Consider the following 115,343-nt stretch of genomic DNA (forward strand, 5'->3'; position numbering starts at 1 on the left):
CGTATTCCGCGGCGACGCCACCACGCCCTACGCCGAGGACGCGCCCACCGACCCGATCAACGCCTACGGCCGGAGCAAGCTCGCCGGCGAGCGGGCGGTGCTGGCGGCCGGCGGGTACGTGGTGCGGACCGCGTGGCTGTACGGCGCGCACGGGCGCAACTTCGTCACCACCATGCTGCGGCTGGCCGGCGAACGGGAGACCGTCGACGTGGTCGACGACCAGCGCGGCCAGCCGACCTGGTCGTGGGCGCTCGCCGAGCGGCTGGTCGACCTCGCGCTCGCGGACGCGCCGCCCGGCGTCTACCACGGCACGGCCAGCGGCGAGACCACCTGGTACGGCCTGGCCCGCGCCGCCTTCGCCCGCGCCGGGCACGACCCCGACCGGGTCCGCCCGACGACCAGCGACCGCTTCGTGCGGCCCGCGCCCCGCCCCTCGTACAGCGTGCTGGGCCACGATCGGTGGGCCGAGGCCGGCATGACACCCATGACAGACTGGGAGACGATGCTGTCCGCCTACCTCGGGAGCCCCCGTGCCTGACCTGCCCCGGGTGAGTGCCGTGGTGCTCGCGTGGCGCACGGAGCCGCTGCTGCGGCGCTGCGTCGAGGCGCTGCTCGCGTCCGTCAAGGTCGACGTCGAGGTCGTGCTCGTCGACAACGGCTGCACGAATCCCGACTTCGAGTACCTGTCGAGCCTCCCCGGCGTCGTCGTGGCCGGCTCGGGGGAAAACGCCGGTTTCTCCGCCGGCTGCAACGCGGGCGTGGCCGCCTCCACCGGCGAGTACGTGGCCCTGGTCAACGGCGACGCGATCGTCGAGCCCACCGCCCTGGCCCGCCTCGTCGACGTGCTGGCCGACGAGAGCGTCGGGATCGCCGCCGGCGCCGTACGCCTTGCCGACGAGCCCGAGCTGCTCAACTCCCGCGGCAACGAGATCCACGTGCTCGGCGTCAGCTGGGTGGGCGGCTTCCGCGAGCGCGAGACCCGTAGCGAGCCGACCGAGACGGCCGGCGCGATGGGCGCCTTCGTGGTCACCCGCCGCGCACACTGGGACCGCCTGGGCGGCTTCGACGACCACTATTTCGCGTACGTCGAGGACGCCGAGATCTCGCTGCGCACCTGGCGGCTCGGCCTGCGCGTGCTCAACGTCCCGGACGCGGTCGCGCTGCACGGATACGAGTTCAGCAAGGTCAGCTTCAAGTTCTACCTGATCGAGCGCAACCGCCTGATGTTCGTGACCACCGTCTGGGGCGGCCGCGCCCTGGCGCTGCTGGCCCCACCGCTGCTGGCGCTGGAGCTCGTCATGATCCTGCTGGCCGCCAAGGAGGGCTGGCTGAAGGACAAGCTCCGCGGCTACGGCTGGCTGTGGCGCCACCGCCGCCACCTACGCGCCCGCCGCCGCGCCCTCCAGGCCGAACGCGTCGTCCCCGACCGCGAGTGGACCCGCGTCCTGACCGACCGCTTCGACACCCCGCTCATCAACCCGCCGGGCGTCGGCCTCCTGAACGCCCTGATGACCCGCTACTGGCGGCTCGTCGGCCGCTGGATCTGACCCCTCCCGCTCCGCGCCGGCTCCCTGTCTAGAGCGACAGTTCCCAAGCGGATACACCCCGGTCCGCGTCACCTGAGGACCGTATGCCGCGGGCACCGCGGCGGCCGGCGGCTCGCGAGCGAGCCGAAACCCCCGGCCCCCGCTGCCACCTCCGCGCGACAAGCCCAACTCCCCGGCAACCCGTCGAGCGCGCCATGATCGTTAGCCCAAAATCCGCAGTCCCACCGGCGTGTCACACAGCTGGAGGGCTAACGATCATGGTGCCGCCCAAAAGCCTCTTCGAAGAAGTGGGACGAGCAGTCCCGGTCGAGGGCAACAAGCTCTCAATCGTAGCCACACCAGCCATGGGCGATCGTGGCCGCCCACAGTGGACAGATGACGCGGCATTTGTCGCACCCACGGCAGTCGCCCTGTTGATCAGGGGGTTGGTGGAGTGACGCACCGGGCGACACGCCCACCAAGTCCCTGATCAACACCGAGCCACCACCCCTCCACGCACGAACCAGCCGCAGGGCGGCCCTGTCCGGAGCCCGAGGCCCCGCCGGGAGGCGCGCTAACCGCAACCAAAAGCCGAGCCGCGTCCATCCACGAAGACCAAGAGGATAAGGGCTTGGGACCGCGGACCCGGCAGCGGACGGCCGGGGTTTCGACGAGCGCCGGCGAGGAGCCGGCCGGGAGCGGTCTCCGGCGGGAGCGGCGGTCCGCCGCTGACGCGGCCCGGGACAGAATGTGGTTCCGGCCCAGGCTGACACCGCCTGGGCCGGAAGCCGATGCGGCCTAGCTGGCGTAGGTCTCGAACTCCGCGACGCGTGGGGCGCCGCCGGAGCTGGTGATGCGGAAGGTGATCTTCGTCAGCGACGTCGCGGCGAAGGTGATGGTGCCGGCGCCGCTGCCGGAGGTCAGGACGGCGCCGGTGTCGTGGTTGACGAGCTGCCAGGAGCCGATGCTGCCGCTGGTGCCGGACGGTTCGCGGATGACGGCGCGGGAGACGCGGGTGGCCGAGCCCCACTTGATCGAGATGTCGCCGGTCGCGCCGGCCGGGGACCAGTAGGTGGTCAGGCTGCCGTCGCGGACGTTGCCGTAGCTCGTGCCGCTCGCCTTGCTGGAGCCGTCCGAGCCGGCGCCGATGCTGAGGTTGGTGCCGCTCGGCTGGGTCGGTGCGGGCGTGGTGGGCGCCGGCGTCGTCGGGTTCGGGCCGGCGGTGGTGGGCGGCGGCGTGGTCGGGTTCTGCGGCACGCAGTTGCCGTTGGAGACCTGGAGGCCCTTGTTGGCGCCAGCGGTCTGGCTGACCACGTTCGGCACGCAGCTGGCACCGTCGAGCGTGTACGCGTACGGGATGCTGACGCTGGTGTTCGACTGGACGTTGGGGCCGGCCGGGTTGGTGTCGTCGCCGGGGGCCGACCAGGTCACGTTGTCGAAGACGTTGCCGCTCACCTGCCAGTAGCCGGCCGCGTCGGTGTAGAACGTGCCGAGCACGTCCTTGGAGTTCCGGAAGTAGTTGTTGTCCACCTTGGCGCGTGCGCCGGCGCGCGAGTTGATGCCCGACTCGCGGAGGCTCACGTAGTGGTTGTTGTAGATGTGGGCGATGCCGCCGCGCAGCAGGGGCGTGCGGGAGTCGATGTTCTCGTACAGGTTGTGGTGGAACGTGACGAACCCGTTCGAGGTGTCGCTCTCGCTCGACCCGATGAGGCCGCCGCGGCCGGAGTTGCGCAGGATGCTGTACGAGAGCGTCACGTACTGGGTGTTGTCCTTCATGTCGAAGAGGCCGTCGAAGCCCTCCGCCTCACCGCCGGACGCCTCCAGCGTGACGTGGTCGACCCAGATGTTGCGGACCGTGCTCTCCATGCCGATGGCGTCGCCGCCGTTGGAGAGGGGCGAGCCGGACTTCTTGACGTTCCGGACGGTCACGTTCTGGATGATGATGTTGCTGGAGTCACGGATGTGGATGCCCAACTGGTCGAAGACGGCTCCGCCACCGACCCCGATGATGGTGATGTTGCTGATCTCCTTGAGCTCGATCTTGTCGGCGGCGGTGTTGCAGCTGTCGCCCGACACCTTGGTGGTGTTGCCGTGGTTGATCGTGCCCTCGACCTGGATGACGATCGGGGTGCTGCTGCTGGCCCGGTTGCACAGGGCGGTGTGGATGGCGGTGCCGGTGGTGGCCCGCACCGTCTGGCCGCCCGCGCCGCCGGTGGTGCCGCCGTTCTGCGTGGCGTAGCCGGTGACGCCGCCGGTCGCCGCCGACGCCTCCGGAATCGCCAGCATCACACCGGTCCCGCCGGCGACCACGGCCGCCGCCCCGAGCGCCGCGAAGAGTCGCAGTCTCACTTTTCCTCGCCTCATCTCTCGCTTGGTCGCCTCCACCGGAGGGATCCGTGAGGCAGGAAAGCGCTTTCCACGGGCGAGCATAGGACGCCGTCTATAGATGTTGCAAGTGTCAACTCGCCGCGGTCACCCCAGGCCCCAGGGAAACGTGGAGCTTTGGGGTGCTGTCCCGCATGCACCGCTCCCGGCCGGCTCGTCGCTGGCGCTCGTCGCACCCCGTCCGTCCACTGCCAGCTCCGCGGGACAAGCCCGAAGGATCGCGCGGCCCACCCGCCGCCGCGCCCCTGACGGAGGGTAACCAGCCCCGAGGGCGGATCTAGGAGAGTTCGGGTTGACATGGCGCCCTAACTCTCCAAGATCTGGCATCGGACGCGGTTCACGCGCGCTGTGGCGGTTACTGGCGGTGATGGCGTGTCTGTTCGGTCTGGTGCCCGTCGCCCCCGGGCAATGGACATCGTGGACAAACGAACCGTGCGTCCCTGGGGTGAGCGGCGGACGAGTGAGTCCGCGGCAGCGGCATGGACCGCGACGGCATCGAGCTTTTCCAGACTGCGGCGAGTTGGAGTTTGCCCGGGTTCGGGTCAGCCGCGGACCGCTGCTCCCGCCGGAGTACGCGCGGGTCGGCGGCTCGCCAGGGCTCGCCGAGATCCCCGACCCGCGCTGCCAGGCCCGCGCCGCAAGCCAGCGGACGGCCGGGGCACTCGGCTCGCCCGCGAGCCGCCGGCCGGGAGCGGCGCCCGCGGGGAAAGCACGCCAGGAAACGCCTCGCCGCGCTCCACGCTTCCCCCGGGGACCCCGGGCATACGGTCCGCAGCGGACGCGAACGAGGGGAAATCTGCCTCGAAGCGGCGCCTACTCCTTGGCGTCGCCTTCGGCCTCGTCGAGGTCGTCGAGGATCTCCAGGTCGTCGGAGCCGGCGGACTGCGGCGGAGCCTTCTTCTCCACCGCCGGCGGCGGCTCGGACGGCGACTCGGTGACCGGCGCGGCCGGCGGCTCCTCGGTCAGCAGCGACGTCAGCGCCACCCCGATGACCCGGCGGAACGTGCGGCCCGTGCGGCTCCGGTCGAGCACCGCCACCTCGAGCTGCTCGGCGCCGAGCGTGCGGGGCTGCCCGCCCTCGCCGCCGACGCTGCCCAGCGCCTTCACCGCCAGGCGCACCGCCTCGCCGAGCGACAGGTCGATCCGGTGGGCCTCCTTGAGCGCGCCGGAGATCGCCTCCGCCTGGCCGCCCATCGCCATCACGCCCGGCTCGTCCTGCACCGAGCCGTCGTACGTGATCCGGTAGATCTCGTCGGACTCCGGCGTCGTGCCCACCTCGGCGACGCAGATCTCCACCTCGTACGCCTTCACCTGCTCGGTGAAGATGGCGCCGAGCGCGTGCGCGTAGGCGTTGGCGATCGCCCGCCCGGTCACGTCACGCCGGTCGTAGCTGTAGCCGTCGAGGTCGGCCTTGCGCACGCCGGCGCGGCGCAGGTTTTCGAACTCGTTGTACCGCCCCACGGCCGCGAACCCGATGCGGTCGTAGATCTCGCTCACCTTGCGCAGCGAGGTCAGGTTTTCCGCGACGAACAGCACCCCGCCCTCGTACGTGAGCACCACGGCGCTGCGACCGCGGGAGATGCCCTTGCGGGCGTGCTCCGAGCGGTCGCGCATGATCTGCTCGGGTGAGGCGTAGAACTGCATTGCCACGTCGGCGGCTCTCCTTCAGACAGACGAGATCGGTGGGGCGGGTATCAGCCGCCGATGTTTTCCATGCGGCGGGCGACGACGGCCTCGGCGATCGCGCCGACCTCCTCGTCGGTGTGGCGGCGGGTGCCCTCGGTGGTCGCGCTCATGACCACCGGGTAGATCTTGCGGGTCAGGTCGGGGCCACCGGTGGCCGTGTCGTCGTCGGCCGCGTCGTAGAGCGCCTCCACGCCCAGCGTCACCGCCTCCTCCACCGACAGGCCCGGCCGGTACCGCTTCTTGAGCGCCGACTTGGCGAACAGCGACCCGGAGCCGATGCCGTCGTACCCGGTCTCCTCGTAGAGGCCGCCCGCGACGTCGAAGCTGAAGATGCGCCCCACCTTGGTCGGGTCGGTGGCGGCCAGGTCGACGCCCGCGAAGATCGGCACGACCGCGAGGCCCTGCATGGCCGCGCCGAGGTTGTTGCGCACCAGCGCGGCGAGGCGGTTGGCCTTGCCGTCGAGCGAGAGCATCGCGCCCTCGATCTTCTCGTAGTGCTCGAGCTCCACCTGGAAGAGCTTGATCAGCTCGATGCCCACGCCGGCCGTGCCGGCCATGCCCACCAGCGAGTACGGGTCGGCCGGGTGCACCTTCTCGATGTCGCGGCTGGCGATGAGGTTGCCCGCCGTGGCGCGCCGGTCGCCGGCCATCACCACGCCGTTGGCGCAGACGATCGACACGACCGTGGTGGCGTGCGGTGCCATGTCCGCGGAGTACCCCGGCGGGAGCGGACGACGCCCGGGCAGGAGCTCAGGCGCGTTCAGACTGAGGAACTGCGTGAAGGAGGACGTCCCCGGGTCCGCGAAGAAGTCTGGTAGACGCCGGGATGGATCAAAACCCGCAGGCACGTGCTTCCCTTCAGATAGGTGATCGCGTTCGCAAGATACGCCACGTCACAGAGTGCGCGAGCGGACGGAGCCGCTCGCACTAAAGAACGCCCAAAGCAGACACTTACCGACTACTGGCCGCCTTTCTGGACGTACCCCCTCACGAACTCCTCCGCGTTCTCTTCCAGCACCGAGTCGATCTCGTCCAGGAGGTCGTCGACGTCCTCCGTGATCTCGGCGTGGCGCTCGGCGACCTCCGGGTTGGCCTCGGGGGCCGGGCCGGCGTCGACGTCCTCCTCGCGGCGGGCCTTGCCGGACTGTGACTGACCGCCTGTGTCACGGGTAGCCATCGGGTCCTCCTCAACATCGCTTGCTGAAAAACTACCTCGCCGGTGCCACGGAAAACCCTCGCCTCACGCGACGTTTCGCCCAGGGCGCAGCGATCACCCGCCGGTGATGGCCTCGAGCAGGTCCTTGGCACTGGCGCAGCGGTCGAAGAGAGCACCGACGTGCTTGCGGGTGCCCCGCTCGGGCTCCATCATCGGCACCCGCACGAGCGACTCGCGCCCCACGTCGAAGATGACCGAGTCCCAGCTGGCGGCGACCACCTCGGACGCGTACTGGGCGAGGCAGCGGCCCCGGAAGTAGGCCCGGGTGTCCTCCGGCGGCTCGACCATCGCCCGGCGGGTCTGCTCGTCTTCGAGGAGCGTCTTCATCGAGCCGCGGGCGACGAGGCGGTGGTAGAGCCCCTTCTCCGGGCGGACGTCCGAGTACTGGAGGTCGACGAGCTGGAGCTTGTGCGAGGCCCAACCGAGCTTTTCCCGCTCGCGGTAGCCCTCCAGCAGCCGCAGCTTGGCCACCCAGTCGAGCTCGTCGGCGCAGAGCATGGGGTCGCGGCCGAGGCGGTCGAGCACGCTCTCCCAGCGGGCGAGCACGTCGGTGGTGGCGGCGTCGGTGTCCTGGCCGTAGCGGTCGTCCACAAAGGACTTGACCCGCTCGAAGTAGGCCCACTGGAGGTCGAGCGCGGTGAGCCGGCGCCCGTCGCGCAGCCGCATGAGGTGGGCCAGCGCCGGGTCGTGGCTGACCGCCTTGAGCTCGGAGACCGGGTCGGCGATGCCGAGGTCGGGCGTGAGCGCCTTCTCCTCGATCATCGTGAGCACCAGCGCGGTGGTGCCCACCTTGAGGTAGGTGGAGATCTCCGACAGGTTGGCGTCGCCGATGATGACGTGCAGGCGCCGGTATTTGTCCGCGTCGGCGTGCGGCTCGTCGCGGGTGTTGATGATCGGGCGCTTGAGCGTCGTCTCCAGCCCGACCTCGACCTCGAAGAAGTCGGCACGCTGGGAGATCTGGAAGCCGGGCTGCGACCCGTCCTGCCCGATCCCGACCCGGCCCGCGCCGCACACGATCTGGCGGGTCACGAAGAACGGCGTCAGGTAGGCCACGATGTCGGCGAACGCCGTCTGGCGGCGCATCAGGTAGTTTTCGTGCGCGCCGTAGCTGGCGCCCTTGTTGTCGGTGTTGTTCTTGTACAGGTGGATGGTGTGCGTGCCCGGGATGGTGGCCGCGCGCCGCGACGCCTCGGCCATCACGCGCTCGCCCGCCTTGTCCCACTTGACCACGTCGAGCGGGTTGGTCACCTCGGGCGTCGAATACTCCGGGTGCGCGTGGTCGACGTAGAGCCGGGCGCCGTTGGTGAGGATGACGTTGGCCAGCCCCAGATCCTCGTCGGCGAGCGCCTCCGCCGGGTCGTACGCGGCCCCCGAGTAGGTGAAGCCGCGCGCGTCGCGCAGCGGCGACTCCTCCTCGTAATCCCACCGAGCCCGCCCACCGCGGGTCAGCTCGGGCCGGGCCCCGTACGCGTTGACCACCTGGGACGAGGTGACCATCGGGTTGGCCCCGGGCTGGCCGGGCACCGAGATACCGTACTCGACCTCGGTCCCCATGATCCGCCGAACACTCATGCCTCGCCTACCTCACTGCCGCCCAGGTGCGTACGCGCCACCCGTCGAGCGTAGTCCGATAGGCACGCTCCGCGCTGCGCCGCACCGGGTGGGGTTGGAACGACTCTCCGGGGCTACGCTCCGGTATCATGACGCGGCCACAGTGGGCGGCGCACGGGCAAACGCATGGCGACCAGGCGAGGAGCGTAGCGGGTGGGTGAGCTGACGGTCACGCGAGCCGTCCCGTCCGAGGAGAAGGAGGCCGTCGTGCCGGCCCCTTCGGCCGAGGAAAAGCCAGCGAAACGGCGCACGAGAAGATGGCGCCGACCCTCCGGACCGTTCGCGTGGGGCGCCCTCGTCGTCCTGGCGGCCACGACCACCGCGATGATCTGGACCTACGCCTCGACCCACCAGATCTTCCCCGACTCGCAGTGGTACCTGATCTACACGTATCAGTACATGGGGTACGACAAGGCGCACGGCGAGCAGATCGTGCTCGACTACATCCGCGACCACGGCACCTTCAAGCCGTACGACTACCTGTGGGCCTCCAAGCCCTTCACGCTCAGCTACCGCCCACGCATACTGCTGCCACTGCTGTCGATCCCGTGGGTGGCGCTCTTCGGCCCCGGCGGCATCGTGGTGGTGCCGGCCATCGCGTTCGTGGTCGCGATGTTCCTGATCTACCGCTTCGCCACCGTGCACGCCTCGGTGCCGGCCTCGGTCGCGGCGAGCGTGCTCGCGGTCATGTCCCCGCTGATCGCCAAGTGGTGCGTCGGCGGCCTGACCGACTCGCTCGCGCTGATGCTCCATACGACGCTGCTGCTGCTACTCCCCTGGCGCAAGCCCGCGACGAAGTGGACCGTGGCCGGCCTGGCGCTGGCCGCGTTCCTGGTGGGCACCGCACGCGTCATCACGCCCTACACGGTGGCCACGGTCGCGGCGGTATGGCTCTGGGCGATGTGGCGCGACCGCGACCGCTGGCGCTCCTGGACCGCCGCCGCCGCCGGCGCCGCGGTTGGCGTGATCGCCGGCGGCATCTGGAGCAAGGAGGTCAGCGCGCCGCTGAGCAGCCGCGACCACTTCTTCAGCATGACCGGCGGCCGCGCCCGCACACTGGGCGAGGCGATGCCCTGGTACCGCGAGGCGGTCCCGACGGCGCTCTCCAAGGAGGCCACGATCGTCCTCTCCAGCTGGCCCCTTGTGCTGCTGCTGGTGCTGTCGATCGTGGCCAGCGTGGTCGCCTGGCGCACCGTGGTGCCGTGGCTCGTGGCCTCCGCCTGGGTCGGCGCCACGGGCATCTTCCTCATCGCGCCGTTCATGACCATGTTCCGGTACGAGCTGCCGATGCTGCCCGCGCTGGTCGTGGCCGTGGCGGTCCTCTTCGACCGGGTCGCGAAGGGCCTGCTGCCCGCCTTCCAGAGACCACCCGCCGCCGAGCCCGCGTCTTCTCCGGGCGCCAGCGGCTGACCATTTGGGTTTTGCCCGCGTCCGCGTCAGCTGTAGGCCGTATGCGCGGGGTCCCCGGGGAAACGTGGAGCGCGGCGGAGCGTTTTCTTGGGGTGTTTTCCCGCGGGCACCGCTCCCGGCCGGCGGCTCGCAGGGCGAGTCGAAACCCCCGGCCGTCCACTGCCGGGTCCGCGGCGCAAGCCCCTCAGGCGGCCGCCCCGATGACAGCCGGTGGTCTTGGTATTTGTGGCCCCTCGACTTCGGAGTTGGAGCCGGGTTGTCCCTTGCTCTGCGGTTTCGGCTTCGCTTGTGGTTGCGGTTACTGCGCCTCCGGCGGGGCCTCGGGCTCCGGCCGGGCCGTCCCCGGCTGGTTCTTTTGTTGGTGGGTGGTTGCGGTGGGAGCCGTGCCGTATGCCGTCGTCCAGGCAAAGCCGAGCAGACCAGCGCCGGGGCCGCCAGCCGCCGTCTGATCCTCACCCTGCTTTGGGGTGTGGCGGCCCCGGCGCTGGTCTGCTCCCCGTGCGGGTGGACGACGGCATACGGCACGGCTCGGGCTACGCCCGCTGGCTGCGGCAAGAGGCAGGGCCGGCCACAGGGGTCATGACCGCTTTCAGCCGACTACTTCCAAGCAGATCTCTCCAGTCCGCGTCAGCGGTAGACCGTATGCTCCCCGCTCGCAAGGTCCGCTCCGGCCATGGGCTATCGGTTACATGGCGTCACCGGCCCGGGATCGGGGGCTTTGAGATCTAGGACGGTTAGGGTTGATATGGCGCCCTAACTCTCCAAGATCTCGAATCTTGTGCCGCGTGCACGGCGACGGCGGTTACTCGCGGCGACGAAACCCCCTTGTTGTTGCGGGATCGCCTATCCGAGAACAGACATCGTGGACAGGGGCGACCGCGGCCCGGCGGCGGATGGGGTGAAGCCGCTGGCTGCGGCGGTCCGGACCTGGATTTCGTTGCGGTTAGTGCGCCTCCGGCTCCGGACGGGGCCGCCTGCCCTTGTTTGACGTTGTTGGTGGGTGGTTGCGGTGGGAGGCGTGCTTCGCACGCTGCTGCGGCTTCGGGGGTTGACCGGGGCCGCGAAACACAAATGACCGGCGGATCGCCGGCCCACCCGCCCGGTCCTTGGGATGTGGCTCAGCATGTGGGCGGCGTCATGATCGTGAGCCCGAAAAGGTCGCGACACGCCGAAGACCACGCCCCTAACGGGCTAACGATCATGCGATGCGGCGCCGCAGCCCCGCATCTCCCACGTGACGGGACCATCGGGTCAGCATGTGGAAGGCGTCGTGATCGTTAGCCCGAAACCCGTGTGACACGCCGGCACGAACGCGGGTTTTGGGCTAACGATCATCAAAACGCGGTGAACACCGAGCCAATCTCCCGAGACGTGGGCTGTGGCAACGATCCGCTGGTCATGCGTGTTCGCGGCCAGGCCATCCCCCTAGCCGCAGCGGTGCGCGAAGCCCGAGGCGCACCAACCCGCAACCACGAACGAGGCTGACGCGGCCGACACGAGAAGGGCCCCGGCAACGCCGGGGCCCTTCTGTGCGAACGGTGCGGGCTACAGGTACTGACCCGTGTTGCTCACGGTGTCGATGGAGCGGCCGGCCTCGGCGCCCTTGCCGCCGGAGACGAGCGTGCGGATGTAGACGATCCGCTCGCCCTTCTTGCCGGAGATGCGGGCCCAGTCGTCCGGGTTGGTGGTGTTGGGCAGGTCTTCGTTTTCGCGGAACTCGTCGACGCAGGCGTCCAGCAGGTGCTGCAAGCGCAGGCCCTTACGGCCCGACGACAGGAACTCCTTGATGGCCATCTTCTTGCCGCGGTCGACGATGTTTTGGATCATGGCGCCGGAGTTGAAGTCCTTGAAGTACAGGACTTCCTTGTCGCCGTTGGCGTAGGTGACCTCGAGGAAGCGGTTTTCCTCGGTCTCGGAGTACATGCGCAGGACGACCGCCTCGATCATCGCGGCGACGGTGGCTTGTGCGTCGCCGCCGTGCTCGGTGAGGTCGTCGGGGTGCAGGGGCAGCCCGGTCAGGATGTACTTCGAGAAGATGTCACGCGCGGCCTCGGCGTCCGGGCGCTCGATCTTGATCTTCACGTCGAGACGGCCGGGGCGCAGGATGGCCGGGTCGATCATGTCTTCGCGGTTGGAGGCGCCGATCACGATGACGTTTTCGAGGCCCTCGACGCCGTCGATCTCGCTGAGCAGCTGCGGCACGATCGTGTTTTCCACGTCGGAGGAGACGCCGGAGCCGCGGGTGCGGAAGACGGAGTCCATCTCGTCGAAGAACACGATGACCGGCGTGCCCTCGTCCGCCTTCTCGCGGGCCCGCTGGAAGACAAGCCGGATGTGCCGCTCGGTCTCGCCGACGTACTTGTTGAGCAGCTCAGGGCCCTTGATGTTGAGGAAGTAGCTGGTGTGCTTTTCCTCGCCACGACCCTCGGCGATCTTCTTGGCCAGCGAGTTGGCGACGGCCTTGGCGATCATGGTCTTGCCGCAGCCGGGCGGGCCGTAGAGCAGGATGCCCTTCGGCGGGCGCAGCTGGTGCTCCCGGAACAGGTCGGAGTGCAGGAACGGCAGCTCGACCGCGTCGCGGATCTGCTCGATCTGGGACTGGAGGCCACCGATGTCCTCGTATCCGACGTCGGGCACCTCCTCCAAGACGAGCTCCTCGACCTCGCTCTTGGGGATCCGCTCGTACGCGTACGCCGAGCGGGGCTCGATCATCAGCGAGTCGCCGGCGCGCAGCGCCGAGCCGATGAGCGTCTCCGCGAGGTGGACGATGCGCTCCTCGTCGGCGTGGGACACCACCAGCGCCCGGTCACCCGGACCGCCGGCGGGGTGCTCCAGCACCTCCTTGAGCATGACCACCTCGCCGACCCGCTCGTAACCGAACGCGTCGACGATGTTGAGCGCGTCGTTGAGCAGGACCTCCTGCCCGCGACGCAGCTCGTCGACGTCGAGTGACGGGGACACCGCCACCCGGAGCTTTCGCCCGCCGGTGAACACGTCGACGGTGCCGTCGTCGTGTTTGGCCAGGAAGACGCCGTAACCGCTCGGCGGCTGCGCCAGGCGGTCGATCTCCTCCTTGAGCGTGACGATCTGGGCTCGGGCCTCTTTGAGAGTGCTCACGAGCCGCTCGTTGTTTTCGGTCAGTCGGGCCAGCTGCGCCTGCGTTGCCGCTAGCCGCTCCTCGAGCTGCCGGACGTGTCGTGGGCTTTCGGTCAGCTTGCGCCGCACCAGAGCGAGTTCCTCTTGAAGGAACGCGACCTGAGTGGAGAGATCGTGGGCCTCCTTCTCCCACCGTGCGGCGCGCGAGTCCGCGTCGTCGCTGCGTGCCACGTCCCACCTCCCCGGGGGGCTTGAACGTACTGCCATAACACTAACCGCTGTTACGGCCAATCGAACCTACGCAACACCCTCGTCACTGACTCTTGATCTGCAATGCGGGGGTGAGCAGCCTGTGTAATGCCCGGAGACCAGCGGCACATTCCTCAAAGTGTCGGGCGTCCCACCATCGAGGCCACGAGCCGGGCAAACTCCTCGAGCCGCGTGATCTGCCCCGCACCGCCGTCGTCGAGCGTCTTGCCGAAGCGGAGCGCGTCGTGGCGTACCGAGTTGGCGTTCTCCTCGGCCGGCGCGGCGGGGTTGGGCACGGCCTCGTCGAGGGAGCTGAGCAGCAGGTACACGTCGATGCTGTCGACCCGGGCCTGCCCGCCGGCAGTGCGGGTGAGCCGCCGGCGGCAGCCCACCTCGGTGACCGTGGAGAGCGGCACGACGCGCAGCGAGGAGGTCATCGAGCCGGGCGGGCCGTCGCCGGGCGCCACGTCCTCGCCGTGCCACAGGATGAGCCGGCTGCCGTCGCAGACCACGACCTCCTGCCAGACACCGTTGACCTCGTTGACGAAGCGTTCGAGTGTGAAGCCGAGCACGGTGGCGCCGCGCAGCACCCCGCCGAGGGCCTCCAGGGCCACATCGGGGTCGCGCAGGTAGGCCCGGGCCGCCGAGTCCAGGTCCTGGTACGGCGACCAGTCGGGAAAGACCGCGGGCAGCTCACCACCTCCGAACGCCGGCCTAGCCACTCGTGTCGGCCTCCTCACCCCGGGCGGGCGCCGGCACGGGCCCGGCGGCGGCCACCGCCCGCGGCGGCACCTCCGGAGCGGCGCCCGAAGCCGCTTTGCGGGCCGCGTACGCCTCGGCGCCCTTGCTGGGCTTGCGGCGGCGCGGCGGGGCTGTCACGCCGGGCGCGAGGCGGCGGGTGGAGACCAGGAACGCGGTGTGCGCGATCATCCGGTGGTCGGGGCGGACGGCCAGCCCGTCGGCGTGCCAGTCGCGCACCAGGCTCTCCCAGGCGCGCGGCTCGGTGAAGCACCCGCGCTCGCGCAGCGCCTCGACCAGCTCGGAGAGCTGGGGCACGGTCGCCACGTACCCGATGAAGACGCCGCCGGGCACGAGGGCCCGCTCGACGAGGTCGAGCGCCTCCCACGGGGTAAGCATGTCCAGGATTATCCGGTCGAAGCCTGTTTCGTCGCATTCAGTGACGTCGCCGACGCGCAGGTGCCACGCGGAGTGCGGGCCGCCGAAGAAGGCCTCGACGTTCTTCCGGGCGATGGCGGCGAAGTCGTCGCGCACCTCCCACGAATGCAGCTCGCCCGCCGTGCCCACCGCGCGCAGCAGCGAGCAGGAGAGCGCGCCTGAGCCGGCGCCGGCCTCCAGGACCTTCGCACCCGGGAAGATGTCGCCCATCGCGACGATCTGTGCCGCGTCCTTGGGGTAGATCACCTGGGCGCCGCGCGGCATCGACAGGACATAGTCGGACAGCAGCGGGCGGAGCGCCAGGTACGCGGTGCCGCCGCTGGATGTCACCACACTTCCATCCGGAAGGCCGATGAGCGCGTCGTGCTCCAGCGCACCCCGGTGGGTGTGGAACGAGCGGCCGGGCTCCAGCACGATCGTGTGCATCCTGCCCTTGGGATCGGTGAGCTGCACCCGGTCACCAGGGCGGAACGGCCCGCGGTGGGCGGGCACGGAGTCGACGTCGTCGGAGAGCGCGGCGGTCACGTGTTCATCTTCCGGTTGGGTTCGAGGAGTTGGGCGAGATCGGCGACGTGGAGGACGCCGACGACATCGTCGCCCGCGGTCACCAGGTACTGCGCGCCGGGGTGTGCCTGGACCGCCTTGATCACCTGCTCGCCGCTGGTGCCGACCGGGATCGTGTGGATGCCGTCGATGCCCCGGGCCACGGTGTCGACCGAGACCCACGGACGGCGCTCGGCCGGCACGGCCGCGGCCGCGGCCCGGTCGACCAGCGCGACGAGCCGCCCGGCGGAGTCGGAGACCCCGAGCGAGGCGCCCGCGCGGCCGGCGTCGGTGCCGCGCCGCTGCGCCTCGGCGAGGGGCGTGCCGGTGGGCACCGCGAACACCGGCCGGGCCAGCCGCGCCACGTCGATCAGCGGGAACCGGCGGCTGATCCGGGCCACCCGGATCGCCTGGCCGGCGCCCTGCCACATCGTGAACGCCACGAGCAGCATGAACACCAGCCCGAACGTGGACAGCACGCCGGCCACGGTGAGCAGCGCGACCGCGGCGGCGGTGGCGATCGCGACCGCGCGCCCCACCCACCCGGCGACCTCGGTGCCCAGGTGGCGGTCGCGGCTGATCGCCCAGACCGCCGCGCGCAGCGCCCGGCCGCCGTCGAGCGGCAGGCCGGGCAGCGAGTTGAACACGGCGACCACGATGTTGCTCACCGCGAGCTGGAACGCGAGCTGGTTGACCAGCGTGCGGTCGGGCAGCGCGAGCGCCGCGACCGTGGCCACCACGCCGAGCACCAGCGACACGGCCGGCCCGGCGAGCGACACGTAGAGGTCGACCTTGGGGCTGGGCGCGTCGCGGTCCATCTCGGTGTAGCCGCCGAGCAGCTCCAGGGTGATGCCGCGCACGCCGATACCGTACCGGCGCGCCGTCAACGCGTGGCCGAGTTCGTGCAGGAGCACCGATCCGAGTAGGCAGACGACGAAACCGAACCCGATCGCGTAACCCGCCGGCTGGGAGAGATCGAGCTCGCGGCGGACGAACTCGCCGTAGATGACCGTGACGAGGACGGCGAGGAGGAGCATCGACGCGTTGAGATACACCGGCACGCCGAGCACCCGCCCCACGGCGAGACCCGGTCGGCGGTCGGACTGATCCTTCCGGGCACGGTCCTGCCGCGCGCGATCCTCCACCCCTCGATGCTACGGGTTGCCGAGCGCGGCGCGGGTGACGTGTCATACCCGTGCCCTAACCTCTTGGCATGACGGTCGCGGAGCTTGGCGAGATCGATTCGCAGGAGCCGGTCTACCCCACCCTCTCCCCCTCGCGCGCGGCCGATTTCAAGACCTGCCCTTTGTTGTACAGGTTTCGCACGATCGACCGGCTGCCCGAGCAGCCGACGCCCGACCAGGCCCGCGGCACGCTGGTGCACGCGGTGCTGGAGCGCCTGTTCGACCTGCCGGCCGCCGAGCGCACCCCGGCCGCGGCCGCCGACCTGATCACTCCACAGTGGGAGCGGCTGGTCGAGGAGGCACCGGCGCTGGCCGAGCTGCTGGTCGCGGACGAGCGGGAGCGGTTCCTCACGTCGGCCGGCGAGTTGCTGGAGGGCTACTTCGCGGTCGAGGACCCGCGGCGGCTCGAGCCGGCCGAGCGGGAGAGCCTGGTCTCCGCGGTGGTCGACGACCGGCTGGTGATCCGGGGCTACGTCGACCGCCTCGACGTCTCCCCCGCCGGCGACCTGCGGGTGGTCGACTACAAGAGCGGCGGCGCGCCGCGCGAGGCGTTCGAGGCGCGGGCGCTGTTCCAGCTCAAGTTCTACGCGCTGGTGCTGTGGCGCACCCGGGGCGTGGTGCCGCGCGTCCTGCGCCTGCTCTACCTGCGCGACCGGGAGATCTGCGACTACGCGCCCGACCCCGAGGAGCTGGTCCGCTTCGAGCGCACGCTGCTGGCGCTCTGGCAGGCGATCGACCGGGCCACCGCCGAGCGCGACTTCCGGCCCAAGCCGAGCCGCCTCTGCGACTGGTGCAGCCATCAGTCGCTCTGCCCGGCCTTCGGCGGCACCCCACCGCCGTTCCCCGAGCCGGGCGACGAGACCGCGGACGCCGCCCTCATCCCCCAGGAGGATGACCGGCTCACCGCGGGCGACGAAGGAGAAGCGTCCCGCAGCGGATAGTTTCGCTGCATGACCCCCGCGGACGCTCCCGCCGCCGGCCGGCCCCTGTGGGGCGGCTGGCGTGAGCGGCTGCGTCCCGACCCGGACGCGCGGCGCGTGCTGCGCAACGACGGCCTGCTCGCGGCCGCGGTCATCGCGGTCGAGCTGATCCTCACCGCGATCGGTCCACCCCAGCCGCGCCAGCTGGGCTGGGCGGCGGTCGTGGTGCTGAGCGTCGCCGGCGCGGCGCCGCTGGTGCTGCGCCGGGTCAGCACGTGGGGCGCCGTCGTCCTGCTGATCGCGGCCGGCGGCGCGTCCGCGATCACCGAGCACCAGACGGTGACCGCGACCGTGGCGATCCTGCTGCTGACCTACACGGTCGCCGCCCAGTTCGCCCTTTCCCGGGCCGGCCTGGCGGCCGCGCTGCTGTGGGGTCCGGTGCTGGTGATCAACTTCTTCACACCCGCCCACCTGCGCCCCGACGGCATGTCGCTCGGCTACATCGTGTTCCTCAACGTGCTGATCGCCATGGTCTGCTTCTTCTTCGGCCGCACCGTGCACGCTCGCCGCACGTCCACGCACGCGCTGGAGGAACGCGCCCGCGCCGCCGAGCAGAACCAGCGGGCGCTGGCCGAGCAGGCCGTCGGCGACGAGCGCCGCCGGATCGCGCGCGAGCTGCACGACATGGTCGCCCACCACGTCAGCGTGATGGGGGTACTGGCCACCGGCGCCCGCCGCGTGCTCAAGCGCGACCCGGACTCGGCCGACGAGGCGCTCGCCACGATCGAGGACACCAGCCGCGCCACGCTCCGCGAGATGCGCCGCCTGCTCGACGTCCTCCGCACCGACGCCGAGCCGGCCGCCGAGCTCTCCCCGCAGCCCGGCCTCGCCGGCATCGAGGCGCTGGTCGAGCAGGTACGCGAGGCGGGGCTGCCGGTCGCGCTCCGGGTCGACGGCACACCCGGCCCGCTCGACCACGGCGTGGCCCTCGCCATCTACCGGATCGTGCAGGAGGCGCTCACCAACGCGCTCAAGCACGCCGGCAACGCCACCGCGCACGTGCGGCTCAGCTTCGGCGTGTACTGGCTGATCGTCGAGGTCTTCGACACCGGCCGCGGCCCCGTGCCCGGCTCCGACCAGGCCGTCGGGCACGGGCTCGTCGGCATGCGCGAGCGGGTCGCGCTGTACGGCGGGACGCTGCGCACGGGCCCCCGGCCCGGCGGCGGCTTCCGGGTGTACGCGAAGATCCCCATGGAACAGTAGCGACAGGGGGACCAGGGTGACTTCGGAACGGCCGGTGCGGATCCTGCTCGCCGACGACCAGCCGCTGCTGCGGACGGGCTTTCGCATGGTGCTCGGCGCCGAGGAAGACCTGGACATCGTCGGCGAGGCCGGCGACGGCGCCGAGGCGGTCGACCTGGCCCGCCGGCTGCTGCCCGACGTGGTGCTGATGGACATCCGCATGCCCCGCCTCGACGGGGTGGCGGCCACCCGCGCGATCGTCGACGCCCGCCTGCCGGTGCGGGTCCTCATCCTCACGACCTTCGACCTCGACGAGTACGTGGTGGGCGCGCTGCGGGCCGGCGCGAGCGGCTTCCTCGCCAAGGACGTGCCGGCCGAAGACCTGGTGACCGCGATCCGCACGGTGGCGGCCGGCGAGGCGGTGGTGGCGCCGCGGATCCTCAAGCGGCTGCTCGACCGGTTCGCGGACAGCCTGCCCGACCCCTCCTCCACCCCGCCGAAGGCGCTCGACTCGCTCACCGAACGGGAGCGCGAGGTGCTCGTGCAGGTCGCCCGGGGCCTGTCCAACGCGGAGATCGCCGGCGCGCTGTCGGTCAGCGAGACCACGATCAAGACCCACGTGGGCCACGTGCTGACCAAGCTCGGCCTCCGCGACCGGGTGCAGGCGGTCGTGCTCGCGTACGAGACCGGCCTGGTACGCCCCGGCGCGTAGGGGGACGCGGGCGTACTCCTTCAGGGGGAGGCCGGGCGCGCCGGACACCTCGCCGGGCGTACCCGAAGAGTCTCCGCAAGCACGACGGCGCGGGCCCTTCCGTGACCTAGCGTGAGATCCGTGATGGGCATTCGGGGGAAGGCCTGGCCACAGGCCTTGTGCGCGGGCTCGCTCAGGGGCAACCCTGAGCGAGCATCGGGGACGGCCCGCATCCAAAGGTGGGTTTCGAGTTCCCCCCGCGGGCGGACGATTCCGCGGCTCGCGGCCCTCAACATGGATGCTGCCGGCCGGTCCACGGGTCCGGCCGGACCAGACTTCCTGCGCCCGGCACCACGCCGGGCGCAGATCGATGAGGGGGAAGTGTGACGACGACGGTAGCCCGCGACACGCATGTGGCGGCCCGAGCCACCGACGTGTGGAAGGTGTACGGCTCGGGCGAGGCCCAGGTGGTGGCGCTCCGGGGGGTGACCGCCGAGTTCGAGCGGGGACGCTTCACCGCGATCATGGGCCCGTCCGGGTCCGGCAAGTCCACGCTGATGCACTGCCTGGCGGGCCTCGACTCGGTGACCCGCGGCCAGGTGGCGATCGGCGACACGGTGGTCACCGGCCTCGGTGACGCCGGCCTGACCAAGCTGCGCCGCGACAAGGTGGGCTTCATCTTCCAGCAGTTCAACCTGCTGCCCACCCTGTCGGCGAAGGAAAACATCCTGCTGCCGCTCTCGATCGCGGGGCGCAAGCCCGACCAGGCCTGGTTCGACACCGTGATCGCCACGGTGGGGCTCGGCGACCGGCTCGGCCACCGCCCGTCCCAGCTCTCCGGCGGCCAGCAGCAGCGGGTGGCGTGCGCCCGCGCGCTCGTCTCGCGGCCCGAGGTGGTCTTCGCCGACGAGCCGACCGGTAACCTCGACTCCCGCTCCGGCGCGGAAGTGCTGGCGTTCCTCCAGCGCTCCGTCCGTGAGTACGGGCAGACGATCGTCATGGTGACCCACGACCCGGTCGCCGCGTCGTACGCGGACCGCGTGGTCTTCCTCGCCGACGGCTCGATCGTCTCCGAGCTCTACGAGCCGACGCCCGAGTCCGTCCTCGACACCATGAAGCGCCTCGACGTGCTGACCGGTGAGGCGGCGGCCTGATGCTGCGCGCCACTTTCAAGAGCCTGCTCGCCCGCAAGCTCCGGCTCGTGCTGTCGGGGCTGGCTGTCGTGCTCGGCGTGATGTTCGTGTCGGGGGCATTCGTGCTCACCGACACGCTCGGCCGCTCGTTCGACCAGGTCTTCTCCACGGCGTACTCGCAGACCGACGTCGGCATCACCGCGAAGCCCAAGGTCGACGTCGACGAGTTCGAGGGCGAGGAGGCGGCGGCGCCGTTCCCCGCCTCCACTGTGGACAAGGTGACGGCGGTGCCCGGCGTGGCCAAGGCCACCGGCTCGGTCTCCACCGACGGCGCCCGCCTCATCGGTGAAAACGGCAAGGTGGTCACCTCGTTCGGGCCGCCGCAGCTGGGCGAGAGCTGGAACCCGGACGACGGGCTCATCCAGCTCCGCGAGGGGCGCGGCCCCACCGCCGACAACGAGATCGCCATCAACGCGACGCTCGCCGACGCCGGCAAGGTCACGGTGGGCGACAAGGTCGGCGTGCTGACCCGCGAGCCGCGGCAGGAGTTCACGATCGTCGGCGTCTTCGGCTACAGCGGTGACCGCGACAGCCTCGGCGGCGTGCAGCAGATCGCGTTCACGCCACCGGTGGCGCAAAAGCTGATGCTCGGCGAGACCGGCGTGTGGAACAACATCACCGTCAAGGCCGCCAGCGGCGTCTCGCACGACAAGCTGCGCGACGACATCGCGGCCCAGATCGGCAGCGGCTACGAGGTGAAGACCGGCAAGCAGCTGACCGACGAGGCGTCCGACACCTTCCAGCAGGGGCTGAGCTTCTTCAACAACATCCTGCTCGGCTTCGCCGGCGTGGCGCTGTTCGTCGGCATCTTCCTGATCCTCAACACGTTCTCGATCATCGTGGCGCAGCGGACCCGCGAGCTGGCGCTGATGCGCGCGGTCGGCGCGAGCCGCCGGCAGATGATCGGCTCGGTGCTCACCGAGGCGATCGTCATCGGCATCGTCGCCTCCGTGCTCGGCCTCGGCGCCGGCATCGGGGTGGGCGCGCTGCTGGCGTTCGTCTTCGGCAGCCTGGGCGGCGGGCTGGAGATAGCCTCGATCGGCGTCCCGCCCGCGGCCGTCATCAGCTCGTTCGTGGTCGGCCTGCTGGTGACCGTGGTCGCCGCGGTGCTGCCCGCGCTGCGGGCCTCGCGCATCCCGCCGGTCGCGGCGATGCAGGAGGTCGCCACGCCCGACCGTCCACTCACGAAGGTCACGGTGTGGGGCGCGATCGTCGGCGCCGCCGGCGGCGCGCTGCTCGCGCTCGGCCTGAGCGGCAACGCCGGCGACGGAAATGGGACACTGTGGACGATCCTGGGTGGCGTGCTGGTCACGTTCATCGGCGTGGCGCTCCTGACCCCGCTGGTGAGCAAGCCGGTGGTGAGCCTGCTCGGCCGCATCTTCTCCTGGTCGGTGCCGGGCAAGCTGGGCCGCCTCAACTCCGGCCGCAACCCGCGGCGCACCGCCATCACGGCGGCCGCGCTGATGGTCGGCATCGCGCTGGTCACCGGCGTCACCGTGCTGCTCGGTTCGGCCAAGTCGAGCATCACCAAGCTCGCCGAGGACACCATCCACGCCGACCTGGTCATCTCCGGCGTGCAGAGCGGGCCGCGGCCGCCGAGCTTCGACCCGGCGGTGCTCAACGAGGTCAAGGCCATCCCGGGCGTGCAGGCCGCGACCGGCACCTACGGCGACCTCGGCACGGTCAACGGCAAGAAGGAGTACCTCACCGCGGTCAGCGACATCGGCGCGCTGAAGGACGTCTACCGGGCCGAGCCGACCGCCGGCAGCATCGCCTCGCTCGGCCCCGACCAGATGCTCGTCGACTCCAAGACCGCCACCGACGAGGGCCTGTCGGTCGGGTCGCGGCTCACCGTACAGCTGTCCCGGGGTGAGACGCACACCTACACGCTGTCGGGCATCTACAAGGAGTCCGACCTGTATGGCGGCTTCGTGATGCCGGTACAGGCCACCAAGGACTTCGCGATCCCGCAGCCGACGCAGGGGTACATCCAGCTCAGCCCCGGCGCCACGGTGGCGCAGGTGGAGCCCCAGGTCGACAAGCTGCTCGCGGACAGCCCCGAGGTGTCGGTGGCCGACCGGAGCAAGTTCATCGAGCAGCAGACCAGCGGCTTCGACCAGATCCTCACGATGATCCAGATCCTGCTGGCGCTCGCGATCCTGATCGCGGTGCTCGGCATCGTCAACACCCTCGCCCTGTCGGTGCTCGAGCGGACCCGCGAGCTGGGCCTGCTCCGCGCCATCGGCCTGCGCCGCGCCCAGACGATGCGCATGATCACGGTCGAGGCGGTGGTCATCTCGATGTTCGGCGCGATCCTCGGCATCGTGGTCGGCACCGGCCTCGGCGCCGCGGTGGTCCGCGCCCTCAAGGACGACGGCATCACCGAGCTCGTCCTTCCCTGGTCCCAGATGGGGCTGGCCGTGGTAGTGGCAGCGATCGTAGGAGTGGTCGCCGCGATCCTGCCCGCGATCCGGGCCGCACGCCTCAACGTGCTCGGCGCGATCGCCCACGAATAGCCCAGCGGGGGACAGATGGGGGCGGCTCGGGCGGGCCGCCCCCATCGGGTACCCAGCGGGTCGCCGTGCTCGCTAGCCCGAAAGGGCGTGACTCGCCGGCTGGAGCGGCCGTTTGGGCCAACGATCAATGCGCGTGGCGGTCAGCGGCGGGACCAGGCGGCCGCGCGGATGTCGCGCAGGGCCTGCCGGCGGGTGTCGCCGCGGAGGGTGTCGATGTAGAGCTTGCCGTCCAGATGGTCGGTCTCGTGCTGCAAGGCCCGGGCCAGAAAGCCGCTCCCGCTCACCGTCAGCGGCGTGCCGTACTGGTCGAAGCCCTGCACCGTCGCGGACATGGCGCGCGGCGTCGGAAAGTACAGCTCGGGGATGGACAGGCAGCCCTCCTCCCCCTCCTGGAGCTCCTCGGACAGCTCGATGGTCGGGTTGACCACGTGGCCCACCTGACCGTCCGCGTCGTACACGAACACGCGCGCGCTCACGCCGACCTGCGTGGCCGCGACGCCGGCCCGGCCGGGTGCGCCGAGCAGCGTGTCCATCAGGTCGGTGACCAGTGAGTGCAGCTCGGCGTCGAAGGAGGTGACCGGTTCGGCGGGCGTGCGCAGGACCGCGTCGCCCAGCAGCCGGATGGGCCGCATCGTCATGGCCGCCAGGCTATCTGGTCCCTTACGTCAGCGCCGCCCCAGGAACGCGGTCAGCGCCGCCTCTGGGGCGCGGCGCGCAACGGGGCCGCCCCTGGAGCGCGGCGCGGTCAGCGTCGGCCTTGGAGCGCGGCGCGCAGCGGCGCCGCCTTGGCCTCCGCCTCCGCCACCTCGGCCTCGGGGTCGCTGCCCCAGGTGATGCCGCCGCCGGCCCACAGGTGTACGCGTTCCCCGTCGGCGGCGGCGGTGCGGATGGTCAGGCCCAGGTCTAGGCGGTCGTGGCCGATCCAGCCGAGCGCGCCCATGCTGGGGCCGCGGCCGACCGGTTCCAGGGCGGCGATCTCGGCCAGCGCGGCGCGCTTGGGCGCGCCGGTGACCGAGCCGCCCGGCGCCATCGCGCGCAGCAGGTCGGCCAGGCTCAGGCCGGGGGCGGGTTCGGCGGAGACCACGGACTCGGCCTGCCAGAGGTCGCACCAGCGGCGGATCGCGTACAGCTCGTCGACGCGGACCGAGCCGGTGCGGGCGACGCGGGCCAGGTCGTTGCGTTCGAGGTCGACGATCATCACGTGCTCGGCGCGTTCCTTCGGTGAGGCGAGCAGCTCGCGCCGCCCCGCCGGGGTGGCCGGGCGGGTGCCCTTGATCGGGCGGGTGACGACCCGGCCGCCGGAGACCTCGACGAGCGTCTCGGGCGAGGCGCACCCGATCGCCCAGCGCTGCCCGGTGAGCACGCCGGCGTAGCGGGCGCCGGGCAGGTCGGCCAGGCGCCGCAGCGCGGGCAGGGGGTCGCCGAGGTAGGGGGCGGAGGCGTGGCCGACGACGTTCACCTGGTAGACGTCGCCGCGGGAGATCGCGGCCCGCACCGCCCGGACCGCCTCGGCGTGGGCGGCACGGGTCCAGCTCGGGCGCCACTCCCCCAGCTCCCACGGCCCGCCCTCCGCGGGAACGCCCGAGGAGGCCACGTCGTGAACCACCGCGGAGAGGTCGGGCACCGCCGCGGAAACGTCCGGGGACGCCGCGTCGTAGACCACCGCCGAGAAGTCGCGCACCGCCGCGGAAAGCTCCGGGGAGGCCGCGTCGTAGACCACTGCGACCAGGTCGGGCACCGCCGGGGCGGGGGTGGGTCGGCCGACCGGCGCACCCGCCGCGAACGCACCCGCCGCGGCCGAGACGAAGACCGACGCGCCGGCGGCGGCACCCGGGCGGGGCGACTTGTCGCCGATTTGACGCACATCCCGCACCGGTAGTCCGTGTTGATCGAGGAACGCTTGGAGAAGATGGAAGGGATCGCCACCGCTGTCGATCCGCCACTCGACGCGGCAACGCTCTCTGAACGCGCGGTAACGGGAAGGCTGCGCCCCGCTGACAACGTTGGACTGTGTTGGGAGCGTTCCCAGTACGACCGGTCCGAAGTGCCTCATCCGAAGGGTGGATTCTCCCGTGTTAGTGCCATTACTTGTTCGAAAGAGTGTCGTTCTGCTTGGTAGCGTGCGTCACTGGTCATGTGAACCGTGACACAGCACCCCCACAGTCCGGAGAACCCGATGTGTCCGCACCAACCGTCCTGCCCCTCCGCTGAAGCCACCGACAGGGATGCCGCACGCGTCGTCGCGTGTTTCCCGGAGCAAGGCTGGAGCCTTCTCTGTAACGGCGTAATCGTCTTCGAGGACACCGGTGAGCTTCTGCCCGACGGCAGGACCATCGCCCCCCACCGCGGCCCGGCACGCCACGCCCTCGCCGCCTGAGACCCGGCACGCTCCATCTGAGTGAGCATGCCACCAGCCTCGCCCCCAACGTTCGCGGGCTGAGGCTCTCGACGGACACCGTCGTCCCTCATCGATAAGGCCGGCCGTAACACCGCGCGGCCATGTCGTCACGCGTAGGAGTCGACCGGCGGGCACGCGCACACAAGGTTGCGGTCGCCGAACGCTCCGTCGATGCGCCGGACCGGCGGCCAGTACTTCGCGGACCGGTCCACCCCCGCCGGATAGGCGGCCACCGAGCGCGGGTACGGGTGGGTCCACTCGTCCGCCGTGACCATCGACGCCGTGTGCGGCGCGTTGGCGAGCGGGTTGTCCCCGCCCCACGAAGCGACCGAATCGATCTCCGAGCGGATGGCGATCATCGCGTCGCAGAAGCGGTCGAGCTCGGCCAGGTCCTCCGACTCCGTCGGCTCGACCATCAGGGTGCCGGCCACCGGAAACGACATCGTCGGTGCGTGGAAGCCGTAGTCGATCAGGCGCTTGGCCACGTCGTCGACGCTCACGCCGGTCGCCTTGGTCAGCGGGCGCAGGTCGAGGATGCACTCGTGGGCGACAAGACCCTTGTTGCCCGAGTACAGCACCGGGTAGTGCTCGCGCAGCCGCGCGGCCACGTAGTTGGCGGCGAGCACCGCGGCGCCGGTCGCCCGCATCAGCCCGTCCGGCCCCATCATCCGCAGGTACGCCCACGGAATCGGCAGGATGCCCGCCGAGCCGTGCGGCGCCGCCGACACCGACGTGGGCATGAACGGGGCGAGGTGCCCGCGCACCGCCACCGGGCCGACGCCGGGGCCTCCCCCGCCGTGCGGGATGCAGAACGTCTTGTGCAGGTTGAGGTGCGACACGTCGGCACCGAACCGCCCCGGCTTGGCGTACCCGACGAGCGCGTTGAGGTTGGCCCCGTCGACGTACACCTGCCCGCCCGCGTCGTGCACCTTGGCGCAGAGCGAGGCGATGCCCGTCTCGTACACGCCGTGGGTGGACGGGTAGGTGACCATGACCGCGGCCAGCGAGTCACGGTGATCGGCGATTTTGCGGTCGAGGTCGACGAGGTCGACGTTGCCGTCGGCGTCGCAGGCCACCACGACCACGCGCATGCCGGCCATCACCGCGCTGGCCGCGTTGGTGCCGTGTGCGCTGGACGGGATGAGGCACACGGTGCGGCCCGTGTCGCCGCGCGACAGGTGGTATCCGCGGATGGCCAGCAACCCGGCCAGTTCACCCTGGGAGCCGGCATTGGGCTGGACGCTCACCGCGTCGTACCCGGTGATCTCGGCCAGCCACCCCTCGAGCTGGGAGATCATCGCGGTGTAGCCGGTCGCCTGGGCGGCCGGCGCGAAGGGGTGCACATCCGCGAACTCCGGCCAGGTGATCGGCTCCATCTCGGTGGTGGCGTTGAGCTTCATCGTGCAGGAGCCGAGCGGGATCATGCCGCGGTCGAGCGCGTAGTCCTTGTCGGCGAGCCGCCGCAGGTAGCGCAGCATGGCGGTCTCGGAGTGGTGGCTGTGGAAGACCGGGTGGGTGAGGTACTCCGACGACCGCGGCAGCGGCACCGTGGCGGTGACCGGCTCGACCGGGTCGACGCCGAAGGCCGCCCACACCGCCGACAAATGCGACAAAGTCGTCGTCTCGTCGCAGGCGATGCCCACCGCGTCGTCCGTGACGAGCCGCAGGTTGACGCCGCGCGCGGCCGCCTCCGCGACCACGGCGGAAGCCCGTCCGGGCACCACCGCGGTCACCGTGTCGAAGAAGTCGTCCGAGGCCAGCGAGATCCCGCCGGCCCGCAGGCCCGCCGCGAGCGTGGCGGCCCGGCCGGCCACCCGGGACGCGATCGCGCGCAGGCCCTCGGGACCGTGGTAGACCGCGTACATGCTGGCCATCACGGCGAGCAGCACCTGGGCGGTGCAGATGTTGCTGGTCGCCTTCTCACGCCGGATGTGCTGCTCGCGGGTTTGCAGCGCCAGCCGGTAGGCCGGGGCGCCGTCCGCGTCGCGGGACACCCCGACGAGCCGCCCGGGCAGCATCCGCTCCAGGCCCGCGCGCACCACCAGGTAGCCGGCGTGCGGACCGCCGAATCCCATGGGTACACCGAAGCGCTGGGTGGTGCCGGCGGCGATGTCGGCGCCGATCTCGCCCGGCGGGCGGAGCAGCGTCAGCGCGAGCAGGTCGGCGGCGACGGTCACCAGCGCACCGGCGGCGTGCGCGCCGTCGACGAGCGCGGCGTGGTCGCGCACCGCGCCCGAGGCACCGGGGTACTGGAGGTGGAGCCCGAAGAACTCGTCCGGCAGCGGCTCGGCGTCGAGGTCGAGCACCCGCACCGTGATGCCCAGCGGCTCGGCGCGGGTCTGGATGACGGAGAGAGTCTGCGGCAACGCGTCGGCGTCCACCACGTACACCTGGCTGGGGCTCTTGCTCGCGCGGCGGGCGAGGGTCATCGCCTCGGCCGCGGCGGTCGCCTCGTCGAGCATGGAGGCGTTGGCGGTGGTGAGGCCGGTGAGGTCGGCGACCATGGTCTGGAAGTTGAGCAGCGCCTCCAGGCGCCCCTGGCTGATCTCCGGCTGGTACGGGGTGTACGCCGTGTACCAGGCGGGGCTCTCCAGCACGTTGCGGCGGATCACGGCCGGCGTGTGGGTGCCGTGGTAGCCGAGGCCGATCATCGAGACCGCCACGGTGTTGCGGGTGGCGAGCGCGCGCAGCTCGGCGAGCGCCTCCTCCTCGGTGGCGGCCGGCGGCAGGTCGAGCCCGTCGTGCCAGCGGATGACCTCGGGGATCGCGGCGTCCATCAGCTCGTCGAGCGAGCCGTAGCCGACGGTCTCCAGCATGCGCCGCTGCTCGGCGGCGGACGGTCCGATGTGGCGGGCGGCGAAACTCATCGGCGACTCCCGGGAAGGTCGGCTGTCCAACCTCCCCCTCTGTCGCGCCACTGCGCGCTCCAGAGTCGCCTGCCCTCGCGGTCCTTTTGCCTGAGAGGTTCCGGGGAGGATTTGCCCCTTCGGCGCCGTGTAACGGTCTCTCCCGCGCGGGTGGTACCGGCAAGGTTCAACCTACCAGGATCCGTGTTTCGGCTACGTGTCACAGGATGCGGTTAAGGTCACGGCGTGACCTACGAAGCCGCGGTTGACCGCTACGAATCCATGACCTACCGCCGCGCCGGGCGCAGCGGGCTCCGGCTGCCGGCGATCTCGCTCGGCCTGTGGCACAACTTCGGCCACGGCCGCCCGCTCGACACCCAGCGGGAGATCCTGCGGCGCGCGTTCGACCTCGGCGTGACCCACATCGACCTGGCCAACAACTACGGGCCGCCGGCCGGCGCCGCGGAGGAAAACTTCGGGCGGGTGCTGGCGACCGACTTCCGGGCCCACCGCGACGAGCTGGTCATCTCCTCCAAGGCCGGCTATTACATGTGGCCCGGGCCGTACGGCGAGTGGGGTTCCCGCAAGTACCTGATCTCGTCGCTCGACCAGTCGCTGCGCCGGATGGGCCTCGACTACGTCGACATCTTCTACCACCACCGCCCGGATCCGGACACTCCGGTCGAGGAGTCGATGGCGGCGCTCGACCAGATCGTGCGCTCCGGCAAGGCGCTCTACGTCGGCATCTCCAACTACAACTCCCAGCAGACCGCGGCCGCCGCGGCGGTGCTGCGTGAGCTGGGCACGCCACTGCTGATCCACCAGCCGTCGTACTCGATGGTCAACCGCTGGATCGAGCGCGACGGGCTGCTCGGCACGCTGGAGGCGGCGGGCGCCGGCTGCATCGCGTTCAGCCCGCTCGCCCAGGGCATGCTCACCGACCGCTACCTGGGCGGCATCCCGGCCGACTCGCGGATCGCCACCGGCGGGTTCCTCCAGGAGAGCGCGCTGACCGACGAGACGATGGGCAAGGTGCGCGCGCTCAACGAGATCGCCGGCCGGCGGGGGCAGTCGCTCGCCCAGCTCGCGCTCGCCTGGGCGCTGCGCGACCCGCGCATGACGAGCCTCATCATCGGCGCCAGCAGCGTGGCCCAGTTGGAGGCCAACGTGGCCGCGCTCGACAACCTCGGCTTCACCGGCGACGAGCTCGCCGAGATCGACAAGTACGCCACGGAGTAGCCCGCTCAGGTGCGCTTTACTGCAAGATCAGGTCACGAAGAGGTCACGGGCGTGGCTTCGGTTTGACGCAGGCTGGTTGCATGGGCCCCGCACGGGGGAGGTGTCGATGCTTCGATCCCGCGACGCCTTGGCGACGGCGCCACCGGCACCGTCACTGGTGCCTTGGGGCATGTCGCCGGACGCGGATCTGGTCTACCGCACGCTGGTCACGTTCGGGCCGGCGGCCGCGGCAGACCTCGAGCGGAGCCTCGGCATGTCCCGGCGGCGGGTCCAGGCCGCCCTCGACGAGCTCGCCGCCGCCGGTGCCGCGCGCACCGGTCCGACGACGCCGCGCCGGGGGCTGATCTGGACCCCGCGACCACCCGACGAGGTGATCGCGGACCGGCGCCGGGCCCGGCTCCGGCTGGTGCGCACAGGGGCGCAGGAGGCGCGCGAGCCGTTGCCGCTCGGCGACGACCTGCGGCACCTGCCGAGCCGGGCCGCCACCCGCGACCGCCTCGCCGAGCTGGTGCGGATCGCCCGCCACGAGCACTTGGCGATCAACACCGAGCCGCGGTTCGACACCGAGTCGAGCCGCTCGGCCGCCCCCATGGACCGCGCGCTGGTCGACCATGGGGTCCGCGTCCGCGTGCTCGGCGTGCAGCCACCCGACCGCCGGTGGCTCTCCCCGCCGCCCGGAAAACCGGACGGACGCCGTCCGGAGTACCGGGAGGCTCCGTCCGTTCCGATGAAGCTCATCGTCGTCGACCGCAAGGTCGCGCTCTTCCCGGTCGCCCCCGCCGACTTCAGCCGGGGCTACCTGGAGGTGGCGCAGCCACCGGTCGTCTCCGCCCTGGTCGCCCTTTTCGAACGGCACTGGGAGACCGCCCAGCCGCCGCAGGAGCACACCTTGTACGACATCGCGCTCGACCCCCGCGAACGCTCGCTCATCGAGCTCCTCGCGCGCGGTCACACCGACGCAAGCGCCGCTCGCGAGCTGCGCATCAGCGCCCGTTCCGTGTCCTACATCCTGCGCGGCCTGATGGACCGCCTGGGCGTCGACAACCGCTTCCAGCTCGGCCTCGCGATCGGCGCGATGCGCACCGCGCAGCCGGCCGAGCCGCCCCCGCCCGCGGGAGAGGATGACCGATGATCCGCCGTGCCCTCGCCGTGCTGGCCGCCGCGCTGGTGCTGGCCACCTCGGCCGCCACGGCCGCACACGCCGACCCGTCGTGGAGCACCCAGCTCCCCTGCGCCAGCGGCGGCATCGCCGCCCAGTGGATCGGCGAAGACGACCAGGGCCGCACCACCACCTGGCTCTCCGGCACGATCGAGCCGTGCGGCCCGGCCGGCGAGGGTGAGCGCTTCGGCTTCGTCTACTACGTGCGCGACCGCGAGGCACCCGGCCCGGTCGGCTACGTGTTCTACGAGCGGCTGCGCCAGTACGCCCCGGGCCAGACCACGTTCGCGGGCACCATCGACCCGACCGTCGAGCACAACAACGGCGCGCTGATCGGCGTCTGCCTCGCCTACGGCCCGGGCCACCTCGTCGACTGCGTCCAGCCCCTCACCGACGACGGCCCGCCGCGCCCGCCCCTGCCGCCCACACACGACCTGGCCGGGCTGCCTGTGTCACCGTTCGCCCCGGTCGGCACCGAGCCCAACTGCGCCACCTGCGTCTGAAGGAGGACCGTTGAAGCGCCGAGCGACACTCGCCATCGCGCTGGTGGCGACACTGCTGCTGGGGGCCTCCCCGGCCGCCGCCGCCGAGACCTGGGCCACGCGGCTGACCTGCGCGGACGGTGAGTTCACCGGCCAGTGGGACGCCGAAGACGACATGGGCCGCCTGGTCACCTGGCTCGCCGGGTGGATCGAGCCCTGCGAGACCCCCGACGCGGACGAACGCTTCGGCTTCGTCTACTTCGTGCAGCGCCCCGACGAGACGACGCCGCGCGCGTACGTCATCGAGTCGCGGCTGCGCCCCTACGACGAGGGCCGGACCTTCTTCGAGGGCGCGATCGACCCGGCCGTGGAGGAGCACACCGGTCCGCTGATCGGGGTCTGCCTCGCGTACGCCCCCGGCCGCCTCGTCGCCTGCGACCAGCCGCCGCGCCGCCCCGGCCAGGAGCTGCCGCCGCTGCCGCCACTGCCCGACCTCGGCACGATCAAGGTCACCCCCGGCGACCCCTACAGCACCCAGCCCAACTGCGCCACCTGCGTCTAGGGGTTTCATTTCTGCCCCGGTCCGCGTCACCTGCGGACCGTATGCGCGGGGTCCCCGGGAAAACGTGGAGCGCGGCGGAGCGTTTTTTTGGGGTGCTTTCCCGCGGGCACCGCTCCGGCCGGCGGCTCGCCAGCGCGAGCCGAGAATCCCCGGCCTCCGCTGCCGGGTCCGCGGTTCAAGCCCTCCGCGGCCGGGGCGCTTTGTCTGTTTCCTGCCGTCGCCGCGGAGACTTCGTCGCCGGAGTAACGCCGTGACGGCGCGAGCTGCCGAGGATTCCAGATCTTGGAGAGTTTGGGCGCCATATCAACCCTAAGCGTCCTAGATCTGAAAGTCGGTCGTGCTGCCCGCTCACGCTTTGTGACCTCCGAGGTGGGGCGGACGGTCGGCTTGAAGCGCCCCACGACCCTGGGCCGCCTCAGAGATGGGGAAAACCAGACCCAGGGGTGATGATCCCCTCGGCAGGCGATCTCCACCTAGCCACCTGTCCGCGCGGAGCGCACGCCACACCCGCGCCGGTAAAAGAGCATCGCTGTGTGAAGGGTCGGCCTGGGCCCCTCGGCGTCGGTCGCAGGGGTGTTGGACGGCAGGGCCGTGCGGTGCCGCGGTGAGCGCTGTCACATCGGGGGCCCAGGGGCGGGCGCCGCCGGCGCACCGATCTCGGCCTGCGCGCACGCTCAGCGGCTGCGGCCGGTGTCGCGGGCGCACAGCCGGCGCGGCGGGCGGGGCGGTGGAGGGTCAGCCGGCGCGGCAGGCGCGGTGGTGGAGGGTCAGCCGGCGCGGCAGGCGCGGTGGTGGAGGGTCAGCCGGCGCGGCAGGCGCGGTGGTGGAGGATCAGCCGGCGCGGCGGCGGGCTCGGCGGGCGGCCAGCTCGTCGCCCACGGCGCCGGAGTCGTCGTCCGCCTCCTCCTCGGCCGCCTCCGTGGTCACCGGGGCGCCGGCCGCGGGCTCGGCGGGCAGGTGGGAGAGCGAGCCCTGGATCTCCTTGAAGGCGCCGCCGATCGCGATGCCGAACACGCCCTGCCCGCCCTGGAGCAGGTCGACGACCTCCTCCGGCGAGCGGCACTCGTACACCGTCGTGCCGTCGGAGATGAGCGTGATGCCGGCCAGGTCCTCGACGCCGCGGGAGCGGAGGGTCTCGATGGCCTTGCGGATGTTCTGGAGGGAGACGCCGGCGTCCAGCAAGCGCTTGACCACCTTGAGCACGACCAGGTCGCGGAAGGAGTACAGCCGCTGGGTGCCGGAGCCCGAGGCGTCCCGGATGCTCGGCACCACCAGCGCCGTGCGCGCCCAGTAGTCGAGCTGGCGGTAGCTGATCCCGACCGCGTGGCAGGCGGTCACGCCGCGATATCCGACGGTGTCGACCTCGACGCCACCCACGGCGGCGGCGGAGGAGGAACCCTCATCCATGTGGCAACCTCCCAACGGGGCCGTGCAAGCTGCCGCTCGCAAAAGGGCCCGGGAACGGCCCAACCCTATAGCGCACCTGGAGGGTTCCCGGGGAAGCATTCGCACGACACGCCGCCCGTGGGCGACGGATCACCCCGCGAAGTCCTCCGGGCGGACCTGCTCCAGGAACTCCCGGAACTTCTCCACTTCGTCTTCCTGCTCGTCGGGTATCACGATGCCGGCCTCACTCAGCACCTGGTCGGCGCAGCGGATCGGGGCGCCCACGCGGAGCGCGAGGGCGATCGAGTCGCTCGGCCGGGCGGAGACGCGGAGGCCGTCGCCGATGAGCAGGTCGGCGTAGAACACGTTTTCCTTCAGCTCGGTGATCTCGACCGCGCGCAGCGGCGCCTTGAGGGCCGCCAGGATGTCGCGCAACAGGTCGTGGGTGAGTGGCCGGGCCGGTTTCACGCCCTGCTGCTCGTACGCGATCGCGGTGGCTTCGACCGCGCCGATCCAGATCGGCAGGTAACGGTCGCCCTCGACCTCCCTGAGCAGCACGATCGGCTGGTTGCTGGGCAGCTCCACCCGCACCCCGACCACGCTCAGCTCGCGCACCGCCGCCTCCGTGTGGTTGTGTCTTTCCCGCCCTCACCGTCACGGTACACGGGCCGCCGGTGGCCCGTCCCCCACGGTTTGTGTCAACGACACCTGGGCCAACGGCCCCAAAAAACCTCAGCGCCCCAACGCCTCCCGCAGCCCCGCCCGCACGAGTGCCGCGTGCAACTGCTGTGAGAGGCGCACCAGGTCGTCGGCGGTCTGTGCGGCGCGGGCCCGGGCCGCCGGGTCGTTCTGGCGCGCCAGCGGCGCCACCAGCTGGGCGAAAAGGCCCACCTCGCGATCGGCCGCCGAACGGTAGGCGCGCAGGTGGCGCGGCTCCAGCCCGAACGCGGCCAGGCCGGCGACCGCCGTGGCGACGGCCAGCGCGTCGGCGTCGTAGCGGCCGGGGGCGATCGGGGCGAGCAGGCCCAGCCGCTCGACCTCGACCAGCGTCGGCTCGTCCAGCCCTGAGCGCTCGATCAGCTGGTCGCGGGAGAGCCGGGAGTCGCCTTCCGGCGCGGGGCCGACCGCCACCAAACGCACCGGAGTGGCGTCCCGCTGGGCGAGCTGCTCGCGGATCACGCGCAGCGGCAGGTACTGGTCGCGCTGCGCGCTCAGCACGAACCGCAGCCGGGCGACGTCCTCCCAGCTGTACTTGCGGTAGCCGGCCGCCGTGCGCCGTGGCTCGACGAGCCCCTCGGCCTCCAGGAAGCGCAGCTTGGAGATGGTGGTGTCGGGAAACTCCGCGCGCAGCTCAGCCAGCACCTCGCCGATGCTCATGTGAGCCGACGGCGAAGGCGGGCCGGCCGGCGAGGGCGAAGCCGACACTCCCTACCGGCCGTCCTCGTCCGGGCGCGGCCCGGCGATGAACACCAGCCGGAACTTGCCGATCTGCACCTCGTCGCCATTGCTGAGCGTGGCCGCCTCGACCCGCTCGCGGTTGACATACGTGCCGTTGAGGCTGCCCACGTCACGGACGGTGAAGGTGCCGCCGTCGCGGTGGAACTCGGCGTGGCGCCGGGAGACCGTCACGTCGTCGAGGAAGATGTCGCTGTCGGGGTGGCGGCCGCTGGTCGTCACGTCGTGGTCGAGCAGGAAGCGCGCGCCCGCGTTGGGCCCCCGCCGCACGACGAGCAGCGCCATGCCGGGCGGCAGCGAGCCGGACATGCGGCTCGGCACCACGTCCGCGTCGGGACCCTCCAGGACCTCGTCGAGCGAGCCCAGGTTGAGCGTGGACGTGACGTCGAGTGGGGGAAACTCGTCGTCTGGGCGAGTCATCTGACCACCTCACGGATCTATTCGGGCAGCGCTGAACACAGGTCTGGCTCGACTGGGCGAGCCTAGCCAGCGCCGAAATACAGGGTCAACCGGACGCGCGGGCAGAAGCCGCGCGGTGTCAGCTCGCCGTCAACTCACGGTAGGCGGAAGCGGTCAAAAGCCCCTCGACGGCCGCCGGGTCGGCGGGCTCGATCTCGACCAGCCAGCCCTCGCCGTACGGGTCGGTGTTGATGACCTCCGGCTCTTCGGCCAGCTTGTCGTTGCGGGCGGCCACCGTGCCCGTCAGCGGCGCGTAGATCTCCGAAACGCTCTTGGTCGACTCGACCTCGCCGAACGCCTCCCCCGCCGTCACCGCCGTGCCCGGGTCGGGCAGCTGGACGTAGACGATGTCGCCGAGCGCGTCCTGGGCGAAGTGGGTGATGCCCACCCGCACCGGCCCACCGCTCGCCCCGGCCACCCACTCGTGCTCGGCCGTGTATCGCAGATCCTCAGGAATCACAGACGTTCCTTCACATCAAGAGGTGGGACGCGCGTGCTGGAGGCTGGTCGGAGCGCGGAGTGCCGACACGTCGACCACGTCCTGCTCCTGCACGATCACCGTACCGCTGTCGTTTTCCACCGACTCCACCACCCCGCCGGGAATCTGGAGCGCGGTCTCCATGGTCCGCGGTTCGCCGATCACCGAGATCGTGTAGGGCGCGGAGAGCTTGCGCCCGTCGACCTGGATGCCGCCGTCGGAGTCGAGAAACCAGGTCGAGGCCACGATCCGCACCGCGTTGCCGTCCGCGCCGGCGATCTGCATCGCCTCCGCGCCCGCGCCGCGCAGCTCCTGCACGGCGTCGAGGATCGCCGAGGCCTTGAGCCGCTCCGAACCCTCCTGGAACCGCACGGTCAGCCCCGGCCCGCGCGCCGGCAGCGTGCCGGCGAGCACGCCCAGCTCGTCGGCCCGGCGGGTGGCCTCGTCGAGCGCCGCCTGCCGCCCCTGCGCACCCGAGGTGAGCTGCCGCTGGCTGTCCTCCAGGTCCTGGATCTCGTCGCGCAGCCGCTCCTCCTGCGCGTCCAGGTCGGAGAGGATCCGCACCAGGTCCTCCTGGCGCGCGGACGCCAGGCCCGAGTCGGCCGAGTTGCTCTTGACCTGCACCACCAGCGTGAAACCCAGCAGCGCCAGCAGGACCGCGATCACCACACCGGCCGAGCTGATCCGCCGCTTGCCCGCCGCCGGCCGCTCACCCTCCGCGCGCCGTTCCGCTTCCTCATCCGGTACCGGCGCCGCGTCGTCACTCGCGGACTCCGGCTCGGGCGCCGGGTCCGGGTCGGGCGGACCCGCGGGAAGCCGCACGGTCTCCTGGCCGGTGGCGGCCGCGCCGCGCATGTCCAGGCGCACGGTCTCGTGCCCGGGGGCCTCCTCGGGCCCACCCGGGACGTCCAGGCGCACGGTCTGCTGGCCGAGCTCCTCGTCCGGCTCGGGTGCCAGGCTCAGCCGCTCGGTCTCCGGCTCCTCGTCCGGCTCCGGCCAGCCGGTACCAGATGGCTTGTGATCGTCGCTCATGTCATTACGCCTTGAAGAGCCGCCGGCGGATGGCCGCCACGTTGCCGAAGATCCGCACGCCCAGCACGACCACCACGCCGGTGGAGAGCTGCCCGCCCACGCCGAGCTGGTCGCCCAGGTACACGATAAGCGCGGCGACCAGCACGTTCGAGATGAAGGAGATCACGAACTGCTTGTCGTCGAAGATCCCGTCGAGCCGGGCGCGGACGCCACCGAACACGGCGTCGAGCGCGGCCACCACCGCGATCGGCAGGTACGGCTGGAGCGCCGCCGGCACGGTCGGGTCCAGCAGGACACCGAGCACGACGCCGACGGCCAGGGCGAGTACCGCGATCATTTTCCGCCTTCCGTGGCGCGAGGGGTGGGCGTGGCGGTGGGCGACGGCGTCGCGTAGCGCAGGTGCGGGTCGGACGCGGCCGGCAGGGTGAGGTTGTCGACCTGCCGGACCGAAAAGGACATGCCCTCGTCCTCGACCAGCGCCCGGAAGAGCCGCGCCGTGTCGCTGTCCTTGAAGTCGTCGTCGAGGTCGTCCGGGCCGATCGCGCGCACCACGTACGGGCGCTTGACCGGCCGGAAGTCGACCAGGATGGCCGAGCCGGCCGCCCGGATCGTCGAGGTGGCGGTGAGCCGCTGGTCGTTGATCGAGATGGCCTCGGCGCCGGCGCTCCACAGCGCGTTGGCGATCTCCTGGAGGTCGCGGTCGAGCACCCGGCCCAGGTCGGGTTTGCCGGCGCCGGTGACCGCGTCGACGGCGTCCGGCGCGTCGTCGAGCCGCACCTCCACGCCGTCGCCGCGCACGCGCGCCAGCCCGGCGGCCGCCTCCTGGTCGCGCAGCCGGGCCGCGTCACGGTCGTCGAGCACCGCGTCGCGCTGGCGGGCCACCTCGTCGCGCAGCTGGTCGGCCTCGCGCTGGAGCGCGTCGGTGGCGTCCTGGCGCTGCCCGATCTGGTCGACCAGGCCGGCCCGCGCCTGGCTGCGGGAGGGCTCGTCGGCCACCGTCTGCCTGTACGCCACCACCAGCAGGAACCCGACCGCCACCAGCGTCAGCGCGCTCACCACCCGCACGCCGGTCGCCCGCCAGCCGCGCGGCTCGCCGGCGATGGCCTTGCGCTTGGCGGCGTCCGCGTACCCCTGGTCGAGCGGGTTGCGGAACAGCTCGGTGAGGAAGTCCGGCGCGTACACCCGGGTCTTGTCGTTGTCGCTCACCGAGCCTCCGGGTTCGCTCGCTCGTGCGGCGCTGAAGGCGACGTCTTCCCTCGCCGGCCCGAAACCCCGACTTCGTCGACGGGCCAGCTCAGTCCAGACGCCGCCGCGCCAACTCGCTCGCTCACCGCTGTACCGCCCGGGCGCGCACGAGCTGGGCGGTCTGCACGACGTAGAGCGCCGCGGCCACCCAGTAGAGGACCAGCCCCCACCAGGCCAGCCCCCAGCCGATCGGGAAGGCCACCGGCGCCGCGCCGTCGGAGGCGTGCGCGAGCAGCAGCACCGGGAAGGCGGCCAGGATGATGAACGTGGCCGTCTTGCCCACGTAGTGCACGGGCGGCGGACCGTACCCGTGGCGCCGGAGCACCGCCAGGCTCGCCACCAGCACAAGCTCGCGGGCCAGCAGCGCGGCGGTGAACTGCCACGGCACCACCTCGCGCACGGTGAACGCGACGAGCGTGGCGAGGATGTACAGGCGGTCGACGGCCGGGTCGAGCAGCTCGCCCAGGCGGCTGACCTGCTGGAGGCGGCGGGCCACGTATCCGTCGACCCAGTCGGTGGTGCCGCCGATGGCGAGGACGACCACCGCGGCGACGTCGGAGCGCGGGCCCAGCAGAAGATAGAGGAACAGCGGCACGCCGAGCAGCCGCACGAAGCTGATCGCGTTGGGAATCGTGAGGACCCGGGAAGCCTGGGCGCCCTGATGCGACACCGAGCCTCCCTCCGCTCCCCCCTTGCAGCCGTTGCACTATATCCACCTCACCTTTGGGGGGTGCGCGGCACACCCCGCCTGACCTCCCTCCGGCCGCAACTTAACCGGTTGATTTGAGTACTCCATTCATCTACGCTGATGCCGTCACCCAGGGAGCCGGGTGGTCTTTGCGTGGGGCTTCGGGCACAGCCCCCGTCCGATGCCCTTTGGGCTCCTTTACGAGGTGATCCATGAAACGCAAAATCGCGATCGTCGGCGCGGCGGCCCTCGCCCTGCTCGCGTCGGTCCTCTTCTTCGTCAAGCCGGCCGACGCCGCCGTGGGCCTCCGGGTCAGCGGCGGCCGAGTCGTCGAGGCCAACGGCACCAACGTCGTGATGCGCGGCGTCAGCCACCCGCACGTCTGGTACACCGGCCAGACGAGCTCGTTCGCCAACATCAAGGCGACCGGCGCCAACACCGTGCGCGTGGTGCTCGGCAGCGGCCAGCGCTGGGGCCCGAGCAACGACCTGCCCACGGTCGTCAACCTGTGCCGCACCAACCGCCTGCTCTGCGTGCTCGAGGTGCACGACACCACCGGGTACGGCGAGGAGGGCGCGGCGGCCACGCTCGACCAGGCGGCCAGCTACTGGATCAGCCAGCGCAGCGCGCTCGCCGGCACCGAGAACTTCGTCATCATCAACATCGGCAACGAGCCGTTCGGCAACAACGAGCAGGTCAGTGCCACCTGGCCCACCGCCACGTCCAACGCGATCGGCCGGCTGCGCAACGCCGGCTTCGAGCACCTCATCATGGTGGACGCGCCCAACTGGGGCCAGGACTGGCGCTTCATCATGCGCGACAACGCGCAGACGGTCTTCAACAGCGACCCGCAGCGCAACACCGTCTTCTCCGTGCACATGTACGGCGTCTTCGACACCGCCGCGGAGATCACCGACTACCTGGGCCGCTTCCGCACCGCGGGGCTGCCGATCGTGGTCGGCGAGTTTGGCCACAACCACTCTGACGGCAACCCCGACGAAGACACCATCATGTCGTACACCCAGGCCAACGGCATCGGGTACATCGGCTGGAGCTGGAGCGGCAACGGCGGCGGCGTCGAATACCTCGACATGGTCACCAACTTCAACCCCGCCCAGCTGACGTCGTGGGGCACCCGGATCATCAACGGCGCCAACGGCATCCGGCAGACCTCGCGGGAGCTGAGCTGGTTCGGCGGCAACCCGACCACGGCGCCCACGACCAGCCGCCCGCCGACCACCACGCCGACGACGCCGCCGACGACCGCACCGACCACCTCGCCCCCGCCCGGGGGGCGCAGTTGCTCGGTCACGTACGCGGTGGCCAACCAGTGGGGCGGCGGCTTCCAGGGCGAGGTGCGCGTGACCGCCGGCAGCTCCGCGATCAGCGGGTGGACGGTCACCTGGACCTTCCCGTCCGGACAGACCGTCAACCAGGCCTGGAACGCGCAGGTGACGTCGAGCGGATCGAGCGTGACCGCCCGCAACATGACCTACAACGGCAATCTGGGCGCGGGGGCCACCACCGCGTTCGGCTTCATCGGCACCTGGAACGGCACCAACACCAACCCGACTCCTACCTGTACGGCCAGCTGATCGGTTTCTTGGGGGCCCCGCCGCGCTGGCGGGGCCCCTTTGGTTGCGGTTACCCCGCCTCCGGCGGGGCCTCGGGCTCCGGACGGGGCCGCCCGGCCTTGTTTCACGTTGTTGGTGGGTGGTTGCGGTGGGCATGCGGTCGCGGGCCAGCGCACACCGCGTCCCGGTAAGCGGGCGATTCGGCCCACTGGCCGGGATGGCTCATGATCGTTAGCCCGAAAAGGGCGTGACTCGCCGGTCGGAGCGGCCGTATCGGGCTAACGATCATGATGGGCTTACGGGAGTAGGGCGTTCACGTCGGCGGGTGACTCCAGGAGGCCGTCTTGTAGGGCCAGGTCGGCCAGGGTCTGCACCGAGGCGCGGTTGACCTCCGGGGGCCACTTCGGGAGCGTGACCTGGGCGATCACCTCGGGCGTGATCTTCGTGTAGGTGCCGATGACGCGCCTCGCCTCGTCCGGGTTGGCGTCGGCGTAGGCCAGCGACTCGCGCATCGCCTCGGAAAAGCGGCGGACCAGGTCGGGGTCGCTGTCGATCAGGGCGGTCGAGGTGAAGTAGACCGCGACCGTCAGGTTGGGCGCGGCGTCCACGTAGCTCGACGCCACCGAGCGGGCGCCCTGGGCGCGGGCGGCGGACTGGAAGGGCTCGACCATGAAGGCCGCGTCCACCTTGCCGCCCTGGAGCGCCGCGGGCATGTCGGGGAAGGGCAGCTCGGTGAAGCGCAGCGAGGACGCGTCGGCGCCGGCCTCGCGGACCGACGCGCGGACGGTGGTGTCGACGATGTTGCGGAGCGTGTTGACGGCGATGTTGCGGCCGGCGAGGTCGGCGGCGGTGCGGATGGGGCTGTCGGCGCGTACCAGCACGCTGCCGAAGTCCTTGCCGTCCTCACCGGTGGAGTTGTTGCCGTTGCTCACCACCTTGAGCGGCAGGCGCTGCGACTGGGCGAGCAGCAGGCTCACCACGTTGCTGAAGCCGAACTGGTACTGGCCGCTCACCACCGCGGGCACGATCGCCGCGCCGCCCTGGGCGGGGGTGAGGGTGAGGTCGATGTCGCGGTTGGCGAAGAAGCCTTTCTCCTTGCCGAGGTAGATGGGTGCCACGTCGAGGATGGCGATGACGCCGACGTTAACCTTGTCCGGACCCGGGGCCGGAGACTCCTCCGGCGAACCGCCGCAGCCGAAGAGCAGCACGCACACGACGACGAACGAGAGCCGGCGCATGACGACTCACCCCCAGACCTCTGTCGCGGTCTCCACCACGAGGCGCAGCTTGGCGACCTGCTCGTCGTACGTGAGCGTGTTGCCCTCCACTGTGGACGAGAAGCCGCACTGGGGTGACAGGCACAGCTGCTCCAGCGGCACGTACCGGGCCGCCTCGTCGATGCGGCGCTTGAGGTCGTCTTTGCTCTCCAGCTCGCCGCGCTTGGTGGTGACCAGCCCGAGCACGACCATCTTGCCGGGCGGCACGAAGCGCAGCGGGCCGAAGCCGCCGGAGCGGGCGTCGTCGTACTCCAGGAAGAAGCCGTCGACGTCGAGCTGGTTGAAGAGGGCCTCGGCGACGAAGTCGTATCCGCCCTCGGCGGCCCACGAGGAGCGGAAGTTGCCCCGGCACATGTGGGTGGTCACGGCCATCTCGGGCGGGCGGCCGGCGAGCGCGGCGTTGATCTGCCGGATGTACCGCTCGTGCTGGTGCATCGGGTCGCCGCCGTGCGCCGCGACGAGCTCGCGCTGCCGCGGGTCGTTGAGGTAGGCCAGGCTCGTGTCGTCGAGCTGGAGGTAGGTGCAGCCGAGCAGGCCGAGCTGGCGCACCTCCTCGGCGTACGCGGCGGAGAGGTCGTCCCAGAACTGGTCGAGGTCCGGGTAGACCGCGGTGTCGATCGCCGCCCGGCCGCCGCGGTAGTGGACCATGCTGGGCGAGGGGATGGTGAGCTTGGGGATGTTGGTCTTGACCTGCGACTGGAGGTAGGTGAAGGCGTCCGTGAAGATGGGCTGGGCGAGCGAGACGCGGTCGTGCACGCGCAGGGCCGCCGAGCTGAACTCGAGCGTCCCCTCGTCGTTGAAGAACCGCACGGTCAGCTTCTCGTCGGCCGGGTCGATGCCGCCGAGCTGGTAGATGAAGTCCATGTGCCAGGAGGTCCGGCGAAACTCGCCATCGGTGGCCGAGCGCAGGCCGACCTCCTCCTGCATGCGGACGACCTCGGTGATCGCGTCGTCCTCGACCGCGCGGAGCTCGTCGGCGGTGATACGGCCGGCGGCGCGGTCCTCCCGTGCGCGCAGCAGCGCGGCGGGTCGCAACAGGCTGCCGACGTGGTCGGCGCGGAATGGTGGGCGGTTACGCGCATCCATCCGCTCACGATAGACCCAAACTAACCATAAGTATCGATACGCATTCGCACCTTCAGCGCGTCGCGGCCGGTCTCGCGGAATCCGAGGCGGGTGTATAGGGCGTGCGCGCGGGTGTTGACCACGAGCACCTCGAGCGAGATCGCCTGCCCGCGCTCGGCGGCCTCCGCGATCAGCTCGCGCAGCAGCCGCCCACCCACACCCCTTCCCTGGTACACCGGGAGCAGCTCGATCAGCCCGAGAAAGATCCCGTCCGGGCGGCGGTCGACGTCGAGGCGGCCGGCTTCCCGCCCGTTCACCAGGATGATCTTTGTTTTTGTCGGGTCGAAGCCCCGCTCGTGGAAGCCGCGCTGCACCTCCTCGTCCCAGCCCCACGTCGCCTCGACGTAGGGCCGGAGCGAGACCAGGCGCAGCGCCCAGCAGAAGTCGCCGTCGGCCGCCGTCGCGTCCCGCAACGCCACGTGCATGCCACGCAGGCTACGACGCCCCGCTACCAAGAGGGCAGCCCTTTACCCATCGAGGCGGGTAAAGGGCTGCCCACTTGGGAGCGGGGCGCGCCGGTAAAATTCGACCGTGGAGGAGACGCGCTGGCTGACGGCCGAGCAGCAGCGTGCCTGGCGGCGGTTCGCGGCCGTGGTGATGCAGCTGCCCGGCACGCTCGACACCCAGCTCCAGCAGGACGCGCAGATCACACACTTCGGCTACTGGGTGATGGCCATGCTCTCCGAGGCGCCCAGCCGTTCGCTCCGCATGAGCGAGCTGGCCGCGCTCGCCAACGGCTCCCAGTCCCGCCTCTCCCACCTCGTCGGGCGGCTGGAGGAGCGCGGGTGGGTGCGCCGCGAGCGCACGCCCGAAGACGGCCGCGGCTACGTGGCGGTGCTCACCGACGAGGGATACCAGAAGGTGGTGGAGACCGCGCCCGGCCACGTGGAGAAGGTGCGGTCGGTGGTCTTCGACGCGCTCACCCCGGAGCAGATCACCCAGCTCGACGAGATCAGCGCGGCCGTCCTCGCCCGGCTCGACCCGGACGCCACCTGCTGAGAGCGGGTGGCGTCCGGGCGAGACCTCAGATCTTGCCGGTGCCGGCGCCGCTCGTCACCGACGCCTTGACGCTGCTCGCGCTGTCCATCTGGTACGAGTACGGGATGCTCCGGACGCTGCCGCCCTGGTCACCCGAGCCCGAGTTGACGAAGTGGTTGTTGCGCGCGACCAGCGAGCCGGCCGGCGAGCTGCCCTCACCGCGGTGGAACGGGTCCTCGACGTTCTCGAAGTAGTTGCCCTCGACGAGGACGCCGGCCTCGCAGGTGGAGGCGACGCCGTAGCTGCCGACGTTGCGGTAGTAGTTGTTGAACACGTGCACCGGGTTGCCGAAGCGGACCCGGGGGTGGCGCTGGTTGCTGCCGTCGAAGTAGTTGTTGTTGTACGTCACCCGCAGCTTGCCCCGGTCCTCGCCGCCGTTGCTGTCGGAGTGGCCGAGCAGCATCGACTTGTCGTGGCTGAAGAAGCGGTTCCACGACACCGTGACGTAGTCGGACGCGCGCTTGATGTCGACGGCGCCGTCGCTGCCGTTGCTGAAGCTGTTGTGGTCGATCCACACGCGGGTGGAGTACTGCACGTTGATCGCGTCGTCACCCCAGTTCCGGAAGTTGATGTTCCGGATGATGACGTTGCTGACGCTGGCCACGTTGAGCCCGCCGCCGGTGATGGTGGCGCCGCTGCCCACGCCGATGATGGTCTTGTTCGCCGCCACCTTCTGCATGCCGCTGATCGAGATCGTGCCGGAGACCCGGATGACCCGGGCGCCGCTGGCCTGCATGTTGCTGATCAGGTCGGACGAGGTGGTGACGGTCACCGGCGAGGCGCTGCCGCCGCCGCTCGTGCCGCCGCCCTGCGTGGCCCAGCCCTGCATGTTGAACGTGGCGGCGGACGCCTCCGGCATCGCGACCAGGGCGCCGGCCGCGGCGAGTGCCAGTGCGGCGGCGCCGATCGCCGGTCCGCGCCAGCGGCGCGAGCGCGGGCGTTCGGTGTGGTCGGTGCGGTGGAGCGTCATGAGGAAACCTCCCATGGGACGGTGCGCCGTGCACGGCCGGCGCGAGGCAGATCGGCACCGGCGGGCGCGGCGAAGCGGTAGCCCGGAGGACAGGAAAACGCTTTCCAGGTACGAGCGTATCGATGTCCATGAATCATGTCAACCGAGGGGGATTTCCGCTCGCGGATGATCGGGATACGCTGTGGCGCGCCGGCGGCACCGCCGGACCACCCGCCCGGCCCCCACTCGGGCGACCACCGCCGTGCCGCCCACGCAGGGAGAGTGAGTGCGCAGCCGCCCGGATCCCCCCGGCCCTCGCTCCGCGAGCCCAGCGGGCGCACCCGGCCGCCGCCGCGCCGCGACCACCACCGGCCGGCGCCTGCGCCGTCCCACCCCGTCCGAGGTGCTGCTGCTCTGGGCACCGACCGCGCTCGGCGTCTCGGTGGCGCTGATCATCATCGCGGCGGTGGCGGTCACCCGCGGCACCGGCGCCGGGCCGGCACCACGCGCCTCCATCGACTACGCCTGGACGCCGCCGGTCGCCGACTACACGCCCGGCGTCGCCACCCGCGCCTCGTCACCGACGCGCACCGCCTCGCCGTTGCCGCGCCTCTCGCCGACGCCCAAGCGCACCACGGCCAGCCCCCGCACCACGCCGCCCGCTCCCCCGCCGCCGCCACCGGTGACCGGCCGCTACGCGGTCGTCGACGCGTGGCAGGGCGGCTTCATCGGCGAGGTCATGGTCACCAACCCGTCAGGCAACCCGCGCGACTGGACGGTGCGCGTGCAGTTTCCGCCCGGCGTCGGCCGGCTCAACACCTTCTGGGTCGACGGCGTGCCCCAGCCCGCGCTCAGCCGCCTCGGCGAGGCGTACATCTTCACCGGCAGCGTCCCGGTGGCGGCCCAGGGCAAGCTCGCGCTGCGGATGCACTTCGACCAGTGGGGCCGCGACCGCCACCCGACGGCGTGCGCCGTCAACGGCAAGGCCTGCGACTGACCCGACCCGCGGCCGGGCGGCGCCGGCGACGGGATGGCGCCGCGCCGGAGGCGGTGACACCGACCCACGGCCGCCGGCGGCGGCGCGTCAGCGCACGCAGAGCGCGACGCTGACGCCGCTGTAGTCGGGATCGTCGTCGCACATCACCTGGCTGACATTGCTCTCCGGCGTGCACGACATGCTGAGATTGCTCTCGAACCGCACCGCGACGCGCCCGGTAGCCATGCCTTGCAGATCCAGCAGCACCATCCCGCCATTGTCGCTACGCGGTCGCATGGTCACAAGAAGTGATACACCCGCGCGACATGTCCGCTGTGGACCTCGCGAGGCCTACCGCCACGCGTGGTGAGCGCGATCAACCGTGGCCGGGTGACCGGTGCCCCGACAGCCGCACCGTTGCTCCCGCGGCCTCACCCGTCCGCCGCTGGTCGCACTCACCCACGCAACCGGCGGGAGCGGATTGAGCTCGCGCGAGCCGCCGGCCGGGAACGGTGCCCGCGGGAAAGCACCCCAAGAAAACGCTCCGCCGCGCTCCACGTTTCCCCGGGGACCCCGTGCATACGGTCCGCCACTGACGCGGACATGGGCGAAATATGCCTCGAAGAAACGCCACGACGAGCGGCGAACCTCACCCCGAAAGGGCTCTAGACGCGGACGAGCATCTTGCCGAGGTTGGTGCCGCGCAGCAGGCCGAGGAAGGCGTCCGGCGCGTTTTCCAGACCGTCCACTATGGTCTCGTCGTAGCGGATGCGGCCCTCGCGCAGCCACTGCGCCATCTCGGCGTAGAAGGCGGGCGCCAGGTGGCCGTACGACGTGACGATGAAGCCGCGCAGTGTCAGCTGCTTGCCGATCGCGAGCGCGAGGTTGCGCGGCGCGGGTGTCGGCTCGGTCGCGTTGTACTGGGCGATCGCCCCGCACAGCGCCACCCGGCCGTGGGTGTGCAGCGCACTGATCGCGGCCTCCAGGTGCTCGCCGCCCACGTTGTCGAAGTAGACGTCGATGCCGTCGGGCGCGGCCTCGCGCAGCCGCTCGCGGACCGGGCTGTCGTGGTAGTCGAAGGCGGCGTCGAAGCCGAGCCCGCGCACGTACTCTACTTTGGACGGTGAGCCGGCGCTGCCGACCACGCGGGCGGCGCCGCGGAGCTTGGCGATCTGGCCGGCGAGGCTGCCGACCGCGCCGGCCGCGCCGGAGACGAAGACGGTCTCGCCCTCCTTCATCGGCGCGATCTCGACCAGCCCGACGTACGCGGTGAGGCCCGGCCCACCCAGCGGCCCCAGGTACGCGGTCGCCGGCGCGGCCTTCGTGTCGAGCACGCGCGTGCGGGCGGCGGGGAGGACGGCGAGGTCGCGCCAGCCGGAGTTGTGCACCACGACGTCGCCGACCGCGCGGTCGGGTGACTCGGAGGCGATCACCTCGCCGACCGCGGCGCCGTCGAGCGGGGCGTCGAGCTGGAAGGGCGGGACGTAGGACTTCACGTCGTTCATCCGGCCGCGCATGTAGGGGTCGACGGACATCACCTCGTTGCGCACCAGCACCTGGCCGGGCTCCAGCGCCGGCACGGGCACCTCGACGAGACGGAAGTTGTCCGGCTCGGGCCAGCCGCTCGGGCGGGAGGCGAGGTGGATCTCGCGCGCCTTCACTCGGCCACCACCAGGTCGACGTCGACGTTGCCGCGGGTGGCGTTGGAGTACGGGCAGACCTGGTGTGCCTTGCCGACGAGGTCTTCGGCCAGCTCGCGGGCGACGCCGGGCAGCGTGACCTCGAGCGTGACCGCGAGGCCGAACCCGCCGGCGTCGTTGGGGCCGATGCCCACGCGGGCGGTCACCGCCGAGCCGGTGGCGTCCACCTTGGCGCGCTTGGCGACGCCCTTGAGCGCGGAGTGGAAGCAGGCCGCGTAGCCCGCCGCGAACAGCTGCTCCGGGTTGGTCGCCCCGCCCGGGCCGCCCATCGCCTTGGGCACGGCCAGATCCGCCTCGAACAGGCCGTCGGAGGCTCGGACATGTCCGCTGCGTCCATCGCCCGTCGCGAGGGCCTCGGCGGTGTAGAGCACGCGCATGCGGCATCATCCCTTCGTCGGTGTCGCGCTTTCGCGCAGTGACCCGGCCAGCCGGGTCAGCGTGCTGTGCAATGTGGACAGCTCGGCCACGGACAGCCCGGTGGCCGCCGCCAGCGTCGCGGGTATCTTCCGGGCGCGGCGCCGCAGCGCCGTACCACCCGGGGTCAGGTGGACCTCGACGACGCGCTCGTCGCCGGCGGACCGCTCGCGGGTGACCAGGCCCGCGCCTTCGAGGCGCTTCAGCAGCGGCGACAGCGTGCCGCTGTCGAGGTCGAGGGCCGCGCCCAGCTCACCCACCGTGCGCCCGTCGCGCTCCCAGAGCAGCAACAGGACCAGATATTGCGGGTATGTGAGGCCGAGCGGGTCGAGCAGCGGACGGTAGAGCGCGTTGGCCGCGCGGGCCGCGTTGTGCAGCGCGAAGCACACCTGGTGCCGCAGCAACAACTCCTCGTCCACGTCCCTCACCGTAGCGCGCAATTCAATTGCGCACAACTTGTCCGGGCGGGCCGGTGACTCTACCGTCCTCCCATGACGCTGCTCGCGGACCTCGTGGCCGCCCTCGACTCCGGCACGATCGAGGTGGTCGACCTCACCGCTCCCCTGTCCTCGCGGACCCCGATCATCGCGCTGCCCGAGCAGTTCGGGCAGACCAGCCGCTTCGGGCTCGCCCAGATCAGCCGGTACGACGACGCCGGCCCCGCCTGGTACTGGAACAACTTCACCAGCGGTGAGCACACCGGCACCCACTTCGACGCGCCGATCCACTGGGTGACCGGCCGCGACCTGCCCGACGTCTCCCGCGTGCCGGCCGGCGACCTCGTGGCGCCGGCCGTGGTGCTCGACTTCACCGCCCGGGTCGCCGGCAACCCCGACGCGCTGCTGGAGGTCGCCGACATCGAGGCGTGGCAGGAGGAGCACGGCCCGCTCCCGGCCGGCGGGTGGCTGCTCGTCCGCACCGGGTGGGACGCCCGCGCCGACGACGACGCGGCGTACCTCAACGCCGGCCGCACCCCCGGCATGTCGGTGGCCTGCGCGAAGTGGCTGGCCGAGGAGGCGCCGGTGCGGGGTGTGGGCGTGGAGACGGTCGGCACGGACGCGGGCGCGTCCCACTCGTTCGACCCGCCGTTCCCCTGCCACTCGTACCTGCTGGGCGCCGGCAAGTACGGCCTCACCCAGCTGCGCAACCTCGCCCAGCTGCCACCCACCGGCGCGGTGCTGGTGACCGGCCCGCTGCCGATCGTGGACGGCTCCGGCAGCCCCTGCCGCGTGCTCGCGCTCGTCGAGCGGTGAACGTAGCGGAGGCGGTCGGCCACGCCCTGGCCGAGCGGGGCGTGCGGGACGTGTTCGGCGTGGTGGGCAGCGGCAACTTCCACGTGACGAACGCGCTCGTCGCGGCCGGAGCCCGCTTCCACCCCGCGGCCCACGAGGGCGGCGCGGCGAGCATGGCCGACGGGTACGCCCGCGTCTCCGGCCGCCTCGCCGTGCTGTCCGTGCACCAGGGCCCCGGCGTGACCAACGCGCTGACCGGCGTCGCCGAGGCGGCCAAGAGCCGCACCCCGCTGGTCGTGCTCGCCCCGGAGGCGACGAACCCACACTCCAACTTCCACATCGACCTGCCGTCCCTGGCCGCGTCGGTGGGCGCCACCTTCCGGCGGGTGACACCATCCACTGTGTACACAGATGTGGCGTGGGCCTGTGCGGCCGGTCAGACGGTGGTGTTGGGGTTGCCGCTGGACGTGCAGGGCCTACCGGCCGGCCCCGTTTCCGCCGGCGTGCCACCGGTTTCGCGGGATCTACCGGCCGGCACCGTTTCCGCCGGCGTGCCGCCGGATGCGCGGAATCTTCCGGCCGGCACCGTTTCCGCTGGCGTGCCGCCGGTTTCGCCGGACGCGCCGGGTGTCGGGTCCCTTGTGGACGCTCTCGCGGCGGCCCGGTGGCCGGTCTTCATCGCCGGCCGCGGCGCCGCCCGCCGGGGCGCGGCCGCCCGCACCGCGATCGCCGAGCTCGCCGCCCGCCGCGGCGCCCTTCTCGCCGTCTCCGCCGCCGCCCGCGGCCTGTTCGCCGGCGACCCGTGGTACCTCGACGTGTCCGGCGGCTTCGCCACCCCGCTCGCCGCCGAGCTCATCGCCGGCGCCGACCTCGTCGTCGCCTGGGGCAGCACCCTCAACATGTGGACCACCCGGCACGGCCGTCTGATCCCGCCCGGCGCCACCGTCGCCCAGGTCGACACGGACCCGGCCGCGCTCGGCCGGCACCGCGCGGTCGACGTGCCCGTGACCGGCGACGTGGTCGAGGTGGCCCGTACCTGCGCCGACGCGCTCGGCCACCACGCCGGCTGGCGCACGCCCGCGCTACGAGCAAGGATCGCGGCCGAGGGCCGCTGGCGCGACGTGCCGTTCGAAGACACCACCGCGGACGGCCGTATCGACCCGCGAACGCTGAGCATCGCGCTGGACGACCTCCTCCCCCGCGAACGGACGGTCGTCGTCGACTCGGGCAACTTCATGGGCTACCCGGCGATGTACATGTCGGTGCCGGACGCCGCCGGCTTCTGCTTCACCCAGGCGTTCCAGTCGATCGGCCTGGGCCTCGCCTCTGCCCTGGGCGCCGCGGTCGCCCGCCCCGACCGCCTGACGGTGGCCGCGCTGGGCGACGGCGGCTTCCTGATGTCGGTCGCCGAGCTCACCACCGCCGTCCGCCTGGGCCTGCCACTGCTGGCGGTGGTCTACGACGACGCCGCGTACGGCGCCGAGGTCCACCACTTCGGCCCGCACCGCCACCCGCTCGACACGGTCACCTTCCCGGACACGGACCTGGCCGCGACCGCGCGCGGCTTCGGCTGCGAGGCCCTGACCGTCCGCACCGAGGCCGACCTGCGCGGCGTCCACGCGTGGCTGGCCGGCGACCGCACCCGCCCGATGGTCGTGGACGCCAAAGTCGTCTCGACCGAGCCGTCCTGGTGGCTGGAGGAGGCCTTCCGCGGCCACTGAGGTTATCCACAGATCGATCCTGGCCGGTTGCTCAGGCGAGCCTCGTCGGCGACAGTCGCCGAATGAACCCGGAACTGCGGGCCCTGCTCGACCGCAATGGCGGCGTCGCGACGCGCGACGAGGTGTGCCGCGTGGTGCCGACCTGGGTGCTGGAGTGGGCGTGCCGGGTCGGCGACGTGCGCCGGCTCCTTCCGGGTGTCTACGTGGACGGCACTGTGGCCGGCGAGCCCGCGGTGCTCCGGCAGGCAGCCGTGCGCTATGCCGGCGGGCGCGCGGCGATCAGCCATACGACCGCCTTGGACGTGTGGGGGCTGCGGCCCGCCGATCGTGACGAACCGGTCCACGTCAGTGTCCCTTTCGGGGTGCGGCTGCGCTTTCGCCAGCTGGTAGTGGTTCACCAACGCCGAGGCCTGCGGATCGAGGCACCGGACGTGGTCGTCCGCCGCAGCCTGCCGGTCACCCGTCTGGAGACCACGCTCGTCGATGCGTGGCCGCTCCTATCACCCGACCAGCGACCGGCTCCCGTGATCACGGCCGTCAGTGGCCGCCTCACCACGCCGGAGCGAGTCTTGGCGGCGCTGGAAACCGCGCCCCGACTCACCGACCGAGCCACGATGCGCGTATTGCTGGACCGCCTCGCCGCGGGTTGCCACAGCGCCCTCGAAATCTGGGGTCACGACCATGTGTTCGCGGGACCCGGCATGCCGCCGTTCGAGCGTCAAGTGCGGGTGCGCCTCGGTGGGCGGACGTTCTACCTCGACGTGTGGGCGCCCGAGGAGCGGGTTGACTTCGAGTTGGATGGCGTTGCTTCGCACGGATCCCCCGACCAGCGGGAGGCGGATCTGCGGCGAGACGCCCAGTTGGCAGCGCACGGGATTCAGGTGGTCCGCTTTACCCACCGACGATTGTTCTTTGAGACGGATGTGGTGCGGCGGGAGGTCCTGGACGTCCTCACCGCCGCCGTGGCGCCGCATGATCGGTAGCCCGCAACCTGTGCGACACGCCGGGAAGACTCCGGTTTCCGGGCTAACGATCAAGAAGTCGGTCAGGCGGGTGGGCGGTTTCGGAGGGCGATGACTGTGGCGCCCTGGTGGAGGCTTGTGGCTAGGGAGCCGCGGGCGCCGTCTACGCCGTCGCGCAGCGCCTCCAAAAGCTCGCCGGCCTTCATCGCGCGGCCGAACAGGTGGCCCTGGCCGGCCGTGCAGCCCAGCTCCCACAGGGCTTGGCGCTGGTCGGCGGTCTCGACGCCCTCCGCGACCACGGTCAGGCCGAGCGAGCGGCCCAGCTCCACAGTGGAGCGGACCGCGGCGGCGGCCTGGGCGGAGGTGCGCATCGCGGCGACGAAGGTGCGGTCGATCTTCAGCTCGTGCACCGGGATCTCGGAGACGACGGAGAGCGTCGAGTGGCCGGTGCCGAAGTCGTCGAGCGCGAGACGCACGCCCGCGTTGCGCAGGCCGGTCAGCACGCGCTCGACCGCCTGGAGCTGGCCCACCGAGGCGGTCTCGGCCAGCTCCAGCACCAGCGAGCCGGGGTCGAGGTGGTGGGCGCGCAGCTCGTCGAGGACAAGCCCGGGGAACGCGGGGTCGAGCAGGCTGTGCGGCGACACGTTGAGCGCGACGGCCAGGTCGAAGCCGGCGGACCGCCACTCGCGGAGGCCGAGGAGCGCCTGGCGCAGCACCCGGGCGGTGAACGCGCCGAGCAGGTCGGAGCGCTCGACGATGGGCAGCCACTGCTTGGGCAGCAGCACGCCGTGGCGGGGGTGGGCCCAGCGGGTGAGCGCCTCGGCCGCGACCGCCTCGCCGCTGCCGAGGTCGACGATCGGCTGGAAGCGGACGGTGAACTCGCCCTCGGCCACCGCGCGGGCCAGCTCGCCGCCGAGCGAGAGCTGGCGGTGGTCGGCGGTGTCGCGGCCATGCTGGTAGTCCACGATGGACACACCGGCGCGCTTGGCCTGGTACATCGCGACGTCGGCGCGGCGCAGCAGCTCGCCCGCGCTCACGCCGGGGCCGGCGAGCGCGATGCCCGCGCTGGCCTGCACCGTGACCTGCATGCCGGCCAGCGCGACCGGCTCGCGGAGGCAGTCGAGGATGCGGCGGGCGCGGTGGATCGCGGTGGCCGGGGCGGGCAGGTTGTCGAGCAGGATCGCGAACTCGTCGCCGCCCAGCCGGGCCACCACCGCGCCGTTGTCTTTCGCGGCCGCCTCGAGCCGGCCGCCGAGGTCGACCAGCAGCTGGTCGCCGAAGGCGTGGCCGAGCGTGTCGTTGACCTCCTTGAACCTGTTGAGGTCGACGAGCGCCAGCGCGCGGGTGCCGCTGCCCGGGCGCTCCTGCGCGGTGCCGAGGAGGTCGAGCAGGGCACGCCTGTTGGCGAGGCCGGTGAGCGGGTCGCGGCGCGCGTCGTCGGCGTGCCGCTCGGACTGCTGGTGCAGCTCGGCGTAGGCGCGGGCGTTGAGGATCGCGGTGGTGAGCGACGCGCCGAACGCGCGCAGCGTGCTCTCCTCCCGCCCCTGGATGCCACCGGTGGTCGGTGGCAGGGCGAGCCGCAGCACGCCGATCGCGCTGCCGTCGCGGCCGCCGAGGAGGCGGCTGGCGGTCAGCGTGGCCGGCGGGGGCGCCGCGCTGGACGGCCCGTCGTAGAGCACGCCGTCGGCGTCGGCGCGGACCAGCCGGCACGGCTCGACGTCCCAGAGCTCGACCTGGGCCTGGCGGGCGCCGAAGACCGCGACCGCCCCGCGCGCCGCGGTGCGCAGCACCCCGTCGAGGTCGACGCCGTTGAGCGCGTCGGTGGCGGCGGCGAGCTGCTCCCAGGTGGTGCGCTCGGCGCGCAGGTGCAGCCGGTGCATGTAGACGAGGTAGACGACGAGCTGGGCCGGCGGGATGGCGATCAGCAGCCCGGGGTCGAGCCCGACGAGCGCGAGGGCGGCGCCGGCCAGCAGGACGGAGGCGACGTTGAGCGCGAGCCGCACGTCGAGGTCGGTGCGGAAGATCTGCGCCCAGGGCCGGCCGGTGGCGAGCACCAGCGTGGCCAGCATGATGATCTCCTCGACCGCGATCAGCGCGACCGCGGCGAGCAGCAGGGCCGGCGGGTAGACGCTCCACGGCTGGGTGAGCAGGTCGCCCTCCAGGGAGGGGCGGACGCCGGCCAGCCACACCGCGTATGTCGCCGCGGTGGCGGCGAGGATGTCCTTGCCGCTGTTGTGCAGGGCCTTGTGCGCGGAGGCGCCGTTGTGGCGGACCACGAGCCGGGCGGCGGTGACGCCGGCGGCCGTGCAGACGATCGCCCACGCGGGCGGCAGCCCGAGCACCAGCACGAGCAGGAACGCCGAGGAGGCGCTGAACCGGATCTGCGTGCGGATGCGGACCGGTGCCGAGCAGGCGACGCCCACACCGGCGAGGCTCACCGCGACGACGAGGTAGATGACCTCCGCCGGCGGTGGGACGGTCAGATGGGCGATGGCCCAGGCCACGCAGCCGGCGGCCAGAAACAGGACGAGACCGGTCAACAGCCGTAGCTGCCCGGTCTCACCCTTCCGCACGCCGACCTGTCCCTTCCACTGTGGAGGGTTTCCATCGACCGATTGACATCCGGTCAGGTTACCGCAGCGGAGAGTGAGATCGACACCCCGGGAGAGGCTCAGCCCCAGTCGATGTTGCGCCGCATGGCCGTCCTCCCTCCGTGTCGCCCACAGACACGGTAGGGAGAGTTCGCCCCGGAAAGGAAGGTTAAAACGTCCCTTGCACCAGACTGAGCCTATTCAGACCGATCTGTGCCATAACGTCATGTTGCCGCCACGCTCCGCAACCGCGCTGGGCCGCGCCCGTCACCCGGGAGGGACCACGCGCGGTAACCCTCAATCGGCACTTTACCCAGCTCACGTCACACAGGCATCATGGGTTTCACTTAGGAGGGGATCCCATCGACGGATGATCGCGGCCCGTATCGACGAGGTTCTACCAGATACCCGCGGTGACCTGGCACCCACAGTGCACTCCGGACCCAGAGCCGGTAACGAACGCGTGACGGCCGCCCGGTACGCTCGCGCGGTGGAGGATTCGGGTGCGTTACGGCGGCGTGGCCGTCCCCGGGACCCCGATATGGAGACGCGGGTCTACAGCGTCGTCGTCCTGGTGTTCGCCGAAAAGGGCTGGGCGGGCTTCACGCTGGACGAGGTGGCCCGCCGTTCCGGCGTCGGAAAGGCCTCGGTCTACCTGCGGTGGCGCGACAAGCGGGAGCTGCTGCTCGCGGCGATGCGCGCCCGGCTGGAGCCGTTCCAGGGCTGGACCCACACCGGCGACCTGCGCGCCGACCTCAAGACCATGGCGCGGTACGTGTTCCACATGTACTGGGGGTGGGCCGGCCTGGCGATCATGCGGCTCTGGCTGGACGCCCGCACCTACCCCGACCTCTTCGCCGACCTGCGCGACTTCTACCTGTTCGGCAGCGTGCGCACGGTGGAGGCGATGATCGCCGCGGCGGTCGACCGGGGCGAGCTGCCCGAGGGCACCGAGCCCGCGCTGGTGCTGGGCACGATGTTCGGCGTCGCCACCGTGCAGGTCTCGATGGCGCCGCCCGCCCCGGGCGAAGACGTGACCGCCCGCACCGAGGAGTACGTCGACCGCCTCGTCGACATGGTGCTCGTCGGCCTCCGCGGCGGCCACACCCCAGGCCACCAGACCACCGTTCGCTAGACCACCCATGCGCTAGACCACCGACCGCTGGGCCACGCCGCTTGGATCGGCCGGGTTTCGCCTGGTCAGGTACTGCGGGATGGGGGCCCGGTCCGAGCCCGTGTCGCGCACCTTGCCGTAGCGCAGCGGGCCCCACCCGCCCTGGCTCGGTCCGCGGGACAGGTCGGCGTTCACGTCGTTCCAGCTGGTCGGCCCGACCGCGAGGTCGTAGTCGGCCGAGGCCTGGGGGACCTCGTTGTGGTGCAGCGTGACCGCGCCGTCGAGGTAGTAGTACTCGACCAGCCACATCTGCTGCGCGCCCGGCGGCACCCGCGCGGGGTTGCGGTCGGGGTGGCCCATCCAGGTCGCGCCCGGGTACGGCCCCGGCATCCGGTCGTCGAGCCGCAGCCCGCCGCCGGAGCCGGCGTGGAAGAGCTTGCCGGACAGGCCGGTCCAGGTGGGCATCGCGATCTGGCCGCCGCAGTTGTAGTACGCCACGGACCAGCGCACCGCGAAGTAGCCCTCGCCCTCCAGCGTGACCCGGTGCCCGCGCTGCCGCAGGGCCACCTTGTCACTCCGGTCGAAGCGGTCGAAGGTGCCGCCCACCGGGGCCACCTTGCCACCCTCGGGGCGGCGCGGCAGCGGGCCGGGCGCGCGGTCGGCCGGCGGCGCCGGGTCGGGAGCGTCCACATTGCTCCCGTATCCGGGCTTGGGCGCGATCTTCGCCGGCACGGGCGCCCGCTCCTCGGCGACCTTCCCCCGCTCCCCCGGCTTCAGCTCCCACGGGCTCGGCGACGGTGCCACCGCCGGGGCGGTCGCGGGCGGCGGCGCGGCCACCTCGTCCGGCGCGGAGGGTCCGTGCGGCACGATCAGGTACACGATGCCGACGGCCAGGACCACCGCGCCGGCCAGCAGCCCGCCGCGGACGCCGGGGCGCGCGGAGATGGTCTCCCGGGCCTGGTCCAGCCAGCGCTCGAGGGCGCCGGGCGCGTCCGGGTCGGTGTGGGCCGAGACGTCCGCGGTGGCCTGGGTGACCACCACACCGTGCGGTCCGCCGAGCCGGGCCACGAGTTCCAGGGGTACCGGCAGCAGCGCCACACCGGCGAGCAGCCGCTCGGCCGGCACCTGGTCGGCCCAGTGGCGCCCGCACTCCGCGCAGCCCTTGGTGTGGCGGATCAGCCGTTTGCGCCACAGTGGACTGGGCTTGGCGTCCCAGCCTTCGAGCATGTCGATGAGCTCGGTGCAGTGGCGGTCGGACCACAGCGCCCGGACTACCGCGCGGGCGCCCTGGAGCTGGGTCTTCATCCGCTGCACCCGCACCGCCGCGTGCGGGCCGGTGAGGCCGAGCGCGGCGGCGAGCTGGTCGCGGGTCAGCTCGCCGGCGGCCTCCTGCCACCACAGCGCGAGCAGCCGCCGGTCGCCCACGTCGAGCCACCGGGTGGCCTCGGCGACCTCCTTGCGCTGCCCGGTCAGCCCCAGCTCGGTGATCGTCGCGTCGACGAAGTCGGCGGCGGGGTCGGCGAGCTGGCCGGCCTCGTCCAGGTCGGTGCCGCGGGCGAGCATCTCCTTGCGCGCCCGCGCCCGGGCCCGTACCTGCTGCATCGCGATCGCGACGAGCCAGGCCCGGAAGCGGCTGCTGTCGCGCAGGCCCTTGAGCTTGCGGACGACGCGCAGCATGGTCTCCTGCACGACGTCGTCCACGTCGGCATGCCCGTCGAGCGCCCGGCCGACGATGTTGTACACCAACGGCAGATGCTCGGTGACGAGGTCGTCGAGCGACCTCTTGTCACCGTCGCGCGCCGCGGCGACCGTGGCGGTGTCGACCACCACCTCGAGCCGCGCGTGCCTCCCCATGGACACCACCTCGCCGGATCGCGGCCGTCCCCGTCCCCACACGGTGACCGTCGCCGTCCACAGGGCAAGCTAGTTTATTGGACGGCACCTGTCCATAATTATCCTGCAACTTGCGTCCCAACGGTCACAAGCGCACCAAACGCCACTCACTCCCGCGCGGCATGCCGTCCGACCCCTCCCAGCAGCACAGATAGGCGGTCTTCGACCTGGTGCGCGGTGCCCGAACCGGTCATGATCGCCGCCGGGCAGTCACCGGTGTCGACCAATAGTGTCGGAAAGGCGACCACGTTCAGGCGACGTACCCGGGCGAAGTCGGCCTCCGCGGCCCGCAGCGACCACGGGTGGTCGAAGCCGGCCACCACCGCGGCCGCGTCCAGCCCGTACTCCTGGGCGATCCGCCGGTGCGTCTCCGGCTCGGCGAGGCTGCGCCCGTCGACGAAGAACGCCTCCTGCATCGCCGCGGCCAGCTCCACCGCCCGCTCGGGCGCCGCCCGGCGCAGCGCCGCGAAGCCCCGCGCGGCCGCGGTGGAGTTCATCACGAACGAACCGTCCGCGGTCAGCCGCTCGTACCCGTCGCCGAACCAGGCGCCGGTCAGCTCCGCGATCCGCCGGTTGGTGGCGCGCACGTCGCCCAGCTGGCGGATCGGCACCCGCGCCGACCCCACGTACAGCCCTCCGCAGAGGACCTCCACGCGGGTTTCGGGATGGGCGGCGGCGACGTCCACCATGGTCTGGGCGAAGCCGTACGACCACGCACAGTAGCCATCGAACACGTAGATGAGCCCACGCTCGTTCATCGGTCCCCCAACGACCTTCAAACGCTGTGCCGGTGTACACGTACCGCGGGGCAATACAGATGATCAGCGTCAGGAAAATTTCTCGTTTCCGTTCAGCCGCTCGCGCCCGCCGTCCGTATTTCCGGACATGACGGCGATGCTGGGCTACGACGACCCCCGCGGCGGCCCTTACTACCCGCCCGGCCCGGGGTCCTCGCCCGGCCCGGGATACGCGCCTGGCCCGGGATACTCGCCCGGCCCGGGATACTCGCCCGGCCCGCACCAGGAGCCGTGGCCGGGGCCGCGCACGTACCCCCGGCACCGCGCCGACCTGCCACCGGGCACGGTCTGGGACGAGCCACCGCAGGAGCGGTCCCGCCGTCGCGGGCCGGGCCGGCTGCTGCTCGCCGGCCTGCTGATCGCCGCGTTCTCGGCCGCCTCGGGCGGAGCCGCCGGCTGGTACGCGTCCCTCTGGGCCAACGTCCAGCAGACGCCCCGCCTCACCGCCGACACCGCGGTGCCGGAGGTGCTGGTCGGCGCCGCCGAGGAGGCGCTGCCCGGCGTCGTGTCGATCGAGGTGGTGGGCGACGACGAGGCGTCGTCCGGCTCCGGTTTTGTCATCGACGACCAGGGCCACATCATGACCAACAACCACGTCGTGGAGTCCGGCGGCCGGATCACCGTGGTCGGGCAGGACGGCGAGGAGCACACGGCGCGGCTCGTCGGCCGGGTCGCCCGCACCGACATCGCGGTGCTGCGGGTCACCGACGGCGCGGAAACGCTGCGCCCGCTGTCGCTGGGCCGCAGCACCGACCTCAAGGTGGGCGAGCCGGTGCTCGCGGTCGGTTCGCCGCTCGGCCTCTCCGGCAGCGTCACGGCCGGCATCGTGAGCGCGGTCGACCGCCAGGTGCGGATGGGTGACGCGGGGAGGCAGTCCGCGGTGCAGACCGACGCCTCCATCAACCCCGGTAACTCCGGCGGCCCGCTGGTCAACGCGAAGGGCCAGGTCGTCGGCGTGAACACCGCGATCGCCACCATCGACGGCAACGGCAACATCGGCATCGGCTTCGCGATCCCGATCGAGCGCGCCGCGCAAACGGCCCAAGAGATCATCGCAGCCGCCTAGACTGCTCGGGTGGGAATCGTCTCGCCCGGCTTTCGCGGCCGGCCGCGTTCGTCCAGGCCCGAGCTGCCGCCCGGGCAGTACCTGACCGAAGACTTCCCGGTGCTCTCCGCCGGCCCCACGCCGCGCGTGCCGATGGACCGCTGGGAGTTCGTGATCACCACGGAGACGTCCCGCGAGCACCGCTGGACGTGGGCCGACCTGACGGCGCTGCCGAGCGATACGCCGACCGTCGACCTGCACTGCGTGACGAAGTGGTCCAAGCTCGGCACCACCTGGCGCGGCGTCTCCCTCGACACCCTGATGTCCGATGTGGACAGCGCCGCCGACTACGCGTTCGTCCACTCGTACGGCGGCTACACCACCAACCTCCCCCTCGCCGACCTGCTCGACGGCCAGGCCTGGGTGGCGTACGAGTACGACGGCGAAGACCTCGCCCCCGAGCACGGCGGCCCCGCCCGGCTGCTCGTCCCGCACCTGTACCTGTGGAAGTCGGCGAAATGGGTGCGCGGCATCCAGCTGCGCTTCGACGACGAGCCGGGCTTCTGGGAGACGGCCGGCTACCACGACTACGGTGACCCGTGGCGCGAGCAGCGATACCAGGGCGACTGACCTGGCGGGTCGGCAAGCTGGCGGAGGCCCGCGCCGAGACGCCGACCGCGCGCACGCTGGTGCTCGACGTGCCCGGCTGGCCCGGCCACCTCGCCGGCCAGCACGTCGACGTGCGCCTGACCGCCGACGACGGATACAGCACCCAGCGCAGCTACTCGATCGCCGCGCCCGCCGACGGCGACCGGGTGGAGCTCACCATCCAGGCGGTGCCCGACGGTGAGGTCTCCCCGTACCTGACCGAGGTCTTCTCCCCCGGCGACCCGGTGGAGCTGCGCGGCCCGGTCGGCGGCTGGTTCGTGTGGCGCACCACCAGCATCGACCCGGTGCTGCTGGTCGGCGGCGGCTCCGGCATCGTGCCGCTGATGGCGATGATCCGGGCGCGCCGGGCGGCGGGCAGCCGCGTCCCGTTCCGCCTCATCTACTCGGTGCGCACCCCCGACGACGTCTACTACGGCGACGAGCTGCGCCGGCGCGCCCGCGACGACGCCGGCCTCGACGTGACGTTCGCCTACACCCGGGCGGTCCCCGACGGCTGGCCGCACCCGCCGCGCCGGATCGGCGTCGCGGACGTCAACACCAACGGGTGGCCGGCCGCGCTCACGCCCGACTGCTACGTGTGCGGCCCGACCGGATTCGTCGAGACGGTCGCCGACATCCTCGTCGCGCTCGGCCACGACCCCCGCCGCGTGCGCACCGAGCGCTTCGGCCCGACTGGAGGATAAAGATGAGCGACCCCCACCTCGACGGCAACGCGCTCGCCGGCCCGCTGCGGGAGATCTTCGCCGTCGACGTCACCTCGGCGACGAGCCGCTGCGCCGCCTGCGGCCAGACCGGCGCGGTCGCCAACCTGCACGTGTACCCCAACGCGCCCGGCCTCGTCGCCCGCTGCCCCGGCTGCGAGGAGGTCGTGCTGCGGATGGTCCGCACGCCCGACGCGGCCTGGCTCGACCTGCGCGGCGCGGTCTCGCTCCGCTTCCCGATGTGACGTGTTCGCGACCGACCTCGGCGGCGGGGCCGAGCTGCGCCCGCTGGAGCCGTGGCAGGCCGAGGAGTTCCTCGCCCACATCGACCGCGCGCGGGAGGCGGTCGACCCGTGGATCCCGTGGGCCAGCCGCAGCACCGACCTCGACTCGGCCCGCGCCACCCTCCAGGGCTACGCCGACAAGCAGGCCGCCGACGCCGGCCGCCTCTACGGCATCTGGCTCGACGGCACGCTCGTGGGCGGCACGATGTTCGTCCACTTCGACGCGGCGGCCGGCACCTGCGAGATCGGCTGCTGGCTGGAGCCGGCCGGGCAGGGCCAGGGCCTGATCACCCGCGCCGTGCGCCACCTCGTCGACTGGGCCGTGCGGGTCCGCGGCATCCACCGGATCATCTGGCAGGCCCGCCCGGACAACACCGCCAGCCGAGCCGTCGCCCAGCGGCTGGGCATGCGCCTCGACGGCGTGCTGCGCGGCGAGTACCTCTACAACGGCGTCCGCTACGACACCGAGGTCTGGTCACTGCTGGCCCCGGAGTGGCTCGGCGATTCCTGAACCCTATTTTTGCCCCCGTCCGCGTCACCTGCGGACCGTATGCTCCCGGCGGGCTCCAGGTCCGCGGGACAAGCCCGACCCCCAGGCGCCGCGAAGCGACGCCCCAACAGAGGCCGCGGTCCGGTCGCTGCCACTCACCCGGACATCCCGAGACGCACGGGGTGACAGGACCGGCAAAGATCCCCGGCACTACATGGATTTCGCGCCCGCACAGGGTGGCCCGGCTCTCGCCGGCCACCGTCTGCGACGCCGCGTCAGCAGGCTCAGCCCCTCGACTTGCCGCTTGTCCCTTGCCCTGCGGTTTCGGCTTCGCTTGTGGTTGCGGTTAGTGCGCCTCCGGCGGGGCCTCGGGCTCCGGCCGGGCCGTCCCCGGCTTGCTCACCCTTCTTGGTGGGTGGTTGCGGTGTTCGCCGTGCCGTATGCCGTCGTCCAGGCTAAGCCGAGCAGACCAGCGCCGGGACCGCCAGCCTTTGTCTGATCCTCACCGTTCGCGGGTCGTGGCAGCCCCGGCGCTGGTCCGCTCCCCTGGCGGGTGGACGACGGCATACGGCACGGCTCGGGCTTCGCACGCTGGCTGCGGCAAGAGGCGGGGCCGGCCGCAGCGGCGCGTCATGACCGTTTCAGCCGACTACTTGCAGGCAGATCCTTTCCCCGGGTCCGCGTCAGCGGTAGACCGTATGCTCCCCGCTCGCAAGGTCCGCTTCGGTCACCGGGCTATCAGTTACACGGCGTCACCGGCCGGGACCGAGAGCTTTTGAGATCTAGGACAGTTAGGGTTGATATGGCGCCCTAACTCTCCAAGATCTCGAATCGTGGCCCGCGCGCACGGCGGTGGCGGTTACTCAGGGCGACGACGCCCTGTTTGATCTCCCACCGCCTGTTCGGCAACAGGCATTGTGGACAAACAACGCCGCACCGCGCGGCGTGGGCCGCGCATCCGCGGAGGCAACGGGGTGACCGCGACCAACAGCGGACGGGTGAGGCCGCGGGAGCAACGGTCCGGACCACGACGGGCGTCGCGGTAGCTCAAAATCTCGAACCCGGTCTTCTGGACGCGGGCCGGCACCAGTCGCTGATCTTGGGGCCGGCCAGGCCGAAGAGCAGGGCGCCGTAGACCGCGACCGACAGCCAGGCCTGGCCCGAGCCCACCCGGTCGGTCGCCGCGCCGACGACGACGAGCACGACGTTGGCGGCGCACACGAGCATCGCCAGCGTGCGCCCCCGTGCCCAGCCGACGAAGACGCCGACGCCGGCGACCACCTGCGCGCCCGCGAGCAGGATGGCGAAGATCGCCGCCGCGACGACCTCGTCCTCCTCGCCGTGGGAAACCGCGTCTTCCACCAGCAGGGCGGCGACCACCGCGCCCAGCGCCCCGAACAGCACGAGCAGGATCGAGACGATCCACACCGAGGCGGGCCGGCGGGCCGGCCGCTCCGGCTCGGGGCGCCGGTAGCGCGGGCGGAGCGGCGGCTCGCGCCCGGTGCCGTTGTCGTCAGGCATCGGGCGCATGCTATCCCGGCCGCTCTACTGTGGACTACCCCAGCGCCCGGTACGGCGTGAGCACCTGCTTGGCCTTCGCGGTGGGGTTGGTGGCGGCGGCGATGGAGTCGAACATGGCCCGGCCCAGCACCGCGTGCGCCTGCACGGCCGGGTGGGTGGCGCCGAAGTTCTCCGGCTCGGCCAGCTTCTCGGCGAAGAACGCGTACGTGAGCACCGGCGCGCCGTCCGTGCCGAACATGATGCCGACCTCGTGCCGCGACGCGCCCTGCGTGGGGTTCTCCGCACCGTACTTGGTGGCGACCCGGCTCCGCTCGTTCGACGACATGTTGCGCCGGACGCCGTCGTGGTAGCCGTTGACCCACCGGGTGACGCGGAGCAGGAAGTCGCACGACGCGGGCGAGAGCAGCGTCTTGTTGGCCAGCCGCCACAGCAGGTCGTGGGCCTCCCGGGGCGTGGTGACGCCGAGGAAGAACCGGTTGGGGTTGGCCACGGGCTCGACCCGCGTCTTCACGAAGCCCTTCGCCGCGAGGATGTCGTTGATCTCGAGCGCCGGCGCGACGCGGCCGCACATGCGCACCGCCGTGTTGTCCGAGACCAGCAGCATCGCGGTCAGGAAGTTGGCGATCGTGATGTCGTCGCCCCACACGCCGTGCAGGTGGTAGATGCCGCTGCCGCCGAGGATGATGTCGGCCGGCAGGTCGAGCTTCTGCCCAAGCGTGAGCTGCCCCCGGTCGACCTTGTCGAGCACCGCGGTCGCCACGAAGAGCTTCTGCACGCTGTAGCCGTTGAGCACGTAGTCGGCGTCGTCCTCGACGAGCGTGGTGAGCGCGCCCGCCGCGTCGACGGCCGCCACATGCGAGTGCCAGGTGCCGCCGGCCTTGACCTTCTGCCGCTCGTAGACGTTCGCGACGCGACGCGTGCCGCCGGCCTCCGCGGCCTGTGCCGGCCCGCCGGTCGCCCCGACCGCCGCCGCTCCCGCGGCCACGGTCGCCCCGAGCGCCGCCCGCCGGCTGATTCCCCCGCGCATCAGAAAACCTCCCCGATGATCGTCGATGAACCTGGGCGAGAGTACCGGACCCGCCCGGTTAACTGGGCAGTAACATACGGCGGAGGGCACGCGACGGCGGGGCCCCGCAGAAACGCGGAGCGGCGCGAAGCGCAGGGTAGCGTTTTCGTGGGTGCGAACGGGAGGCGACCGGGTGGATCGGCGGCTGGAAGGGAAGGTCGCGCTGGTCACCGGCGCGAGCCGGGGCATCGGGTACGCCGTGGCGGAGCGGCTCGTCGCGGAGGGCGCACGGGTCTGCCTGACCGCGCGCAAGGCCGAGCCGCTGCTCGAGGCGGCCACCGCGCTCGGCGGGCCCGACCGGGCGATCGCGGTCGCCGGCAAGGCGGACGACCCGGAACACCAGGCCGAGGCCGTGGTGCGGGCGGTCGAGTCCTTCGGCAGCCTCGACATCCTGGTCAACAACACCGGCATCAACCCGACGTTCGGGCCGCTGCTGGAGACCGACCCGGGCGCGGTACGCAAGGTCTTCGAGGTGAACGTCTTCTCGGCGGTCGCCTGGGTGCGGCACGCGTACGACGCGTGGCTGGGCAAGAACGGCGGCGCCGTCGTCAACATGTCGTCGATCGCGGGGCTGGGCGCGGCGCCCGGCCTCGGCGTGTACGCGGCCAGCAAGGCCACCCTCATGCAGGTCACCGCACAGCTCGCGGTCGAGCTCGCGCCGGCCGTGCGGGTCAACGCGGTCGCGCCGGCCATCGTGAAGACGCAGTTCGCGACCGCGCTCTACGCCGGCCGGGAGGAGGAGGTGTCGGCCGGCTACCCGCTGGGGCGGCTGGGCCAGCCCGGCGACGTGGCGGGAGCGGTGGCGTTCCTGGCCTCGGCGGACGCCGCGTGGATCACCGGGCAGACGCTCGTGATCGACGGCGGCCGGACGCTGGTGACGGGCCTGTGACGCCGGGCCTCGACATCGCGCGCCTGCGGGCCTACCTCGACACCGAGCACGCCGGCCTGCGCGACGGCGAGCTGCGCGCCGACCTCATCCCCGGCGGCAAGTCCAACCTCACCTACACGCTGCGGGACGACTCGCACACCTGGGTGCTGCGCCGCCCGCCGCTCGGCCACGTACTGCGGACGGCGCACGACATGGCCCGCGAATACCGCGTGATCAGCGCCCTCGCCCCGACCGCGGTGCCGGTCCCCCGCACGCTCCTGCTCTGCCCGGACGCGGAGGTGATCGGCGCGCCCTTCTACGTGATGGAGTTCGTCGACGGCACCGTCTACCGCACCGCCGAGCAGACCGCGGCGCTGGGCGCGGAGCGGGCGGGCACGCTCGCGTTCACCCTGGTGGACGTCCTCGCCGACCTGCACGAGGTCGACGCGGAGGCCGTGGGGCTCGGCGACTTCGGGCATCCGGCCGGCTACCTGGAGCGGCAGGTGCGCCGGTGGAAGGGCCAGCTCGACGCCTCCCGCAGCCGCGACCTGCCCGGCGTCGACGAGCTGCACACCCGCCTCGCGGAGAGCGTGCCGGCGGAGAGCGGCGCGAGCGTGGTGCACGGCGACTACCGCCTCGACAACGTCGTGGTCGACGCGGACGGGCGGGTCGCCGCCGTGCTCGACTGGGAGATGGCCACGCTCGGCGATCCGCTCGCCGACCTCGGGCTGCTCCTCGTCTACTGGGACGGGCTGGCCCGCATCGGCGGCAACGCGGTCGCCACCGCGGTCAACCCGGCCGCCGGCTTCCCGCCGGGGGCCGCGCTCGCCGCCCGCTACGCCGAGCGGCGCGGTGCCGACCTCACGCGCCTGCCGTGGTACACCGCGTTCGGGTTCTTCAAGCTCGCGGTCATCGCCGAGGGCATCCACTACCGCTTCACGCGGGGCAAGACCGTCGGCGCCGGCTTCGAGCAGATCGGCCAGATCGTCCCACCGCTGGTCGCGTACGGGCACGCCACGCTGTCGGAGGAGGCCTAGATGGACTTCGGGTACGACGACAAGACCGAGGAGATGCGCGCGCGGCTGCTGTCCTTCATGGACGAGTTCGTGTACCCGGCCGAGCCGCTCCTCGACGAGCAGGAGGCGGCCGGTCCACAGTGGACGACACCGCCGATCGTGGAGGAGCTGAAGGAGCGGGCCCGCGAGCGCGGCCTGTGGAACCTGTTCCTCCCGTCGATCGGGCTCACCAACCTCCAGTACGCCCCGCTCGCCGAGATCACCGGCCACAGCCCGATGCTCGCCCCCGAGGCGCTCAACTGCGCCGCGCCGGACACCGGCAACATGGAGCTGCTCGCCGAGTTCGGCAGCCTGGCGCAGCGCGAGCGGTGGCTGGAGCCGCTGCTTTCGGGGCGCATCCGCTCCGCCTTCTGCATGACCGAGCCGGACGTGGCCTCCTCCGACGCCACCAACATCGCCACGAGCATCACCCGCGACGGCGGCGACTACGTGGTCAACGGCCGCAAGTGGTGGTCGACCGGCGCGATGAACCCCCGCTGCGAGATCTTCGTGGTCATGGGCCGCACCGACCCTTCCGCGCCGCGTCACCGCCAGCAGAGCATGATCCTGGTACCGCGGAACACGCCCGGCGTCACGGTGCGGCGCGCTATGAAGGTCTTCGGGTACGACGACGGCGCCCACGGCGGTCACGCGGAGATCTCCTTCGAGGACGTGCGGGTCCCCGCGGAAAACCTGATCGCCGGCGAGGGCGAGGGCTTCGCGATCGCACAGGCCCGGCTCGGTCCCGGCCGCATCCACCACTGCATGCGCCTGATCGGCATGGCCGAGCGGGCCCTCGCGCTGATGTGCGAGCGGGCGAGCCAGCGGGTGGCGTTCGGCCGCCCGATCGCGGAGCACGGCGTGGTCGCCGACTGGATCGCGGAGTCGCGGGTACGCATCGAGCAGGCCCGCCTGCTGGTGCTGAAGACCGCGTGGCTGATGGACACGGCGGGCAACAAGGCCGCCCACGCCGAGATCCAGGCCATCAAAATCGTCACGCCGGCGATGGCCGAATGGGTGCTGGACAAGGCCATCCAGGCCCACGGCGGCGGCGGCGTGAGCCAGGACTTCCCGCTCGCCCGCCTGTGGACCGCCGCCCGCACCCTCCGCCTGGCCGACGGCCCCGACGAGGTACACCGCGCCGCCCTGACCCGCCGCGAACTGCGCCACCACACCCGGACGTAGCTGCCGCGGGCACCGCGCGGGCCGCTGTCACCCGCGCGCTCCGTTGGTCTGCGCGACGAGCTCCGCCCGCTTGGGTCGGCGGCTTGCCAGGGCTCGCCGAAACCCCGACCCGCGCTGCCATTCCGCGCGACAAGGCCACAAAGGAGCCAGGTTTCTGCTGACTCACGGTCCGGGCTGGCCGCGACGGGGTGTGCACTTGATCGACGTGAGCGGAATGCGGTGACTTCTCATGCGATCCATTCATACAAAGATCCCCACATGATCGATCACGGCTCGGGACAGAAATTTGGCGGCGACTGCGGGACAATTTGGTGAATGCGGCAGCTGCAATTGTTTACCTCGGCCGCGCTCGCCAAAATGCGTGACCGGACCTTGCCGCGCCGCGACCGCGGGTTCGCCCCAGGGTGCGGCGTCAGTTCCATGGCGAGGTCCGCCGCTGCTTTCCCATCGGTGCTGATTCAGGGTGGCCACGCGCCGCGCCGCCAAGCCGCCGACCGGCGACCGGCGGGTGAGACCGCCCGGGTAGCTGGGTGGGCGGAGGAGCTGCCCGATGCGTCCCGACCTGGGCCGGCGAGGGCGGGCTCCGGGTCGACCGGATCGCGGCGACGGGCACACTGAGCGCGTTGGCGCGTCCAGCTCGGCAGCCTCGCGCACGCCGCTCGCGGTCTCATCCGCCGACCCGGCTCCTCGGGGTCGCAGAGCACCAGCCGGGTGGGCTTGCGGCGCGGAGGTGGCAGGGGAGGTCGGGGATCTCGGCGAGCCCTGGCGAGCCGCCGACCTCCGCGGTCTCCGGCGGGAGCGACGGTCCGCCGCTGACGCGGGTCCGGGAAAGGAAGGCTCTAGGACGGCTGGAGCGCGGCGGCGACGCGCACGAGGCCGGGGCCGGACGTGCGCCGCGCCTCGACGGCCACCTCGACCTCGCCGCCGGCCGGCGGCGGGATGTCCACAGTGGATCGGGCCGGGTCGGGTGACACGGGCGCCACCTCGCCGACCGGCTCGCCGTCGACGAGCACGCGCGCCTCGCCTGCCGTGTCCGGGTCGGCGGCCGTGCGCACGACAAGCCGGCCGCCGCGGGTGGTCCAGGTGACGGCCAGCCGCTCCCATGAGGACCGCGACGTGCCCGGCCAGTCGGACGGCCGCGCCGGCATGAGCGGCACACCGGCCGCACGGCCCTCGGTGGACTCGGCGCCAGCGGCGGCTGGAGCGGCGGACTCAGCGCCAGCGGAAGCGGCCGGAGCGGCGGACTCGGCGCCGGCGGCGGCCAGGGCGGCGGCCGCGGCCGGGGTGGCGCGCATCCGGGCGGCCTCCAGCAGCCTGAGGCGGCGCTTGAGGTCGCGTAGCTCGGTGAGCAGGGTGTCGGGCCGGTTGATCCTCGTCATGGCACCTCCGCCGTGGGCGTGACCGTGAGCGTCACCCGCTCCTCGCCCGCGTCGTCGCCGGGGGTGACCGTGTAGCCGAGCAGGCGCACCGTCACGTCGACGTGGTCGCCGGCGAAGAACGGGTCGTCGACCACCAGCCGGACGTCGTCGCCGACCGTGTAGGTGCCGACGACCGGGTCGAGGTCGGCGCGCACGGTCAGCTCGGGCAGCACGACCGGGCGGCGCCGGGCGGCCAGCTCACCCCTCGCCTGGGCCAGCACCAGCGCGGCGTCGGCGGTGTCGAGCTGGGAGGCGGCCTCCTCCAGCAGCGGCCAGCCGCCGGCGTAGGCGCCGGTGTCTTCGGCGAACCGCAGCAGCGTGCCGCCCTGCGCGAAGACGCGGGTCGCCATGCTCGCGGCGTCGACCGGCCAGACGATGTCGACGAGGTTGGCGCCGTACTCCCACACGTGCGCGGCGCCGGGCTGGCCGAGCCGCGGGTAGCCCAGGCGCAGGTAGCGGACCGGTTGGCCGCCCGACCCGTACTCCACGTCGACCGTGAAGTCGAAGCCGCCGTCGGCGTTGGCCAGGTCGCGCAGCGCGTCGGCGACCGGCTTGAGCTCGCCGGCGGTCCAGCTGACCGTGCGGCGCACTCCCGAGCTGGTCGCGCCGCGCACCTCCACCCCCAGGTCGCCGCCCGGGTGCGACTGGGCCAGCTCGACCAGGCCGGCGGCGATCTCCAGCTGGTCCACATTGGAGTACGGGACCACGCCGGTCTCGGTCACCGGGTGGGCGAGGACCCGCCGGTGCTCGAAGTACGACAGGAAGTCGGCCGCCCCGATCTCCAGCGTGGCCGACGACGCGATGTACCGGCTGGTCCACACGATCCCGCCCCAGAGCAGGTCGCCGTCCCGGTCGACGTACACGGCGGCCCGGCCGGGCTGGGTGAGCAGCCGCGGCTCCCGCCCCCGGATCTCGGGGTCGTCGACCCGCAGCTGGCCGCGAAGCGTGCCGGTGTCGTTGAGGCGCTTTTCGAACGTCACCCCGGTGAGCGGCAGCTCGTCCAGGATCGTGCCGGCGCGCAGGTCCGCGACGAGGTACGTGTACATCAGGTGGTGTAGGTGGCGAGCGCGGCGTAGGCGACCCCCTCGAGGGAGAGCCAGTCGTCGGCCTGGAGCGCCGGGCCGAGCAGGACCTGCCCGGCGCTGTTGACGTCGAGCCGGATCGGTCCGTTGGAGCTCATCGCCGTGAAGATGTGCTTGTGGCGGGGCTGGTAGGGGCTCGGCAGCGTGTAGATGACGGCGCCCGCGGCCCGCGCGGCGGAGGTCTTGACCAGCCCGCGCAGCCGCACCCAGCCGTCTTCCGTGATCGTGTACGCGCCGGGGGCGTACGGCGAGCCGTAGTTGCTCCAGCCGGACGCGGACAGCGCGTGCCAGGTGTCGACGCTGCCGCGCGGCGGCCGGTAGGTGACCCAGTTGTTGCCGCTGCGGACCTGGAGCTCGCGGGTGTCGAGCCGGTAGATGAACTGGCTCTGCGGTCCGGTCGCCGCCGACGGCAGGTCGGTGTTGCCGCGCACCGGCAGGATCCCGCCGAGGGCCGCGGTGAACTGGCGCGTGTCCGTGTACGTCGGTGTGGCCCCGCCGGACGGCACGAAGATCTGCCCGAGCCGCAGGTGCAGCGGGTTGGTCACGGTGGGCGGCTGCGGGGTGGTGTTGCTGGTGCGCTCCCCCTCCACGACCCGCACGAGGAAGCCGGGCGCGTCGGTCACGATCTCGGCGATCACCAGGTCGGTGCGGTTGAGCGACGGGTCGGACGCGGTGAGCGGCAGCTCCTTCGGCGCGTCGAGGGTCACCACGTAGGCGCCGAGGGCCGGGCGCGCGGGATCCTGGATCACCGCCTGGAACGGGAGGACCGTGACCCGGTTGGTGGCGAGGGTGAGCCGGCCCGGGGTGCTCGGCGAGTCGCGCAGCCCGGACCGCACCCGCAGCGGGTCGAGCTGGTCGGTGAACTGGTGTGTGGTGACCAGCGCGCCGGTCGCCAGCCGGGCCTCGAAGTCGTTGATCCCGGTGACCCACCCGGGATGGCTCTCGGGCATCTCGCTCCCTCTCAGATCCAGGCGTCCCGCCACGCCACCGACAGCACGGCGGGGGCGTCGGTGCGCAGGGCGTCGAACTCGATGCCGGTGGTGCCCGCCGGCAGGCCGAACCAGGTCGAGCCGGGCAGCAGCGCGGCCCGGCGGGACGCGCCGTTGAGCCGCACGGTGCGCGCGGCGACGTCGACCACGAGCACGTCGCCGCCGGTCATCGCCAGCCGGAAGCCGAGCGTCTGGCCGCTGGCGGCGTCGCGGATCACCGGCTGCACGCACTCGCCGCTGATCGTCCACACCGGCCACGTGGTCACGGTGCCGGCGTTGGCGAGGGCCATCGACCCGCCGGCCGGCTCGCCGAAGTCGAGCGGCCAGCTTGTGATCGGGAAGGCCACGCCGGTGCCGGGCAGCGGCAGGCCACAGAGGGCGGTGTGCTGCTCGGTGCCGTAGCGCACCGGGTCGGGGGCGGTCATCTGGAGCGACCAGGTGAACGAGTACGGGGTCTGGTCGGCGACCTTCGTCTCGGCGGACAGCCGCACCATGGCCTGGCGGGTGGTCAGCAGCTCGCGCACGGCGAGCGGCCGCAGCGCCGACCCGTCGGCGAGCACGGCCGCGATCCGGTCCTTGGCCCGCTCCTTGGCCTCCCGGTCGGGCGCGACCGCGGTGCCCTCGAGCGTGATCACGCGGGCGCCGCGGAACGAAGGGGCGTCGAACGCGCCGTCGCGCTGCGGCCGGTTGGCCAGCTCCAGCCGCACGGGCGGGCCGCCGGACCAACCACTCTCCCCGGTCACCCACCACTCCACGCCGTCCGCGTCGACCGCGTTGCCGGTCCAGCCGTCCACTGTGTACTCGGGGAGGAGGAGCGTGTCGGCCATCAGTGCTTCGCCGCCCAGGCCAGCTCGCGGGCGGCGACCTGGCCGATCTCGTACTCGGACTGGCCGGCCCGCGGGTAGACATTGACGGTGACCGGCGCGGCCTCGGCGGTGCCCGCACGGGCCGTCACCGGGCCCGCGCCGGGTGCGGCACGCGCTACGGTCGCCTGCGCGAGGCCGGCGAGCGCGGGCCGGATCGTGGCGGCCCGCGGCGTCGGCACCAGGTTGGTCATCGCCTCCGCCACCATGTCGCGACTGTCGTCGATGCCCACGACGAGCCCCTCGCCGACGTTGCGGCCGATCTCGGCCATCAGCCGGGACGGCGAGCCGATGCCGAGGAAGCCCTTGATCGGCCCGGGGATGCGGTCGAGGATCGAGTCGCGGATCGCCGACACGACCCGCCCGGCCATGTCGCGCAGCCCGTTGATGAAGCCCTGCACGAGGTCGCGACCGCTCTGGTACAGGGTGCGGCCGATGTTGCCGAGCGCGCTCACGATCCGGCCGGGCAGCCCGCGCACGAAGCTCACCACGCCGCCGATCGCGTCGCCGGCCGCGGAACGGGCCCGGTTGAACGCGTCGCGCACGACCGTGTACACCTGCTGGACCCGCCGCACCGTGCTCACGACGGTGTTGACGGCGCCGGTGACGACCGCGCGCACGGCACCCCACACCGCGGTGGCGATCGCCCGCACCGCGTTGAAGACGGTGGTGACCACGGTGCGGACCACGGTGAAGTAGGTGGTCACGTACATGCGGATGACCGTGACCGCGATCTGGATGACCCGCGAGACGAACGGCCACACCGCCGCGACCGCGTTGCGGATCGCGTTGAAGACCGAGATCGCCACGTTGCGCACCGCGGAGAAGGCCGCGTTGACGATATTTCGGAACGTGGTACTTCGCTGGTACGCGAGCACGAGCCCGCCGATCAGCAGCATGATCGCGGTGACCACGAGCCCGATCGGGTTGAGCCGCATCACGAGGTTGAGCGCGCGCATGGCGACGGTGACGACCTTGGTGATCGCGTTCCACACCGCCTTGGCGGCCGCGACGACACGGGTGGTGACGGCGTCCCGCACCTTGATCGCGGTGCCCCGCACGGTCTCCATGTTGAGGTTTTTCACCGCGTCGGTGACCTGCATGAAGCGCAGCCGCAGCCCGTCGAGCGCGGGGATCCCGTCGAGCACCTTGGTGATCTCCTGGCGCATCTCCCGGGTGTTGCGGATCATGTCACGCACGCTGCCGCTCGCGCCGGCCACCGAGCCGGCCGACATCGTGACCGCGCCGGACCAGCCGACCACGGCGTCGGTGACCGCGGTGACCGCGGGGTTGGCCTCGCGGAACGACGTGGTGATCCCCTCGACCTGCTTCGCCAGGCTCTCGGCCACCTTCGTGGAGAACGCGGTGGCCGCCTCCTGCAACGGCGCGGTCAGCTGCTGGATGAGCTGCTGACCGATCGACGACGCGGGCTGGGTCACCGCTCACCTCCCTCCGAAGAACGTGGCGATCTGCTCCGGCGTCGCCGCCGTCGTGGCGGCGACCCCCGCCGGCTCCGCCTCGTCGAGGCCCGGCCGGGGTATCGGCTCGGGCCGCGCCGGCGGGTCGGCGTGCTCGTCCGTGTGGGTCGACGCGTACATCCAGTTGCCCGCGGCGAGCTGGTCGACGGCGGCGGCCAGCAGGTGCTCGCCCAACCCCCACTCGGCCTCCTCGCCGCGCAGCGCCCGCACCAGCGCCGCGTCGCGGGGCAGGTGTTGCACCAGCACGCGCAGCCGCCGCGCCGACAGGGTGCCGCGGTGGTAGTCGAGGACGTCGACGCCGTAGTGGCGCAGCAGGTCGGCTTCGACGGCCTCGGCGTGCTCGGTCAGGAGCGCGTCGAGGCCGAGGATTCCCCCAGGGACATGCCGGTGTCGCGGCCGTAGGCCTCCAGCAGCGCCTGGATGTCCTGCACGCTCGTGGCGTGCTCGGCGAACCGCTTGAACTGCTCCTCGCCCAGCAGCAGCCCGAGCAGCCCGTCGAGGTCGGACGGGTCGAGCCCGGCGAGCGCCCGCACCGCGTCGCGGGGCAGCTCGGTGGGGAGGCCGAAGACGTCGCCGTCGAGCTCGAACTCCCACCGCTCGCCCAGCGCCTCGAGCCGCTGCGCGCGCACCGCGTTGACGTTGTACCGCCCCACGGCCGCTACCTCCCGTCCTCAGCCGGCGCGCCCTCGGACGCGGCGGCCACCGTGGCGGTGGCGGCGCCCGGCGCGGCCGCGTTCATCGTCCAGACCGCGAGCTGGTCGGGCCGGGTGATCGGGGTGAGCGCGGAGAACGTCACGCCAAGCTTTACCGCCGACGTGCGGGTGAACGACGTCTCGTCGGTCTCGGTCACCACCCCGCGCGGCACCACGAAGCGGTGGGTAATGCTCGGCCCGTCGCGAAACTCGATGCCCAGCGCCCGCTCGTCGACCCGCGGCGCGGCGGCGATCTCGTAGCTCAGCCCGGCCGCGCCCGACGTGACCGACCCGCCGCCGAAGAAGAACGGCAGCGTGTCCGCGTTGACCTGGAGGAGCGCGAACTTCACGGACAGGTCGCGGTCGCTGTAGACGTAGCGGATCGCGGCCACCGTCTGCCACGTGTCGATCGGGTCGAGCTTGTCCTTCTTCGTGAACTTGACCCCGTCGGCCGACGTGTAGCCCAGGTCGACCCACGGCGCGGCCCAGTCGGTGGTGAAGTTGGCCGGCGGCGCGGTGTGCGCCGGGGCGACGAGCACGCGGCCGGTGCCGGCTACGCGTATCTCGCTGGCGTTGAGGGGCATCTGCGGCTCACTTCCGTCAGGCCGGGCCGCTCGGGACCCGGATCAGCAGCAGGTATCGAGTGGTGTAGCGGTTGGCGGTGGGAAAGGCGGGGTCGCGCAGCCAGCTCGGCCCGCGGTCTTCGGCGACGTCGCTGACCACGGCGCCGCCGGCGTGCGTCGCGTCGGGCGCCAGCCACACCAGGCCGCGGACGGTGCCGGCCAGGTCGAGGGCGGCGGTCTTGTCGGGCCCGTAGGTGTCGAGGCGCACCACGGCCCGGTCGACGCGGTCGTCGGCGGAGAACTCACCACCCACCCGCGTCACGATCGCGGCCCGGGCCAACCCGTCGTAGTCGTCGGGCAGCCGGACGGCCACCCGCACGCCGGCCATCTCGGGCCGCGCGGCGAGGAAGGAGACGACCAGCCGCTCCACATTGGAGAATGCCAGCGGTCGCGCGACAACCGGTGCGCCCACACCGCTCACCCCCGTAGCGATTGCCGCCACCCAGCGTGCCGACGCCACCCAGAGGTGTCAAGGCATCACCATATGTGGATCTCCATCCCCGGTGTGTCGGATTCCGGCGCGCCGGGGTGCACACCGCGGTCGGACCGGACGGAGGGCGAGGGGGCTGCGGCGATGCGGCACTATGAGGGAATGTCGAGCGCAGCAGCACCGAGCGGCGGGGTGTCGGAGTGGACCGTCGCGCTCGGCACCGGCATCCCCGGCTCCCGTTCGGCCAACTCGCCCGACCGCCGCCTGCCGAGGGGCCGCCACGACCTCCCGCGCGAGTTCGTCGCCCGCACCCAGCGCGACCGCCTGATCGACGCCATGGCCCGCACCGTCGCGGAGAAGGGCTACGTGGGCGCCTCGCTGGGCGACGTGTGCGCGGCCGCCGGCGTGTCGACCCGGGCCTACTACCAGCACTTCCCGGACAAGGAGACGTGCTTCCTGGCCGCGTTCGAGCTGGGCGTCGAGCTGCTGCAAAAGAGCGTCGCGGTCGCCTACGGCCAGCCCGGCCGCTGGCCCGAGCGGATGCGCCGCGGCCTCGGCACCCTGCTGCACATCCTCGCCGCCGAGCCGGCCTTCGCGTCGCTGGCCGTGGTCGAGGTCCTGGCCGCCGGCCCCAAGGCCCTCGCCTGCCGCCGCCAGCTGCTCGCCAGCTACCTGGACTTCTTCGCCGCCGCCCCGCGCCGCGCCGGCCAGCCCGAGGTGCCACGGGTGGCGGTCGAGGCGATCATCGCCGGCATCTACGGCGTGATCTTCGACCACGTCTCCACCGGCCGCGCCGCCGAGCTGCCCGGCCACCTGCCCGAGCTGACCTACGTGGTGCTGGCCCCCTTCATCGGCCCCAAAGCCGCCGCCGCCGCGGCCGGCCTCCCCGTCACCGCCTAGCCGCGCCCGGTTTGCTCCGGTCCGCGCCGGTCGCGGGCCGTATGCTCCCGCCGGGCACCGCTCCGGCCGGCGGCGCGCGGAGCGGGCAACCAGCAGCGAAGCGGGTCCCGCCCGCGAAGCGAACGGGACCCGCGAACCGCGAACCGCGCTAGGCCGTAAGGGTAAGGAGCTGCGCCGGATCGGTCGTGTCGGCGATCTGGTACGTGGCGCGGAAGACCGCGCTCGTCGCCGCCGTCGGGCAGCCGAAGCCGCCCGTCACGCGGATGGGCACGTCGATGCCGGCCGAGAAGTCCAGCGTCGGCAGGGTGGTGGCGGTGCCGTCGACCAGCGGGCCGGTCACCGTCGCGGGTGCGTCGGGCGCGACGAGCACCGTGCAGGTGGCGAGCCCGGAGATCTCGGTCGTCACACCGCCGGCCGGGATGGTGAGGGTGCCGCTGGAGCCGGCCGGGTCGAACTGGAGGCCGATCGTCCATTCGCCGGTGGTCGTGGTCGTGGCCGTGGTGAGGAAGATGCCGGTCGGGCAGGCGCCGCCGTCGTTGTTGAACACCGGCGCGGTCACCCCGACCGTGACCGGGCCGTCCGGGCTGTGGTTGTCGGGCTCGGCCGGGACCGCGCCGTCGGTCGAGGACGTGTTGCAGGTGACCGTCACCGAGCCGACCTGGAAGTCGGCCGTGGTACCCGGCGCCAGCGCGGCGGTGAAGCCGTGGCCGGCCGGCGTGACGGTGGTCGAGGACGCGGCGAGAGCGGGCGCCGCGGGCACCGCGAGGACGGCGACCGCGCCGAGGAACGCGGCCGCGAGGAGGGAGGGGGATCGGTTGCCCATCTCGATCTCCTTAGAGAGATGGCGGGGACTCCGTCGTCCAGAAAAGGGAGCGTTTCTGGATTGAAGCGACGGTATTCCCCGCCATCTATCCGCGTCAAGCCGGTCGCCGCAACACGCCAGCGGCTAGAAGCACTCGTCCTTGCCACTCGAGATCTTCATGCGCAGCCCGGTGAGCTTGAACGAGCCGGCGTTGGTGGACCAGGCCACCTGCCGCAGGTTGTCGATGTGCACCGTGTCGGCCTGCTGGCTGAACAGGCCCTGTAGCCCCTTCGCCCCGGGCGGCCCCTTGTCCAGCGTGGACGCGTCCCGGCCGATCTGGATGTTGGTGAACGTGGCGTTGCCGTCGAGCTGCGCCATGTCGACGAACATGTTCTCCGCCACCACCGGCGAGTCCTTCCCCGCCGTCAGCTTGAGGCTGATGTCGCCCACGATCGGGAGCGTGGTGAGCACCGACTGACAGAGGTTGCGCAGCTCGGCGCGGCGCATCGCGGAGACCGCCACCGGCTGCGGCGAGCCGTCGGCGTGCTGGTCGATCCAGCCGTAGTTGACGAAGCCGGTGGCGTCGAGCGTGTCCGCCGAGACCTTGAACTGCTGCCCCGACACCATGAAGCTGGCCGCCATCACACCCTGCGACAGCATCACCAGGATGCCCCCGGACAGGACCGTCATCAGTCCGGCGGCCACCGCGAACCGGCGCCAGCTGGTCCGCCCGCGCGCCCGGACGCGGGACGTATCGCTCATACCCGCCTCCTCCCCTCTCTCGAAACCGTGAAGATCCAGAAAAGCCGATGCTTCTGGGTCAACGCACCGTATCCCCGGCGCCACGAAGGGGTCAAGAAACGGTGAGGTTCATCGATCTGCCTTAAGAGATCCTTAATTCCTGCGGGACGTCGATCCAAGTGGCAGATCACTCCCGTACCCGGGTGCGACAACGATCACGACGGTTGGGGGACCACGTGGAGAAGTACTCATGCCCGCGCCGCGCCACCTAGAGGCGCGGCCGGTCGCGGGCCGTGGACGGCACGCCCGCATGGTGCCCGGGCCGGCCGGCCGCCCGGTTCACCGCACCGGCATCCACCGGGCCGAGGGTGGGTTGCTGCGCAGCCTGTACGACCAGCACGCCGAGCCGCTGCTCATGATCGCGCTGAGCATGACCGACGGCGACCGGCGGCTGGCCGAAGACGTGGTGCGCGAGACGCTGCTCACCGCCTGGCGCGACGTGGACCAGATCGACGTGGCGGCGTCGTCCCTGCGTCCGTGGCTGATCGGCATCGCCCGCCGGATCGTCGACGACCTGCGCGGCGAGCAGTACGAGCGGGACCAGCGCTACGAGCCGGACCAGCGCTACGAGCGCGACCAACGCCACGAGCCGGACAAGCACTACGACGACGAGCCACCCGACGTCTACGCGGCCGGCGTCGCACCGGCCCTCCAGCGGATGATGGTGCTCGACGGGCTCCGCTCGCTCCCCCAGCCGGATCGGGAGATCCTCGTCGAGGCCTACTTCCAGGGCCGCGGCGTGCGCGACGTCGCCGACGAGCTCGGGCTGCCGCCGGAGACGGTGAAGTGGCGGCTCTTCTTCGCGCTCCGGGCACTCCAGAAGGTACTGATGGGGAGCGGAAACCACGATGCCTGACCGGCCAGGCCCCTGCGTCCACCCGGACGTGGGCGCGTACGCGCTGGGGCTGCTCGAGGCGGACGAACGCACCGCCTACGAACGGCACCTCATCACGTGCGCCCACTGCCTGCGGACGCTGGAGGGCCTGGCGCCCATGATCGAGCTGCTCGGCCAGGTCGACGCGGCGACACTGCTCGCCGACACCGAACTCGGGCGGGTGCGCCGGACCCCGGCGCACCCGCCCGGCGCCGTCGTGGCCCTCTTTCCGCGGCAGCGGGAGCCGACGCACGACCGGATCCGCCGCCCGCACCTGCGCGCCTGGGACGAGCTCGACGACCGCTTCCGCGCGCCGGACCGGCTGGATGCCTCCTTTAGGGAAGCAGAGCAAAAGGCCGCGCACACACCACCCGAGCCGGCCACCCGCCGGGCCCGCGGCGGCAAGGGCAAGAGCAAGGACAAGACCAACGGCGATCTGGTACGCCGCCTGGTGCTCGTCGCCGCCGTCCTGACCGTCGTGACGATGGTCAGCCTCGTGACGATCGCGGCCCGGTCGAGCGTGACCGACCCGTCCACCGTGGCCGAGCGCCCGCCGGAGGCGGCACCGCGGGCCACGGCCACCACCGCCGCTCCTCCCCCGCCACGCACCGTCGCGCCGCCGGCGACCGCGCCGAAGCCGCCCGCGCGGGAGCCCACTCGTCCGCCGACCACTCCGCCCGCCGCGGGTACCAAGGAAGAGACGAAGGTCGCGCCCGACGCGACGAGGCCGGACGCGATCAAGGCCGGCCCCGGAGATGGCGCGGAGGGTGAGCGCCTCACGGGCCGCGACCCCGCGACCGGCGCCGCGGCCGAGGTGCGGCTCAGCGCCACCGCGGCGGGCCTGGACGTGTCGCTCACCGTAGCCAAGCTCGACGGGCCGTGCGAGTGCGCGCTCCACGTGGTCACCACGGACGGCGCGACGCACACCGCGCTGCGCTGGCGGACGGCGGAGGGGCAGGACGACTTCACGGGGCTGGGCAGCACCACCGTGGACCGGGCGGCGATCGACCGCTTCGAGATCGTCGACGACACCGGCGCCGTACGGGTGACGATCAGCTCCAGATAGTTACGTAGACCGGCGGGCGAAACCGGGACGGCGGCACGCCCGCGCCCGGGGCGCACATCAGCTGCATCGCGTCCGGGGTGCCGAGGAAGTTGCGCAGGCGGCGGGCCGCGTCCGGCCGCCGGTCGGGGGCGAGCGTCGTCACGTGCCAGCTCGCCTGCACCGGCGTGCGGTCGGTCTCCACAATGGACAGCTCACCCCGCCGCAGCTCGCGGCTGACCAATGTGGACACGGCCGGTGCCACCCCCGCCCCGTCGGCCGCCGCCGACCACGCCGCGGTCTGGTTGGGAAAGACCCGGATCCGGTCCTCGGGCACCCGGAACGCGCGCAGCAGCCGCCCGGTGTCGCTGTCGGGGTCGGTGCCGGACGGGTCGACGAGCCACGGCCAGCGGCCCGGCGGCCCGGTCGGCCGGTGGCGCGGCGGGCCGACCACGACGAGGCGGTAGCGCAGCACCGGCTCCGAGGACAGCGACGGGTCGCCGCTCAGGTCGGGTCCGATCGCCACGTCGGCGAGGCGGTTGGGCAGCAGCACCCGCATCTCGGCGGCGCTCGCCACCCCGGAGGAGGTCTCGATCTGGCCGCTCCACCGCTTGCCGAACGCCTCCACCAGCGGCGTCGCGATGAACTCCGCGATCGTGCTCGTGACCAGCAGCCGCAGCTGGGCCGCCGCGCCCTGCGCCGCGCGCACCGCCGCCTCGGCCTCCGCGCCGAGCGCGACCATCTGCGAGGCGATGCCGAACAGGCGGCTGCCGCCCTCGGTCAGCGTCATCTCGTTGCCCTCGCGGACGACGAGCTGGTCGCCGAGGTGCACGCGGAGCGCGGCGAGCGAGCGGGACACCGCCGGCTCGCTGACGCCGAGCACGTCGGCCGCCGCCCGCACCGAACGCAGCCGCGCGACGAGCACGAAGACGCCCAGCTGCGTGAGTGTCACAGGCCACCCCTTAACCATTTGGTTATCGCGGCATTGTCAGCCTCTCACACGGGTCACGAGGATGGGCCGATGCAGGTGCCGGCGCATTTCGAGTACGAGCGCGCGACCAGTGTGGACCATGCCCTCGCGCTGCTGGCCAAGTGGGGCAGCGAGGCGCGCGTGGTGGCCGGCGGGCACAGCCTCATCCCGATGATGAAGCTGCGGCTCGCCCGGCCCGAGGCGCTCGTCGACATCAACGACCTGGGGGAGCTGGCCTACGTCCGGCTCGACGGCGACGTGCTGGCCATCGGCGCGATGACCCGCCACGCGGACCTGCTCGCCTCGCCGCTGGTGGGCGAGCACTACCCGATATTCCACGACGCGGAGAAGGTGATCGCCGACCCGGTCGTGCGCAACCGCGGCACGGTCGGCGGCTCGCTCTGCCAGGCCGACCCGTCGGAGGACCTGTCGGCCGCGTTCGCCGCGGTCGACGCGGTGGCGGTGATCCGCACGCCGGCCGGCACGCGCCGGGTGCCGGTGCGCGAGTTCCACACCGGGCCGTACGAGACGGTGGTCGCGCCGGGCGAGCTGCTCACCGAGATCGCGGTACCGATCCGACCAGGTGGCGGATCGGCCTACGAGAAGGTGGAGCGGCGGGTCGGCGACTGGGCGGTGGCCGCCGCCGGCGCTGCCGTGTGGCTCGACGGCGACACGATCACCGACGCCGGCATCGGCCTGACCGCGGTGGGCGCGGCCCACTTCCACGCGCCCGAGGCCGAGGAGTACCTGCGCGGCTCACCGGCGACCGACACGAGCCTGGTCGAGGCCGGCCGGATCGCCGCCGAGCACTGCGAGCCGGTCGTCGACCAGCGCGGCCCGGCCGACTACAAGCGACACCTGGCCGGCGAGCTGACCGTCCGCGCGCTGCGCCGGGCCGTGGCTCGGGCTTCGGGGAGGGCCTGATGCAGATCACCGTCAACGTCAACGGCGACGAGCACACCGCGGACGTCGAGCCGCGGCTGCTGCTCGTGCACTTCCTACGCGACACGCTCGGCCTCACCGGCACCCACTGGGGCTGCGACACCTCCAACTGCGGCGTCTGCGTGGTCTGGCTCGACGGCACGCCGGTCAAGTCGTGCACCGTGCTCGCCGTGATGGCCGACGGCCGCACGGTCCGCACCGTCGAAGGGCTGGCCGCCGGCGCGGCGCTCGACCCGGTGCAGGAGGGCTTCGTGCGTTGCCACGGCCTCCAGTGCGGCTTCTGCACGCCGGGCATGATGATGACCGCCCGCTGGCTGCTCGACCGCAACCCCGACCCGTCGGAAGACGAGATCCGCGAGGCGATCTCCGGCCAGTCGTGCCGCTGCACCGGCTACGAAAACATCGTCCGCGCGGTCCGCTGGGCCGCCGAGCACCCCGCCGGGGAGGTGGCCACTCCATGACCACTGTGGACAAGCCGATCGGCTTCGGCCGGATGCACCGCAAGGAGGACGCGCGGTTCGTGCGCGGGCGGGGCACGTACGTCGACGACGTCAACCTGCCCGGCATGCTGTACGGCGCGGTGCTGCGCAGCCCGTTCGCGCACGCGCGGATCGTGTCGATCGACACCGCCGCCGCGCAGGCCCACCCGAAGGTCAAGGCCGTCATCACCGGCCAGACGCTGGAAGGGCTCAAGCTCGCCTGGATGCCCACGCTGTCGTACGACACCCAGGCGGTGCTCGCCACCGACAAGGTCCGCTTCCAGGGGCAGGAGGTGGCGTTCGTCGTGGCGGAGGACAAGTACTCCGCGCGCGACGCGCTGGAGCTCATCGACGTGGAGTACGAGCCGCTGCCCGCCGTGGTGGACGCCCGCCGCGCGCTCGACCCGGACGCCCCCGTGATCCGGGACGACAAAGAGGGCCAGACGAACAACCACATCTTCGACTGGGGCGCGGGCGACGAGGCGGCCACCGACGCGGTGTTCGCGTCGGCGGAGGTGGTGGTCGCTCAGGACGTGCTCTACCCGCGCGTCCACCCCGCCCCGCTGGAGACGTGCGGCGCGGTCGCCGACTTCGACGCGGTCACCGGCAAGCTCACCATGTGGTGCAACACCCAGGCACCGCACGCCCACCGCACCGTGTACGCGCTGGTCGCCGGCCTGCCCGAGCACAAGATCCGGGTCATCTCGCCGGACGTCGGCGGCGGCTTCGGCAACAAGGTGCCCATCTACCCCGGGTACGTATGCGCGATCGTCGGCTCGATCGTCACCGGCAAGCCGGTCAAGTGGATGGAAGACCGCTCGGAAAACCTGATGAGCACCGGCTTCGCCCGCGACTACCACATGCGCGGCGAGGTGGCCGCCACCCGCGACGGCGACATCCGCGCGCTGCGGGTGAAGGTGATCGCGGACCACGGCGCCTTCAACGGCACCGCCCAGCCGACCAAGTACCCGGCCGGCTTCTTCCACGTCTTCACCGGCTCGTACGACGTGGAGGCCGCCCACTGCGCGGTCACCGGCGTGTACACCAACAAGGCGCCGGGCGGCGTGGCGTACGCCTGCTCGTTCCGGATCACCGAGGCCGCGTACCTGATCGAGCGCATGATCGACGTGCTCGCGCTGGAGCTCGACATGGATCCGGCCGAGCTGCGGATGAAGAACCTGATCAAGCCCGAGCAGTTCCCGTACTCCAGCCCGACGGGTTGGGAGTACGACTCCGGCGACTACCCGCGAGCCCTGTCGCTCGCCCTGGACATGGCCGGCTACTCCGAGCTCCGTGCCCAGCAGGCCCTTCAGCGCTCACGCTGGGCCGACGGCGACCGGAGCGGGCCGCTGATGGGCATCGGCCTCAGCTTCTTCACCGAGGCGGTCGGCGCGGGCCCGCGCAAGCACATGGACATCCTCGGGCTCGGCATGGCCGACGGCGCCGAGCTTCGCGTCCACCCCACCGGCAAGGCGGTGCTGCGCATCTCGGTGCAGTCGCAGGGGCAGGGGCACGAGACCACGTACGCGCAGATCGTCGCCGAGGAGCTGGGCATCCCGCCGGACGACATCGAGGTGGTGCACGGCGACACCGACCAGACCCCGTTCGGCCTCGGCACGTACGGCTCCCGCTCCACCCCGGTCTCCGGCGCGGCCACCGCCGTCGTCGCCCGCAAGGTGCGCGAGCGGGCCAAACAGGTCGCCTCCGCGATGCTCGAGGTCGACCCCGGCGACCTGGAGTGGGAGAAGGGCCGCTGGTACGTGCGCGGCGACGCCTCGCAGGGGCGCACGATCCAGGAGATCGCGCTCGCCGCGCACTCCAGCCTCGAACTGCCCGAGGGCGTCGAGGGCCACCTGGACGCGACGACCGTGTACAACCCGCCCAACCTCACATTCCCCTTCGGCGCGTACATCTGCGTGGTGGACGTCGACCCGGGCACCGGGCAGGTCAAGGTGCGCCGGTTCGTGGCGGTCGACGACTGCGGCGTGCGGATCAACCCGATGATCGTCGAGGGCCAGGTGCACGGCGGCCTGGCGGACGGCATCGGGATGGCGCTGATGGAGCTGATCGCGTTCGACGAGGACGGCAACTGCCTGGGCGCGTCCTTCATGGACTACCTGCTGCCCACCGCGGTCGAATGTCCCTCGTGGGAGCTCGGCGAGACGGTCACCCCGTCGCCACATCACCCCATCGGTGCCAAGGGAGTCGGCGAGTCGGCCACCGTCGGCAGCCCGGCCGCCGTCGTCAACGCGGTCCTCGACGCCCTCAGGCCCTATGGGGTACGGCACGCCGACATGCCGCTCACGCCCGCGCACGTGTGGCGGGCGATCCAGGGGCGGCCGCTCCGCACCGACCTGGCCATCACATGAGACCCGACCTGCTGTCCCGCGCCTCGGTGCTGCGCGCGGAGCGGAAGCCGTTCGTGGTGGCGACGGTGGTCCGCGCGCAGCGCCCGACCAGCGCGAAGGCGGGCGACGCGGCGCTGGTGCTGGCGGACGGGACGCTCGACGGCTTCGTGGGCGGCACGTGCGCCGAGTCGACGGTGCTCTCGTTCGGCCTCCGCTCGCTGGCCTCGGGCGAGTCGACGCTGCTACGCATCACGCCTTCGGTCGGTGACGTGCCCGCTTCGGTCGGTGACGTGCCCGTCGAGGAAGGCGCGGTCACCGTGGCCAACCCGTGCCACTCCGGCGGCGCGCTGGACATCTTCCTGGAGCCGATGCTCCCGCCGCCGCTGGTGCACGTGCTCGGCGACGCCCCGGTGGCCCGCGCGCTGGTGGCGCTCGGCGGCGCGCTGGGCTACGAGGTGGCCACCACTGTGGACCCGGCGCTGGCGATCCCGGCGGACGCGGTCGCGGTGGTCGTCGCCTCGCACGGCCACGACGAGGAGCCGGTGCTCACCGCCGCCCTCCGGGCCGGTGTGCCGTACGTCGCCCTTGTCGCCAGCCGCCGCCGCGGCGCCGCGGTGCTGTCCTCTTTGGACGTCGACACCTCCGCGGTGCACTCCCCGGCGGGCCTGGACATCGGCGCCCGCACCGCCCCCGAGGTGGCCCTGTCCATCCTCGCCGAGATCGTCGCCAGCCGCCCTCGCGCCGCTCCCCCGCCGCCGGTCGTGCCACCGTCCGCTTCCCTGCTGCCCGTTCTGGAGTAGTCGTGCGCCTGGACAACGAGTTCGTCGTCCCCCGCCCGGTCGACGAGGCGTGGGCGGTGCTCACCGACATCGAACGCATCGCCCCCTGCATGCCCGGCGCCAAACTGACCGAGGTGGACGGCGACGACTACCACGGCACCGTCAAGGTCAAGGTCGGCCCGGTGGTGGCCCAGTACGCCGGCGTAGCCCGCTTCCGCGAGCGCGACGCCGCGCGGCACCACGCCGTCCTGGAGGCGACCGGCAAGCAGAGCGGCGGGCCGGGCCGCGCCTCCGCGGTGGTCACCGCCGACCTGACCGGCGAGGGCGCCGACAGCACCCGCGTCACCGTGGTCACGGACCTGACGGTGGCCGGTCCGCTGGCCCAGTTCGGGCGGGGTGCGATCGCCCAGGTGAGCGGCAAGCTCCTCGACCAGTTCGTCGCCCAGCTCAAGGAGACGGTGCTCACCTCCCCCAGCGGCGCGACCGCACCGGCCACGTCGCCCGCGGTGGAGGACGGCGCCGGCGACGTCTCCGCGGGCGGCGAGCCGGCACCGGTCGACCTCGTGCGCGCCGCGGCCGCGCCCGTGCTGATCCGCCTCATCCCGGTCGTGCTCGTGGTAGCGGTGCTGATCATCCTGATCGTCTGGCTCGTCTGACGTCCCGACACCCACGACTGGAACACCAGTGCTGTTATCCGGCCGCGTTGACAGCACTGGTGTTCCAGTCGTCGACGAGCCGCCGCGTTGATGTCCGAAAATGGCCGGACATCGGCCGTCGCGGCTGGTGGAGTGGAGGGCATGACGAGCCTTCTCGACAAGACCAACGCCCTCCGCGCCCTCCACGCGCCCGGCACCGTCCTCGTCCTGCCGAACGCGTGGGACGTCGCCACCGCCCGCCTCGCCGAGGACGCCGGTGCGGCCGCGGTCGCGACCACCAGCGCGGGCGTGGCGTGGAGCCTCGGCGCGCCGGACGGTGACCACCTCGGCCGCGAGCTGGCCGCCGCCCTTGTCGCCCGCATCGCGGCCGCCGTGAGCGTGCCGGTCAGCGCGGACATCGAGGGTGGCTACGCGGCCGACCCGGCCGGGGTCGCCGAGACGGTGCGGGCGATCGTCGAGGCGGGCGCGTCGGGCGTCAACATCGAGGACGCCGGCGGCGACGGCCTGCGGCCAACGGGCGAGCAGGCGGACCGCCTCGCGGCCGCGCGGGAGGCGGCCACCGCCGCCGGTGTACCCCTGTTCGTCAACGCCCGCACGGACACCTACCTGCGCGCGGTGGGCGACCCCGGCACGCGCCTGGCGGCGACGCTCGACCGTGCCGCGGCGTACCTCGCGGCCGGCGCCGACGGGATCTTCGTCCCCGGCGTGGCCGACCCGGAGACGATCGCCGCGCTCGCCGCGGGCATCGACGCGCCGCTCAACATCATGGCCGGCCCCGGCTCCCCGCCCGTCGCCGACCTGGCCAAGCTCGGCGTGGCCCGGGTGAGTGTCGGCGCGTCGATCGCGCTGTCCGCGTACGCGCACGCCCGGCGCGGCATGCGCGAGGTGCTCACCACCGGCACGTACGAGGGGCTCTCGTCCGACCTGGACTACGGCGAGCTGAACGGGTTGCTCGGTAAGCTCAACCCATGATCGTCGTCACGGGGGCGACCGGAAACGTCGGCGGGGAGATCGTGCGCGCCCTCGCCGGCGCCGGCCAGCGGGTGCGCGCGCACGCGGACGCGTTCCGATGAGTGGGTCCTATGTGGTCACCGGCGCGGCCCGCGGCGTCGGGAGGGCCATCGTCGAACGCCTGCTGCACGACGGCCCGGTCGTCGGCATCGACCTCGACTGGCCGCTGCCGCTCCCCCACGGCCACACCGACGTCGACGTCGAGGTCGGCTGGCCGGGCGAGCGGCGCCCGCACCGCCTGATGACCGTCACCGGCGACGCCGCCGACGAGGAGATCGCCGCCCGGGCCGCACACCTGGCCGCCGGCGAGGCGCCACTCGCCGGCTGGGTCAACAACGCCGCCGTCTTCCGCGACGCGTCGCTGCACGCCGGCCCGGCCCGCGAGGTGATCGACCTGATCGCCCTCAACCTGGGCCTGGCGGTCGCCGGCTGCGCCGCGGCGGTCAAGCACTTCCTCGCGGCGGGCACCGGCGGCGCCATCGTCAACGTCTCTTCCCACCAGGCCCGCCGCCCGGTGCCCGGCGCGCTCCCCTACGCCACCGCCAAGGCCGCGGTCGAGGGGCTGACCCGCGCGCTCGCCGTGGAGTACGGCCGCCACGGCGTGCGCGTCAACGCGGTCGCGCTCGGCTCGATCGCCACCGAACGCTACGACGCCTACCTCGCCGACGCCGGCCCGGCCGGCGCGGTGCGGATCGAGGCGGAGATGCGCCGGCTCCACCCACTGGGCCGGCTCGGCCGCCCCGAGGAGGTCGCCGCCACCGTCGCCCACCTGCTGTCGGACGAGGCCAGCTTCCTCACCGGCGCCACGATCCCGGTAGACGGCGGCCGCGCCGCCCGCGGCCTCGACCCCGAAGAGCGCCCCTGACACCTTTGAGCTTCAAGTCTGGGTGAGGGTCGCCGCCCCGTCGTGGCGTTGCTTCAGGCATATTTGCCCATGCCCGCGTCACCTGCGGACCGTATGCCCCCGCGGGCACCGCTCCCGGCGGCGACAAACCCCGCTACTTCCCCAGATCGCCGATCCGGGAACGGGCATTGTGGACAAACGTCGACCACCGCGGCGCGAGCTCCAGCACACCCTTCTCCCCCGCCGCTTGCGCGCAGGGGGAGCACGACCAACGGCGGACGGGTGAGGCCGCGGGAAATGCACCCCAAGAAAACGCTCCGCTGCGCTCCACGTTTCCCCGGGGGCCCCGCGCAGCGGTCCGGACCATGACGGACATCGCGGTAGCTCAAATATTCGAAATCCGTTTGAAGGCCGCGAGGCCCGGCGGAGGCCGCAGAGGCCGGACCCCCAGGACGGCGGGCTAGGCGGCGGCGCGGGCGCGCCAGGCGTACTCGGCGTCGGGCTCCTCGCGGGCCGGCTCGGTCGCGGGGTCGGGCTGCTCGGTCGCCAGCGCCACCACCGCCAGCAGCGCGAACGTGAGCCCCGCCGCGCCGAACGCCCACGCGTATCCGCTGGTCGTGGCCGCGGCGGCGTCGGCGCCGCCGACGTGGGTGCTGCGGGCGGCGGCGACGGCCATGAGCAGGGCGACGCCGAGGGTGGGGCCGATCTCCATGAAGGTGTTCATCAGGCCGCCGGCCAGGCCGGCCTGCCGCGGTCGCACGTCGGCCATCGCCAGCACCGTCGCACCGGCGAACGCCAGCGCCACGCCCGCGGGCACCAGCACCAGCCCGGGGAGCAGGCCGGTCAGGTAGGTGGTCTGCGGGTCGAGGCCGGACAGGTGCAGGAAGCCGGCCGCCGACAGCGCGAGGCCGGTGGCGACGACGGCGGGCGCGCCGTAGCGCTCGATCGGCCGGCGGCCGATGCGGCCCATGATGATGAGCGACACCGCGTACGGCACGAAGGCGAGCGACGTGTGCAGTGTGGTCCAGTCGCGGACCTGCTGGAGGTACAGGCCGAGGAGCAGGCAGATGATCGACGAGCCGGCCGCGGCGAGGGCGATCGCGAGGAGGGCGATGACGCGGCGGGAGTTGGCCAGGAAGGACAGTGGCAGCAGGGGTGTGTTGCCGCGGAGCTCCACCAGCACGAACGCCAATACCAGCGCCGCGCCGCCCACCAGCGGGCCGGTGACCTGCGGTGACGACCACGGGTACTCGTCGGTGATCACGAAGCCGTAGCTGAGCATCGTGATGCCGCCGGTGGCGAGCACGGCCGCGATCAGGTCGAGGCGGGGGCGCTGGCCGGGGTGGGGCTGCGCGCCGGCGGGCACCAGCCGGGGCGCGATCAGCAGGGCGAGCGTCGCGACGAGCGCCGGCGCCGCGAACATCCACCGCCACGACACCCAGGTCGTGGCGATGCCGGCGAGCACGACGCCGGAGGTGGCGCCGAGCACGGAGATGCCGCCCCACCTGGCCATCGCGTGGTGGTAGCTGACCGGGTCGGCGAAGACGCCGCGCAGCACCGCGGTCAGGGCGGGCGCGATGACCGCGGCACCGATCCCCTGGCCGAAGCGGGCACCGACCAGCATCGGATAGCTCTGCGCGTATCCGGCGGTGATCGACGCGGCGGCGAAGACGAAGAGTCCGATGAGGAGCATCCGCCGCCCGCCGTAGCGGTCGGCCAGCCTGCCCCCGAAGAGCAGCAGGCCGCTGAACGACAGCGCGTACGCGGCGCTGACCAGGATCAGCTGGGCCCGCTCCAGGCCCAGCTCACGACCGATCGCGGGCAGTGGCACCGACACCACGGTGATCGTGAAGATGAGCGTGGCCTGCACGAACGCCAGCAGCGTGAACGCACGCCGGCGCCGGGCCACCACGCGCCTCGGCAACGGAACGATGGCTAGTGTCACGGCTCCTCCCGCCAAAGAGAACCGCGGATGTTTTCACCTATACGTCGACGCTGCGTGCCTGGTTCACTACCAGGCGCATCAATTCTCTGTGACGGATGTGGTGGTTGTCTACCTAGGCCCGCATCGAGCGCAACGCCATCGTGGCCGCCTGCTCCACGATCTCGATGCCCTTCTCCTGGGTGGCGTGGTGGTCGGAGAGCACGGCCATCAGCCAGTCGTGGCCGTCTTCGGTGATCCGGCCGATGCTGTTGACCGCCCACCGGCCGCCGTCGGCGCTGACCTGGACCCAGCCGTTTTTGACCCACACGCCGGAGGCGCCGGCGGGCGCGGCGGCGGGCACGCCCCATCGCTGCTCTTCGACCACCTTGCCCATCAGCCCGAGCACGAACTTCGTCGCCGCCCCCGACAGCGGCGAGTCGCCCGCGGTGATCGACCGCAGCAGCCGCACCTGGTCGGCCGCCGTGGTGGTGGTGACGCCCCAGGCCGAGTTGGCCTTCGTCTCTTTCATGCCGAAGGCGGCGTTTGCCTTGTTGAGCCCGGACACCCCGCCCACGGTGCGGAAGAGCCGGCTGGCCGCGTCGTTGTCGCTGACCGTGATCATGTCGGTGGCGAGCGCCCGCTGCGTGGTCGTCAACGTGTCGTCGTCGAGCAGCAGCGCGGCGAGGATGTCGACCTTCACGATGCTCGCGGTGCGAAACCGCCGCGTGCCCACCGACAACCCCGCACCGCTCACCGCGTCGTGCAGCGCCACGGCCACCCGCCCGCCGTTGCTCCGGACAAACCGCTCCAGCTGCGCCTTCGTCTTCGCCACCAGGTCGGGCGAGGGCGAGGGCGTCGGTCTCGTGCGCGCCGGCCCGGCGGCGGGCCCATTGGCACCGGCGGGACGATTTGAACGCAGTGTCACGATGCCAGCACCACCTGTGGCCAACCCCGCGACACCGAACGCTGCGGCCATGGATAGCAACCCGCGACGGGACGTGGTCCTCACATGGCAGTTGTACGCGACGCGCCTGGGAGTTCGTTCAACGCCTGTACGTCCACATAGCTGAGCAGGCCTTTCGCCGGCTGCCCACCGGCGGCGACGGTGGCCGCCGTCTCGACCGCGGCCGTCAGCGCCGCCCGGAAAAGCAGCGAGCCGGTGCTCACCCGACGCACCCCGAGCGCGGCCAGCCGCTCCAGGTCGACCCCCGGCGCGAAGAGCACGTTGAGCGGCACGCCCGCCACCTCCACCAGCGCACCGATCTCCGCGTCGCCGGTCACCCCGGGCACGAAGACCCCGTCGGCGCCGGCGTCCGCGTACGCCCGCACGCGCCGCAGCGCTTCCTCCAGCGCCGCGGGGGTCGCCCGCCGCTGCCAGTGCGTGTCCGTGCGGGCATTCACAAACATTTCGGGTACCCGCAGGTGCACTTCCCCGATCACCGAACACTGCTTGTCGATCGGGGCGAGGGTGCCGTCCGGCCGCCCGTCCTCGATGTTCACGCCCGCGACGCCGAGGTCGGCGAGCTGGGCGACAAGGTCGGCCACCTCGCCGGGCCGCTCGCTGAAGCCGCCCTCGATGTCGACGCTGACCAGGCACGGCAGGCCCTGGAGCCGGCGGGCGAGGTCGACGGTGTCGTCGCGCGTGGCACCGGTGCCGTCGGGCTTTCCCGCGGCGGCCGCGACGCCCAGGCTCGTGGTGCCCACGGCGGGGAAGCCACGCGCCGCCAGGGCAGCGGCCGAGGCGTAGTCCCAGGCGTTGGGGAGCACCAGCGGGCGCTCCTGGTGGTGCAGGTCCCGGAAGGCCGTCACCGCGCCACTCCTTCCGCGATGGCGACGGCGTGCGCGCGGCCGGGGCAGAGCCGCGGCTCGCCGCCGAACGGCAGGCCCGCCGCGGCGAGGTCGAGCACGAGCGTGTCCCCCGCTCCGGCCAACTCGGTGTCCACAGTGGCCACACGCCGGGTGGTGCGCACGGGCGCGGCGTCCACGATCGAGCCGTGCTCGACCGCGGCCCGCACCAGGGCCGCGGTAGCGGCGTAGGCCTGGACGAGCAGGCCGATCCGGTTGGCGACACGCTCGTCCGGCGTGCCGCCGAGCAGCTTCACCAGCGCCGCCACCGCGCAGTCGGCGGCGTGTTCGGCGGCCGCGCCGCCCGGCATGAGGTAGCCGGCCGCGATCGCGGGGACCTCCGCCACCACCGTGTCGACGTCCGGCATGCCCAGGGCCTCGGCCAGCACGGCGACGGCCACCTCGTCGGCGGGGCGGGAGGACCGGGCGGCGGCGGTGGCGAGGGCCGCGGGGTCGATCGCGGCGAGGTCGGCCTCGACGATCGCGCGCCGGCGCACGTGGTCGGTGCCGTGGCTGAACCGGGCCACCGCCGACCTCAGCCACGCCATCGACCCCTGCGGTCCACTCCGGTCCGGTGGGACGGGAATGAAGCGGGGGTCCGCCAGCACCGCTCGGACGTCGTCGGGGCACTCCACGAAGATCTCCATACCGCAGACGCTATGCCCGCCATCCTTCGGTGGCCGCCGAAGCGTTTCCGTTGCTGTTTGGTCTTTCTGCCGCTTCTCCACTTCCTTCGGGTTTGTGGTTACGGTTAGTGCGCCTCCGGCGGGGCCTCGGGCTCCGGCCGGGCCGTCCCCGGCTTGTTCACCCTTCTTGGTGGGTGGTTGCGGTGGGAGCCGTGCCGTATGCCGTCGTCCACGCTGAGCCGAGCAGACCAGCGCCGGGGCCGGGGCCGCCAGCCTTGCGTCTGATCCTCACCGTCCGCGGGTCGTGGCGGCCCCGGCGCTGGTCCGCTCCCCGTGCGGGTGGACGACGGCATACGGCACGCCTCGGGCTTCGCACGCTGGCAGCGGCTTCGGGATTGGCCTGGCCGCGAAACACAAGGACCGGCGGATCGCCGGCCCACCTTCCCACTGGTTGGGGATGTGGCTCAGCATGTGGGCGGCGCCAAGATCGTTAACCCGAAAAGGTCGCGACACGCCGAAGACCACGCCCCTAACGGGCTAACGATCACGCCAGCCAGCCGCCGCAGCCCCGCATCTCCCACATGACGGGACCATCGGCTCGGGATCTGGAAGGCGTCGTGATCGTTAGCCCGAAACCCGCGTGACACGCCGGCACGAACGCGGGTTTTGGGCTAACGATCACCGAAGCGGTGGACACCGGGGCTTGCGGAGCCTTGCTTGGCCGGGCCGCAAGCCGGCCGGAACCGCGAAAGTCGATGGGTTCAAGAAGATCGTTGGGCTCGCCTTTGGCGTCCAGCGAGTTGCCGCAAGGGCCTTGATCGGCGACGAGGGTGGAGGCCCTCCTGGTGATCGTGGTCGTTTAGTCCCCCTGGAGGGGGTCCAGACGACCACGATCTACAAGGTGTCCCGCCGATCAAGGGATCAGCGGCCCTACCGTCAGGTAGTTCGAGGACGTCGCCCACTAGCAGGCCCGCACGGGCCGGCGCAGCCGGCGGGGCGAGCGCGACCGACGGACGGGTGAGGCCGCGGGGTACAGCGGCATCGAGAAACGGCGGCGCGGTGGTCAATGGACGCATTGCTGCTAGCAGGTCGACAGGCTCGCGGGGCCGACCGGCCGCGGCCGGCCCCGGGGCCGTGCCGGCCGGGTCAGGGTTCGACCTGGATCTTGCGGCCTACGCCGTCGCGGAACTGGGTCATGGCCTTGGCGTAGTCGTCCAGGGGGTAGCGGTGGCTGATGAAGACGTCGGCCGGGAGGAGGCCGGTCGACCACAGCTCGCCCGCCCGGTCGAAGCTGTGCAGGACCGCCATCGAGCCGGTGATGGTGATCTCCTGGTTGTAAATCTTGTAGGGCTCGATGACCGCCCGCGCGCCGTACGACGCCACGCCGAACTGGAGGAACGTGCCGCCCTTGCCCACCCGGGCCAGGCCGTCGGTGATGGCCGCCTCGGCGCCGGTGCAGTCGACGACCACGTCCCAGCCGCGGGGGGCGGTCAGCTCGTCGGCCGAGGCGGCCGCGGCCGAGCAGCCGAGCAGGCGGGCGGTGTCCAGGCGGGTCGGGTTGATGTCCACCATGGACACCGTGGCGGCGCCGGCGCGTTTGGCCAGCTCCATCATCATCAGGCCCATCGTGCCGGCGCCGTAGATGAGGTAGTGGTCGGCCAGCCGTCGCGGCAGCACGTCGAAGCCGCGTACCGCGCAGGACAACGGCTCGATCAGGGCGGCGTCCGCCACGTTGACGGAAGCAGGGAGGCGGAAGCAGTTGGCGACCGGCGCGAGCGCGAACTCGGCCGCGCCGCCGGGCTTGGTGACGCCGATCGCGTTCCAGTTTTCGCACAGGTTGCCGCGGGCCCGTTTGCACTGGTAGCACTCTCCACAGTGCAGGGACGGGTCCACGGCCACCTGCTCCCCGACCGCGATCTCGGTCACCGCGCTGCCCACCTCTACCACGCGGCCGGCGAACTCGTGGCCGGGGATGATCGGGTACGCCGGGGCGAACTCACCGTCCATGATGTGCAGGTCGGTGCCGCAGATGCCGCAACCGGCGACCTCCACGACCACGTCCCGCGGGCCCGGGGTGGGATCGGGCACCTTCTCGATGGCGATCTGCCCGGGTGTCACCACAACAGCGGCCTTCACTTCACAGCTCCCATCGACAGGCCCCGCACGAGCTGCTTCTGCGCCAGCCAACCGGCCAGCACGACGGGCAGGGACACCAGCGTGGCGGCGGCACACAGCCGGGCCAGGAACAGCCCTTCCGAGGAGATGAACCCGACCAGGAAGATCGGCGCCGTGCCGGCGCGGGTCGCGGTCAGGTTGACCGCGAAGAAGAACTCGTTCCAGGAGAAGATGAAACAGATCAGCGCGGTGGCGGCCAGGCCCGGCGAGACGATCGGCAGCAGCACCCGCCGGATCGACATCAGCAGCCCGGCGCCGTCCATCTCGGCGGCCTCCAGCACCGACGTGGGCACCTCCAGCAGGAACGAGCGCATCATCCAGATGGCCAGCGGGAGGTTCATGGCGGAGTAGAGGATCACCATGGTCCAGACGTTGTCGAGCATGCCGAGCTCCTTGACCACCAGGTAGATGGGGAGGAGCGCGGCCACGGCCGGCAGCATCTTGGTGGAGATGAAGAAGAACAGCGCGTCCCGCCACTTCGCGACCGGCCGCAGCGACAGCGCGTACGCGGCCGGGGTGGCCAGCACCAGCACGAGCAGCGTGGAGAAGAGGCTGGCCATCAGCGAGTTCAGCAGGTAGGGCGTGAGGTCGCGGTCGAACACCTGCCGGTAACCGTCCAATGTGGGCGTGAAGACCCACGTGGGCGGGTTGGACGCGGCGTCGGCCTCCCGCTTGAAGCCGGTCAGCACCATCCACAGCACCGGGAAGAAGAAGACCAGCCCGCACACCCAGGCCACCACGGTCCACAGTGAACGCCTCATCGCTGCACCTCCATCCGGAAGAGGCCGGAGATGACCCGCAGCGCGAAGGTGGCGACCACGATCGTGCCGATCACCACGACGACGCCGGCGGCGGCCGCCTCGCCGTACTCGAACTTGCGGAACGTGGTCAGGTAGATCTCGTACGGCAGGTTGGTGGTCGCCGTGCCCGGCCCGCCCTGGGTGATGGTGAAGACCGCGTCGAACGTCTGCACCAGGTAGATCGAGCCGAGCAGTGCGGACAGTTCCAGGTAGGGGCGCAGGTACGGGAGCGTGACGTGCAGGAAGGTCTGCCACGCGGTCGCGCCGTCGACGCGGGCCGCCTCGAGTGTCTCCAGCGACTGCGCCTGCAGGCCGGCCAGGATGATCAGCATCATGAACGGCGTCCACTGCCACACGAGCGTGGCGACGACCGCGACCATCGGGTACGTGGAGACCCAGTCGGTGTCGCCGCCGAGCACGCCGTTGACGAGGCCGTACGCCGGGTTGTAGATGGCGTGCTTCCACAGCAGCGCGGCGGCCATCGGCATCACCAGGAACGGCGTGATGAGCAGCGTGCGCACGATGCCCCGGCCGGGAAACTTCCGGTCGAGCAGGATCGCCAGCCCCAGGCCGAGCAGCACCGACACGATGACCGAGCTGGCGGTCAGCACGACGGTGTTGAGCAGCGCCGCGCGCAGCCGGCCGTCCGACAGCACCGTGCCGTAGTTGTCGAGCCCGACGAAGGAGCGCGACCCGGGCCGCAGCGCGTTCCAGCTCAATGTGGACAGGTACAGCGTGACGAGGAAGGGCACCTGCGTCACGACGATCGCGAAGATCAGCGCGGGGAGCAGCGGCGCCCGCCGGGACCACCGGTCCCGCCGGGAGGGCGCCCGCCCGACCCGGCGCGAGACGGGCCGGGCGGGCGCTTTCGCCAAGGTGGTCGAGGTCATTTGCGGTACTTCTCGGCGACGTCCTCGGCGAGCTTCTGGCCGTCGGCGAGGGCCTTGTCCACTGTGGTCTTGCCGGCGATCGCCGACGCCACCTCCTGGGAGACCTTCGTGCCCAGGTCGGCGAACTCGGGGATGCCGACGAACTGCACACCCAGCGCGGGCCGCGGCTGGAGGCCCGGGTTGGTCGGGTCGGCCTCCTCGATCGCCTTCAGCGTGATGTCCGCGAACGCGGTGGCCGACTGCTTGTACTCGGGCAGGTTGTAGGTCGAGGTGCGCTTGCCCGCCGGCAGCCGCGACCAGCCCAGCTTCTCCCCCACCAGCTTCTCGTACTCCTTGCCGGTGGCCCACGAGATGAACTTCCACGCGGCGTCGGCCTGCTTGGTGGTCTTCGGCATCGCCCACGCCCAGGCCCACAGCCAGCCGGACGACTTGGTCTTGTTCACCGGCGCGTAGGCGTAGCCGACCTTGCCGGCCACCTTGGACGCGGACGCGTCTTCGAGCGTGCCCGCGGCGGAGGTCGCGTCGTACCACATCGCCGCCTTGCCCTGCCCGAACGTGTTGAGGCACTCGGTGAAGCCGGCCTGCGACGCGCCCGCCTCGCCGTACCGCCGCACGAGGTCCACATAGAACTTGGTGGCCTGGGTGAACTCCGGCGAGTTCACCTTGGGGGTCCAGTCCTTCTCGAACCATGTGCCGCCGAACGTGTTCACGACCGTCGTGAGTGGAGCGAAGACCTCGCCCCAGCCGGGCAGACCGCGCAGGCAGATGCCCGCGACGCCGGCCTTCTTGTCGTTGAGCCGGGCGGCGAAGTCGGCGACCTGCTGCCACGTGGGGCGCTCCGGCATCGTGATGCCCTTGGCCGCGAAGAGCTCCTTGTTCCACATCAGGAACGACGACTCGCCGTAGAACGGCGCCGCGTAGAGCTTGCCGTCCTCACCGGACAGTGACTTCACCATCGGTTCGAGCAGGTCGGCCTTGTCGTAGCCCGAGTCCCCGTCGGCGTACGACGAAAGCTCGTGCAGCCAGCCGTTCTTGGCCCAGATGGGCGCCTCGTACGCCCCGATGGTCGCCACGTCGTACTGCCCGCCCTGGGTGGCCACGTCCTGCGTGACTTTGTCGCGCAGCTCGTTCTCGGGAAGGATCGTGAACTTGACCGTGATGCCGGTTTCCTTGGTGAAGGTGTCGGCGGTGAGCTTGGCGATGTCCTCCATCTGCGGGTTGCCCACCATGAGCGCGGTGATGGTCTTGCTGTCTCCGTCGCTGCTGGAGCCGGAGCCACCGGCGCCCGAGCAGGCGGTGAGTGTCATAACAAGAGCCGAAATAGCAATAAATAAGGGGCGGCGTGGCACGACAAACCTCCCGGGAGAGCGACTCAGCGAAGGCTCAGACCCGCAGCACCTGCGGGCCGAGCAGGGAGTAACGGTGTGCCTCGGACGCGGGCAGCGCCGCGTCCGTGACGATTGTTTCGAAGTCCGCGATCTCGGCGAAGCGGCAGAAGCTGCTCACCCCGAACTTCGTGTGCACCCCGGCGAACACCCGCCGCCGGGAGACGCGGACGACCTGTGCCTTCACGTCGGCGACCGCCGGGTCGGGCGTGGTCAGCCCGTGCTCGCGGGAGATGCCGTTGGCGCCGACGAAGGCGAGGTCGATGACGAAGCCGGCCAGCATCCCGGTGGCCCAGTGGTCGACCGTGGCGAGTGTGCGCCCGCGCACCCTCCCGCCGAGCAGCAGCACGGTGGTGGCCGGGTTGGCGGCGAGGATGGCGGCCGTGCTCAGCGACGCGGTGACCACGGTGAGGCTCCGGTCGGCGGGCAGCGCCTCGGCGATGAGCTGGGGCCCGAACCCCTCGTCGACGAAGACCGTCTCGGCGTCGCCCACGAGATCGGCGCAGGCGGCCGCGATCCGGCGCTTTTCCGGCACCAGGCGGGTGGTGCGCATCGCGAGGGTGGTCTCGAAGCGGGCGGTCTCCACCGCGCGCGCCCCGCCGTGCGTGCGCCGGACCAGCCCGTGCTGCTCCAGCATGCGCAGGTCGCGCCGGATGGTCTCCGGCGCCACGGCGAGCTCGGCGGCGAGCTTGGCCACGTCGACGTCGCCGTTGCTGCGCGCCAGCACGAGGATGCGGTGCTGCCGCTCGTCGGCCTTCATCCTCCGCACCTCCGTCCTGAGCCCGCGCGTAAACATGTTCTAACACCGCCGTAACGGTGTGAGCCGGTTCACAGAGCGGGTTCCTGCGCCTGACTTTGCCCGTTCGGACCCGCGGGAGCAACGCTTACCTGAGGATTTATCGGACATGAACGCAGGATTGGGATGCCCGAGCGGGCGGAGTTCTCGCCCGTTCTATGCCCGGGTGCGCCGCCACTCATGCACGAGGAGCCACGCGAGGTAAACGCCGCCGATGGCCGAGGTGGCGAGCCCGACCGGCAGCGCCGCCGCCCCGAACGCCCGCTGGACGGCCAGGTCGCCGCCGGTCAGCAGCAGCGCCCCCATCAGCCCCGCCGCCATCAGGCCCGGGCCCGCCGACCGGGTCAGCCGCCGCGCCACCTGCGGCGCCGCGAGCGCCACGAAGGCGATCGGGCCCGCGGCCGCCGTCGCGACCGCGCTCAACGCGACAGCCGCCAACACCAAGATCCCTCTGGTACGCGCGACGGGCACCCCAAGCGCACGAGCGGTGTCGTCGCCCATCTCCAGCATGGCCAGCTTCCGTCCATAGTGGAGCACGAGCGGCAGCAGCACCGCCAGTGCCAGCGCGAGCGGCCGCACGTGGTCCCACCGCCGGCCGTTGAGGCTGCCGATCAGCCACACCTGCGCGGCGATCGCGTCGTCGAGGCTGGCCCGCGCGATGAGGTAGTTGTTGAGCGCGACGAACATCGCGGACAGCCCGATGCCGATCAGGATCAGCCGCATCCCGGAGAGCGTGCGGCGAAACGCGATCCCGTACACCAGCGCGAGCGTGCCCAGCCCGCCCGCGACCGCACCGGCCGCCACCTGGTACATGCCGCCGTCGAAGAGCAGGATCACGACGACCGCGCCGGCGGCCGACCCGTTCGTGAAGCCGATGACGTCCGGGCTGCCCAGCGGGTTGCCGGACAGGCGCTGCATGACCGCGCCGCCGACGCCGAGCGCGAAGCCGACGAGGACGCCGGTGAGCAGGCGCGGCATCCGCAGCGTCAGCACGATGAAGTCGGTACCCGGCGGGCCCTGGCCGGCGATCGTCTTGAGCACGTCGAGCAGCGGCACCGGGTAGTCGCCGGTCGTCATGGTGACCGCCCCGACGCCGGCGGCCGCGAGCGTGAGCGCGACGCAGACGGCGAGGGCGCGCTGGGGAATCCGGACCGAGACGCGGTCCCGCGGCGTGCGAAGCACCGTCTGTGTCCGCCACGCTCCGCCGCCCGTAGCCTCGCGACTCCCGCTCACAGCCGGGCCAGCTTCCGTCGCCGGCACAGGGCGATGAAGACCGGCGCGCCCACGAAGGCGGTGACCACGCCGGCCTGGAGCTCGGCGGGCGCGATCACCACCCGGCCGACGACGTCGGCGCCGAGCAGGAGCACAGGGGCGAGCACCATCGAGTACGGCAGCACCCACCGCTGGTCCGGCCCCACGATCATCCGGGCCACGTGCGGCACGGCGAGGCCGACGAAGCCGATCGGACCGGCCGCCGCCGTGGCCGCCCCGCAGAGCAGCGTCACCGCGACCGCGCCGAGCACGCGGGTGCGGCCCACGTGCGCGCCGAGCGCCCGGCCGGCGTCGTCGCCGAGCGCGAGCGCGTTGAGCGGGCGGGCGAGCAGCAGCGCGAGCACGATGCCGACCGCGATGAACGGCGCCACCCGCACGAGCGTGTCCTCGCGGCGGCCGGCGAGCGAGCCGACCACCCAGTACCGGAACTGGTTGAACGCCTCCGGGTCGAGCAGCAGCACCGCGTAGGTGACCGCGCCGAGCGCCGCGCTCACCGCCGCGCCGGCCACGACGAGGCGCTCGGGGGTGGCGGCGCGGCCGGCCGAGCCGATCAGGTACACGAGCACGGAGACGGCCGCCGCGCCGAGGAACGCGAACCACACGTACCCGACGACGCTGGTCACCCCGGCGTACGCGATCGCGAGGGCCACGGCGGCGGCCGCGCCGACGTTGACGCCGAGCAGTCCCGGGTCGGCCAGCGGGTTGCGGGTCACCCCCTGCATCAGCGCGCCGGCGAGCCCGAGCGCGGCGCCGACGAGCACCGCGAGGAACGCGCGCGGGATGCGCAGTTCGTGGATGATCGCCGCGTCGCTGGAGCCGTCGTCGTGCCACAGCACGCTCCACACGGCGGTGAAAGGGATCTGCTTCGACCCCACCCACACGCTCACCAGGAAGACAAGGAGGAGTGCACCGGCGGCGACGAGTAGGCCAGTGCCCTTGGCCACCCCTCTCGCCACATCCACGGTTGTTAGATTAGCCTCGCCTTACTATGCGAGGTGATCGAGGGACAGTCCTGGGCCGGGCGATCGGTGGCCAGCGGCGGCACGTGGCCGTGGCGGCTCTCCTGGCGGCCGGACACCAGGCCGGCGAGGCGCTCGTACCCGTGCTGATCGGTGTGGTCATCGACACCGCGGTGGCCACCGGATCGGTGACCCGGCTGGTGCTGTGGCTCGCCGTGCTGGGCGGTGTCTTCGCGGTGCTGTCGTACAGCTACAGGTTCGGCGCCCGCGCGGCCGAGCGGGCCTCCGAGTGGGCCGGCCACGACCTGCGGGTGGGGCTCACCCGCCGCATCCTCGACCCGCGCGGCGGCGCCGAGACCGGGCGCCTGGCCGGCGAGCTGACCAACATCGCGACCGGCGACGCCCGCCGGGTCGGCGGCGTCAACGTGGTGCTCCCCGCCGGCATCGCCGCGCTCACCGGCCTGCTGGTCAGCGCGGCCGCGCTGCTGTGGATATCGGTGCCGCTCGGCCTCGTCGTGCTGCTCGGCGCGCCGCCGCTGCTGTGGCTCGGCCACCTGCTCGGCCGCCCCCTGGAGCGCCGCAGCGCCGTCGAGCAGGAGCGCGCCGCACACGCCTCGGGCGTCGCCGCCGACCTCGTCGCCGGCCTCCGCGTGCTGAAGGGCATCGGCGCCGAAGGGGCGGCGGTCGCGCGCTACCGGCGTACCAGCCAGGACTCGCTGTCCGCGACGCTGCGGGCGGCCCGGGCGCAGGCCGCGCACGACGGCGCGATCCTCGCGCTGACCGGGGTGTTCATCGCGGCCGTCGCGCTGGTCGGCGGCCGCCTGGCCGCGAACGGCGACATCAGCGTCGGCGACCTCGTCGCGGCCGTCGGCCTCGCGCTCTTCCTGCTCACCCCGCTCCAGCTCCTCGCCTGGGTCAACGCCCAGCTGGCACAGGGCCGCGCCTCGGCCGGCCGGATCGCCGCGGTGCTCTCCGCGCCGCCGGCCGTCGCCGCGGGCCAGGGGCGGATGCCCGATCCGGTACGCGGCCACGTCGCCCTGTCCGGCGTCCACCACGGCGCGCTGTCCGGTGTGGACCTGGAGGTGGCGGCCGGCGAGCTGCTCGGCGTGGTGGCACCCGACCCCGCGGCCGCGACGGCACTGCTCGCCACGCTCGCCCGCGACACCGACCCCGACGCGGGCACGGTGACGCTGGACGGCGTTCCGCTGTCCACACTGGACCCGGCCGAGCTGCGCGGCGCCATCCTCGTCTCCGCCCACCACGCGATCCTCTTCGCCGGCACCCTGGCGTCCAACGTCTCGTCCACCGGGGACGGCGAGGTCGGCCGGGCGATGGCCGCGGCGGCCGCCGACGAGGTCGCACACAGCCTCCCGGACGGCGCGGATACCGTGCTGGGCGAGCGGGCGCAGTCCCTCTCCGGCGGGCAGCGCCAGCGGGTGGCTTTGGCCCGCGCGCTGGCCGCGGATCCCCCGGTGCTCGTGCTGCACGACCCGACGACCGCGGTCGACGCGGTCACCGAGGCGCGGATCGCGGCCGGCATCCGCGAGGTCCGCGCCGGCCGCACCACCATCGTGGTGACGACGAGCCCCGCGTTGCTGGCGGCGACCGACCGCGTGGCGGTCCTCGACGGCGGCACGGTCACCGCGCTCGGCCACCACGCCGACCTCGTCGCGAACGACCCCTCCTACCGTGCGGCGGTGCTCCAGTGAACTCCGAGGTCCTGCTCCCGACCGCGAGCGGGCGCGAAACGTGGGCCGCCGTACGCGAGCTGCTGCGCGGCCGGCGGCTGACGGCGGGCGTCGCGTTCGCCGTGCTGGTGGCGGCGACGTCGGCCAGCCTGTTCACCGCGCCGCTGCTCGGGCGGATCGTCGACCTCGTCGCGGACGGCCGCCCGGCGAGCGCGCTCACCACACCGATCGTGTTGCTCGCGGTCGTCGCGGTCGTCCAGGGCGCCCTCACCGCGCTCGGCGTGACGCTCGTCGCCGGCGTGGGCGAGGAGATGCTGGCCCAGCTCCGCGAACGGTTCGTGGCGCGGGCGCTGTGCCTCCCCCTCGACCGCCTCGAACGGGCCGGCTCCGGCGACCTCAGCGCCCGGGTCACCGCCGACGTGGCCATCGTGGCCGAGGCGGTCCGGCGCGCGCTGCCCCAGCTCGCCCGCTCCGGGCTCGCGATCGTGCTCACGCTCGTGGGCATGGCGGTGCTCGACTGGCGGTTCCTGCTGGCCGCGCTGCTCGCCGTGCCCGTGCAGGCGCACACCGTGCGGTGGTACGTGCGCAAGGCCATCCCGCTCTACGCCGAGCAGCGGGTCAGCGTCGGCGTCCAGCAGCAGCAGCTGCTCGACACGGTGGGCGGCGCCGCCACGGTGCGCGCCTTCCGCCTCGCCGACCGCCACGTCGACCTGGTGAACGAGCGCTCGTCCGCCACGGTCCGGCTCGCGCTGCGCGCGGTGCGGCTGATGACGAGCTTCTTCGGTCGGCTCAACCTGGCCGAGTACATCGGGCTGAGCGCGGTGCTGGTCACCGGGTTCGTGCTGGTGCGCGCGGACGCCGCGACGATCGGCACCGCGACCGCCGCCGCGCTGTACTTCCACAACCTCTTCACGCCCTTCAACGTGGCGCTCTCCCTTGTGGACGACGCGCAGGTGGCCGCCGCCGGACTCGCCCGGCTCGTCGGGGTGGCGTCGCTGCCGGCGACCCCGCACACCGCCGCGCCGGAGATGGTCGGCGGGTCGGTCAAGGCGGCCGGGCTCGGCCACTCCTACGTGCCCGGCCATCCCGTGCTGCGCGACGTCGACCTGCACATCGAGCCCGGCGAACGGGTCGCGCTGGTCGGCGCCAGCGGCGCCGGGAAGACCACGGTGGCCAAGCTGATCGCGGGCATCCACCGCCCGTCGAGCGGCACGGTCCACCTCGGCGGGGTACGCCTCGACGAGCTCGGCCCGGCCGCGACCGGCGGGACCGTCGCGCTGATCACGCAGGAGGTGCACGTCTTCGCCGGCCGGCTCGACGAGGACCTGCGCCTCGCCCGGCCCGGCGCCAGCGACGCGGAGCTGCGCGCCGCGCTCGAACGGGTCGGCGCGCTCCCCTGGGCGCGGGCGCTGCCGGACGGACTGTCCACCGTGGTCGGTGAGGGCGGGCACCCGCTCACGGTCACCCAGGCGCAGCAGCTCGCCCTCGCCCGCCTGGTGCTCGCCGACCCACCGATCGCGGTGCTCGACGAGGCCACCGCCGACGCCGGCAGCGCGGGCGCCCGCGTGCTGGAGGAGTCGGCCGCCGCCGCGCTGGCCGGGCGTACCGGCCTGGTGGTCGCGCACCGCCTCACCCAGGCCGCGGCCGCCGACCGGGTGATCGTGCTGGAGGCCGGCCGCGTGGTCGAGGCCGGCACCCACGACGACCTTGTCGCGGCCGGCGGCCGGTACGCCGCCCTGTGGGCGGCCTGGTCCACGACCCGCTAGGCCTGGCACGCCCCCGGGGAAACGTGGAGCGCGGCGGAGCGTTTTCTGGGGGTGCGTTTCCCGCGGCCTCACCCGTCCGCCGTTGGTCGCGCTCACTCGCGAAGACCGCCGAGGGGCTTGTCCCGCGGACCCGGCAGCGGACGGCCGGGGATCTCGGCTCGCCCTCCGAGCCGCCGGCCGGGAGCGGTGCCCGCGGGAGCATACGGTCCGCGGCTGACGCGGACGCGGGCAAATATGTCTCCGAGAAACGGACGGGCGGCGACCCTGACCCCGAAAGGTCTCGGCTAGCCGCGGTCGGCCATCGACTCGCGCAGGCTGCGCGGGCGCAGGTCGGTCCAGTGTGTCTCGACGTACGCGAGGCAGGCGTCCCGCGAGTCTTCGCCGAAGACGGCGGTCCAGCCCTCCGGGACGTCCACGAAGGACGGCCACAGCGAGTGCTGCTCCTCGGAGTTGACGAGCACGTAGTAGCGGCCCTCGGGGTCCTCGAACGGGTTGGTCACGGGGTTTCCTCCTTCGCGGTGCGGGCGATCGCCTCGAGCGCCCGGAACCAGGCCAGCGCCAGGTCCTCGACTGTCTCCTCGGTCAGCAGCGCCGCCGGCCACTCCCACCGGGCGCTCAGCACGAGGCCGCCCGGACGGTCCTCGGCGTGCGCGACGACGGAGAGCGTGTACTCCATCGTCATGCCCGCGTCGGCGCCGCCGCCGACCGCGTCCATCTCCGGCGCGTACGCCCAGTCTGCCGCCTCCGGGAAGTCGAAGCGACCCAGGTAGTTGAACTGGACCGCGGGCACCGGCCGGGCGGCGAGAGTGGCCGCGGTGGCCGGGTTGAGGTGCCGCAGCAGGCCGTACCCGATGCCGCTGTCCGGAATCCGGGCCAGGTGCGACCGGATGCGGGCCACCGCGGCGCGGGTGGCGGGGCCGCCGGCGAGCGCCGCCCCGGCGTCGACCGGGCCGAGGTCCAGGCGCACCGGGTACACGCTGGTGAACCAGCCGACGGTGCGGGACAGGTCGACGAGGTCGCCGGCCACCTGCTCCTCGCGGCCGTGCCCCTCCAGGGCGACGAGAAGGGGGCCGCCCGCCGCGATCGCGAGGCCGGTCAGGAGCACGTCGTTGACGCTCGCGCCGAGCGCCGACGGCACCGGGCCGAGCAGCGCCGCGGTCACCTCGGCCGGCAGCGTCAGCGTCAGCGACCGGGCCGTCGCGACGACGTCGCGGGACCGGTCCGGTGCGGGGCCGAACGACCCGCCGCCGTCCAGGATCTCCGTCCACAGTGGCAGCTCCGCGGCGCGGTCCGGGTCGGTGGCGCGCTCGGCGAGGCGGTTGGCCCAGCTGGCGAACGCCGTGCCGACCGGGGTGAGCGCGGCCGGCCCGTCCCGCCACGCGGCGGCCAGGTCGGGGATGAGGATCCGCCACGAGACGCCGTCGACGACAAGGTGGTGGACGACCAGGAGCAGCCGGCCGGCGCGGCCCGGCCCGGCGTCGAACCACACCGCCCGCACCATCGTGCCGGCGTCCGGGTCGAGCGCGTCCCGCGCCACCTCGGCGGCGCGGGCCACGACGCCCGCCAGGTCCGCCTGGTCCACACCGGACACGTCCACCCGCACCGTCCACCCGGCGGCCGGCGCGGTGCCCCGGCCGCGGACCGCCAGGCGCCAGTCCGGTGTGGACCGGTCGAGGCGGGCGCGCAGCATGTCGTGCCGGTCCACCACCGCGTCGAGAGCGCGCAGGAGCCGCTCCCAGCCGAGGTCGGCCGGCACCTGGAGGACGACCGACTGGTTGTAGCCGTCGATCGGGCCGCCCAGCTCGCGCAGCCAGTGCATGACCGGGGTGAGCGGCAGCTCGGCCGGCCCGTCGCCGGTGCCGGCCGCGACGGCCGTGGCGGTGGCGAGCGGCGCCAGCGCGGCGACCGTGCGGTGCCGGAACAGGTCGCGGGGGCGGATCGCCAGCCCGGCCGCGCGGGCCCGGCTGACCAGCTGGATGGAGATTATGCTGTCGCCGCCGAGCGCGAAGAAGTCGTCGTCCACGCCGACCTCGGCCACGCCCAGCACCTCGGCGAAGACCCGGCACAGCAGCCGCTCGCGGTCGGTCGACGGTGCCCGCCCGGTGCCGGCGGCGGCGTAGTCGGGCGCGGGCAGGGCGGCCCGGTCGAGCTTGCCGTTGGGCAGCAGCGGCAGGCGCTCCAGCGGCACGATCGCGGCCGGCACCATGTGGTCGGGCAGGGCCCGGGCGGCGTGCCGGCGCAGGTCGTCCACCGCGGCGGAGGTGACGGCGTACGCGACGAGGTGGCGGGAGCGCCGGGCGTCGTCGCGCACCACCACGACCGCCTCCGCCACCGCGGGGTGGTCGGCCAGCACGGCCTCGATCTCGGCCGGCTCGATCCGGTAGCCGCGGATCTTCACCTGGTCGTCGGCGCGCCCGAGATACTCGAGGCGGCCGTCCTCGGTCCAGCGCGCGAGGTCGCCGGTGCGGTACATGCGCGCGCCCGCCGGGCCGTACGGGTCGGCCACGAACCGTTCGGCGGTCAGCCCGTGCCGGCCCAGGTAGCCGCGGGCCAGGCCGGCGCCGGCGAGGTACAGCTCACCGGCGGCGCCGGGCGGGAGCAGCCGGAGCGCCGAGTCGAGGACGTAGGCGCGGGCGTTCTCCACCGGCCGGCCGACGACCGGTCGCGCGGTGTCCCGCACCCGGGCGACGAGCGCGTCCACTGTGCACTCGGTCGGCCCGTACAGGTTGTAGGCCTCGGTGCCGGGCAGCATGCGCAGCGCCGTCCACAGTGGCTCGGGGACCGCCTCCCCGCCGACGCCGACGACGGCGAGCGGGCAGTGGCCGTCCCGGACCAGGCCGAGCGCCGCCATCTGGGCGAAGTACGAGGGGGTCACCTCCAGGAAGTCCAGCTCCCGCGCGGCGGCCGCGAGCAGCTCGGGGTCGCGCTGCGTCTCCTCGTCCAGGACGTGCAGCTCGTGCCCGTCGAGCAGCCAGAGCTGCGGCTGCCACGACGCGTCGAACGAGAACGACCAGGCGTGCCCCACGCGCAGGCGCTCCCGCCCGGTGGCGGCGACCGCCGGCCGGTACAGCGTCTCGCGGTGCGAGTGGAAGAGGTTGGCGAGGTTGTCGTGGGTGACGACGACGCCCTTGGGGCGGCCGGTCGAGCCGGAGGTGTAGATGACGTACGCCGCGTCTCCCGGGTGTGCGCGCGGACGCGCTGTCCCGGGGCTCAGCCCGTCGAGCGTCACGACAGGGACGTCGCCGGCCGGGAAGCCCGGAGCCGCCACCACGCACACCGGCGCCGCGTCGGCGAGCATGAACGCGACGCGGTCGGCCGGGTAGTCCGGGTCGAGCGGCAGGTACGCGGCGCCGGCCTTGTGGGTGCCGAGGATCGCGGCGACCATGTCGGCCGTGCGGGGCAGGGCGAGCGCGACGACCCGTTCCGGGCCGGCTCCGTGCGCGACGAGCCGTTCGGCGATCGCGTTCGCGCGGGCGTCCAGCTCGGCGAACGTCCACCGGGTGCCGCCGCTGACCACCGCGGTGCGGTCCGGCCCGGCGGCCACCTGTGCGGCGAACAGCTCCGGCACGGTGGCCGGCTCGCTCGACCGTGCGGCGCCGCGCCCGGCCGCCAGGATCCGCTCCCGCTCGCCGGCCTCGAGCAGGTCGATCCGGCCGACCGGCAGAGCGGGGTCGCCGGCGAGCGCGGCGAGCACGGTGGCGAACCGCGCGCCCAGCCGGGCGACGGCCGGCTCGTCGAAGAGGTCCGCCCGGTACTCGGCGACCAGGCGCAGCCGCGTGCCCGGGTCCACGGCCCAGGTCAGCGGGTAGTGCGTGGCGTCCTCGCCGCCCCCGCCGACGACCCGCACGTCGCCGGGCAGGCCCACCACTTCGGCGGCGCCGTCCGGGAAGTTCTCGAACACGACGAGGGTGTCGAAGAGCTCGCCCAGGCCGGCCAGCCGCTGGATGTCGGCCAGGCCCAGGTGCTGCGCCTCGACGAGGCCGGACTGCGCTTCCCAGAGGCGTTCCAGCACGGTGCCGACCGGGTCGGACGGGGCGCAGCGCACGCGGACCGGCACGGTGTTGATGAACAGGCCGATCATCGACTCGACGCCGGGCAGGTCGGCGGGGCGGCCCGAGACGGTGGCGCCGAAGACCACGTCGTCGCGGCCGGCGAGCCGGCCGAGCACGATGCCCCAGGCGGCCTGCACGAGCGTGCTGACCGTCATGCCGCGCTGCCGGGCGGCCGCGGCGATCCGCGCCGTCAGGTCCACCGGGAGTTCCGTGGTGTGGCGGCGGGGCACGGCCGGCACCCGGTCCGGGTCGGCCGGCGTGATCCGGGTCGGCTCGGCGAGACCGGCCAGCGCCGCGCGCCAGGCCGCCTCGGCCTCCACCCGGTCCCGGCGGGCCAGCCAGGCCAGGTACTCGCGGTACGGCACGGCCGGCGGCAGGGTCCCTCCGCTGTAGAGGGTCATCAGCTCGCGGACCAGCGGCCCGCCCGACCAGCCGTCGAGCAGCAGGTGCTGGTGGGTGAGGACGAGCCGGTGCTCCTCCGGGCCGAAGCGGACCAGCGCGAGCCGCAGCAGGGGCGGCTCGGCGGGGTCGAAGCGGCCCCGCTGCCCGGCAAGGCAACGGGACCACGCCCCGTCCCGCTCGGCGCCGTCCACACCGGACAGGTCCAGCTCCGCCCAGGGCAGGGTGGCCTTCGCCGGTACGACGGCGACGGCGCGGCCCGAGCGCAGGTAGCGGAAGCCGGCGCGCAGGTTCGCGTGCCGGTCGAGCAGGCCCTGCCCGGCCGCCCGCAGCGCCGCCGCGTCGACCGGCCCGGACAGCGCGAAGTACGACTGGACGGTGTAGACGTCCGGCCCCTCGGTGTCCAGGGTGGAGTGGAAGAGCAGGCCGGCCTGGAGCGGCGACAGCGGCAGCACCTCGGCGGCGCCGGTCAGCTCGGCGCGTTCGGCCGCGTCCAGGGCGACCAATGTGGACGGCACCGGTCCGGTATCGACGACCTCGCCGGCCAGTGCGGCGAGGCCGGCGATCGTGCGGCCGGTGAAGACGTCCCGGGGCCGGATCGCGAGCCCGGCGGCGCGGGCCCGGCCGACGAGCTGGATCGCCACGATGCTGTCGCCGCCGAGCGCGAAGAAGTCGTCGTCGACCCCGACCGCGGGCAGGCCGAGCAGGTCGGCGACGACCCGGCTGAGCGCCTCCTCGCGCGCGTCGCGGGGCGCGGTGCCGCCGGTGGTTAAGACCGGTGCGGGCAGCGCCTTGCGGTCCAGCTTGCCGTTCGGGGTGAGCGGCAGCGGCCCGTCGAGCACCATCACCGTCGCCGGCACCATGTAGTCGGGCAGCGACGTGGCGACGTGGGTGCGCAGCGCGGCGCCGTCGAGGGGTTCGCCGGCGGGCACCGCGTACCCGACGAGCCGCGTCACCGTGCCGGTGCGGTGCGGCACGACGGCGGCCTGCGCGACGCCGGGGTGGCCGGCGAGCGCGGCCTCCACCTCGCCGAGCTCGACCCGGAAGCCGCGGATCTTCACCTGGTCGTCGACCCGACCGAGGAAGTCGAGCGTGCCGTCCGCGCGCCAGCGGGCCCGGTCGCCGGTGCGGTACATGCGCCCGCCCGGCCCGGTGAACGGGTCCGGCACGAACCGGGTCGCGGTCAGGTCCGGCCGGCCGAGGTAGCCCCGGGCCAGGCCGCGCCCGCCGACGTACAGCTCGCCCACCACGCCGGGCGGCACCGGGCGCAGGGTGGCGTCGAGCACGTACGCGCGGGTGTTGGGGTCCGGCCGTCCGATGGGGACGGACCCGCTCCAGCCCGGCTCGGCGGGCCAGAGCGTGGAGTTGACCGTCGCCTCCGTCAGCCCGTAGGCGGCGATGAGGCGGACCCGGCCGGCCCACCGCGCGATGAGGTCCGGCGGCACGGTCTCGGTGCCGACGAGGATGACCGATCCCTCGGGCAGCTCGCACTCCGGCGGGAGCGCGGACACCAGCGACGGCGGCAGGATCATGTGGGTGATCCGCTGCTCGTCGAGGAAGTCGGTGAGCACCTTGTCGGCGACCCGGGCCTCGTCGGGCACGAGCACGAGCCGGGCGCCGGTGCAGAGCGCCATTGCGAGCTCGAAGACGGCCACGTCGAACCCGACCGAGGCGAAGTGCAGCACGTGGCTGTCCTCGGTGACGCCCATCCGGTCCTGCGCGGTGGCGACGAGGCTGGCGATGCCCTCGTGCGGCACGACGACGCCCTTGGGACGGCCGGTCGAGCCGGAGGTGTAGATGACGTACGCGGCCTGGTCGAGGTGGACGTACGGGGCCGCCGCGGGGCCGTCCACCGTGGACCCCGCGAGGTCGGCCGGGGTGAGCACGAGCTGGGCGCCGGAGTCCTCGACCATGTACGCGAGCCGCTCGGGCGGGTGCACCGGGTCGAGCGGCAGGTAGGCGGCGCCGAGCCGGAGCGTGGCCAGGATCGCGGCGACCATGTCGGCCGTGCGGGGGATGTCGATGCCGACCACGCTCTCCGGGCGTACGCCCCGGGCGTGCAGCAGCCGGGCGATCTCCTCGGCGCGGGCGTCCAGCTCGCGGTAGGTGAGGTGCCGGTCGCCGTCGACCACCGCGACCGCTTCCGGCCGCGCGGCCACCTGGCGGGCGAAGAGCGCGGGCAGCGACTCCTCCGGCACGGCGCGGTCGGTCGCGTTGAAGCCGACCAGCACCCGCTCCCGCTCGCCGTCGCCGAGCACCTCGATCCGGCTGAGCGGCGAGTCAGGTGTCGCGACCGCGGCGGCGACGAGCCGGTTGAGCCGCTCGCCGAGCCGTTCGACGGTGGCGCGGTCGAAGAGGTCCGTGCGGTACTCCAGCAGCACGTCGAGCCCTTCCGCGCCCTCGACGAACCCGAACACGAGGTCGAAGCGGGCCGTCCCGGTTTCCACCGGCTCGGGCGTCACCTCGAGTCCGTCCAGGACGGCGTCGCCGGCCGCCCGGTTGCGGTACACGACCATCACCTGGAAGAGCGGGTTGCTGGCCAGCGACCGGTCCGGGTTCAGCTCCCGCACGACCGCCTCGAACGGCACGTCCTGGTGCGAGAACGCGGCCAGGTCGGCGCGGCGCACCCGGCGCAGCAGCTCGGCGAAGCTCGGGTCGCCGCTGAGGTCGGTGCGGAGTACGAGCGTGTTGACGAAGAACCCGACGAGGTCGTCGAGCGCCTCGTCGGTGCGGCCGGCGATCGGCGCGCCGAGCGGGATGTCCGGGCCGGCGCCGAGGCGGTGCAGCAGCGCGGCAACCGCGGCGTGCGCGGCCATGAACATGCTGGCGCCCGCGCGCTGGGCCAGGTCGCGCAGCCCGCGCGCCGCGGCGTCGTCCAGGGGTACGGTCAACGCCCCGCCCGCGGCGCCGGCCGCCGGCCCGTGCGGGGTGCGGTCGGTGGGCAGGTCGATCCGTTCCGGCGCGCCGCGCAGCGCCTCCCGCCAGTAGGCGAGCTGCTTCGCCGCGAGACTGTCCGGGTCGGACTCGTCGCCGAGCAGCGCCCGCTGCCAGAGCGTGTAGTCGGCGTACTGCACCGGCAGGGCGGTCCACTCCGGACGGTGACCGGCCCGGCGGGCGGCGTACGCGGTGGCGAGGTCGCGCAGGAACGGCCCGTCCGACCACTCGTCGGTCGTGACGTGGTGCAGCAGCACGGCGACGACGTGCTCGTCCGGCCCGCGCGGTACGACCGTGACCCGCAGCGGCAGATCCTCCGCGAGGTCGAACGGTCGCCGCACGACCGCGTCGAGGTCGGCGTCCGGCACCACCTCCACGACCGGCCGCGCCGCGGCGACCGGCAGGACCCGCTGCACCGGCCGCCCGTCGCGCTCGGCGAAGACCGTGCGCAGCGCCTCGTGCCGGGCCACGACGTCGCCGACCGCGGCGCGCAGCGCGTCGAGGTCGAGGGCGCCGCGGACCCGCATGACGATCGGGAAGTTGTACGCCGCGCTGCCGGCGCCGTCGATCTGGTGGAGGACCCACAGCCGCTGCTGGGCGTAGGAGGCGGGCACCTCGTCCGGGCGGGCGACGGGCACGAGCTTCGGGCGGGCCGGGTCGCCGCCGCCGGCGCGGCTGGCCAGCTCTGCGACGGTCGGCGCCTCGAAGAGGTCACGGATGGCCAGCTCGGCGCCGAGGGCGGTACGGGCCCGGCTGACCAGCCGGGTGGCGAGCAGCGAGTGGCCGCCGAGGTCGAAGAAGTTGTCGTCGACGCCAACCCGGGCTAGGCCGAGCACCTCGGCGAAGAGTCCACACAGGACCTCTTCCTGCGCGGTGGCCGGCTCCCGGCTCGGCGCCAGCGACACGGCCGGCTCCGCGTCGGGCAGCGCCCGAACGTCGAGCTTGCCGTTGACGGTGAGCGGCAGCCGGTCCAGCGGGACGATCGCGGACGGCACCATGTAGTCGGGCAGGTGCCGCTTGAGGTGCTCGCGGAGCGCGGGCACGAGGTCGCCGTGAGCGCGGGCGGCCGCCGGGTCGTTGGTCAGCCTTTTGCGGATCCCCGGCCGGTGGACCACCGGAAGGGTCCCGTCCCGCAGGAAAAGCGCGTCGAGGCTCCCGTCGTCCCCGTCGGCCCACGTGACGTGGACGTGGTAGCCGAGGCGCTCGCCGAGCGCGTGCAGGTCCTCCGGCTCCGTCCCGCCGTCGAAGAGGCGGCCGTTGGGGATGCCCGTGACGCGGGCGGCCGGCCCGCCAAGAGCGTCCAGTGTGGTGTGCGGGGCGTCCACCGGGGGCGCGACCGGCCCGCGGTGGAGCACCGCGTCGTACCGGTAGCGGGTCAGCTCGTTGTGCGCCCGGCCGCGCCGCACCCGCACCGTCGCCGGGGCGAGCGTGGCGAAGTAGTCCGGGTCGACGAGCAGCTCCTTCTCCAGCGCGGCGGCCCGGTCGGCGTTTCCGCCCCGGACGGCCGCGACCGCCTCGTGGAAGTGGCGGGCGAGGCGGAGGTTGCGCACGTCGCCGACGAACACCCGGCCGCCGGGCACGACGAGGTCCAGGGCGCCGGTGAGTACCCGGGTCAGGTACTCCTCGCCGGGGAAGTACTGGACCACCGAGTTGACTACGACGGTGTCGAAGAAGCCGCGCGGCAGCCCGTCGAGGTCGTGTGCCGGCTGGCCGCGCAGCTCCACATGGGACAGTTCGGGGACGAGGGCGGTGTCGGCGCGCAGCCGCTCGATGACCGAGGGGGCGAGGTCGGTGCCCCAGTACGCCTCGCACTCCGGCGCCAGGCGGCTCAGCAGCAGCCCGCTGCCGACGCCGATCTCCAGCACCCGGCGGGGCGCCAGCTCGCGGATCCGGGCGACCGTGGTCTCCCGCCACTCCCGCATGTCGTCGAGCGGGATCGGGGTGCCGTCGTAGCTGCTGTCCCAACCGGAGAAGTCCTCGGTGGACACGGCGGTGCCGATCCGCGTGTACTCGGCGTCGTAGATCTCCCGCCACTCGCCGATCTGCGCGCGCTCCGCCGCCTCGCGCTCGTCGCCTTCCGGCGCGGCGGGCACGACGTAGCCGCTCAGGCGCCCGTCCCGGACGGTCACCGCGGCCTGCGCGACGGCGGGGTGCGCGGCGAGCGCGGACTCGATCTCGCCGAGCTCCACCCGGTACCCGCGGATCTTGACCTGGTCGTCGGTGCGGCCGAGGAAGTCGAGGTTGCCGTCCGGGCGGCGGCGCACCAGGTCGCCGGTGCGGTACATGCGCCCGCCGCGCACCGCGGGGTCCGCGACGAAACGCTCGGCGGTCAGGCCGGGGCGGTCGAGGTAGCCGCGGGCCAGGCCGGCGCCGGCGATGTACAGCTCACCGGCGGTCCCGTCCGGCACGGGACGGAGCCAACCGTCCAGGATGTACGCCCGGGTGTTCCAGATCGGACGGCCGACGGTGGGCGTGGTGCTCTCGTGCGTGCCGCCGCCGAGCGTGTTGATGGTGTACTCGGTCGGACCGTACAGGTTGTAGCCGAACGTGCCCTCGGTGTCGCGCAGCCGCCCCCACACCGCTTCGGAGACGGCCTCGCCGCCGAGCAGCACCAGCGGCGGCACGTGCTCCCCGTCGAGCAGCCCCTCCTCGATGAGGTGCTGCGCGTACGTGGGGGTGACGTTGACGACGTCGATCCGGTGCCGGGCGCAGTACGCGACGAGCGCCTCGGCGTCGCGGCGCAGGTCCTCGTCGCAGACGTGCACCTCGTGCCCCTCGACTAGCCAGAGCAGCTCCTCCCAGGACATGTCGAACGCGAACGACACCGTGTGCGCGATCCGCAGCCGCCGCCCGCCGGCCGCCGCGATCGTCGGGGCGAAGATGGCCTCGCGGTGGTTGAGCTGCATGTTGGTCAGGCCGCGGTACGGCGTGACGACGCCCTTGGGGCGGCCGGTGGAGCCGGATGTGTAGATGACGTAGGCGGGATGCCGCTGGTCGAACCGCAGCCCGAGCGGCCCGGAGTCCTGTGTGGACAGCTCGGCCGCCACCGTCGGGGCGTCGAGCTCCAGGCAGTCCGCCGGCAGGTTCGCCGCGACGGCGGTGGTCGAGACCACGCAGACCGGGCGGGCGTCGTCGAGCATGAGCGCGAGCCGCTCGGCGGGGTGGTCCAGCTCCAGCGGCAGGTACGCCGCGCCCGTGCGGAGCACGGCGAAGAGCGCGACGACCATGTCGGTCGAGCGGGGCAGCGCGAGCGCCACCACCTTCTCCGGGGCCGCGCCGCGGGCGGCGAGCAGCCGGGCCAGGCGGTTGATCCGGGCGTCCAGCTCGGCGTAGGTGACCCGTTCGTCGCCGAAGACGAGCGCGGTCTGGTCCGGTGTCCGGGCGGCCTGGTGGGCCAGCAGGTCGGCGACCGTGTCGTCGGGCAGGTCGTGCCGGGTGGTGTCCCAGTCGGCGGCGAGGCGGTCTCGCTCCCCCGCCGGCAGCGCGTCGAGCCGGCCGACGGGGGTGCCGGCGTCGGCGGCGATCCGCTCCAGCACGGCGGTGAACCGGTCGAGCACGCCCGCGGCGACCGGGCCGGAGAGCACGTCCGGGCGGTACGCGAGCATGACCCGCAGCGCCTCGGCCGGCGTGACGACGAGCGCGAGCGGGAAGTGCGTGGCGTCCACGCTGCCCACCTGCTCGACGCCGTGGCGGTCAAGCAATGTGGCCAGCGCATCCTTGCCACTCCCGGCCGCTAGGCCCGAATCGCCGCCCACGTTCTGGAGCGCGAAGAGCGTGTCGAACAGCCGCGGGTGGCCGGTCTCCCGCTGGATCGCGCCGAGGCCCACGTGTTCGTACGGCATCAGCGCGGTCCGCTCAGCCTGTAGGCGGGTCAGCAGGTCGGCGACCGGCTCGCGCGGGTCGAGGGTGACCCGCACCGGCACGGTGTTGAGGAACAGGCCGATCGCCCGCTCGATGTGCGGGATCGGGGCGGTGCGGCCGGCGACGGTGGCCCCGAAGACGACGTCGGTGCGACCGGACACGGTGGACAGCGCCACCGCCCAGGCGGCGTTGAGGAGGGTGTTGAGCGTGACGCCGCGTTCCCGGGCGACGGCGCGGAGCCGGTCGCTGAGGGCGGCGGTGAGCTCGGCGCGGTGCCGCTCCGGCAGCGTGGGGCGTTCGGTGCGGCCGGCCGGTCCGACGAGGGTGGGCTCGGCGAGGCCGGCGAGCGCCTGTCCCCACGCCTTGGTCGCCCGGTCGGCGTCCTGAGCGGCGAGCCAGGCGAGGTAGTCCCGGTAGGAGCCGGCCGGCGGGAGGTCGGCCGCACCGTCCGCGCCAGCGACGGCCGGTGCCGCGGAGGCGGCGCCGCCGTACAGGCTCAGCAGCTGCTCCAGGAACAGTGACGCGGACCAGCCGTCCCAGAGCAGCACGTGGTGGGTGAGCACGAGCCGGTCCCGGCCACCGCCGAGGCGTACCAGCAGAAGGCGGAACAGCGGCGGGTGGGCGAGGTCGAAGCGGCGGGTGCGGTCCCGCGACAGCAGCGTTTCGAGGCGGGTGTCCCGCTCGGCCGCCGGCAGCGTGGAGAGGTCCACCTCGGACAGTGGAACCTCGACGGTCGCGCCGACGAACTGCACCGGCGCGCGCAGGCCGTCGCTGGTGAAGCCGGCCCGCACGCTGGGGTTGCGGTCGAGCAGGGCGGCGCAGGCGGCACGCAGCCGGGCGGCGTCGACGCCGCGGACGAAGCCGAAGGACGCCTGCGCGGTGTAGACGTCGATGCCGCCGGTGTCGTAGCTGGCGTGGAAGTACAGCCCCTCCTGGAGCGGGGAGAGCGGCCAGACGTCGGCGACCGGCACCGGGCTGGCCCGGCGCACGGTGGCCAGCTCGTCGTCGCTGAGCGTGACGAGCGGCCCGCCCGTTTCCCAAGAGGGCTGCCCTGTGCCCGCCGGGACGCCAAGAGGGCTGCCCTCTTGGGGCGCGGGCGCGGCCGCTTCGGCCAGGGCCGCCGGCGTGCGGTGGGCGAAGACGTCGCGCGGGCTGACTTCCAGGCCGGCGGTCCGGGCCCGGCTGGATACCGCGATGGAGAGGATGCTGTCGCCGCCGAGCGCGAAGAAGTCGTCGTCCGGGCCCACCTCGGGCAGGCCGAGCACGTCGGCGACGGCGGCGCAGAGCAGCCGTTCGCGGTCGTTCCTCGGCGCGCGTGAGACGGCCCGGGTCGCGTCGGGCGCGGGCAGCGCGGCGCGGTCCAGCTTGCCGTTCGGCGTCCGCGGCAGCGTGTCGAGCGCGACGAAGGCGCCGGGGACCATCGGCTCGGGCAGGACTGCCGCGAGCTCGTCCCGCAGGACCGCGACATCGGCCGGGCCGGCGACGTACGCGACGAGCCGGACGCCACCCGGGCCGTCCGCGCGGGCGACCACCGCGGCGTCCGTCACCCCGGGGGCGCGGCGCAGCCTGGCCTCGACCTCACCCGGCTCCACCCGGTTGCCGCGGATCTTGACCTGCTGGTCGGCGCG

99 protein-coding genes and 1 riboswitch (2 of these 100 cut by a window edge) are annotated in these 115,343 nt (G+C 72.6%); of the genes, 40 read left to right on the top strand and 59 right to left on the bottom strand.

Features of this window, described 5'->3' with window-relative positions; all coding sequences use genetic code 11:
- Together rfbD and AC5L36_RS09835 are read left to right on the top strand one after the other, a co-directional pair.
- Positions 1–538 carry the 3' portion of a dTDP-4-dehydrorhamnose reductase gene (rfbD, locus tag AC5L36_RS09830; RefSeq protein WP_441214636.1) on the top strand. Its footprint begins 326 nt before the window's first position, so only the last 538 of its 864 coding nucleotides appear in the window; its start codon lies off the left edge, out of view; its stop codon occupies positions 536–538.
- The gene (locus tag AC5L36_RS09835) at positions 531–1,547 is read left to right on the top strand and encodes a glycosyltransferase family 2 protein (RefSeq protein ID WP_441214637.1); all 1,017 of its coding nucleotides are present in this window, start codon (positions 531–533) and stop codon (positions 1,545–1,547) included. Before rfbD ends, AC5L36_RS09835 begins: the two co-directional genes overlap by 8 nt.
- 777 nt (positions 1,548–2,324) lie before the next feature.
- Here AC5L36_RS09835 and AC5L36_RS09840 read toward each other — a convergent pair.
- The 5 genes from AC5L36_RS09840 to dop form a co-directional block, all read right to left on the bottom strand.
- The gene (locus AC5L36_RS09840) at positions 2,325–3,890 is read right to left on the bottom strand and encodes a pectate lyase family protein (protein WP_441214638.1); all 1,566 of its coding nucleotides are present in this window, start codon (positions 3,888–3,890) and stop codon (positions 2,325–2,327) included.
- Positions 3,891–4,724: 834 nt separating this feature from the next.
- On the bottom strand, positions 4,725–5,561 hold the full coding sequence (gene prcA, locus AC5L36_RS09845) for a proteasome subunit alpha (protein WP_441214639.1): 837 nt from the start codon (positions 5,559–5,561) through the stop codon (positions 4,725–4,727).
- Positions 5,562–5,605: 44 nt separating this feature from the next.
- Positions 5,606–6,445 carry a proteasome subunit beta gene (gene prcB / locus AC5L36_RS09850; protein WP_441214640.1) on the bottom strand — a complete coding sequence of 280 codons (840 nt, stop codon included), beginning with the start codon at positions 6,443–6,445 and terminating at the stop codon, positions 5,606–5,608.
- Between the two features lie 110 nt (positions 6,446–6,555).
- Positions 6,556–6,774, bottom strand: coding sequence for a ubiquitin-like protein Pup (locus AC5L36_RS09855; RefSeq protein ID WP_441214641.1), 219 nt, complete (start codon positions 6,772–6,774; stop codon positions 6,556–6,558).
- Between the two features lie 93 nt (positions 6,775–6,867).
- Positions 6,868–8,385, bottom strand: a complete 1,518-nt coding sequence (gene dop / locus AC5L36_RS09860) for a depupylase/deamidase Dop (RefSeq protein WP_441214642.1) — start codon at positions 8,383–8,385, stop codon at positions 6,868–6,870.
- Between the two features lie 192 nt (positions 8,386–8,577).
- Here dop and AC5L36_RS09865 point away from each other — a divergent pair, with 192 nt between their 5' ends.
- The gene (locus AC5L36_RS09865) at positions 8,578–9,834 is read left to right on the top strand and encodes a hypothetical protein (RefSeq protein ID WP_441214643.1); all 1,257 of its coding nucleotides are present in this window, start codon (positions 8,578–8,580) and stop codon (positions 9,832–9,834) included.
- Positions 9,835–11,379: 1,545 nt separating this feature from the next.
- Here the strand turns inward: AC5L36_RS09865 and arc are convergent.
- The 4 genes from arc to AC5L36_RS09885 form a co-directional block, all read right to left on the bottom strand.
- A complete protein-coding gene (gene arc / locus AC5L36_RS09870; RefSeq protein ID WP_441214644.1) occupies positions 11,380–13,161 on the bottom strand; it encodes a proteasome ATPase in 1,782 nt (593 codons plus the stop codon).
- Between the two features lie 152 nt (positions 13,162–13,313).
- Positions 13,314–13,901, bottom strand: a complete 588-nt coding sequence (locus tag AC5L36_RS09875; RefSeq protein ID WP_441214645.1) for a hypothetical protein — start codon at positions 13,899–13,901, stop codon at positions 13,314–13,316.
- Positions 13,894–14,880, bottom strand: coding sequence for a tRNA (adenine-N1)-methyltransferase (locus tag AC5L36_RS09880; RefSeq protein WP_441214646.1), 987 nt, complete (start codon positions 14,878–14,880; stop codon positions 13,894–13,896). The genes AC5L36_RS09875 and AC5L36_RS09880 overlap by 8 nt, the downstream gene beginning before the upstream one ends.
- Positions 14,877–15,968: a site-2 protease family protein gene (locus AC5L36_RS09885; RefSeq protein WP_441214951.1), complete on the bottom strand. Its 1,092-nt coding sequence runs from the start codon at positions 15,966–15,968 to the stop codon at positions 14,877–14,879. Before AC5L36_RS09885 ends, AC5L36_RS09880 begins: the two co-directional genes overlap by 4 nt.
- 143 nt (positions 15,969–16,111) lie before the next feature.
- Here AC5L36_RS09885 and AC5L36_RS09890 point away from each other — a divergent pair, with 143 nt between their 5' ends.
- The 5 genes from AC5L36_RS09890 to AC5L36_RS09910 all read left to right on the top strand — a co-directional run bounded on the left by AC5L36_RS09890 (position 16,112) and on the right by AC5L36_RS09910 (position 22,644).
- Positions 16,112–17,023, top strand: a complete 912-nt coding sequence (locus tag AC5L36_RS09890; protein ID WP_441214647.1) for a RecB family exonuclease — start codon at positions 16,112–16,114, stop codon at positions 17,021–17,023.
- A 9-nt stretch (positions 17,024–17,032) separates the two neighbouring features.
- Positions 17,033–18,265, top strand: coding sequence for a sensor histidine kinase (locus AC5L36_RS09895; protein ID WP_441214648.1), 1,233 nt, complete (start codon positions 17,033–17,035; stop codon positions 18,263–18,265).
- A 16-nt stretch (positions 18,266–18,281) separates the two neighbouring features.
- The gene (locus AC5L36_RS09900; protein ID WP_441214649.1) at positions 18,282–18,956 is read left to right on the top strand and encodes a response regulator; all 675 of its coding nucleotides are present in this window, start codon (positions 18,282–18,284) and stop codon (positions 18,954–18,956) included.
- A 362-nt stretch (positions 18,957–19,318) separates the two neighbouring features.
- Complete coding sequence (locus AC5L36_RS09905) at positions 19,319–20,089, top strand: ABC transporter ATP-binding protein (RefSeq protein WP_441214650.1); 771 nt, start codon at positions 19,319–19,321, stop codon at positions 20,087–20,089.
- Positions 20,089–22,644 (top strand): ABC transporter permease, encoded by a 2,556-nt coding sequence (locus tag AC5L36_RS09910; protein WP_441214651.1) that lies wholly within the window; start codon positions 20,089–20,091, stop codon positions 22,642–22,644. Before AC5L36_RS09905 ends, AC5L36_RS09910 begins: the two co-directional genes overlap by 1 nt.
- Positions 22,645–22,784: 140 nt before the next feature.
- Here AC5L36_RS09910 and def read toward each other — a convergent pair whose 3' ends face one another.
- Both def and AC5L36_RS09920 read right to left on the bottom strand, forming a co-directional pair.
- The gene (gene def / locus AC5L36_RS09915) at positions 22,785–23,282 is read right to left on the bottom strand and encodes a peptide deformylase (RefSeq protein WP_441214652.1); all 498 of its coding nucleotides are present in this window, start codon (positions 23,280–23,282) and stop codon (positions 22,785–22,787) included.
- A 107-nt stretch (positions 23,283–23,389) separates the two neighbouring features.
- A complete protein-coding gene (locus tag AC5L36_RS09920) occupies positions 23,390–24,517 on the bottom strand; it encodes a chorismate-binding protein (protein WP_441214653.1) in 1,128 nt (375 codons plus the stop codon).
- A gap of 303 nt (positions 24,518–24,820) precedes the next feature.
- Between AC5L36_RS09920 and AC5L36_RS09925 the strand changes: the two genes are divergently transcribed.
- The gene (locus tag AC5L36_RS09925; RefSeq protein ID WP_441214952.1) at positions 24,821–25,021 is read left to right on the top strand and encodes a DUF5999 family protein; all 201 of its coding nucleotides are present in this window, start codon (positions 24,821–24,823) and stop codon (positions 25,019–25,021) included.
- A gap of 128 nt (positions 25,022–25,149) precedes the next feature.
- Here AC5L36_RS09925 and gcvP read toward each other — a convergent pair whose 3' ends face one another.
- The gene (gcvP, locus tag AC5L36_RS09930) at positions 25,150–27,909 is read right to left on the bottom strand and encodes an aminomethyl-transferring glycine dehydrogenase (RefSeq protein ID WP_441214654.1); all 2,760 of its coding nucleotides are present in this window, start codon (positions 27,907–27,909) and stop codon (positions 25,150–25,152) included.
- A 68-nt stretch (positions 27,910–27,977) separates the two neighbouring features.
- Positions 27,978–28,064: riboswitch (glycine riboswitch) on the bottom strand.
- Between the two features lie 70 nt (positions 28,065–28,134).
- On the opposite strand from gcvP, the gene mgrA reads away from it, so the two are divergent.
- The 4 genes from mgrA (at position 28,135) to AC5L36_RS09950 (ending at position 31,330) form a co-directional block, all read left to right on the top strand.
- Complete coding sequence (mgrA, locus tag AC5L36_RS09935) at positions 28,135–29,127, top strand: L-glyceraldehyde 3-phosphate reductase (protein WP_441214655.1); 993 nt, start codon at positions 28,135–28,137, stop codon at positions 29,125–29,127.
- Between the two features lie 106 nt (positions 29,128–29,233).
- Positions 29,234–30,259, top strand: a complete 1,026-nt coding sequence (locus AC5L36_RS09940) for a LuxR C-terminal-related transcriptional regulator (RefSeq protein WP_441214656.1) — start codon at positions 29,234–29,236, stop codon at positions 30,257–30,259.
- A complete protein-coding gene (locus AC5L36_RS09945; protein ID WP_441214657.1) occupies positions 30,256–30,789 on the top strand; it encodes a hypothetical protein in 534 nt (177 codons plus the stop codon). The genes AC5L36_RS09940 and AC5L36_RS09945 overlap by 4 nt, the downstream gene beginning before the upstream one ends.
- A 10-nt stretch (positions 30,790–30,799) precedes the next feature.
- A complete protein-coding gene (locus tag AC5L36_RS09950; RefSeq protein ID WP_441214658.1) occupies positions 30,800–31,330 on the top strand; it encodes a hypothetical protein in 531 nt (176 codons plus the stop codon).
- 831 nt (positions 31,331–32,161) lie between these two features.
- Here the strand turns inward: AC5L36_RS09950 and AC5L36_RS09955 are convergent.
- The 9 genes from AC5L36_RS09955 to clsA all read right to left on the bottom strand — a co-directional run bounded on the left by AC5L36_RS09955 (position 32,162) and on the right by clsA (position 38,055).
- Positions 32,162–32,737 carry a MerR family transcriptional regulator gene (locus AC5L36_RS09955; RefSeq protein ID WP_441214659.1) on the bottom strand — a complete coding sequence of 192 codons (576 nt, stop codon included), beginning with the start codon at positions 32,735–32,737 and terminating at the stop codon, positions 32,162–32,164.
- A gap of 129 nt (positions 32,738–32,866) precedes the next feature.
- The gene (locus AC5L36_RS09960; RefSeq protein WP_441214660.1) at positions 32,867–33,331 is read right to left on the bottom strand and encodes a bifunctional nuclease family protein; all 465 of its coding nucleotides are present in this window, start codon (positions 33,329–33,331) and stop codon (positions 32,867–32,869) included.
- 117 nt (positions 33,332–33,448) lie between these two features.
- Positions 33,449–34,093, bottom strand: coding sequence for a transcriptional regulator FtsR (gene ftsR / locus AC5L36_RS09965; RefSeq protein WP_441214661.1), 645 nt, complete (start codon positions 34,091–34,093; stop codon positions 33,449–33,451).
- Positions 34,094–34,144: 51 nt separating this feature from the next.
- The gene (gene odhI / locus AC5L36_RS09970; protein WP_441214662.1) at positions 34,145–34,591 is read right to left on the bottom strand and encodes an oxoglutarate dehydrogenase inhibitor Odhl; all 447 of its coding nucleotides are present in this window, start codon (positions 34,589–34,591) and stop codon (positions 34,145–34,147) included.
- Positions 34,592–34,709: 118 nt separating this feature from the next.
- A complete protein-coding gene (gcvH, locus tag AC5L36_RS09975; RefSeq protein ID WP_441214663.1) occupies positions 34,710–35,090 on the bottom strand; it encodes a glycine cleavage system protein GcvH in 381 nt (126 codons plus the stop codon).
- Positions 35,091–35,105: 15 nt separating this feature from the next.
- Positions 35,106–36,140 carry a DUF881 domain-containing protein gene (locus AC5L36_RS09980; protein ID WP_441214664.1) on the bottom strand — a complete coding sequence of 345 codons (1,035 nt, stop codon included), beginning with the start codon at positions 36,138–36,140 and terminating at the stop codon, positions 35,106–35,108.
- Between the two features lie 4 nt (positions 36,141–36,144).
- Complete coding sequence (locus AC5L36_RS09985) at positions 36,145–36,477, bottom strand: small basic family protein (protein WP_308715871.1); 333 nt, start codon at positions 36,475–36,477, stop codon at positions 36,145–36,147.
- The gene (locus tag AC5L36_RS09990; protein WP_441214665.1) at positions 36,474–37,346 is read right to left on the bottom strand and encodes a DUF881 domain-containing protein; all 873 of its coding nucleotides are present in this window, start codon (positions 37,344–37,346) and stop codon (positions 36,474–36,476) included. The genes AC5L36_RS09985 and AC5L36_RS09990 overlap by 4 nt, the downstream gene beginning before the upstream one ends.
- A gap of 121 nt (positions 37,347–37,467) precedes the next feature.
- The gene (gene clsA, locus AC5L36_RS09995) at positions 37,468–38,055 is read right to left on the bottom strand and encodes a cardiolipin synthase ClsA (RefSeq protein WP_441214666.1); all 588 of its coding nucleotides are present in this window, start codon (positions 38,053–38,055) and stop codon (positions 37,468–37,470) included.
- A 230-nt stretch (positions 38,056–38,285) separates the two neighbouring features.
- Here clsA and AC5L36_RS10000 point away from each other — a divergent pair, with 230 nt between their 5' ends.
- Complete coding sequence (locus tag AC5L36_RS10000; RefSeq protein WP_441214667.1) at positions 38,286–39,668, top strand: cellulase family glycosylhydrolase; 1,383 nt, start codon at positions 38,286–38,288, stop codon at positions 39,666–39,668.
- 275 nt (positions 39,669–39,943) lie between these two features.
- Here the strand turns inward: AC5L36_RS10000 and AC5L36_RS10005 are convergent, their stop codons facing one another.
- Genes AC5L36_RS10005 through AC5L36_RS10015 form a run of 3 tightly spaced genes read right to left on the bottom strand, consistent with a single transcriptional unit; the run spans position 39,944 to position 42,474 of the window.
- On the bottom strand, positions 39,944–40,885 hold the full coding sequence (locus tag AC5L36_RS10005) for an ABC transporter substrate-binding protein (protein ID WP_441214668.1): 942 nt from the start codon (positions 40,883–40,885) through the stop codon (positions 39,944–39,946).
- Between the two features lie 6 nt (positions 40,886–40,891).
- Positions 40,892–42,010, bottom strand: coding sequence for a 5-methyltetrahydropteroyltriglutamate--homocysteine S-methyltransferase (locus tag AC5L36_RS10010; protein WP_441214669.1), 1,119 nt, complete (start codon positions 42,008–42,010; stop codon positions 40,892–40,894).
- 20 nt (positions 42,011–42,030) lie between these two features.
- A complete protein-coding gene (locus AC5L36_RS10015; RefSeq protein WP_441214670.1) occupies positions 42,031–42,474 on the bottom strand; it encodes a GNAT family N-acetyltransferase in 444 nt (147 codons plus the stop codon).
- A gap of 106 nt (positions 42,475–42,580) precedes the next feature.
- Between AC5L36_RS10015 and AC5L36_RS10020 the strand changes: the two genes are divergently transcribed.
- Complete coding sequence (locus tag AC5L36_RS10020; protein ID WP_441214671.1) at positions 42,581–43,048, top strand: MarR family winged helix-turn-helix transcriptional regulator; 468 nt, start codon at positions 42,581–42,583, stop codon at positions 43,046–43,048.
- A gap of 25 nt (positions 43,049–43,073) precedes the next feature.
- Here AC5L36_RS10020 and AC5L36_RS10025 read toward each other — a convergent pair whose 3' ends face one another.
- Positions 43,074–44,057: a pectate lyase family protein gene (locus tag AC5L36_RS10025; RefSeq protein ID WP_441214672.1), complete on the bottom strand. Its 984-nt coding sequence runs from the start codon at positions 44,055–44,057 to the stop codon at positions 43,074–43,076.
- 265 nt (positions 44,058–44,322) lie between these two features.
- On the opposite strand from AC5L36_RS10025, the gene AC5L36_RS10030 reads away from it, so the two are divergent.
- Positions 44,323–45,033 carry a cellulose binding domain-containing protein gene (locus tag AC5L36_RS10030; RefSeq protein ID WP_441214673.1) on the top strand — a complete coding sequence of 237 codons (711 nt, stop codon included), beginning with the start codon at positions 44,323–44,325 and terminating at the stop codon, positions 45,031–45,033.
- A gap of 87 nt (positions 45,034–45,120) precedes the next feature.
- Here AC5L36_RS10030 and AC5L36_RS10035 read toward each other — a convergent pair whose 3' ends face one another.
- From AC5L36_RS10035 to AC5L36_RS10050, 4 genes are all read right to left on the bottom strand, one after another.
- A complete protein-coding gene (locus AC5L36_RS10035) occupies positions 45,121–45,282 on the bottom strand; it encodes a hypothetical protein (protein ID WP_441214674.1) in 162 nt (53 codons plus the stop codon).
- 395 nt (positions 45,283–45,677) lie between these two features.
- Complete coding sequence (locus AC5L36_RS10040; RefSeq protein WP_441214675.1) at positions 45,678–46,673, bottom strand: NADP-dependent oxidoreductase; 996 nt, start codon at positions 46,671–46,673, stop codon at positions 45,678–45,680.
- Positions 46,670–47,089: an organic hydroperoxide resistance protein gene (locus AC5L36_RS10045; RefSeq protein ID WP_441214676.1), complete on the bottom strand. Its 420-nt coding sequence runs from the start codon at positions 47,087–47,089 to the stop codon at positions 46,670–46,672. Before AC5L36_RS10045 ends, AC5L36_RS10040 begins: the two co-directional genes overlap by 4 nt.
- A gap of 6 nt (positions 47,090–47,095) precedes the next feature.
- Positions 47,096–47,545 (bottom strand): MarR family winged helix-turn-helix transcriptional regulator, encoded by a 450-nt coding sequence (locus AC5L36_RS10050; RefSeq protein WP_441214677.1) that lies wholly within the window; start codon positions 47,543–47,545, stop codon positions 47,096–47,098.
- A 72-nt stretch (positions 47,546–47,617) separates the two neighbouring features.
- On the opposite strand from AC5L36_RS10050, the gene AC5L36_RS10055 reads away from it, so the two are divergent.
- The 3 genes from AC5L36_RS10055 (at position 47,618) to AC5L36_RS10065 (ending at position 51,062) form a co-directional block, all read left to right on the top strand.
- Complete coding sequence (locus AC5L36_RS10055) at positions 47,618–48,379, top strand: cyclase family protein (protein WP_441214678.1); 762 nt, start codon at positions 47,618–47,620, stop codon at positions 48,377–48,379.
- A complete protein-coding gene (locus tag AC5L36_RS10060) occupies positions 48,376–50,079 on the top strand; it encodes a thiamine pyrophosphate-binding protein (RefSeq protein WP_441214679.1) in 1,704 nt (567 codons plus the stop codon). Before AC5L36_RS10055 ends, AC5L36_RS10060 begins: the two co-directional genes overlap by 4 nt.
- A gap of 62 nt (positions 50,080–50,141) precedes the next feature.
- The gene (locus AC5L36_RS10065) at positions 50,142–51,062 is read left to right on the top strand and encodes a DUF559 domain-containing protein (protein ID WP_441214680.1); all 921 of its coding nucleotides are present in this window, start codon (positions 50,142–50,144) and stop codon (positions 51,060–51,062) included.
- Between the two features lie 62 nt (positions 51,063–51,124).
- Here the strand turns inward: AC5L36_RS10065 and AC5L36_RS10070 are convergent, their stop codons facing one another.
- Positions 51,125–53,614, bottom strand: coding sequence for a putative bifunctional diguanylate cyclase/phosphodiesterase (locus AC5L36_RS10070; protein ID WP_441214681.1), 2,490 nt, complete (start codon positions 53,612–53,614; stop codon positions 51,125–51,127).
- Positions 53,615–54,173: 559 nt separating this feature from the next.
- Here AC5L36_RS10070 and AC5L36_RS10075 point away from each other — a divergent pair.
- Positions 54,174–54,767, top strand: coding sequence for a TetR/AcrR family transcriptional regulator (locus AC5L36_RS10075; protein WP_441214682.1), 594 nt, complete (start codon positions 54,174–54,176; stop codon positions 54,765–54,767).
- A gap of 12 nt (positions 54,768–54,779) precedes the next feature.
- Here AC5L36_RS10075 and AC5L36_RS10080 read toward each other — a convergent pair whose 3' ends face one another.
- Together AC5L36_RS10080 and AC5L36_RS10085 are read right to left on the bottom strand one after the other, a co-directional pair.
- Positions 54,780–56,600, bottom strand: a complete 1,821-nt coding sequence (locus tag AC5L36_RS10080; protein ID WP_441214683.1) for an RNA polymerase sigma factor — start codon at positions 56,598–56,600, stop codon at positions 54,780–54,782.
- A 146-nt stretch (positions 56,601–56,746) separates the two neighbouring features.
- Entirely contained in the window at positions 56,747–57,397 is a 651-nt protein-coding gene (locus AC5L36_RS10085) for a DsbA family protein (protein ID WP_441214684.1), read from the bottom strand.
- A 127-nt stretch (positions 57,398–57,524) separates the two neighbouring features.
- Between AC5L36_RS10085 and AC5L36_RS10090 the strand changes: the two genes are divergently transcribed.
- Genes AC5L36_RS10090 through AC5L36_RS10110 form a run of 5 tightly spaced genes read left to right on the top strand, consistent with a single transcriptional unit; the run spans position 57,525 to position 60,646 of the window.
- On the top strand, positions 57,525–58,502 hold the full coding sequence (locus tag AC5L36_RS10090) for a S1C family serine protease (RefSeq protein ID WP_441214685.1): 978 nt from the start codon (positions 57,525–57,527) through the stop codon (positions 58,500–58,502).
- A gap of 9 nt (positions 58,503–58,511) precedes the next feature.
- Positions 58,512–59,111 (top strand): sulfite oxidase-like oxidoreductase, encoded by a 600-nt coding sequence (locus AC5L36_RS10095; RefSeq protein ID WP_441214686.1) that lies wholly within the window; start codon positions 58,512–58,514, stop codon positions 59,109–59,111.
- Complete coding sequence (locus tag AC5L36_RS10100) at positions 59,081–59,833, top strand: ferredoxin reductase (protein WP_441214687.1); 753 nt, start codon at positions 59,081–59,083, stop codon at positions 59,831–59,833. The genes AC5L36_RS10095 and AC5L36_RS10100 overlap by 31 nt, the downstream gene beginning before the upstream one ends.
- 2 nt (positions 59,834–59,835) lie before the next feature.
- On the top strand, positions 59,836–60,096 hold the full coding sequence (locus AC5L36_RS10105; protein WP_441214688.1) for a DUF6510 family protein: 261 nt from the start codon (positions 59,836–59,838) through the stop codon (positions 60,094–60,096).
- A gap of 1 nt (position 60,097) precedes the next feature.
- Positions 60,098–60,646 (top strand): GNAT family N-acetyltransferase, encoded by a 549-nt coding sequence (locus AC5L36_RS10110; RefSeq protein WP_441214689.1) that lies wholly within the window; start codon positions 60,098–60,100, stop codon positions 60,644–60,646.
- Between the two features lie 1,026 nt (positions 60,647–61,672).
- Here AC5L36_RS10110 and AC5L36_RS10115 read toward each other — a convergent pair.
- On the bottom strand, positions 61,673–62,146 hold the full coding sequence (locus AC5L36_RS10115) for a hypothetical protein (protein ID WP_441214690.1): 474 nt from the start codon (positions 62,144–62,146) through the stop codon (positions 61,673–61,675).
- Between the two features lie 34 nt (positions 62,147–62,180).
- Positions 62,181–63,173 carry a serine hydrolase gene (locus tag AC5L36_RS10120; RefSeq protein WP_441214691.1) on the bottom strand — a complete coding sequence of 331 codons (993 nt, stop codon included), beginning with the start codon at positions 63,171–63,173 and terminating at the stop codon, positions 62,181–62,183.
- A 151-nt stretch (positions 63,174–63,324) separates the two neighbouring features.
- Here AC5L36_RS10120 and AC5L36_RS10125 point away from each other — a divergent pair, with 151 nt between their 5' ends.
- From AC5L36_RS10125 to AC5L36_RS10135, 3 genes are read left to right on the top strand one after another with little or no spacing between them, the layout of a single operon-like run.
- Positions 63,325–64,101, top strand: a complete 777-nt coding sequence (locus AC5L36_RS10125) for an SDR family oxidoreductase (protein WP_441214692.1) — start codon at positions 63,325–63,327, stop codon at positions 64,099–64,101.
- Positions 64,098–65,117, top strand: a complete 1,020-nt coding sequence (locus tag AC5L36_RS10130; protein WP_441214693.1) for a phosphotransferase family protein — start codon at positions 64,098–64,100, stop codon at positions 65,115–65,117. The genes AC5L36_RS10125 and AC5L36_RS10130 overlap by 4 nt, the downstream gene beginning before the upstream one ends.
- On the top strand, positions 65,118–66,320 hold the full coding sequence (locus tag AC5L36_RS10135) for an acyl-CoA dehydrogenase family protein (RefSeq protein ID WP_441214694.1): 1,203 nt from the start codon (positions 65,118–65,120) through the stop codon (positions 66,318–66,320).
- A gap of 839 nt (positions 66,321–67,159) precedes the next feature.
- Here AC5L36_RS10135 and AC5L36_RS10140 read toward each other — a convergent pair.
- The 9 genes from AC5L36_RS10140 to AC5L36_RS10180 form a co-directional block, all read right to left on the bottom strand.
- Entirely contained in the window at positions 67,160–67,699 is a 540-nt protein-coding gene (locus tag AC5L36_RS10140) for a hypothetical protein (RefSeq protein ID WP_441214695.1), read from the bottom strand.
- The gene (locus tag AC5L36_RS10145; protein ID WP_441214696.1) at positions 67,696–68,784 is read right to left on the bottom strand and encodes a phage tail family protein; all 1,089 of its coding nucleotides are present in this window, start codon (positions 68,782–68,784) and stop codon (positions 67,696–67,698) included. Before AC5L36_RS10145 ends, AC5L36_RS10140 begins: the two co-directional genes overlap by 4 nt.
- Entirely contained in the window at positions 68,784–69,770 is a 987-nt protein-coding gene (locus AC5L36_RS10150) for a hypothetical protein (protein ID WP_441214697.1), read from the bottom strand. The genes AC5L36_RS10145 and AC5L36_RS10150 overlap by 1 nt, the downstream gene beginning before the upstream one ends.
- Before the next feature lie 11 nt (positions 69,771–69,781).
- The gene (locus AC5L36_RS10155; protein WP_441214698.1) at positions 69,782–70,636 is read right to left on the bottom strand and encodes a phage distal tail protein; all 855 of its coding nucleotides are present in this window, start codon (positions 70,634–70,636) and stop codon (positions 69,782–69,784) included.
- Entirely contained in the window at positions 70,636–72,111 is a 1,476-nt protein-coding gene (locus AC5L36_RS10160; RefSeq protein ID WP_441214699.1) for a phage tail protein, read from the bottom strand. Before AC5L36_RS10160 ends, AC5L36_RS10155 begins: the two co-directional genes overlap by 1 nt.
- A 3-nt stretch (positions 72,112–72,114) precedes the next feature.
- On the bottom strand, positions 72,115–72,396 hold the full coding sequence (locus AC5L36_RS10165; protein ID WP_441214700.1) for a hypothetical protein: 282 nt from the start codon (positions 72,394–72,396) through the stop codon (positions 72,115–72,117).
- 98 nt (positions 72,397–72,494) lie between these two features.
- Positions 72,495–72,803 carry a hypothetical protein gene (locus tag AC5L36_RS10170; protein ID WP_441214701.1) on the bottom strand — a complete coding sequence of 103 codons (309 nt, stop codon included), beginning with the start codon at positions 72,801–72,803 and terminating at the stop codon, positions 72,495–72,497.
- Between the two features lie 5 nt (positions 72,804–72,808).
- Entirely contained in the window at positions 72,809–73,426 is a 618-nt protein-coding gene (locus tag AC5L36_RS10175) for a phage tail tube protein (protein ID WP_441214702.1), read from the bottom strand.
- 16 nt (positions 73,427–73,442) lie between these two features.
- Positions 73,443–73,877 carry a phage tail termination protein gene (locus AC5L36_RS10180; protein ID WP_441214703.1) on the bottom strand — a complete coding sequence of 145 codons (435 nt, stop codon included), beginning with the start codon at positions 73,875–73,877 and terminating at the stop codon, positions 73,443–73,445.
- Between the two features lie 180 nt (positions 73,878–74,057).
- Here AC5L36_RS10180 and AC5L36_RS10185 point away from each other — a divergent pair, with 180 nt between their 5' ends.
- On the top strand, positions 74,058–74,795 hold the full coding sequence (locus AC5L36_RS10185; RefSeq protein ID WP_441214704.1) for a TetR/AcrR family transcriptional regulator: 738 nt from the start codon (positions 74,058–74,060) through the stop codon (positions 74,793–74,795).
- A gap of 148 nt (positions 74,796–74,943) precedes the next feature.
- Here the strand turns inward: AC5L36_RS10185 and AC5L36_RS10190 are convergent, their stop codons facing one another.
- Entirely contained in the window at positions 74,944–75,618 is a 675-nt protein-coding gene (locus AC5L36_RS10190) for a hypothetical protein (RefSeq protein WP_441214705.1), read from the bottom strand.
- Positions 75,619–75,741: 123 nt separating this feature from the next.
- On the bottom strand, positions 75,742–76,359 hold the full coding sequence (locus tag AC5L36_RS10195; RefSeq protein ID WP_441214706.1) for a DUF6230 family protein: 618 nt from the start codon (positions 76,357–76,359) through the stop codon (positions 75,742–75,744).
- Between the two features lie 229 nt (positions 76,360–76,588).
- On the opposite strand from AC5L36_RS10195, the gene AC5L36_RS10200 reads away from it, so the two are divergent.
- Both AC5L36_RS10200 and AC5L36_RS10205 read left to right on the top strand, forming a co-directional pair.
- Positions 76,589–77,254 carry a sigma-70 family RNA polymerase sigma factor gene (locus tag AC5L36_RS10200; protein ID WP_441214707.1) on the top strand — a complete coding sequence of 222 codons (666 nt, stop codon included), beginning with the start codon at positions 76,589–76,591 and terminating at the stop codon, positions 77,252–77,254.
- Entirely contained in the window at positions 77,247–78,338 is a 1,092-nt protein-coding gene (locus AC5L36_RS10205; protein ID WP_441214708.1) for a hypothetical protein, read from the top strand. The genes AC5L36_RS10200 and AC5L36_RS10205 overlap by 8 nt, the downstream gene beginning before the upstream one ends.
- On the opposite strand, the gene AC5L36_RS10210 is transcribed toward AC5L36_RS10205, so the two are convergent.
- Positions 78,325–79,266, bottom strand: coding sequence for a LysR family transcriptional regulator (locus AC5L36_RS10210; protein WP_441214709.1), 942 nt, complete (start codon positions 79,264–79,266; stop codon positions 78,325–78,327). The two genes, AC5L36_RS10205 and AC5L36_RS10210, sit on opposite strands and share 14 nt — an antisense overlap.
- 69 nt (positions 79,267–79,335) lie before the next feature.
- Between AC5L36_RS10210 and AC5L36_RS10215 the strand changes: the two genes are divergently transcribed.
- The 7 genes from AC5L36_RS10215 to AC5L36_RS10245 all read left to right on the top strand — a co-directional run bounded on the left by AC5L36_RS10215 (position 79,336) and on the right by AC5L36_RS10245 (position 86,364).
- A complete protein-coding gene (locus AC5L36_RS10215) occupies positions 79,336–80,208 on the top strand; it encodes an FAD binding domain-containing protein (protein ID WP_441214710.1) in 873 nt (290 codons plus the stop codon).
- Entirely contained in the window at positions 80,208–80,687 is a 480-nt protein-coding gene (locus AC5L36_RS10220) for a (2Fe-2S)-binding protein (protein WP_441214711.1), read from the top strand. Before AC5L36_RS10215 ends, AC5L36_RS10220 begins: the two co-directional genes overlap by 1 nt.
- On the top strand, positions 80,684–83,074 hold the full coding sequence (locus AC5L36_RS10225; RefSeq protein WP_441214712.1) for an aerobic carbon-monoxide dehydrogenase large subunit: 2,391 nt from the start codon (positions 80,684–80,686) through the stop codon (positions 83,072–83,074). Before AC5L36_RS10220 ends, AC5L36_RS10225 begins: the two co-directional genes overlap by 4 nt.
- The gene (locus tag AC5L36_RS10230) at positions 83,071–83,853 is read left to right on the top strand and encodes an XdhC family protein (RefSeq protein WP_441214713.1); all 783 of its coding nucleotides are present in this window, start codon (positions 83,071–83,073) and stop codon (positions 83,851–83,853) included. Before AC5L36_RS10225 ends, AC5L36_RS10230 begins: the two co-directional genes overlap by 4 nt.
- Before the next feature lie 2 nt (positions 83,854–83,855).
- Entirely contained in the window at positions 83,856–84,488 is a 633-nt protein-coding gene (locus tag AC5L36_RS10235) for an SRPBCC family protein (RefSeq protein WP_441214714.1), read from the top strand.
- 141 nt (positions 84,489–84,629) lie between these two features.
- Complete coding sequence (locus tag AC5L36_RS10240; protein WP_441214715.1) at positions 84,630–85,460, top strand: isocitrate lyase/PEP mutase family protein; 831 nt, start codon at positions 84,630–84,632, stop codon at positions 85,458–85,460.
- Between the two features lie 97 nt (positions 85,461–85,557).
- A complete protein-coding gene (locus AC5L36_RS10245) occupies positions 85,558–86,364 on the top strand; it encodes an SDR family NAD(P)-dependent oxidoreductase (RefSeq protein WP_441214716.1) in 807 nt (268 codons plus the stop codon).
- Between the two features lie 439 nt (positions 86,365–86,803).
- Here AC5L36_RS10245 and AC5L36_RS10250 read toward each other — a convergent pair whose 3' ends face one another.
- The 11 genes from AC5L36_RS10250 to AC5L36_RS10300 all read right to left on the bottom strand — a co-directional run bounded on the left by AC5L36_RS10250 (position 86,804) and on the right by AC5L36_RS10300 (position 99,018).
- Positions 86,804–88,288, bottom strand: coding sequence for an MFS transporter (locus AC5L36_RS10250; protein ID WP_441214717.1), 1,485 nt, complete (start codon positions 88,286–88,288; stop codon positions 86,804–86,806).
- Positions 88,289–88,400: 112 nt separating this feature from the next.
- The gene (locus tag AC5L36_RS10255; protein WP_441214718.1) at positions 88,401–89,099 is read right to left on the bottom strand and encodes a serine hydrolase; all 699 of its coding nucleotides are present in this window, start codon (positions 89,097–89,099) and stop codon (positions 88,401–88,403) included.
- A 173-nt stretch (positions 89,100–89,272) separates the two neighbouring features.
- Positions 89,273–90,076 (bottom strand): isocitrate lyase/PEP mutase family protein, encoded by an 804-nt coding sequence (locus AC5L36_RS10260; RefSeq protein WP_441214719.1) that lies wholly within the window; start codon positions 90,074–90,076, stop codon positions 89,273–89,275.
- Positions 90,073–90,759 carry a cytochrome P450 family protein gene (locus tag AC5L36_RS10265; protein WP_441214720.1) on the bottom strand — a complete coding sequence of 229 codons (687 nt, stop codon included), beginning with the start codon at positions 90,757–90,759 and terminating at the stop codon, positions 90,073–90,075. The genes AC5L36_RS10260 and AC5L36_RS10265 overlap by 4 nt, the downstream gene beginning before the upstream one ends.
- Positions 90,760–91,884: 1,125 nt before the next feature.
- Positions 91,885–92,874: a zinc-dependent alcohol dehydrogenase family protein gene (locus AC5L36_RS10270; protein WP_441214721.1), complete on the bottom strand. Its 990-nt coding sequence runs from the start codon at positions 92,872–92,874 to the stop codon at positions 91,885–91,887.
- Positions 92,871–93,674, bottom strand: a complete 804-nt coding sequence (locus AC5L36_RS10275; protein ID WP_441214722.1) for a carbohydrate ABC transporter permease — start codon at positions 93,672–93,674, stop codon at positions 92,871–92,873. The genes AC5L36_RS10270 and AC5L36_RS10275 overlap by 4 nt, the downstream gene beginning before the upstream one ends.
- Positions 93,671–94,603 (bottom strand): carbohydrate ABC transporter permease, encoded by a 933-nt coding sequence (locus AC5L36_RS10280; protein WP_441214723.1) that lies wholly within the window; start codon positions 94,601–94,603, stop codon positions 93,671–93,673. Before AC5L36_RS10280 ends, AC5L36_RS10275 begins: the two co-directional genes overlap by 4 nt.
- Positions 94,600–95,910: an ABC transporter substrate-binding protein gene (locus AC5L36_RS10285; protein WP_441214724.1), complete on the bottom strand. Its 1,311-nt coding sequence runs from the start codon at positions 95,908–95,910 to the stop codon at positions 94,600–94,602. Before AC5L36_RS10285 ends, AC5L36_RS10280 begins: the two co-directional genes overlap by 4 nt.
- Positions 95,911–95,986: 76 nt before the next feature.
- The gene (locus tag AC5L36_RS10290) at positions 95,987–96,748 is read right to left on the bottom strand and encodes a DeoR/GlpR family DNA-binding transcription regulator (RefSeq protein WP_441214725.1); all 762 of its coding nucleotides are present in this window, start codon (positions 96,746–96,748) and stop codon (positions 95,987–95,989) included.
- Between the two features lie 192 nt (positions 96,749–96,940).
- Positions 96,941–97,966: a FecCD family ABC transporter permease gene (locus AC5L36_RS10295; protein ID WP_441214726.1), complete on the bottom strand. Its 1,026-nt coding sequence runs from the start codon at positions 97,964–97,966 to the stop codon at positions 96,941–96,943.
- A 47-nt stretch (positions 97,967–98,013) separates the two neighbouring features.
- A complete protein-coding gene (locus tag AC5L36_RS10300; RefSeq protein ID WP_441214727.1) occupies positions 98,014–99,018 on the bottom strand; it encodes a FecCD family ABC transporter permease in 1,005 nt (334 codons plus the stop codon).
- 26 nt (positions 99,019–99,044) lie between these two features.
- Between AC5L36_RS10300 and AC5L36_RS10305 the strand changes: the two genes are divergently transcribed.
- Entirely contained in the window at positions 99,045–100,724 is a 1,680-nt protein-coding gene (locus AC5L36_RS10305) for an ABC transporter ATP-binding protein (RefSeq protein ID WP_441214728.1), read from the top strand.
- Positions 100,721–102,469, top strand: a complete 1,749-nt coding sequence (locus AC5L36_RS10310; protein WP_441214729.1) for an ABC transporter ATP-binding protein — start codon at positions 100,721–100,723, stop codon at positions 102,467–102,469. Before AC5L36_RS10305 ends, AC5L36_RS10310 begins: the two co-directional genes overlap by 4 nt.
- A gap of 284 nt (positions 102,470–102,753) precedes the next feature.
- On the opposite strand, the gene AC5L36_RS10315 is transcribed toward AC5L36_RS10310, so the two are convergent.
- Together AC5L36_RS10315 and AC5L36_RS10320 are read right to left on the bottom strand one after the other, a co-directional pair.
- Positions 102,754–102,969 carry an MbtH family protein gene (locus tag AC5L36_RS10315; RefSeq protein WP_441214730.1) on the bottom strand — a complete coding sequence of 72 codons (216 nt, stop codon included), beginning with the start codon at positions 102,967–102,969 and terminating at the stop codon, positions 102,754–102,756.
- Positions 102,966–115,343 carry the 3' portion of a non-ribosomal peptide synthetase gene (locus AC5L36_RS10320; protein WP_441214731.1) on the bottom strand. Its footprint extends 5,091 nt past the window's final position, so 12,378 of the gene's 17,469 nt are visible here — the last part of the coding sequence; its start codon lies beyond the right edge, outside the window — the gene reads right to left on this strand; it ends in the stop codon at positions 102,966–102,968. Before AC5L36_RS10320 ends, AC5L36_RS10315 begins: the two co-directional genes overlap by 4 nt.

The sequence above is a fragment of the Phytohabitans sp. LZ39 genome, from assembly GCF_059359075.1.

What these genes read in the sequence shown, in the direction of transcription:
- AC5L36_RS09840 (WP_441214638.1), bottom strand. Translation starts at nt 3,890, where the DNA reads ATGAGGCGAGGAAAAGTGAGACTGCGACTCTTCGCGGCGCTCGGGGCG.
- AC5L36_RS09855 (WP_441214641.1), bottom strand. Translation starts at nt 6,774, where the DNA reads ATGGCTACCCGTGACACAGGCGGTCAGTCACAGTCCGGCAAGGCCCGC.
- dop (WP_441214642.1), bottom strand. Translation starts at nt 8,385, where the DNA reads ATGAGTGTTCGGCGGATCATGGGGACCGAGGTCGAGTACGGTATCTCG.
- AC5L36_RS09890 (WP_441214647.1), top strand. Translation starts at nt 16,112, where the DNA reads ATGACGGTCGCGGAGCTTGGCGAGATCGATTCGCAGGAGCCGGTCTAC.
- AC5L36_RS09895 (WP_441214648.1), top strand. Translation starts at nt 17,033, where the DNA reads ATGACCCCCGCGGACGCTCCCGCCGCCGGCCGGCCCCTGTGGGGCGGC.
- AC5L36_RS09910 (WP_441214651.1), top strand. Translation starts at nt 20,089, where the DNA reads ATGCTGCGCGCCACTTTCAAGAGCCTGCTCGCCCGCAAGCTCCGGCTC.
- def (WP_441214652.1), bottom strand. Translation starts at nt 23,282, where the DNA reads ATGACGATGCGGCCCATCCGGCTGCTGGGCGACGCGGTCCTGCGCACG.
- AC5L36_RS09925 (WP_441214952.1), top strand. Translation starts at nt 24,821, where the DNA reads ATGTGTCCGCACCAACCGTCCTGCCCCTCCGCTGAAGCCACCGACAGG.
- gcvP (WP_441214654.1), bottom strand. Translation starts at nt 27,909, where the DNA reads ATGAGTTTCGCCGCCCGCCACATCGGACCGTCCGCCGCCGAGCAGCGG.
- AC5L36_RS09940 (WP_441214656.1), top strand. Translation starts at nt 29,234, where the DNA reads ATGCTTCGATCCCGCGACGCCTTGGCGACGGCGCCACCGGCACCGTCA.
- AC5L36_RS09945 (WP_441214657.1), top strand. Translation starts at nt 30,256, where the DNA reads ATGATCCGCCGTGCCCTCGCCGTGCTGGCCGCCGCGCTGGTGCTGGCC.
- AC5L36_RS09955 (WP_441214659.1), bottom strand. Translation starts at nt 32,737, where the DNA reads ATGGATGAGGGTTCCTCCTCCGCCGCCGCCGTGGGTGGCGTCGAGGTC.
- ftsR (WP_441214661.1), bottom strand. Translation starts at nt 34,093, where the DNA reads ATGAGCATCGGCGAGGTGCTGGCTGAGCTGCGCGCGGAGTTTCCCGAC.
- odhI (WP_441214662.1), bottom strand. Translation starts at nt 34,591, where the DNA reads ATGACTCGCCCAGACGACGAGTTTCCCCCACTCGACGTCACGTCCACG.
- AC5L36_RS09980 (WP_441214664.1), bottom strand. Translation starts at nt 36,140, where the DNA reads ATGAGCGACGATCACAAGCCATCTGGTACCGGCTGGCCGGAGCCGGAC.
- AC5L36_RS09985 (WP_308715871.1), bottom strand. Translation starts at nt 36,477, where the DNA reads ATGATCGCGGTACTCGCCCTGGCCGTCGGCGTCGTGCTCGGTGTCCTG.
- AC5L36_RS10000 (WP_441214667.1), top strand. Translation starts at nt 38,286, where the DNA reads ATGAAACGCAAAATCGCGATCGTCGGCGCGGCGGCCCTCGCCCTGCTC.
- AC5L36_RS10005 (WP_441214668.1), bottom strand. Translation starts at nt 40,885, where the DNA reads ATGCGCCGGCTCTCGTTCGTCGTCGTGTGCGTGCTGCTCTTCGGCTGC.
- AC5L36_RS10010 (WP_441214669.1), bottom strand. Translation starts at nt 42,010, where the DNA reads ATGGATGCGCGTAACCGCCCACCATTCCGCGCCGACCACGTCGGCAGC.
- AC5L36_RS10015 (WP_441214670.1), bottom strand. Translation starts at nt 42,474, where the DNA reads ATGCACGTGGCGTTGCGGGACGCGACGGCGGCCGACGGCGACTTCTGC.
- AC5L36_RS10025 (WP_441214672.1), bottom strand. Translation starts at nt 44,057, where the DNA reads ATGACGCTCCACCGCACCGACCACACCGAACGCCCGCGCTCGCGCCGC.
- AC5L36_RS10035 (WP_441214674.1), bottom strand. Translation starts at nt 45,282, where the DNA reads ATGGTGCTGCTGGATCTGCAAGGCATGGCTACCGGGCGCGTCGCGGTG.
- AC5L36_RS10045 (WP_441214676.1), bottom strand. Translation starts at nt 47,089, where the DNA reads ATGCGCGTGCTCTACACCGCCGAGGCCCTCGCGACGGGCGATGGACGC.
- AC5L36_RS10055 (WP_441214678.1), top strand. Translation starts at nt 47,618, where the DNA reads ATGACGCTGCTCGCGGACCTCGTGGCCGCCCTCGACTCCGGCACGATC.
- AC5L36_RS10065 (WP_441214680.1), top strand. Translation starts at nt 50,142, where the DNA reads ATGAACCCGGAACTGCGGGCCCTGCTCGACCGCAATGGCGGCGTCGCG.
- AC5L36_RS10075 (WP_441214682.1), top strand. Translation starts at nt 54,174, where the DNA reads ATGGAGACGCGGGTCTACAGCGTCGTCGTCCTGGTGTTCGCCGAAAAG.
- AC5L36_RS10080 (WP_441214683.1), bottom strand. Translation starts at nt 56,600, where the DNA reads ATGGGGAGGCACGCGCGGCTCGAGGTGGTGGTCGACACCGCCACGGTC.
- AC5L36_RS10085 (WP_441214684.1), bottom strand. Translation starts at nt 57,397, where the DNA reads ATGAACGAGCGTGGGCTCATCTACGTGTTCGATGGCTACTGTGCGTGG.
- AC5L36_RS10090 (WP_441214685.1), top strand. Translation starts at nt 57,525, where the DNA reads ATGACGGCGATGCTGGGCTACGACGACCCCCGCGGCGGCCCTTACTAC.
- AC5L36_RS10105 (WP_441214688.1), top strand. Translation starts at nt 59,836, where the DNA reads ATGAGCGACCCCCACCTCGACGGCAACGCGCTCGCCGGCCCGCTGCGG.
- AC5L36_RS10115 (WP_441214690.1), bottom strand. Translation starts at nt 62,146, where the DNA reads ATGCCTGACGACAACGGCACCGGGCGCGAGCCGCCGCTCCGCCCGCGC.
- AC5L36_RS10120 (WP_441214691.1), bottom strand. Translation starts at nt 63,173, where the DNA reads ATGCGCGGGGGAATCAGCCGGCGGGCGGCGCTCGGGGCGACCGTGGCC.
- AC5L36_RS10135 (WP_441214694.1), top strand. Translation starts at nt 65,118, where the DNA reads ATGGACTTCGGGTACGACGACAAGACCGAGGAGATGCGCGCGCGGCTG.
- AC5L36_RS10140 (WP_441214695.1), bottom strand. Translation starts at nt 67,699, where the DNA reads ATGACGAGGATCAACCGGCCCGACACCCTGCTCACCGAGCTACGCGAC.
- AC5L36_RS10145 (WP_441214696.1), bottom strand. Translation starts at nt 68,784, where the DNA reads ATGTACACGTACCTCGTCGCGGACCTGCGCGCCGGCACGATCCTGGAC.
- AC5L36_RS10150 (WP_441214697.1), bottom strand. Translation starts at nt 69,770, where the DNA reads ATGCCCGAGAGCCATCCCGGGTGGGTCACCGGGATCAACGACTTCGAG.
- AC5L36_RS10155 (WP_441214698.1), bottom strand. Translation starts at nt 70,636, where the DNA reads ATGGCCGACACGCTCCTCCTCCCCGAGTACACAGTGGACGGCTGGACC.
- AC5L36_RS10175 (WP_441214702.1), bottom strand. Translation starts at nt 73,426, where the DNA reads ATGCCCCTCAACGCCAGCGAGATACGCGTAGCCGGCACCGGCCGCGTG.
- AC5L36_RS10185 (WP_441214704.1), top strand. Translation starts at nt 74,058, where the DNA reads ATGTCGAGCGCAGCAGCACCGAGCGGCGGGGTGTCGGAGTGGACCGTC.
- AC5L36_RS10190 (WP_441214705.1), bottom strand. Translation starts at nt 75,618, where the DNA reads ATGGGCAACCGATCCCCCTCCCTCCTCGCGGCCGCGTTCCTCGGCGCG.
- AC5L36_RS10195 (WP_441214706.1), bottom strand. Translation starts at nt 76,359, where the DNA reads ATGAGCGATACGTCCCGCGTCCGGGCGCGCGGGCGGACCAGCTGGCGC.
- AC5L36_RS10200 (WP_441214707.1), top strand. Translation starts at nt 76,589, where the DNA reads ATGCCCGCGCCGCGCCACCTAGAGGCGCGGCCGGTCGCGGGCCGTGGA.
- AC5L36_RS10205 (WP_441214708.1), top strand. Translation starts at nt 77,247, where the DNA reads ATGCCTGACCGGCCAGGCCCCTGCGTCCACCCGGACGTGGGCGCGTAC.
- AC5L36_RS10215 (WP_441214710.1), top strand. Translation starts at nt 79,336, where the DNA reads ATGCAGGTGCCGGCGCATTTCGAGTACGAGCGCGCGACCAGTGTGGAC.
- AC5L36_RS10220 (WP_441214711.1), top strand. Translation starts at nt 80,208, where the DNA reads ATGCAGATCACCGTCAACGTCAACGGCGACGAGCACACCGCGGACGTC.
- AC5L36_RS10225 (WP_441214712.1), top strand. Translation starts at nt 80,684, where the DNA reads ATGACCACTGTGGACAAGCCGATCGGCTTCGGCCGGATGCACCGCAAG.
- AC5L36_RS10230 (WP_441214713.1), top strand. Translation starts at nt 83,071, where the DNA reads ATGAGACCCGACCTGCTGTCCCGCGCCTCGGTGCTGCGCGCGGAGCGG.
- AC5L36_RS10240 (WP_441214715.1), top strand. Translation starts at nt 84,630, where the DNA reads ATGACGAGCCTTCTCGACAAGACCAACGCCCTCCGCGCCCTCCACGCG.
- AC5L36_RS10245 (WP_441214716.1), top strand. Translation starts at nt 85,558, where the DNA reads ATGAGTGGGTCCTATGTGGTCACCGGCGCGGCCCGCGGCGTCGGGAGG.
- AC5L36_RS10265 (WP_441214720.1), bottom strand. Translation starts at nt 90,759, where the DNA reads ATGGAGATCTTCGTGGAGTGCCCCGACGACGTCCGAGCGGTGCTGGCG.
- AC5L36_RS10275 (WP_441214722.1), bottom strand. Translation starts at nt 93,674, where the DNA reads ATGAGGCGTTCACTGTGGACCGTGGTGGCCTGGGTGTGCGGGCTGGTC.
- AC5L36_RS10280 (WP_441214723.1), bottom strand. Translation starts at nt 94,603, where the DNA reads ATGACCTCGACCACCTTGGCGAAAGCGCCCGCCCGGCCCGTCTCGCGC.
- AC5L36_RS10285 (WP_441214724.1), bottom strand. Translation starts at nt 95,910, where the DNA reads ATGACACTCACCGCCTGCTCGGGCGCCGGTGGCTCCGGCTCCAGCAGC.
- AC5L36_RS10290 (WP_441214725.1), bottom strand. Translation starts at nt 96,748, where the DNA reads ATGAAGGCCGACGAGCGGCAGCACCGCATCCTCGTGCTGGCGCGCAGC.
- AC5L36_RS10305 (WP_441214728.1), top strand. Translation starts at nt 99,045, where the DNA reads ATGCGAGGTGATCGAGGGACAGTCCTGGGCCGGGCGATCGGTGGCCAG.